This is a genomic window from Streptomyces sp. NPDC051243 (assembly GCF_044455405.1).
Classification (GTDB): domain Bacteria; phylum Actinomycetota; class Actinomycetes; order Streptomycetales; family Streptomycetaceae; genus Streptomyces.
Genome location: NZ_JBITES010000004.1, coordinates 579,646 through 694,988 on the forward strand (window position 1 = coordinate 579,646; position 115,343 = coordinate 694,988).

Annotated in this window: 93 protein-coding genes and 2 tRNA genes (2 of these 95 only partly in view); 56 read left to right on the top strand and 39 right to left on the bottom strand. The window is 71.0% G+C overall.

From position 1 onward, the window contains the following. Positions 1 to 116 carry the 5' end (the start) of a tRNA-dependent cyclodipeptide synthase gene (locus ACIBAG_RS13235; protein ID WP_399104268.1) on the bottom strand. Its footprint begins 649 nt before the window's first position, so only the first 116 of its 765 coding nucleotides appear in the window; the start codon lies at positions 114 to 116; its stop codon lies beyond the left edge, outside the window. Between the two features lie 253 nt (positions 117 to 369). Here ACIBAG_RS13235 and ACIBAG_RS13240 point away from each other — a divergent pair, with 253 nt between their 5' ends. The 4 genes from ACIBAG_RS13240 to ACIBAG_RS13255 all read left to right on the top strand — a co-directional run bounded on the left by ACIBAG_RS13240 (position 370) and on the right by ACIBAG_RS13255 (position 4,997). Next, positions 370 to 1,647 carry an aspartate kinase gene (locus ACIBAG_RS13240; protein ID WP_031482712.1) on the top strand — a complete coding sequence of 426 codons (1,278 nt, stop codon included), beginning with the start codon at positions 370 to 372 and terminating at the stop codon, positions 1,645 to 1,647. Further along, positions 1,647 to 2,711 (top strand): aspartate-semialdehyde dehydrogenase, encoded by a 1,065-nt coding sequence (locus tag ACIBAG_RS13245; RefSeq protein WP_399104271.1) that lies wholly within the window; start codon positions 1,647 to 1,649, stop codon positions 2,709 to 2,711. Before ACIBAG_RS13240 ends, ACIBAG_RS13245 begins: the two co-directional genes overlap by 1 nt. A gap of 418 nt (positions 2,712 to 3,129) precedes the next feature. Next, positions 3,130 to 3,804 carry a SigE family RNA polymerase sigma factor gene (locus ACIBAG_RS13250; protein ID WP_078662370.1) on the top strand — a complete coding sequence of 225 codons (675 nt, stop codon included), beginning with the start codon at positions 3,130 to 3,132 and terminating at the stop codon, positions 3,802 to 3,804. A 149-nt stretch (positions 3,805 to 3,953) separates the two neighbouring features. Next, on the top strand, positions 3,954 to 4,997 hold the full coding sequence (locus ACIBAG_RS13255) for a hypothetical protein (RefSeq protein WP_399104274.1): 1,044 nt from the start codon (positions 3,954 to 3,956) through the stop codon (positions 4,995 to 4,997). A gap of 106 nt (positions 4,998 to 5,103) precedes the next feature. Here ACIBAG_RS13255 and ACIBAG_RS13260 read toward each other — a convergent pair whose 3' ends face one another. Next, positions 5,104 to 5,895 (bottom strand): SURF1 family protein, encoded by a 792-nt coding sequence (locus ACIBAG_RS13260; protein ID WP_399104276.1) that lies wholly within the window; start codon positions 5,893 to 5,895, stop codon positions 5,104 to 5,106. 44 nt (positions 5,896 to 5,939) lie between these two features. Next, complete coding sequence (locus tag ACIBAG_RS13265; RefSeq protein ID WP_399104278.1) at positions 5,940 to 6,314, bottom strand: nuclear transport factor 2 family protein; 375 nt, start codon at positions 6,312 to 6,314, stop codon at positions 5,940 to 5,942. A 278-nt stretch (positions 6,315 to 6,592) separates the two neighbouring features. Between ACIBAG_RS13265 and ACIBAG_RS13270 the strand changes: the two genes are divergently transcribed. Beyond that, positions 6,593 to 8,431, top strand: a complete 1,839-nt coding sequence (locus ACIBAG_RS13270; protein ID WP_399104280.1) for a prolyl oligopeptidase family serine peptidase — start codon at positions 6,593 to 6,595, stop codon at positions 8,429 to 8,431. 122 nt (positions 8,432 to 8,553) lie between these two features. On the opposite strand, the gene ACIBAG_RS13275 is transcribed toward ACIBAG_RS13270, so the two are convergent. Beyond that, a complete protein-coding gene (locus tag ACIBAG_RS13275; protein WP_399104282.1) occupies positions 8,554 to 10,485 on the bottom strand; it encodes an NAD-binding protein in 1,932 nt (643 codons plus the stop codon). Between the two features lie 190 nt (positions 10,486 to 10,675). On the opposite strand from ACIBAG_RS13275, the gene ACIBAG_RS13280 reads away from it, so the two are divergent. The 4 genes from ACIBAG_RS13280 to ACIBAG_RS13295 all read left to right on the top strand — a co-directional run bounded on the left by ACIBAG_RS13280 (position 10,676) and on the right by ACIBAG_RS13295 (position 14,241). After that, complete coding sequence (locus ACIBAG_RS13280) at positions 10,676 to 11,698, top strand: permease (RefSeq protein ID WP_399104284.1); 1,023 nt, start codon at positions 10,676 to 10,678, stop codon at positions 11,696 to 11,698. Continuing rightward, on the top strand, positions 11,695 to 12,495 hold the full coding sequence (locus tag ACIBAG_RS13285; RefSeq protein ID WP_399104286.1) for a TIGR03943 family putative permease subunit: 801 nt from the start codon (positions 11,695 to 11,697) through the stop codon (positions 12,493 to 12,495). Before ACIBAG_RS13280 ends, ACIBAG_RS13285 begins: the two co-directional genes overlap by 4 nt. A gap of 217 nt (positions 12,496 to 12,712) precedes the next feature. Continuing rightward, the gene (locus ACIBAG_RS13290; RefSeq protein ID WP_399104288.1) at positions 12,713 to 13,951 is read left to right on the top strand and encodes an amidohydrolase family protein; all 1,239 of its coding nucleotides are present in this window, start codon (positions 12,713 to 12,715) and stop codon (positions 13,949 to 13,951) included. Positions 13,952 to 14,052: 101 nt separating this feature from the next. Continuing rightward, complete coding sequence (locus ACIBAG_RS13295; RefSeq protein ID WP_031482691.1) at positions 14,053 to 14,241, top strand: ferredoxin; 189 nt, start codon at positions 14,053 to 14,055, stop codon at positions 14,239 to 14,241. Between the two features lie 175 nt (positions 14,242 to 14,416). On the opposite strand, the gene ACIBAG_RS13300 is transcribed toward ACIBAG_RS13295, so the two are convergent. From ACIBAG_RS13300 to ACIBAG_RS13335, 8 genes are all read right to left on the bottom strand, one after another. Beyond that, the gene (locus ACIBAG_RS13300; protein WP_399104290.1) at positions 14,417 to 15,193 is read right to left on the bottom strand and encodes a glycosyltransferase family 2 protein; all 777 of its coding nucleotides are present in this window, start codon (positions 15,191 to 15,193) and stop codon (positions 14,417 to 14,419) included. Positions 15,194 to 15,606: 413 nt separating this feature from the next. Continuing rightward, positions 15,607 to 19,833: an AAA family ATPase gene (locus ACIBAG_RS13305; protein WP_399104292.1), complete on the bottom strand. Its 4,227-nt coding sequence runs from the start codon at positions 19,831 to 19,833 to the stop codon at positions 15,607 to 15,609. Between the two features lie 594 nt (positions 19,834 to 20,427). Next, positions 20,428 to 20,610 (bottom strand): hypothetical protein, encoded by a 183-nt coding sequence (locus tag ACIBAG_RS13310; RefSeq protein WP_399104294.1) that lies wholly within the window; start codon positions 20,608 to 20,610, stop codon positions 20,428 to 20,430. Positions 20,611 to 20,687: 77 nt separating this feature from the next. Continuing rightward, complete coding sequence (locus tag ACIBAG_RS13315; protein ID WP_399104296.1) at positions 20,688 to 21,485, bottom strand: GAF domain-containing protein; 798 nt, start codon at positions 21,483 to 21,485, stop codon at positions 20,688 to 20,690. Between the two features lie 267 nt (positions 21,486 to 21,752). Next, positions 21,753 to 22,091: a YciI family protein gene (locus ACIBAG_RS13320; RefSeq protein ID WP_399104298.1), complete on the bottom strand. Its 339-nt coding sequence runs from the start codon at positions 22,089 to 22,091 to the stop codon at positions 21,753 to 21,755. A gap of 322 nt (positions 22,092 to 22,413) precedes the next feature. Further along, a tRNA-Pro gene (locus ACIBAG_RS13325) sits at positions 22,414 to 22,487 on the bottom strand. A 33-nt stretch (positions 22,488 to 22,520) separates the two neighbouring features. After that, positions 22,521 to 23,330 (bottom strand): Pr6Pr family membrane protein, encoded by an 810-nt coding sequence (locus ACIBAG_RS13330; RefSeq protein WP_399104300.1) that lies wholly within the window; start codon positions 23,328 to 23,330, stop codon positions 22,521 to 22,523. Positions 23,331 to 23,516: 186 nt separating this feature from the next. Further along, a complete protein-coding gene (locus ACIBAG_RS13335) occupies positions 23,517 to 24,443 on the bottom strand; it encodes a metallophosphoesterase (RefSeq protein ID WP_399104302.1) in 927 nt (308 codons plus the stop codon). A 131-nt stretch (positions 24,444 to 24,574) separates the two neighbouring features. Here ACIBAG_RS13335 and ACIBAG_RS13340 point away from each other — a divergent pair, with 131 nt between their 5' ends. Further along, on the top strand, positions 24,575 to 25,039 hold the full coding sequence (locus ACIBAG_RS13340) for a GatB/YqeY domain-containing protein (protein ID WP_399104304.1): 465 nt from the start codon (positions 24,575 to 24,577) through the stop codon (positions 25,037 to 25,039). Positions 25,040 to 25,323: 284 nt separating this feature from the next. Here the strand turns inward: ACIBAG_RS13340 and ACIBAG_RS13345 are convergent, their stop codons facing one another. Then, complete coding sequence (locus ACIBAG_RS13345) at positions 25,324 to 27,609, bottom strand: transglycosylase domain-containing protein (RefSeq protein WP_399104306.1); 2,286 nt, start codon at positions 27,607 to 27,609, stop codon at positions 25,324 to 25,326. A 557-nt stretch (positions 27,610 to 28,166) separates the two neighbouring features. Between ACIBAG_RS13345 and wblA the strand changes: the two genes are divergently transcribed. Then, entirely contained in the window at positions 28,167 to 28,505 is a 339-nt protein-coding gene (gene wblA / locus ACIBAG_RS13350; protein WP_399104308.1) for a transcriptional regulator WblA, read from the top strand. A gap of 95 nt (positions 28,506 to 28,600) precedes the next feature. Here the strand turns inward: wblA and ACIBAG_RS13355 are convergent, their stop codons facing one another. Together ACIBAG_RS13355 and ACIBAG_RS13360 are read right to left on the bottom strand one after the other, a co-directional pair. Further along, positions 28,601 to 30,016 (bottom strand): ArsA family ATPase, encoded by a 1,416-nt coding sequence (locus ACIBAG_RS13355; RefSeq protein ID WP_399104310.1) that lies wholly within the window; start codon positions 30,014 to 30,016, stop codon positions 28,601 to 28,603. An 85-nt stretch (positions 30,017 to 30,101) separates the two neighbouring features. Further along, entirely contained in the window at positions 30,102 to 31,076 is a 975-nt protein-coding gene (locus ACIBAG_RS13360; protein WP_399104312.1) for an ArsA family ATPase, read from the bottom strand. Positions 31,077 to 31,182: 106 nt separating this feature from the next. Between ACIBAG_RS13360 and ACIBAG_RS13365 the strand changes: the two genes are divergently transcribed. The 3 genes from ACIBAG_RS13365 to ACIBAG_RS13375 all read left to right on the top strand — a co-directional run bounded on the left by ACIBAG_RS13365 (position 31,183) and on the right by ACIBAG_RS13375 (position 32,778). After that, positions 31,183 to 31,344 (top strand): DUF4177 domain-containing protein, encoded by a 162-nt coding sequence (locus ACIBAG_RS13365; RefSeq protein WP_003975360.1) that lies wholly within the window; start codon positions 31,183 to 31,185, stop codon positions 31,342 to 31,344. Next, positions 31,341 to 31,808, top strand: a complete 468-nt coding sequence (locus ACIBAG_RS13370; RefSeq protein ID WP_399104314.1) for a RidA family protein — start codon at positions 31,341 to 31,343, stop codon at positions 31,806 to 31,808. Before ACIBAG_RS13365 ends, ACIBAG_RS13370 begins: the two co-directional genes overlap by 4 nt. Before the next feature lie 142 nt (positions 31,809 to 31,950). After that, a complete protein-coding gene (locus ACIBAG_RS13375) occupies positions 31,951 to 32,778 on the top strand; it encodes a nucleotidyltransferase domain-containing protein (RefSeq protein WP_399104316.1) in 828 nt (275 codons plus the stop codon). A gap of 28 nt (positions 32,779 to 32,806) precedes the next feature. Here the strand turns inward: ACIBAG_RS13375 and ACIBAG_RS13380 are convergent, their stop codons facing one another. From ACIBAG_RS13380 to ACIBAG_RS13390, 3 genes are all read right to left on the bottom strand, one after another. Beyond that, complete coding sequence (locus ACIBAG_RS13380; protein ID WP_399104318.1) at positions 32,807 to 33,637, bottom strand: MBL fold metallo-hydrolase; 831 nt, start codon at positions 33,635 to 33,637, stop codon at positions 32,807 to 32,809. A 58-nt stretch (positions 33,638 to 33,695) separates the two neighbouring features. Continuing rightward, a complete protein-coding gene (locus ACIBAG_RS13385) occupies positions 33,696 to 34,562 on the bottom strand; it encodes an NUDIX hydrolase (RefSeq protein WP_399104320.1) in 867 nt (288 codons plus the stop codon). A 173-nt stretch (positions 34,563 to 34,735) separates the two neighbouring features. Next, a complete protein-coding gene (locus ACIBAG_RS13390) occupies positions 34,736 to 35,410 on the bottom strand; it encodes a Crp/Fnr family transcriptional regulator (RefSeq protein WP_015658871.1) in 675 nt (224 codons plus the stop codon). A 366-nt stretch (positions 35,411 to 35,776) separates the two neighbouring features. On the opposite strand from ACIBAG_RS13390, the gene nth reads away from it, so the two are divergent. From nth to ACIBAG_RS13405, 3 genes are all read left to right on the top strand, one after another. Continuing rightward, complete coding sequence (gene nth, locus ACIBAG_RS13395) at positions 35,777 to 36,811, top strand: endonuclease III (protein ID WP_399104322.1); 1,035 nt, start codon at positions 35,777 to 35,779, stop codon at positions 36,809 to 36,811. Positions 36,812 to 36,923: 112 nt separating this feature from the next. Then, the gene (locus ACIBAG_RS13400) at positions 36,924 to 37,619 is read left to right on the top strand and encodes an NUDIX hydrolase (RefSeq protein ID WP_399104324.1); all 696 of its coding nucleotides are present in this window, start codon (positions 36,924 to 36,926) and stop codon (positions 37,617 to 37,619) included. A gap of 120 nt (positions 37,620 to 37,739) precedes the next feature. Continuing rightward, positions 37,740 to 38,939, top strand: coding sequence for a MarP family serine protease (locus ACIBAG_RS13405; protein ID WP_399104326.1), 1,200 nt, complete (start codon positions 37,740 to 37,742; stop codon positions 38,937 to 38,939). Between the two features lie 61 nt (positions 38,940 to 39,000). Here the strand turns inward: ACIBAG_RS13405 and ACIBAG_RS13410 are convergent, their stop codons facing one another. The 6 genes from ACIBAG_RS13410 to ACIBAG_RS13435 form a co-directional block, all read right to left on the bottom strand. Further along, entirely contained in the window at positions 39,001 to 39,183 is a 183-nt protein-coding gene (locus ACIBAG_RS13410) for a hypothetical protein (RefSeq protein WP_078662374.1), read from the bottom strand. Between the two features lie 127 nt (positions 39,184 to 39,310). Further along, entirely contained in the window at positions 39,311 to 40,249 is a 939-nt protein-coding gene (locus ACIBAG_RS13415; RefSeq protein ID WP_399104328.1) for an alpha/beta fold hydrolase, read from the bottom strand. Continuing rightward, positions 40,246 to 40,743, bottom strand: coding sequence for a phage holin family protein (locus tag ACIBAG_RS13420; RefSeq protein WP_399104330.1), 498 nt, complete (start codon positions 40,741 to 40,743; stop codon positions 40,246 to 40,248). The genes ACIBAG_RS13415 and ACIBAG_RS13420 overlap by 4 nt, the downstream gene beginning before the upstream one ends. Before the next feature lie 77 nt (positions 40,744 to 40,820). Continuing rightward, positions 40,821 to 42,260, bottom strand: coding sequence for a Na+/H+ antiporter NhaA (gene nhaA / locus ACIBAG_RS13425; RefSeq protein WP_399104332.1), 1,440 nt, complete (start codon positions 42,258 to 42,260; stop codon positions 40,821 to 40,823). A 231-nt stretch (positions 42,261 to 42,491) separates the two neighbouring features. After that, positions 42,492 to 44,489, bottom strand: coding sequence for an acetate--CoA ligase (gene acs / locus ACIBAG_RS13430; RefSeq protein ID WP_399104334.1), 1,998 nt, complete (start codon positions 44,487 to 44,489; stop codon positions 42,492 to 42,494). Positions 44,490 to 44,779: 290 nt separating this feature from the next. Then, positions 44,780 to 47,542: a SulP family inorganic anion transporter gene (locus ACIBAG_RS13435; RefSeq protein ID WP_399104336.1), complete on the bottom strand. Its 2,763-nt coding sequence runs from the start codon at positions 47,540 to 47,542 to the stop codon at positions 44,780 to 44,782. A 299-nt stretch (positions 47,543 to 47,841) separates the two neighbouring features. Between ACIBAG_RS13435 and ACIBAG_RS13440 the strand changes: the two genes are divergently transcribed. Then, complete coding sequence (locus ACIBAG_RS13440) at positions 47,842 to 49,170, top strand: hypothetical protein (protein ID WP_399104338.1); 1,329 nt, start codon at positions 47,842 to 47,844, stop codon at positions 49,168 to 49,170. Between the two features lie 58 nt (positions 49,171 to 49,228). Here the strand turns inward: ACIBAG_RS13440 and ACIBAG_RS13445 are convergent, their stop codons facing one another. After that, entirely contained in the window at positions 49,229 to 50,239 is a 1,011-nt protein-coding gene (locus ACIBAG_RS13445; protein WP_399104340.1) for an ATP-binding protein, read from the bottom strand. 167 nt (positions 50,240 to 50,406) lie between these two features. Between ACIBAG_RS13445 and ACIBAG_RS13450 the strand changes: the two genes are divergently transcribed. Next, positions 50,407 to 51,231, top strand: a complete 825-nt coding sequence (locus ACIBAG_RS13450; RefSeq protein ID WP_399104342.1) for an oxidoreductase — start codon at positions 50,407 to 50,409, stop codon at positions 51,229 to 51,231. Positions 51,232 to 51,727: 496 nt separating this feature from the next. On the opposite strand, the gene ACIBAG_RS13455 is transcribed toward ACIBAG_RS13450, so the two are convergent. Continuing rightward, positions 51,728 to 52,561 carry an HAD family hydrolase gene (locus ACIBAG_RS13455; protein ID WP_399104344.1) on the bottom strand — a complete coding sequence of 278 codons (834 nt, stop codon included), beginning with the start codon at positions 52,559 to 52,561 and terminating at the stop codon, positions 51,728 to 51,730. A 574-nt stretch (positions 52,562 to 53,135) separates the two neighbouring features. On the opposite strand from ACIBAG_RS13455, the gene ssd reads away from it, so the two are divergent. From ssd to ACIBAG_RS13490, 7 genes are all read left to right on the top strand, one after another. Continuing rightward, entirely contained in the window at positions 53,136 to 54,248 is a 1,113-nt protein-coding gene (ssd, locus tag ACIBAG_RS13460; protein WP_399104346.1) for a septum site-determining protein Ssd, read from the top strand. Positions 54,249 to 54,682: 434 nt separating this feature from the next. After that, positions 54,683 to 56,005, top strand: a complete 1,323-nt coding sequence (locus ACIBAG_RS13465) for a TadA family conjugal transfer-associated ATPase (protein ID WP_399104529.1) — start codon at positions 54,683 to 54,685, stop codon at positions 56,003 to 56,005. Beyond that, the gene (locus tag ACIBAG_RS13470) at positions 55,998 to 56,858 is read left to right on the top strand and encodes a type II secretion system F family protein (protein ID WP_399104348.1); all 861 of its coding nucleotides are present in this window, start codon (positions 55,998 to 56,000) and stop codon (positions 56,856 to 56,858) included. The genes ACIBAG_RS13465 and ACIBAG_RS13470 overlap by 8 nt, the downstream gene beginning before the upstream one ends. A gap of 103 nt (positions 56,859 to 56,961) precedes the next feature. Further along, positions 56,962 to 57,750 carry a type II secretion system F family protein gene (locus ACIBAG_RS13475; protein ID WP_399104350.1) on the top strand — a complete coding sequence of 263 codons (789 nt, stop codon included), beginning with the start codon at positions 56,962 to 56,964 and terminating at the stop codon, positions 57,748 to 57,750. Between the two features lie 255 nt (positions 57,751 to 58,005). Then, positions 58,006 to 58,224: a DUF4244 domain-containing protein gene (locus ACIBAG_RS13480; RefSeq protein ID WP_399104352.1), complete on the top strand. Its 219-nt coding sequence runs from the start codon at positions 58,006 to 58,008 to the stop codon at positions 58,222 to 58,224. 151 nt (positions 58,225 to 58,375) lie between these two features. Continuing rightward, on the top strand, positions 58,376 to 58,732 hold the full coding sequence (locus ACIBAG_RS13485) for a TadE family type IV pilus minor pilin (protein ID WP_399104354.1): 357 nt from the start codon (positions 58,376 to 58,378) through the stop codon (positions 58,730 to 58,732). After that, positions 58,729 to 59,394 carry an Rv3654c family TadE-like protein gene (locus ACIBAG_RS13490; RefSeq protein ID WP_399104356.1) on the top strand — a complete coding sequence of 222 codons (666 nt, stop codon included), beginning with the start codon at positions 58,729 to 58,731 and terminating at the stop codon, positions 59,392 to 59,394. The genes ACIBAG_RS13485 and ACIBAG_RS13490 overlap by 4 nt, the downstream gene beginning before the upstream one ends. Here ACIBAG_RS13490 and ACIBAG_RS13495 read toward each other — a convergent pair. After that, positions 59,300 to 62,113 (bottom strand): DEAD/DEAH box helicase, encoded by a 2,814-nt coding sequence (locus ACIBAG_RS13495; RefSeq protein ID WP_399104358.1) that lies wholly within the window; start codon positions 62,111 to 62,113, stop codon positions 59,300 to 59,302. The two genes, ACIBAG_RS13490 and ACIBAG_RS13495, sit on opposite strands and share 95 nt — an antisense overlap. 163 nt (positions 62,114 to 62,276) lie before the next feature. On the opposite strand from ACIBAG_RS13495, the gene bldG reads away from it, so the two are divergent. The 15 genes from bldG to ACIBAG_RS13570 all read left to right on the top strand — a co-directional run bounded on the left by bldG (position 62,277) and on the right by ACIBAG_RS13570 (position 90,304). Beyond that, the gene (gene bldG / locus ACIBAG_RS13500; protein ID WP_003975386.1) at positions 62,277 to 62,618 is read left to right on the top strand and encodes an anti-sigma factor antagonist BldG; all 342 of its coding nucleotides are present in this window, start codon (positions 62,277 to 62,279) and stop codon (positions 62,616 to 62,618) included. A 124-nt stretch (positions 62,619 to 62,742) separates the two neighbouring features. Then, positions 62,743 to 63,180 (top strand): ATP-binding protein, encoded by a 438-nt coding sequence (locus tag ACIBAG_RS13505; protein WP_399104361.1) that lies wholly within the window; start codon positions 62,743 to 62,745, stop codon positions 63,178 to 63,180. 306 nt (positions 63,181 to 63,486) lie between these two features. After that, entirely contained in the window at positions 63,487 to 65,892 is a 2,406-nt protein-coding gene (locus tag ACIBAG_RS13510; RefSeq protein WP_399104363.1) for a sodium-translocating pyrophosphatase, read from the top strand. 214 nt (positions 65,893 to 66,106) lie between these two features. After that, complete coding sequence (locus ACIBAG_RS13515; protein ID WP_399104365.1) at positions 66,107 to 66,697, top strand: small secreted protein; 591 nt, start codon at positions 66,107 to 66,109, stop codon at positions 66,695 to 66,697. 91 nt (positions 66,698 to 66,788) lie between these two features. Continuing rightward, positions 66,789 to 68,330, top strand: a complete 1,542-nt coding sequence (locus tag ACIBAG_RS13520) for a methyltransferase (protein WP_399104367.1) — start codon at positions 66,789 to 66,791, stop codon at positions 68,328 to 68,330. A gap of 411 nt (positions 68,331 to 68,741) precedes the next feature. Further along, the gene (locus ACIBAG_RS13525; protein ID WP_399104370.1) at positions 68,742 to 71,354 is read left to right on the top strand and encodes a protein kinase; all 2,613 of its coding nucleotides are present in this window, start codon (positions 68,742 to 68,744) and stop codon (positions 71,352 to 71,354) included. A 196-nt stretch (positions 71,355 to 71,550) separates the two neighbouring features. Beyond that, positions 71,551 to 71,748 carry a hypothetical protein gene (locus tag ACIBAG_RS13530; protein ID WP_399104372.1) on the top strand — a complete coding sequence of 66 codons (198 nt, stop codon included), beginning with the start codon at positions 71,551 to 71,553 and terminating at the stop codon, positions 71,746 to 71,748. Between the two features lie 247 nt (positions 71,749 to 71,995). After that, a complete protein-coding gene (gene topA, locus ACIBAG_RS13535) occupies positions 71,996 to 74,833 on the top strand; it encodes a type I DNA topoisomerase (RefSeq protein WP_399104374.1) in 2,838 nt (945 codons plus the stop codon). A gap of 299 nt (positions 74,834 to 75,132) precedes the next feature. Further along, on the top strand, positions 75,133 to 78,372 hold the full coding sequence (gene tmk / locus ACIBAG_RS13540) for a dTMP kinase (protein WP_399104376.1): 3,240 nt from the start codon (positions 75,133 to 75,135) through the stop codon (positions 78,370 to 78,372). A 592-nt stretch (positions 78,373 to 78,964) separates the two neighbouring features. Beyond that, the gene (locus ACIBAG_RS13545) at positions 78,965 to 80,170 is read left to right on the top strand and encodes a DNA polymerase III subunit delta' (protein WP_399104378.1); all 1,206 of its coding nucleotides are present in this window, start codon (positions 78,965 to 78,967) and stop codon (positions 80,168 to 80,170) included. 126 nt (positions 80,171 to 80,296) lie between these two features. Beyond that, on the top strand, positions 80,297 to 81,961 hold the full coding sequence (locus tag ACIBAG_RS13550; RefSeq protein ID WP_399104380.1) for an alpha/beta hydrolase: 1,665 nt from the start codon (positions 80,297 to 80,299) through the stop codon (positions 81,959 to 81,961). Positions 81,962 to 82,149: 188 nt separating this feature from the next. Continuing rightward, a tRNA-Thr gene (locus tag ACIBAG_RS13555) sits at positions 82,150 to 82,226 on the top strand. An 881-nt stretch (positions 82,227 to 83,107) separates the two neighbouring features. Next, positions 83,108 to 88,003 (top strand): ricin-type beta-trefoil lectin domain protein, encoded by a 4,896-nt coding sequence (locus tag ACIBAG_RS13560; protein ID WP_399104382.1) that lies wholly within the window; start codon positions 83,108 to 83,110, stop codon positions 88,001 to 88,003. Between the two features lie 3 nt (positions 88,004 to 88,006). Further along, positions 88,007 to 88,693 carry a hypothetical protein gene (locus tag ACIBAG_RS13565; RefSeq protein WP_399104384.1) on the top strand — a complete coding sequence of 229 codons (687 nt, stop codon included), beginning with the start codon at positions 88,007 to 88,009 and terminating at the stop codon, positions 88,691 to 88,693. A 213-nt stretch (positions 88,694 to 88,906) separates the two neighbouring features. Beyond that, on the top strand, positions 88,907 to 90,304 hold the full coding sequence (locus ACIBAG_RS13570) for a Tat pathway signal sequence domain protein (RefSeq protein WP_399104386.1): 1,398 nt from the start codon (positions 88,907 to 88,909) through the stop codon (positions 90,302 to 90,304). A 42-nt stretch (positions 90,305 to 90,346) separates the two neighbouring features. On the opposite strand, the gene ACIBAG_RS13575 is transcribed toward ACIBAG_RS13570, so the two are convergent. From ACIBAG_RS13575 to ACIBAG_RS13585, 3 genes are all read right to left on the bottom strand, one after another. After that, positions 90,347 to 92,725 (bottom strand): SpoIIE family protein phosphatase, encoded by a 2,379-nt coding sequence (locus ACIBAG_RS13575; RefSeq protein WP_399104388.1) that lies wholly within the window; start codon positions 92,723 to 92,725, stop codon positions 90,347 to 90,349. 482 nt (positions 92,726 to 93,207) lie between these two features. Then, positions 93,208 to 94,911: a bifunctional 3'-5' exonuclease/DNA polymerase gene (locus ACIBAG_RS13580; protein ID WP_399104390.1), complete on the bottom strand. Its 1,704-nt coding sequence runs from the start codon at positions 94,909 to 94,911 to the stop codon at positions 93,208 to 93,210. 34 nt (positions 94,912 to 94,945) lie between these two features. After that, complete coding sequence (locus tag ACIBAG_RS13585) at positions 94,946 to 95,725, bottom strand: Clp protease N-terminal domain-containing protein (RefSeq protein ID WP_399104392.1); 780 nt, start codon at positions 95,723 to 95,725, stop codon at positions 94,946 to 94,948. A gap of 136 nt (positions 95,726 to 95,861) precedes the next feature. Here ACIBAG_RS13585 and ACIBAG_RS13590 point away from each other — a divergent pair, with 136 nt between their 5' ends. Next, a complete protein-coding gene (locus tag ACIBAG_RS13590; protein ID WP_399104393.1) occupies positions 95,862 to 96,977 on the top strand; it encodes a DUF2786 domain-containing protein in 1,116 nt (371 codons plus the stop codon). A gap of 6 nt (positions 96,978 to 96,983) precedes the next feature. Here the strand turns inward: ACIBAG_RS13590 and ACIBAG_RS13595 are convergent, their stop codons facing one another. The 4 genes from ACIBAG_RS13595 to rpmB form a co-directional block, all read right to left on the bottom strand. Continuing rightward, on the bottom strand, positions 96,984 to 97,508 hold the full coding sequence (locus tag ACIBAG_RS13595) for a DUF4232 domain-containing protein (protein ID WP_399104395.1): 525 nt from the start codon (positions 97,506 to 97,508) through the stop codon (positions 96,984 to 96,986). A 53-nt stretch (positions 97,509 to 97,561) separates the two neighbouring features. Next, positions 97,562 to 98,104: a hypothetical protein gene (locus tag ACIBAG_RS13600; RefSeq protein WP_399104397.1), complete on the bottom strand. Its 543-nt coding sequence runs from the start codon at positions 98,102 to 98,104 to the stop codon at positions 97,562 to 97,564. Between the two features lie 170 nt (positions 98,105 to 98,274). Further along, on the bottom strand, positions 98,275 to 98,580 hold the full coding sequence (gene rpsN, locus ACIBAG_RS13605) for a 30S ribosomal protein S14 (protein ID WP_399104399.1): 306 nt from the start codon (positions 98,578 to 98,580) through the stop codon (positions 98,275 to 98,277). After that, a complete protein-coding gene (rpmB, locus tag ACIBAG_RS13610) occupies positions 98,580 to 98,816 on the bottom strand; it encodes a 50S ribosomal protein L28 (protein WP_031482567.1) in 237 nt (78 codons plus the stop codon). Before rpmB ends, rpsN begins: the two co-directional genes overlap by 1 nt. A 60-nt stretch (positions 98,817 to 98,876) precedes the next feature. Between rpmB and rpmG the strand changes: the two genes are divergently transcribed. The 5 genes from rpmG to ACIBAG_RS13635 all read left to right on the top strand — a co-directional run bounded on the left by rpmG (position 98,877) and on the right by ACIBAG_RS13635 (position 101,391). Next, positions 98,877 to 99,041, top strand: a complete 165-nt coding sequence (gene rpmG / locus ACIBAG_RS13615) for a 50S ribosomal protein L33 (protein ID WP_030573688.1) — start codon at positions 98,877 to 98,879, stop codon at positions 99,039 to 99,041. Between the two features lie 8 nt (positions 99,042 to 99,049). Continuing rightward, positions 99,050 to 99,298 carry a type B 50S ribosomal protein L31 gene (locus tag ACIBAG_RS13620; RefSeq protein WP_031482563.1) on the top strand — a complete coding sequence of 83 codons (249 nt, stop codon included), beginning with the start codon at positions 99,050 to 99,052 and terminating at the stop codon, positions 99,296 to 99,298. Positions 99,299 to 99,302: 4 nt separating this feature from the next. Next, the gene (locus ACIBAG_RS13625; protein WP_399104403.1) at positions 99,303 to 100,496 is read left to right on the top strand and encodes a CobW family GTP-binding protein; all 1,194 of its coding nucleotides are present in this window, start codon (positions 99,303 to 99,305) and stop codon (positions 100,494 to 100,496) included. 7 nt (positions 100,497 to 100,503) lie between these two features. Further along, positions 100,504 to 100,737 carry a 30S ribosomal protein S18 gene (gene rpsR / locus ACIBAG_RS13630; protein ID WP_399104405.1) on the top strand — a complete coding sequence of 78 codons (234 nt, stop codon included), beginning with the start codon at positions 100,504 to 100,506 and terminating at the stop codon, positions 100,735 to 100,737. Positions 100,738 to 101,172: 435 nt separating this feature from the next. Next, positions 101,173 to 101,391 (top strand): DUF397 domain-containing protein, encoded by a 219-nt coding sequence (locus tag ACIBAG_RS13635; protein ID WP_126400040.1) that lies wholly within the window; start codon positions 101,173 to 101,175, stop codon positions 101,389 to 101,391. Positions 101,392 to 101,487: 96 nt separating this feature from the next. Here the strand turns inward: ACIBAG_RS13635 and ACIBAG_RS13640 are convergent, their stop codons facing one another. Next, positions 101,488 to 101,991 (bottom strand): ATP-binding protein, encoded by a 504-nt coding sequence (locus ACIBAG_RS13640; RefSeq protein WP_399104407.1) that lies wholly within the window; start codon positions 101,989 to 101,991, stop codon positions 101,488 to 101,490. A 354-nt stretch (positions 101,992 to 102,345) separates the two neighbouring features. On the opposite strand from ACIBAG_RS13640, the gene ACIBAG_RS13645 reads away from it, so the two are divergent. From ACIBAG_RS13645 to ACIBAG_RS13665, 5 genes are all read left to right on the top strand, one after another. Beyond that, positions 102,346 to 103,170, top strand: a complete 825-nt coding sequence (locus tag ACIBAG_RS13645; protein WP_399104532.1) for a helix-turn-helix domain-containing protein — start codon at positions 102,346 to 102,348, stop codon at positions 103,168 to 103,170. A 114-nt stretch (positions 103,171 to 103,284) separates the two neighbouring features. Beyond that, on the top strand, positions 103,285 to 104,745 hold the full coding sequence (locus ACIBAG_RS13650; protein WP_399104409.1) for an aldehyde dehydrogenase family protein: 1,461 nt from the start codon (positions 103,285 to 103,287) through the stop codon (positions 104,743 to 104,745). 120 nt (positions 104,746 to 104,865) lie between these two features. After that, positions 104,866 to 105,507, top strand: coding sequence for a PadR family transcriptional regulator (locus ACIBAG_RS13655; RefSeq protein WP_399104411.1), 642 nt, complete (start codon positions 104,866 to 104,868; stop codon positions 105,505 to 105,507). A 92-nt stretch (positions 105,508 to 105,599) separates the two neighbouring features. After that, a complete protein-coding gene (locus ACIBAG_RS13660; RefSeq protein ID WP_399104413.1) occupies positions 105,600 to 106,565 on the top strand; it encodes an ATP-binding cassette domain-containing protein in 966 nt (321 codons plus the stop codon). Beyond that, positions 106,562 to 107,317: an ABC transporter permease gene (locus ACIBAG_RS13665; protein ID WP_399104415.1), complete on the top strand. Its 756-nt coding sequence runs from the start codon at positions 106,562 to 106,564 to the stop codon at positions 107,315 to 107,317. The genes ACIBAG_RS13660 and ACIBAG_RS13665 overlap by 4 nt, the downstream gene beginning before the upstream one ends. A 7-nt stretch (positions 107,318 to 107,324) precedes the next feature. On the opposite strand, the gene ACIBAG_RS13670 is transcribed toward ACIBAG_RS13665, so the two are convergent. Beyond that, complete coding sequence (locus tag ACIBAG_RS13670) at positions 107,325 to 108,746, bottom strand: glutamate decarboxylase (protein WP_399104417.1); 1,422 nt, start codon at positions 108,744 to 108,746, stop codon at positions 107,325 to 107,327. 88 nt (positions 108,747 to 108,834) lie between these two features. On the opposite strand from ACIBAG_RS13670, the gene ACIBAG_RS13675 reads away from it, so the two are divergent. Beyond that, positions 108,835 to 109,596: a MerR family transcriptional regulator gene (locus ACIBAG_RS13675; RefSeq protein ID WP_399104419.1), complete on the top strand. Its 762-nt coding sequence runs from the start codon at positions 108,835 to 108,837 to the stop codon at positions 109,594 to 109,596. 25 nt (positions 109,597 to 109,621) lie between these two features. Here the strand turns inward: ACIBAG_RS13675 and ACIBAG_RS13680 are convergent, their stop codons facing one another. Further along, positions 109,622 to 109,987 (bottom strand): YbjQ family protein, encoded by a 366-nt coding sequence (locus ACIBAG_RS13680; protein ID WP_399104421.1) that lies wholly within the window; start codon positions 109,985 to 109,987, stop codon positions 109,622 to 109,624. 137 nt (positions 109,988 to 110,124) lie between these two features. Between ACIBAG_RS13680 and ACIBAG_RS13685 the strand changes: the two genes are divergently transcribed. After that, a complete protein-coding gene (locus ACIBAG_RS13685) occupies positions 110,125 to 111,063 on the top strand; it encodes a DedA family protein (RefSeq protein WP_399104423.1) in 939 nt (312 codons plus the stop codon). Between the two features lie 28 nt (positions 111,064 to 111,091). Here ACIBAG_RS13685 and ACIBAG_RS13690 read toward each other — a convergent pair whose 3' ends face one another. Continuing rightward, a complete protein-coding gene (locus ACIBAG_RS13690) occupies positions 111,092 to 112,723 on the bottom strand; it encodes a threonine/serine exporter ThrE family protein (protein WP_399104425.1) in 1,632 nt (543 codons plus the stop codon). A 139-nt stretch (positions 112,724 to 112,862) separates the two neighbouring features. After that, on the bottom strand, positions 112,863 to 113,354 hold the full coding sequence (locus ACIBAG_RS13695; protein ID WP_031487466.1) for an inorganic diphosphatase: 492 nt from the start codon (positions 113,352 to 113,354) through the stop codon (positions 112,863 to 112,865). Positions 113,355 to 113,478: 124 nt separating this feature from the next. Here ACIBAG_RS13695 and dacB point away from each other — a divergent pair, with 124 nt between their 5' ends. Beyond that, entirely contained in the window at positions 113,479 to 115,068 is a 1,590-nt protein-coding gene (dacB, locus tag ACIBAG_RS13700) for a D-alanyl-D-alanine carboxypeptidase/D-alanyl-D-alanine-endopeptidase (RefSeq protein ID WP_399104428.1), read from the top strand. 92 nt (positions 115,069 to 115,160) lie between these two features. Further along, positions 115,161 to 115,343, top strand: partial view of a zinc-dependent metalloprotease gene (locus ACIBAG_RS13705; RefSeq protein WP_399104430.1) — the start only. It continues 942 nt past the right edge of the window; only the first 183 of its 1,125 coding nucleotides appear in the window; it begins with the start codon at positions 115,161 to 115,163; its stop codon lies off the right edge, out of view.

A 115,343-nucleotide genomic window follows, 5' to 3' on the forward strand; every position in this document is an offset into this window, starting at 1 on the left:
TCGCCGGCGGCGCGGATGACTTCGCAGTGGGGTGTGAAGGGCTCGACCTCGAAGAGGTCGGCCGCGGTGGTGGAAGAGGTGACGTGCTGGATCTTCGAAGCGGTCGCAGTCGTCAAGGGAGGAGAAATCCTTCGCGTCGCAAGTCCCGATGGAGCCGTGTGCTCCTGGTGTAGCGACGACGACGCGAAGTTAGCGGGCGGCTACTCAGAGCGTCAATGGTGGTGAGCTGTGCCACTTCCCCGTGTGCCGCCCCCTTCACCGGGCAGACACCACCCCGAGCGTTCGGATCTCACCATCTGGGAACCCCAAGGTCGTTTTCGGACGCTCGGTAAACTGAGCCGACACACACGGACTGAGCGAGGAGCGCACGTGGGCCTTGTCGTGCAGAAGTACGGAGGCTCCTCCGTAGCCGATGCCGAGGGCATCAAGCGCGTCGCCAAGCGAATCGTCGAAGCGAAGAAGAACGGCCACCAGGTGGTCGTCGTCGTTTCCGCGATGGGCGACACGACGGACGAGCTGATCGATCTCGCCGAGCAGGTATCGCCGATGCCGGCTGGGCGTGAGTTCGACATGCTGCTGACCGCCGGAGAGCGTATCTCCATGGCGCTGCTGGCCATGGCGATCAAAAACCTGGGCCACGAGGCCCAGTCCTTCACCGGCAGCCAGGCAGGCGTCATCACCGACTCGGTCCACAACAAAGCCCGGATCATCGACGTCACGCCGGGCCGTATCCGGGAATCGCTGGAACAGGGCAACATCGCCATCGTCGCCGGGTTCCAGGGCGTCAGCCAGGACAAGAAGGACATCACCACGCTGGGCCGCGGCGGCTCCGACACGACCGCCGTCGCGCTCGCGGCCGCGCTGGACGCCGAGGTGTGCGAGATCTACACCGATGTGGACGGCGTGTTCACCGCCGACCCGCGCGTGGTGAAGAAGGCGAAGAAGATCGACTGGATCTCCTTCGAGGACATGCTGGAGCTGGCCGCGTCCGGCTCGAAGGTGCTGCTCCACCGGTGTGTGGAGTACGCCCGTCGTTACAACATCCCGATCCACGTCCGGTCCAGCTTCAGCGGGCTGCAGGGCACCTGGGTCAGCAGCGAGCCGATCGAGCAAGGGGACAAGAAGGTGGAGCAGGCCATCATCTCCGGTGTCGCGCACGACACCTCCGAGGCCAAGATCACGGTCGTCGGCGTGCCGGACAAGCCGGGCGAGGCCGCCGCGATCTTCCGGACGATCTCCGACGCCGAGATCAACATCGACATGATCGTGCAGAACGTGTCCGCCGCGTCCACCGGGCTGACGGACATCTCCTTCACGCTCCCCAAGGCCGAGGGCCGCAAGGCCATCGACGCCCTGGAGAAGAACAAGCACGGCATCGGCTTCGACTCGCTGCGTTACGACGACCAGATCGGCAAGATCTCGCTGGTCGGCGCGGGGATGAAGACCAACCCGGGCGTGACGGCCGACTTCTTCACCGCCCTGTCCGACGCCGGGGTGAACATCGAGCTGATCTCGACCTCCGAGATCCGTATCTCGGTCGTCACCCGCGCCGACGACGTCAACGAGGCCGTCCGCGCCGTGCACACGGCCTTCGGCCTGGACTCGGACAGCGACGAGGCCGTGGTGTACGGAGGCACCGGACGCTGATGGCGGGGATCGGGTCCCGCCGACCGACGCTGGCGGTCGTGGGGGCGACCGGAGCCGTCGGCTCGGTCATGCTCCAGATCCTGTCCCAGCGCGCGGACGTCTGGGGCGAGATCCGTCTGATCGCCTCACCGCGCTCGGCCGGCCGCAAGCTGGCCGTGCGCGGCGAGGAGGTCGAGGTCGTGGCGCTCACCGAGGAGGCCTTCGCCGGGGTCGACATCGCGATGTTCGACGTCCCCGACGAGGTGTCCGCCCGCTGGGCGCCGATCGCCGCCGCCAAGGGCGCGGTGGTGGTGGACAATTCGGGCGCCTTCCGGATGAACCCGGAGGTGCCCCTCGTCGTTCCCGAGGTCAATCCGCACGCCGTACGGATGCGGCCGCGCGGCATCGTCGCCAACCCCAACTGCACGACCCTGTCCATGATCGTGGCGCTGGGCGCGCTGCACGCGGAGTTCGGCCTGCACGGGCTGGTGGTGTCCTCCTACCAGGCGGTGAGCGGGGCCGGGCGGGCCGGAGTGGAGACGCTCAGGCAGCAACTGTCCCTGGTCGCCGGTACGGAACTGGGGACGACTCCCGGTGACGTACGGCGGGCCGTCGGGGACAACACCGGGCCGTTCCCCGAGCCGGTCGCGCTGAACGTGGTGCCGTGGGCCGGGTCGCTGCGCGAGGACGGCTGGTCGTCGGAGGAGATGAAGGTGCGGGACGAGTCCCGCAAGATCCTCGGACTGCCGAAGCTGCCGGTCGCGGTGACCTGTGTGCGGGTGCCGGTGCTGACCGGGCACTCGCTGACCGTGCACGCCCGCTTCGAGAACGAGGTCACGGTCGCCAAGGCCCGCGAGATCCTGGCCACCACACCGGGGGTCGTGCTGTACGACGACCCGGAGGCCGGGGAGTTCCCGACCCCCGCCGACGTGGTGGGCACGGATCCGACCTGGGTCGGCCGGGTGCGGCGCGCGCTCGACGATCCGACGGCGCTCGAACTCTTCGTCTGCGGCGACAACTTGCGCAAGGGCGCGGCGCTGAACACCGCGCAGATCGCCGAGCTCGTGGCGGCCGAGTTCGGGTGAGCCGAGCCCGGGTGCCGGAAAACTTCTGGGCCGTGGCCGAAATGTTTGTAGGATCCATGTGAAGAATGTGAGCCGATCGATGGTCCGGACCACTTGATCCGGGCTGCGCGGCAACAGAAGATTTCCTCCCCGCCCTGCAACCGCTTGCAGGGCGGGGAGCGTCTTTGCGGTCACCCTCGTGGGGCTGAGGACGCGTTTTTTTCTGGCGTGGGGACGCCATGAGCAGGGCGTGGGGACGCCCGTTCATATGGGACATAAGGGAAGAGCGGGTAGGCATGTGGGCGTTTGACGCACGGTCAGTTGTGCTGCCTGGCACGAGAGCGGTGGCCGCCGGGGCCTGTGGGTCGGTCGCGGGGACTGACGCAAAAGTGACGTCCGGCACGTACAACCCTCGCGGGGGGACGCGTGTCCAACTGGCGTGGCAGAGGTACTCGACTTCAGTGCGGCGACCCGCGGTACGGCACTACGGCCGCCCCGCCGGCCCGGCAGGTCCGGCGTGCCCGGCGGCATGCCGGTGATCGCGCCCATGCCCGCAGCGCGGCCCGCCCGCATCCCCAGTCAGCGCGACGGCGCCGACCACGCCGAGAACACCGCGGCGGCCGGTACGACCGTCGACCACCTCACCGAGACCTACCGGGCGCACTACCGCTCCCTGCTGGGTCTCGCGGCCCTCCTCCTCGACGACACCGCCTCCTGCGAGGACGTCGTCCAGGAGGCGTTCATCCGCGTCCACTCCGCGCGCAAGCGCGTCCGGGACCCGGAGAAGACGCTGGCCTACCTCCGCCAGACCGTCGTCAACCTGTCCCGCTCCGCCCTGCGCCGCCGCATACTCGGACTGAAGCTGCTGTCCAAGCCGATGCCCGACATGGCGAGCGCGGAGGAGGGGGCCTACGACCAGCTCGAGCGCGACTCGCTGATCCGGGCCATGAAGGGCCTGCAGCGCCGCCAGCGCGAGGTGCTGGTCCTTCGGTATTTCGCGGACATGACCGAGGCCCAGGTCGCCGAGACGCTCGGTATCTCGCTGGGCTCGGTGAAGGCGTACGGCTCGCGCGGCATCGCGGCGCTGCGGGTCGCCATGGAGGCGCCGGCATGAGCAAGGACAAGGACGGGCGGCGTGCCCCGCACGTCCCCCACCAGCCCTCGGGGGATCCCCCCACGCCGTTCGGACGGCGGGGGAGCCATGGTCCGGCCGGGGGGTCGGACAAGCAAGAGCCGAAGCAATCGCACGCTGGGAACGGAACTGTGAACCACGGCCCCGATGACCAGGGCCCCGAAGGGCTCGAATCGGACGAGCTGGCGCTGCGCCGCATGCTGCAGCAGGCGGTCCAGGAGATCGAGCCGCGCGACGGCACGCTGGACCATCTGCGGCGTGCGGTGCCCGCGCGGCGGGCGCGCAAGCGGCAGGCGCTCGTCGGCATGGCGGCCGCGTGCCTCTTCGTCGGCACCGCCGTCCCGGCCCTGGTGCACGTCTCCAACGTCACCGACTCCAGTGTCAACTCGACCAACGCCGGCCATGGCGAACAGGCGCAGGGCGGGGCCGGGCAGGGCGAGGAGACGGCGGGCGGCGAGAGCACCTCCGGCGGCTCCTCGGGTAGCACCGAGGACAAGGGCCAGGGGAGCGAGAAGGAGGAGGACAAGGGCACCGGCACGGGCCCGGGTGCCGGCTCCGGAAGCCCCGACAATCCCCTGGAGACCAGCCCGGCCGGCGTCGCCGCGTGCACCGCCGACCAGCTCGGCGTGGCGAGCCAGGCCGCCGACGCCGCGGACTCGTCCGGCACGGTGTACGGCACCTTCGGCTTCAGCAACGTCTCCACCACCGACTGCGTCGTGAGCGGCCCGGGCACGGTGAGTGCCGTGCCCGCGGGGGCGGCGGACCCGGCGAAGGTCTTCGTGTCCCGGCATGCCGCCGGTGACCCGGCGGCCGGCCTGCCCGACCCGTCGCAGGAGCTCACCTCGCTGGTCCTCAAGCCGGGCGAGTCGTACGCGGTGAAGTTCGCCTGGGTCCCCTCGGAAACCTGCCCCACGAACGGCGAGACCAGCGGCGGCCCCACAGGGGAGCCCACACCCGACCCGACCCCGACCGAGGTCAACTCCGGCACCACGGACGGCACCTCGACGGGCGGCGACACCGGAACCTCCACCCAGCTGATGAGGGAGGACACCACGGTCGACGGAAGCGTCACGATCGCCAACACGACGGAGGCGGGCGGCCCGACGGCCACGGTGGTGGTGTCCAACGCGTGTGCGGGGACCGTGTACTGGACGGGCGTGGTGACGGGGGCGTAGCGAGTGGCGCCGCACGTCGCTCGCCGCCGTGGGCCGGCTGGGGGCTGCCGCCCCCGGGCCCCGCTTCCACAGGTTTGGCCGCTTCAGCCCTGAAAGGGCCTCGTCCTCAGACCCCGGACGGGCTGGAAACGCGCTCCTCGTCCGGCGCCAGACCCAACTCCGCGTCCCGGGCGAACTCCACCTCACGGCGGAGCAGCCGGAACCACATGAAGACCACGAAGCCCGCGAAGACGAACCACTCACCGGTGTAACCGAGGTTCTGGAACGCCTTCAGGTCGAGGCCGGTGTCGTTGGCGGCAGCCACCGGTACGGCCTTCATGCCGGAGTCGCCCTTGTTGAGGGTGACCCAGGCGTCGTAGACGTCGTACGACACCAGGTTCACCAGCGACGCCGCGCTGATCGCCCCCGTCTGGCCCGACGGCAGGCCCCCCTGCGCGGGCACGCCGTTCTCGCCCGGCACCTCGGACGCCTGGAGCGCCCCCATGACCGTGACCTCGCCGCCGGGTGCGGCCGGGGCCTCGGCCCGGTCGGCGTCACCGGGCAGCCAGCCCCGCACGACCGGCAGGGCCTTGCCGTCGTCGGTGCGCAGCAGTGTCAGGACGTAGTAGCCGCGCTTGCCGTCCAGCTCCCGGTCCGGCACGAGCAACTGCTCGCCGTACCGTCCGCTCGCCGTGGCCTGCCTGCCCACCGTCGCCTTGTCCACGGGCAGCAGCTCGGCCAGCGGACGGGCCGCCTCCCGCTTGTTCTCCGCGGCCTGCTCGCCGGCGCTGCGATGGTCCTCCACCCGTGCCTCGAACCGGCCCAGCTGCCATGACCCCATGAACACGCAGAAGGGGATGGCGAGCAGCACGAAGAGGTTGATCCCCCACCAACGGGGCGTCAGCAGAAACCGGTACACGCCCTCAACGGTACGGGGCTCCTGCGCAGGGCCGGGCCGCGGGGTCAGTACCGTTCGGTGAGGTGTTCGCGGCCGGCCGGTGGCTCGTAGGGCTCCGGCCAGAAGTCCGTGATCGTGGATATCCGGCCGCTCCCGTCGCCGGTGAAGAACGAGACGGCGTACATCTCCTCCAGCCCCACCGTGACGTGGGCCCAGGTCACGACCTGGCCCGGCTCGGCGACGATCCGCTCGATCCGGAGGTGCCAGTCACCCGGATACTCCCGGTTGAACTGCACATACCGCTCCCGGCCGCTGATCCGCTCCCGCGTCTGGGGCAGCGTGTACGTCACGTCCTCGGCGAGTGTGTCCGCGAACGCGTCCCACTCCCGGGCCTCGGCGGTGGCCCAGAACCTCTCGACTGTCTTCCGCAGATCGGTCATGCCAAGCAGTCTGCACCCCGCCACTGACAATGGCCTTGACCTGCGTAAACGCTGTCGATGGTGGAGGGTCTGAGGAAGCGCCGGGCCCTCTCGGGCCCTTCGAGCAGGGAGCCCCGGTCCCGCACCGCGTCCTGCACGGCAGTCCTGTACCGCGGTCCCGTACCGAGCGGTTTGCGTGATCCCAGTCCGCAGGCGCCGGGGAGTACGTGAGTGCGAAGTTATCCACAGGCTGGGGACCTCGGCAGCGGATTGTCGGCCGGGCCAGGCACTATGGGCCCATGACTGAGAGCCACGGGTCCGATTCGCGGGATCACCACATGCAGGACAAGGACATGCCGGACTGGGAGAAGCGCTTCAGGGCGCCCCGGGTGTCGCTGCCCGACTGGGCGGAGGACGCCCCGGACCGCTCGTTGTTCGTGTCCAACGCCACGGGGACGTACGAGCTGTACGCCTGGGACCGTGCGACGGGCGAGCAGCGCCAGGTGACCGACCGGCCGAACGGCACGACGGACGGCGTGCTGTCGCCGGACGGCGCGTGGATCTGGTGGTTCGACGACAAGGACGGCGACGAGTTCGGCGTCTGGCGCCGCCAGGGCTTCGGCGGCGGCGAGGACGAGCTGGCGGCGCCGGGCCTGGACCCCTCGTACCCGGCCGGCCTCGCTCTGGGCCGCGACGGCCGTACGGCGATCGTGGGCCGCTCCACGGACGAGGACGGCACGACGATCCATCTGGCCCGTACCGGCGAGCCTCCCGCGGAGATCTACCGCCACCGTGAGTCCGCGGGCGTCGGCGACCTGTCGCACGACGGCACGCTGATCGCCATCGAACACACCGAGCACGGCGACGCCATGCACTCGGCACTGCGCGTCCTGCGCCCCGACGGCTCGACGGTCGCCGAGCTCGACGACACCAAGGGCGGCTCCGAGGAGCTCGGCCTGGAGGTCCTGGGCTTCGCCCCGGTCGACGGCGACACGCGCCTGCTCATCGGCCACCAGAGGCGCGGCCGCTGGGAGCCGCTGGTGTGGGACGTGGCGACGGGGGAGGAGACGGACCTCGGGCTGGAGCTGCCGGGTGATGTGAGCGCGGAGTGGTATCCCGACGGGACCGGTCTGCTGATCGTGCACAGCTTCGAGGCGCGCAGCGAGCTGTTCCGTTACGACCTGGCCCGGCGTGAGCTGGTGCGGATCCCGACCCCGGCGGGCTCGGTGTCCGGGGCGACGGCCCGGCCGGACGGCAGCGTGGAGTATCTGTGGTCGTCGGCGGCCGAGCCGTCGGCGGTGCGGTCGACGACGGGACGGGTCGTGCTGGACCCGCCCGGCATGAAGTCTCCCCGCTCGGTCCCGGTGGAGGACGTGTGGGTGGAGGGCCCGGGCGGCCGCGTCCACGCCCTCGTGCAGCGCCCGGCGGGCGCCGAGGGCCCGCTCCCCACGGTCTTCGACATCCACGGCGGCCCGACCTGGCACGACAGCGACGCGTTCGCGGCGGGCCCCGCGGCCTGGGTGGACCACGGCTACGCGGTCGTCCGGGTGAACTACCGCGGCTCGACGGGGTACGGCCGCGCCTGGACGGACGCGCTCAAGCACCGGGTCGGACTGATCGAGCTGGAGGACATCGCGGCGGTCCGGGAATGGGCGGTGACGTCCGGCCTGGCCGACCCGTCCCGCATCGTCCTGACCGGCGGTTCCTGGGGCGGCTACCTCACCCTGCTCGGCCTCGGCACCCAGCCGGACGCGTGGACGGTGGGCATCGCGGCGGTCCCGGTCGCCGACTACGTCACGGCGTACCACGACGAGATGGAGTCCCTGAAGGCCCTCGACCGCACGCTCCTGGGCGGCACACCGGAGGAGGTGCCGGAGCGCTACGAGGCGTCGTCCCCGCTCACCTACGTCGACCAGGTGAAGGCCCCGGTCTACATCTCGGCCGGCGTGAACGACCCGCGCTGCCCGATCCGCCAGATCGACAACTACGTGAAGCGCCTGGAGACCAGAGGCGCGGTCCACGAGGTGTACCGCTACGACGCCGGACACGGCTCGCTGGTGGTGGACGAGCGGATCAAGCAGGTACGGCTGGAACTGGACTTCGCGGAGCGGCACTTGAGGAAGGGGCAGGATTCCTAGACGCCGGCCCGCAATCTCGGCCTGTCTGGGGTCCCCCCTGCTCGAAGAGCTTGGGGGAGTTTGAGGGGCGGCGGGGGCGAAGAACCCCCCGGCGTCCCGCCCCGGGCGTCACACCCCCGGCGTCACGCCCCCGCCCGCTCCCGTGACCGCCTCCCCAGCAGCTCCGCCAGCCCCCGTCGCGTGGCGGCCAGCACCACCCGGTCGTCCTTCTGGAGCACGTAGGTGTCGGGCAGGTCCCACACCCACCCCGACGGATGGCCGCCCGCCCGGGAATCCTCGTACGCCTCCTCGACCGCCGGTTCCTCCCGGCGTTCCTCGGGGCGTCCCTCCCGTGGGGTCCGGTCCAGGGCCAGTACCCGCCAGGCGCCCGCCCGGAAGGCCTCGCCGACGGTCTTGTCCTCAAGCTGTGGATGGCCCGCGACATCCACCTCCGCGAACAGCAGCACCCGCCGCTCGACGGGAATCGCCCCCAGGATCTGCCGCCCCATCATCGCCCCGGCGAACGCGGGCGCGGCCAGATGGGTCACGCTGCGGCTGCGGGTGGAGGCGTGGGGGTGCGCGGCGCGCAAGGTGCGGTAGACGGCGGTGGCGAAGTCGTCGTCGTACAGACGCAGGACGACCCGCAGATCGGGCCGTACGGACCGGGCATACAGTGCGGCCTCGAGGTTCGTCGTGTCCGCGCTGGTCACCGCGAGAAGCGCGTCCGCCCGGTGGATCTTGGCCGCCTCCAGGACGCCTTCCTGGGTGACGTCCCCGAGCACCACCGGCACCCGCAGCCGACGTGCCGTCGCGAGCCCGCGTGCCTCGGGGTCGGCCTCGACGCACACCACGGGGATGTGCAGTTCCCGCAGCCGGGTCAGCACCCGGGTACCGATCTTGCCGAGGCCGAGCAGCACCACATGCCCGCCCAGCCCACGCGGCGGTTTGCGCAGGGCGGACGCGGTGCGGAACGTGCCCAGCGCCTCCAGCACCGCCGCCAGGAGCACCGGAAGCAGCAGCAGTCCCATCAGCCCGGACAGGAGCTGGAGGATCTGGCGGGCCAGGGACTGGTGGAGCGCGGGTTCGTTGATGGCGAAGAGATCGAGGAGGGTCATGTACGTCGCGTAGAGGGGGTGTTCGCCGGTCACCACCGTCAGCGCCACGGCGAGCGCCGCCACACACCCCACCAGTCCGGCCAGCGACCACCTCAACCGCCGCGAGAACAGGGACCCGAACGACGGTACGACCCCTCTGCCGGACGGCAGGGACGGGCCCGCGTACGACACCTGCTCCAGGACGACCGTTCCCCGCCCCTCGGCCTCCCGCACCGCCGCCGCGTCCGGCAGCAGCAGCGGACCGTGCTCCCCGTTGCCCTCCGAACCGGCCGCTCCGGCCGGGTCGTTGCTGGACAGCACGGCCAGGGTGGCCAGCCCGGAAGGCGGCGCCTGACCGGGACGCAGCGGCGGGCGCTCCACGGCGCGCAGCAGCAGGCCGTCCGTCTGTACGACCTTGGTGGTGCCGGCGACGGCGGTGGCGGCCAGCGCGGGGGCGGCCGTATCGGCGTCGGAGAGGACGGTTGTCGAGGCGTCCAGCCCCGCGTCACCCACGCCGGTCGCCAACGCGGCCGCCTGGTCGAGGAGTTCCTCGATGTGCTGGCCCAACCGGCGGTTGTACAGGCGCAGGACGAGCCGGAGGCGGGGGTTGAGGCGGCGGGCGGTGAGGGCGGCGCGGATGTTGGTCTCGTCGTCGTCATAGACGAGGGCGAGCGCGGCGGCCCGTTCCACGCCCGCCTCGGCGAGCTTCTCCTCGGTCGCCTCGGCGGCCTCCACCACCCGGATGCTCCCGGCCGGCTCACTGCCGCCGGTGCCGCCGCCGGTCCCGCTGACCGTCCGGTTGACGGCCGCGTTCATCATCCGGTCGATGAACGCCGCCGACACCGCCCGGGCCCGGCCCACGACCGGCGTCCGTACCGTCCGCTCGGATGGCGGCACGACGAGCGTGACCTGTTCGCCGTACACACCGCGCAACTCGTCGGCCAGCCGATGCGCCAGCCCGTCGTCGCCGCACACCACCATCTGCGCGGCGGTGTCATTCCCTAAGCCCTGGAATCCCTGATTCGGAACGCTCCCCACGAGGGAAAAGACTGCCTCAATGTGACGGGTGGTTCCAGAAGCGGTCCCTCGCACCTGAACGACCGCGCCCCGCCGGCCGTATGAGAGGGGAGGGAAACCAGCGCCCTTCCGCACCACCGGAGGTACCTCGCCCGTGGCGATCAGCAAAGCGGCCCCGCAGGGGACCGACGACCACAGGGAGCAGCAGGCGAGGCCGCAGGAGGAGGGCCGGCACCTCAACTCCCCCCTCCTCCTCACCATGCTGATGGTCGTGCTGGTGCTCCTTCAGAGCCCGATCCGCCGCGCGCTCTCCGCCCCGGTCATGCAGAGCTGGACGACGGTGTTCGTCGCGGTGATGGTGCAGGCACTGCCCTTCCTGGTGCTCGGCGTGCTGCTCTCGGCGGCGATCGCGGTGTTCGTGCCGCCGTCCTTCTTCGCCCGGGCGCTGCCGAGCCGCCCCGCCCTCGCCGTACCGGTCGCTTCGGCGGCGGGCGCGGTGCTGCCCGGCTGCGAGTGCGCGTCCGTGCCGGTGGCGGGGGCACTGGTGAGGCGGGGCGTCACCCCGGCCGCGGCGCTCGCCTTCCTGCTCTCCGCCCCGGCGATCAACCCGATCGTGCTGACGGCGACGGCCGTCGCCTTTCCCGGCGATCCGGAGATGGTTCTCGCCCGGCTGGTCGCGAGCCTCCTGGTGGCCTGCGCGATGGGCTGGCTGTGGCTGCGCCTGGGCCGTACCGACTGGCTGAAGCCACCGACCCGCCCCTCCCACGACGGCCACACCAAGGGCGAGGCCTTCTGGGGCTCGGTCCGGCACGACGTGATGCACGCGGGCGGCTTCCTGGTGGTCGGCGCGATGGCGGCGGCGACCCTCAAGGCGGTGGCCCCGGAGAGCTGGCTGCGGGCCGCCGCCGACAACCCCGTGCTGTCGGTCCTCGTCCTCGCGGTCCTGGCCGTGCTGCTGTCGATCTGCTCGGAGGCGGACGCGTTCGTGGCGGCGTCGCTGTCGCAGTTTTCGCTCACGGCCCGGCTCACGTTCCTGGTCGTGGGCCCGATGATCGACCTGAAGCTCTTCGCGATGCAGGCGGGAACCTTCGGCCGCGCCTTCGCCCTGCGCTTCGCACCGGCCACGTTCGCGCTGGCCGTGGGGGTGTCGGTGCTGACCGGTTGGGTGATCCTGTGAACCGCCAGGCGCAGTCCGCCGTCCTGTTCCTGCTCGGCGCGTCCCTGCTGCACGCGGGCACGACCGACCTCTATCTGCGGTACGTCAAGCAGGGCCTGCGTCCGCTGGTGCTGGTGGCCGGCGCGGTGCTGATCGCGGCGGCGGTGGCGACGGTGTGGTACGAGCTGAAGCGGGCGCGAAGCCGGAAGCAGGCCCACGTCTCCCGGGCCGACGACGGCCACCATGAGCCCCGCGAGGGCGACGAGGCCCAGCGTCACTATCGACACCGTGAGGACGAAGAGACCCACCACCACGAACCCCGCGTCTCCTGGCTCCTGGTCCTCCCCCTCTTCGCCCTGATCCTGGTCGCCCCGCCCGCCCTCGGCTCCTACAGCGCGACCCGCACCGGTACGGCCCTCCAGGAACCCCTCGCCTACCCCGCCCTCCCGGCCGCCGACCCCCTGCCCCTCAGCGTGGTCGACTACGCGGGCCGCGCCGTCTACGACCACGGCCGCACCCTGCGCGACCGCCGGATCAGGCTCACCGGCTTCCTGGCCCTGGACCCCGACGGCACCCCCTACCTCGTCCGTATGGCCCTCAACTGCTGCGCCGCCGACGGCCGGCCGGTCAAGGTGGCCCTGACCGGCCAGGTCCCACCGGTCCTCCAGCCCGACACCTGGCTCCAGATCACCGGCACCTACACCCCACGCCGCGCCGAGGACCCGGTCAACGGCGGCCCGATCCCGTACATCCAGGTCACGGAGGCGAAGCCGGTGAAGGCGCCGAAGGATCCGTACGACGAGAGCTGGAACGGCTGACCCGGCCCTCGGCCGAGCCCTTGGCCCGCCGGGCCGAACCCATGGCACCCGGGCCGAACCCATGGCACCCGGGCCGAACCCATGGCACCCGGGCCGGAACCCATGGCCCCATGGCCCCATGGCCCCCGGGCCGGAACCCTTGGCGGGACTCCCGATACGGCACTACCCTGACCCTAAATCTGATGGACCGTCAGATAAGGCGCTTCGGGAGGTAAGCGTGGCCAGTACCGAGAGCGGCACGAAGGACCTGCCCAGGGCCGTCGGCAAGGACCTGCCCAAGGTCATCAGCGTCGACGACCATGTGATCGAGCCCGCGCACCTCTTCGAGACCTGGCTCCCGGCCAAGTACCGGGACCGGGGCCCGAAGCCGCTGACCGCCGGGATCGGTGAACTCGAGTACGTCGGCGGGAAGTACCGCTTCACCACGGACCCCGACGGCCAGATCACCGACTGGTGGGAGTACGAGGGCGACCTCTTCCCGTACAAGCGCATCATCGCGGCCGTCGGCTTCTCCCGGGACGAGATGACGCTCGACGGCATCACGCGCGAGCAGATGCGGCGCGGCTGCTGGGACCCGAAGGCCCGGCTGGCGGACATGGACATCAACCACGTCGAGGCCTCGCTCTGCTTCCCGACCTTCCCGCGCTTCTGCGGTCAGACCTTCGCCGAGGCCAAGGACAAGGAGGTCGGGCTGGCCTGTGTGCGCGCCTACAACGACTGGATGGTCGAGGAGTGGTGCGGCGACAGCGGCGGCCGGCTGATCCCGCTGTGCCTCATCCCGCTGTGGGACATCGACCTCGCCGTCGCGGAGATCCACCGGAACGCGGCGCGGGGCGTACGCGCGGTGACCTTCAGTGAGATCCCCACCTACCTCGGACTGCCGTCCATCCACTCCGGCTACTGGGACCCGTTCTTCGCGGCCTGCGAGGAGACCGGCACGGTCGTCAACATGCACATCGGCAGCAGCTCGCAGATGCCGGCCGCGTCCCCCGACGCCCCGCCCGCCGTCCAGGCGTCCCTCAGCTTCAACAACGCCATGGCGTCGATGATGGACTTCCTCTTCTCCGGGGTCCTGGTGAAGTTCCCCCGGCTCAAACTCGCGTACAGCGAAGGTCAGATGGGCTGGATCCCGTACGCCCTGGAGCGCGCGGACGACGTCTGGGAGGAGCACCGGGCCTGGGGTGGCGTGAAGGACCTGATCCCGGAGCCGCCGTCGACGTACTACTACCGCCAGATCTTCTGCTGCTTCTTCCGCGACAAGCACGGCATCGAGGCGATCGAGACGGTCGGCGTCGACAACGCGACCTTCGAGACGGACTACCCGCACGTCGACTCGACCTGGCCGGAGACCAGGCGGGTCGCCGAGGAGCACGTCGGCGGGCTCTCCGACGAGGTCGCCTACAAGCTGCTGCGCGGAAACGCGATCCGGATGCTTGAACTCCCCTTTGACCAGTAGGGCTTGGCGCGCGGGTCGCGAGGGCCAAGAGGATTAGGAGGGTTCGGCGGCTGGGCAGTCCAGTCATGAAAGCCCGGCCACGGTCCACGACGGGAGCGCGGATGAAGGTCTCCATCGATCCGAACCTCTGTTACGGCTCTGCCGAGTGCGTCCACCGCGCCCCCTCGGTCTTCGAGTTCGTGGACGAGTACGGCGTCGTGCGACCGGGACGGGAGGACAGCGGCGCCGACCCGCGGGTGCGGGAGGCCGTCGAGAAGTGCCCGTCCCAGGCCATCTCCCTCACGGAATAGCAGGCGGATCGCCGAACAGCGGGCGGGTCACCGGACGGTGGGTCACCGGACGGTGGGTGGGTCACCGGACGGCTGGTGGATGGCCGAGTGGTGGGCCGGGTGGCGGGCTGATCGCCGGGTGGTGGGCCGGGTGGCGGGGCTGATCACCGAGTGGCGGGCCGGATGGCGGGGCCGATCACCGACTGGCCGGCGGGCAGCGCCAGCCGAACGAGCCCAGTGCCCGTGCCCTGGCCTCCACCACTGCCATGCGAGCCGCCCGCTCCTCCCGGTCGACGTGCGCCCGCTGACCCGTCATCTGGCCCTCCCACTTGCGGTAGAGCAGCCCCACCTCCGCCGAGAACCAGCCCCGGCTCACGGAGCCGAGCGCGAGCAGCAGGCCGGTGTCCTCCGAGGCCGGCAGCGCCATCCAGCCGCCGAGGCCGAGCAGCAGGTCGCGGCGTACGCAGAGGGTCGCGGGGTGGACCTGGGCGCGGAAGTCGTGCGCCTTCCAGAAGTCGAGCACGGCGCCGCGCTCGATCGGCCCGTCGTCGGGGTCGTCGGGGAAACCGGCCGTCGAGCCGTCCGGCAGGAGGTCCAGGACGCGGGAGGTCGTCCAGCCGACCGAGCCGTCGGCTTCCAGGACGTCCACGTCACGGGCCAGCGCCCCCGGCGTGAGCTGGTCGTCGGCGTCCAGGATCTTCACGTACTCGCCCTCGGCGTGCGCGAGCGCGATGGTGCGGGCCACTCCGGGGCCACCGGGGCGGCCCTGACGGAAGGTCACGCGCGCGTCGTCGGGGACGTACGGGCGGACCTCGTCAGTCCTCCCGTCCTCCTGGATCACCCAGTGCCACTCCCAGCCCGCCGGCAACTCCTGCGCGTCGAGCGACTTGTGGGCCTCCGGCAGGAAGGCCGCCGAAGGGCCGTGCACAGCGGTGACGACGATGACGCGCTTTGTGGGGGAGTCCTGTGGCACGCGGTCAGCGTACGGCTCACCGGCAGGACCCGCCGGGTCGGGGAGGCGCCGCCCCCGGGAGCCGGGGACATGCGAAGGCCCGACCGCTGGCGACGGGGGATGCACCAGCGATCGGGCTGTCCCCAACAGTAACAAGGCTGCCTCTCCGACGGGAGTCGACTGATCGGCTACATGGAGGGGTTGTGACCGGGATCACGGAAACCGCTGTCCGGCGATCCCTCGTCATGCCACATGCGTCCCCACCCCATCACTGAGCGCATGGACGCGCGGATGGCAGGCCCATGACCCGCGCATGAGTCGCGCCCGGATTCACGCCCGGATTCGCTCACGCCCGGATTCACGCCCGGATTCGCGCACGGATTCCCGCCCGGATTCGCTCACGCCCGGATTCACGCACGGACTCACGGTCGGACCTAGTTCGCGCACGGCGGCTCGTACGACAACCGAGGCAGATACTCGTCCCACTTCTCCCGCGTCAGCACGCCCCGCGTGGTCGAGCAGACGCGGCGGATCGCCTGGTCCACGTCCAGGTTCCACAGCCGTACGGTGTCGGTGCCGCTGGAGACGCCGAGCATGTGGCTCGTCGGGCTGAACGACAGGAAGTTGCCCGTCTTGGCGTTGGGGCTCATGGCCTGGCCGATGGGCGAGACGTCGGACGGGTCGGCGACGTTCCACAGCCGGACCGTGTTGTCGTCGCCACCGCTGGCCAGGGTGCGGCCGTCCTCGCTGAACGTCAGAGACACGACCGCCTCGGTGTGGCCGGTGAGGGGCGGGCCCTGGGTGGTCGCCGTGCGGGGGTCGGTGACGTCCCAGAGCCGTACGGTGTCGTCGTCGCCGCCGCTGGCGAGGGCGCTGCCGTCCGGGCTGTACAGCAGCGTGTTGACGGGGCCCGCATGGCCCGTGAGGGGCTTGCCGAGGCGGGTGACGTGCCGCGGGTCGGACACGTTCCACAGCCGCAGGGTGTTGTCCGCGCTGCCGCTGGCGAGCACGGAGCCGTCGGGGCTGAAGACGAGGGCGTTGACGTAGCCCTTGTGCCCGGTCAGCGGGGTGCCGAGCGGAACGGGGCGGGACGGGTCGTGGACGTCCCACAGCTGGATGGTGCGGTCCTCGTAGGCGGTCGCCAGGGTGCGGCCGTCGGGGCTGTAGGCCAGTGAGTCGGCGCCGGCGAACCGGGTGCGCAGGGTGAGGGGCGACCCGGCCAGAGCCGGGTGGGCCGGGTCGGTGACATTCCACAGGTACAGCGCGTGGTGTCCGGTCCGTACGGCGAGGGTGCGGCCGTCCGGGGAGAACGCCATCGAACGCTGGTAGCCGTCAGCGGGCATGAACGGTTTGCTCAGGGGCACGGGCCGGCCGGGAGCCGACACGTTCCACAGCCGGACCCTGCCGTCGCGCGCGGCGGTGGCGAGGAGCTTCCCGTCCGGGCGGAACGCACCGCTGCGGCCGGTCATGTCCAGCGTGGGCACCGACCACAGGCGGGCCTTGCTGTCACCGCTGCCGGTGGCGAGGGTGCGGCCGTCGGGGCTGAACCCCAGGGCGAACATCTCGCCGCTGGCGCCCGCGATCGGTTCGCCGACCTGCGAGGGCGACGCCGGATCGGAGACGTTCCACAGGCTCGCGGTGCTGTCCGCGCTGGCCGCGGCGAGCCGGCCGCCGTCGGGGCTGAAGGCCACGGACCAGACGGGGCCGGTGTGCCCGGTCAGCGGTGAGCCGATCGGTGCCGCGTGCGCCGGATCGGAGACGTTCCACAGCCGGATCGTGTCGTCCGAGCTGCCGCTGGCGAGAGTTCGGCCGTCGGGGCTGAAGGCCACGGAGTGCACGAGGTCCGTGTGCCCGGTCAGTGCCTTGCCGACCGGCTCCGGGCGACGGGGATCGGCCGTCCTCCACAGCCGGATCGTGTCGTCGTCGCCGCCCGCCGCCAGCGTGCGCCCGTCGGGGCTGAACGCCACCGACCGCACGGCGGCGGTGTGCCCGGTGAGCGCGCCGAGCGCCTTCGGCCGGGCCGGGAGGGCCACGTTCCACCGGCGTACGGTGCTGTCGTCGCCGGCGGAGGCCAGGGTACGGCCGTCCGGACTGAACGCGACCAGGTAGATCGTGCCCTTGTGGCCGGTCAGGGGCGCCCCGAGGCGCGACGGGTGCGCGGGGTCGCTCACGTCCCACAGCCGGATCGTGCCGTCGTCGCCGGCGCTCGCCAGGGTGCGGCCGTCGGGGCTGAAGACGGCGCTGCTCACCCAGCTGGTATGGCCGGTGAGGGGGCGGCCCAGCGGCTCCGGCCGGGTGCGGTCGCGCACGTCCCACAGGCGTACGGTGCGGTCGTAGCTGGCGGTGGCCAGGAGACGGCCGTCCGGGCTGAACGTGGTGAGGTAGACGGCGCCGGTGTGGCCGAGGAGCGGGGTGGCCAAGGGCGCGTTGACGATCGAGACCAGCCGGTTGTTCGCGCCCTCGTCGTCCGGACGCAGCCGGTGGGCGACGAGGGCGAGCTGGGCGGACAGCGACGGATCGGTGTCCTGGACGCGGTCGGCCTCCGCCAGCACCTGCGCGAACACGGCGTCGTCCCGCTGCTGCCAGGCGACCACCGCCGCACCGACGGCCACCATGGCCAGCGCGACCAGTGCCGCGACCGCGCTCCGCATGATCCACACGGTGCGCCGCCGCAGCCGTACCGAGGCGGCCAGGAACTCCACCGCACTACGGGTGAGGAAGGTGTCCCCGGCGGACCGCGCCCACCCATGGGCCTGTTCCAGCCGCGACCCCCGGTACAGCAGGGACGTGTCCCTGTCGGACTCCTCCCAGGCCCGGCCGTCCTCCTCCAGCCGCTGGCGCAGCAGATTGCCCTGCCGGTCGTCGTCGATCCAGTCCCGCAGCCGCGGCCAGGCATGGAGCAGCGCCTCGTGCGTGATCTCCACGGTCTCCGCGTCCAGCGTCACCAGCCGGGCCCGCACCAGCGCCTCGAGCGACTCCTCCGTCTTGCCCGGATCCGTCGACTCCGCCGCCAGCTGCCGCCGGGTGCCGCGCCGCCGGGTCGCCTGGGTGTCCTCGCCGAGCCGGACCAGCCGGAGCAGCAGCAGCCGGGCGGCGGTGCGCGCGGCGGGATCGAGGCCGGACCAGGCACGCTCGGCGGTCGCGGCCACGGCCCCCTGGATCCCACCGGCCGCCCGATACCCGGCCAGCGTCAGCCGCCCCGCCTTGCGCCGCTGCCAGGTGGCGAGCAGCGCGTGCGACAGCAGCGGCAGCACCCCCGCGTCGTGGGCGCCGCGCGGCCCGTCCGCACTCACCTCCCGCACGATCAGCTCCGCCAGCCCCGGCTCCAGCTCCAGCCCCACGGCCTTGGCCGGCCCGGTCACGGCCTCCCGCAACTCCGAGGTGGTGAGCGGCCCGAGCACCATGTGCCGGTGCTGCAGCGCGTCGGCCAGCTCGGGGTGGGCCAGGCACTGCTCGTAGAAGTCGGCGCGGATGCCGAGGACGACGAGCACGGGGGCGGGGTCCTCCGCCGTGGTGGACGTGCAGGCGGCGTGGAGGACCTGGACGAAGGTGCGGCGGTCCGCTTCGTCGGCGCAGAGGGTGAAGGTCTCCTCGAACTGGTCGACGATGAGGACGGGCCGAGCGCCCGAGGACGCCTCGCGCCGCGCCCAGGCACGGAGGGCGTCCCGGGTGGCCAGGGCCAGATCGGCGCCGGTCCGGGCGTCACTGTGTCCGCGCACGGGCGGGCCGTCCCGACGCGGTCCATGAACTTCGCCGCCGCCCTCGCGGCCGTCCGGGCCCGAGTACGGCCGACTGCCGGCCTCGCGGGTGTCCGGGCTCGGGGACGACCGGCCGTCTGCCTCGCGGCTGTCCGGTCCGGAGGACGACCGGCCGTCGACCTCCCGCCCCGCCGGGTCACCGGGGCCGAGGGCGTGCGCCGACAACTCGGAGGAAGGCTCCGCCGAGGGGCGGACGACGTCCGCGAGTTCGGGTATACGACGGGACAGCTCGGCGAGCGGATCGCTGCCGGGCACGAACTGCACGACGGTGCCGGTCGGACCGTTCCCCTCGCTCTCACCCGCACCACTCAGGGCGCCGTTCTGGACGGCGGTCACCAGACCGGCGTTCAGCAGGGAGGACTTCCCGGCCCCCGAGGCGCCGACGAGCATGACCAGACCGCCACCGGACTCCTCCACGGTGCGAAGCTGGGCGACCAGGGCGTCGGTACTCCGCTCCCGGCCGAAGAACCACCGGGCGTCCTCCCGCCGGTAGGAGGCCAGCCCGCGGTACGGACACACCCCACCGGACATCGCGGGTGCCTCGGCCGGAGGTTGCTCCTCCTCTTCCCCGGAGGTCGCCCGCTCCCACAGCCGCTGCCACTGAGCCAGGTCGTAGAGTCCCGCGGACACCGGGGTGGGCCGCGCGCGCCGGGCCTGCGGGATCAGGACATGCAGTACGGCCACCAGCGCGGCGAACTGCGCGGGCACGTTCTTCGCACGCCGCCAGTCACTGATCCGCTGAGCGGACACCCGTACGGGCCGCCCCCGCTCATCGACCCGCTGCAGTCGTACGACCGCCTCGGCCACGCTCTTGAGCGGAGGGTTGCCGGCCTCCTTGTACAGCAGCGCGAGCCGTTCCGCGAAGGCCGTGCGCGCCCCGGGGTCGGAACTCAAAGCCTCCACTCCTTCACTTCAGCCGTACCTGATCATCCGGACCGGAAAACTCACTTTATACGGCTGACCTGCGGTAACAGCGGCCTCCGGAGACCGGAACCTCCTTTCGGGCACGCTCGACTGGCAGGATCACGACGCAAATGCGCAGCTCTCGCGCGCCGCTCGGACAGGCCACCGGCCAAGAGCTCGGAGAGACCACTCATGGCGCCGCAGGTTCTCGGTCACCTTCCGGACCGGCCCGACTCACACGGACTCGACCCACACGGACTCGACTCACACCGACTCGACGCACAACGGCTTGATCGACGCGGGCTCGATCGACGTGAGCTCACCTCACCCCGGCTCGCCTCAGACCCGCTCGATCCGCACTGACCCGCTCCCCGGACGCCACGGGCCGGGTCACTCCGCGGATCGACACCACGCCGCCGTCCGGCACCGGTCCCCGCGAGGGGAGGGACCGGTGCCGGACGACGCGGTTCCCGGCAAGGGCATGGGGACTCTGCGGCCCTACTACCGGATTGCTGAGGAGACGTTCGTCATCGCGCGCGCCCTGGGACCCCTCGCGTATCGCGCTGTGGGCCTCGGTGCGCCGTCAGCGGTCGCTTACGCGGTGTGCCGCTTCCACCTGATGACCTTGGCGACCAAGGCGAAGACCCGGCTCAGCAGTTCCTCACCCGGGCTGACGGCTGCGGACTGAACCACCTTGGAGAAGTACACATCGTTGGGCACGCGACCAGCCATCCAGGCGCGTCCCGACTCGATGATCTCGGCTTCGCGTTCAGGCATGATGTCCCCCCAGACCAATCCGCCAACTCCACAGCAGGTTAGGGCCGTTCGGCTGCCCATGGACCGTTTCGCTCATCTCAACTGTCCTTACCCTGACTTGGGGTAGCCTTACCGCCCTGCCTCCCGTCCGGTTGGCGTGGCACGCCGTTTTTATTGACATGAACGCCGTTACCCATCGCGTGGGCGGTGCCCAGCAGATGTGTCAGGGCTCGCACGTAGGACTCTCGAACGTGCTTTTTCGTGAGCCGTTTGGCTTCCGGAGCGTCGATTACCAGGACGCCCTGTGGTTCGTTACCTGCGTATACCGGAGCGATGATGGCCGAACGATATGAGTCGCCCAGGTTGAAGCTCAGATTCCCATCGGTGTTCATGGTGTCTTTTACGTACACGATCTCCTTGCCGTTCATTGCATTTACCAGGCCCTCCTCCTGCATCCTTTCGAGTTGCCGGGGTGGAGTATCGCGGTTGTGGTAGGTCGCCAGGCGAAGACGCCTTCTGGTCTCCACGGTGAAGAAGGCCGCACGCGCCTTGGAGCCGGCGTGCTGAGCAGCGCAGGTGGTGAGCCGATCTTGGATTCGCGCCAGTCGGCCGGTCCTTTCCTCGGGGCGGGTGACAAGGGAGCCCATCTCGTCAGCCACCGCGGAGATGACCGCTTCGTTCTTGATCACTGCGTTTCGGCGTTCGCGCTTCCTGCTGATGCGGGCGAACCAAGGGGCCGCGATCGCGGACATGACGCCAAGGGTGATGTATCCGACCTTTATTGCGCCTTTGGAACTCGGCACTTGAGTTCCGCAGAGAAACGTCAAGCCAGGCGAGATGATCGGGAGGAGCGCAAGTGCTATGGCTTGCAAAATAGCGAGCAGCTTTTTGAACATTACACCTTCTGCGGGATCTAGCCCTGAGCGCAATTAATGATCAATAGAGGCGTCGGGGTCTGTAGCGCGAAAGTGAGTGTGTCGCAAACTGCGATGCGACAAGGTCAATCATCGCAAAATTGGCGAAGCCCGGTTGGAGCGCGGAGGCTGGCTAGGGGCGCTCGCCGTCCCGCGCGCCCCCTTGTACCGCTCTGCGTGACTGACAGGGATCCGCGTGCGCCGGCATTCACCGCTCGGACCAACGCCAACGGTTCTGTGTGCAGTGGCTCAGCTCTCCGGGTCGTACATGATCTCGCGCACCTCCTGGGCGCACCGGCACGCCTCGGCGATCTTCGCAGCCCACATCAGCGCGTCCTCGCGCGAAGGGACCTCGATGATCGAGAAGCCGCCGACGACGGCTTTGGTCTCGGGGAACGGTCCGTCCGTGACCGTGCCGTCGGCGGCCACGATGCTCGCCCGCTGACGTTCCACGCCGGCGCCGAAGATCCAGACACCCGCGTCCTTGGCCTCCTGGACCACCCGGTGGGATGCCTCGCCGACCGCCGGGAAGTCCTCCTCGGGGAAGTCCATCGATCCGTCGTCGAACGAGATCAGGTACCGCGCCATCGCGTCCGCCTTCTCGGCCGGCGACCACCCGGCCGCCTCGTCGCTGCTCCCGGTCCGACGGACCGGGTGTCAGCTTCTCATCGGTCGTCCCGCCCCGCTGCGGTAAGAGGCCGGCCCGGAGACTTCGGCCGGGAGCTGCTTCCCGCGGGAGTGATCACGGCCCCCCTCAGGCTTCCGGGGCGTCGGGCAGTCTGTGGACCTGCCCGGTAGGCACGACGTTGGGACCATGATCTTGGAGCGCTGGTCACGGAGACAGCCACGCGGCAACACCAGAGGGCCCTCACCGATTCGGTGAGGGCCCTCTGGTGTTGCTATTCAGCTGTCGGGGTGGCGGGATTTGAACCCACGACCTCTTCGTCCCGAACGAAGCGCGCTGCCAAGCTGCGCTACACCCCGATGTCGCTGCTTGTCGCGGCGACGACGTTTACTTTAGCCCACTGGTGGCCGGAGACGAAATCCGGTTTTCGTGCGGTGATGGACGCGGCGGCGGATCGGGTTGGGGCGGGTGTGGTCGAGGGCCACGAGGACGATGGCCAGGGCGTAGATGGCGAGGCCCAGGAGCAGGGCGTTGCCGAGGACGCTCTTGTAGCCGTGCCGGGCCACGTCGAGGAAGGGGTAGAGGTAGCGGCCCGGGGTGCCGGGGGCAAGGAGTTCGCCTCGGACGAAGGTGAGCGCCAGGTAGGTGAGGGGGTAGAGCAGCCAGTTCGCTGCCCGTCGTAGACGCAACTGGCCGGGGGCCGTCAGGAGCAGCCAGTCCAGTACCGCCGCGATCGGCGTCGCCGTGTGCAGGATCTGGTTGGTGATCGTGTGCCAGCCCGTCGGCGGGGTGGCCTCGCCCATGAGGACGCCGGGGAGGGCGTAGGAGGTCGCACCGTTCGTCAGCAGCAGGTGGTAGACGAGGCCGGTGACCACGGCGTAGAGGAGCGTCGCGCCCGTCAGGGCCGGCGGCAGTGGGCGGCGGGCGGTCCAGGCGCGGCGGGCCGCGAGGGCGAAGACCGCGGCCAGCAGGATGTTGCTCTGGATCGCGAAGTGGCTCAAGGCGCGCAGGGGGCCGTCGGCGACCATCTCGGCGGTCACCGCCGCGGCGGCGGCCAGCGCGACCAGTAGGCGGTACACGGCGGCCAGAGGGCGGCGTGTGGGGGTCATCACCGCTGTGGCAGGGACGTGCGAGGGCAGCAGTACGGGGATGCCCGGTATCGCGGGGAGGTCCGGGATGTCCCTGGGTATCGGGGCGGTCATGCCCTCACGCTAAGCAGGAGGGATGAATCGGGCGATACGGGTAATCCGTGCGGGTTACCCGCAGAGCGCCAGGTACACCCCACTTCGTTACGCCGACCAGCCGACCAGCCGACCAGCCGACCAGCCGACCAGCCGACCAGCACCGCCCTCCCCAGCCGACCCGTACCGTGCCCTTACCGCGCCCCGCTACTCCCGCTCCACCAACGTCAGCAACGTCGCCTCCGGCGGGCAGGCGAAGCGGAACGGTGTGTAGCGGTTCGTGCCGCAGCCCGCGGAGACGTGGAGGTAGGCCGTACGGCCCTGCGCCGTGTGCGTGGACAGGCCCTTCACGCGGTCCGTGTCCAGGTCGCAGTTGGTGACCAGGGCGCCGTAGAAGGGGATGCAGACCTGTCCGCCGTGGGTGTGGCCGGCCAGGATCAGGGGGTAGTCGTCGGCCGTGTAGGAGTCCAGGACGCGCAGGTACGGCGCGTGCACCACGCCCATCGCGAAGTCGGCGGCGCCGGACGGACCGCCCGCCACCTGTGCGTAGCGGTCCCTCTTGATGTGCGGGTCGTCCAGGCCGGTGAGCTCCACCGACACACCCTCGACCTTCAGCGTCCCCCGGGTGTTCGTGAGGTTCAGCCAGCCCGCGGCGTCGAAGCCGTCGCGCAGGTCCTCCCAGGGGTTGTGGATCGCGCCGACGACGGGCGGGTTGCCGTTCAGGCCGTGCCGGCCCTGGACCTTCTCCAGCAGGTAGCGGGCGGGGTTGCGCGGCTTCGGGCCGTAGTAGTCGTTCGAGCCGAAGACGTACGCGCCGGGGAACTCCATCAGCGGTCCCAGCGCGTCCAGCGCCTCCGGCACGCCCTCGGGGTCGGAGAGGTTGTCGCCGGTGTTGATCACGAAGTCGGGGCGGAGGCCGGCCAGCGAGCGCAGCCAGCGCTGCTTCTTGCGCTGGCCGCTCACCATGTGGATGTCGGAGACCTGGAGCACCCGCAGCGGGCGCATGCCCGCGGGCAGGACGGGGATCGTCACCCGTCGCAGGCGGAAGGAACGGGCCTCGAAACCCGCCGAGTAGAGCAGTCCGGCGGTGCCAACCGCCGCGATTCCCAGGGGAACTCCGTATCGCGCGCGCATACGACCATCGTGTCAGACCGGGAGAGCGCCCCGTGCTCGGCCGTCCCGGATCGCCTTCGATACGGCGTCCGCATGCAGGTCCCTTGAAATCAACGGGCGTTCCACCTCCCACACCTGCGACAATCGACCCCATGACCACGCTCAAGTCGAAGCTGCAGGAAGACCTCAACGCCGCGATCAAGGAGCGCGACGAGCTCCGCTCCTCGACGCTCCGGCTGACGCTCGCCGCGATCACCAAGGAGGAGGTCGCGGGCAAGGAGAAGCGCGAGCTCTCCGACGACGAGGTGCAGAAGGTGATCACCCGCGAGGCGAAGAAGCGCCGTGAGGCGGCCGAGGCCTTCGCGCAGGGTGGTCGGGCCGAGCAGGCCGAGCGGGAGAAGGCGGAGGGCGAGGTCCTCGCCGCGTACCTGCCGAAGCAGCTCAGCGACGACGAGCTGAACAAGATCGTCGCCCAGGCCGTCGAGGAGGCCAAGGCGGCCGGTGCCGAGGGGCCCCGTGCCATGGGCGCCGTCATGAAGATCGTCAACCCGAAGGTGGCCGGGCAGGCGGAGGGCGGCCGGGTCGCCGCGGCGGTGAAGAAGCTGCTCGTCGGCTGAGACGGCCGCCGGAGTTCGGTTCCATGAGAGTGGGGGGGGGGGGGGGGGGGGGGGGGGCCCGCGGGGCGGGGGGGCGCCGCCCCCCCGCCGCGCCCCCCCGCGCCCCCGCCCCCGCCCACACCCCCCCACCCGAGCGCGCCGGCCCCCCCGCCGGGCCCGCGGCCGGGCGGGGGGGGGGGGGGGGGGCGGCGGGGGGGGGGGGGGCCCCCCCCCCCCCCCCCCCCCCACTCTCATGCGATCAGCCGCTTCACGAGATCAGCCGTTTGACGCGATCAGCCTCTCAGTCACGGCCCCCCGTTGCCGTTCCCGTTGCTCTGGCCCTGCCACCAGCCCTCCGGGATCGAGAAGGTCGGGGTGGGGAAGGCGCCGCCGTCCGTTCCGCCGTTGTTGCCGCCGCCGACCAGGCCGCCGATGAGGTTGTCACCGTTGTCCCCGTCGTTGCCGCCGTTGCCGTTCCCGTTGTCGTCGCCCTCGTCGTCCTCGTCGCCCCGGTCGGGGTCGCCCCTCGGGATGTCGACGAGGTTGAAGTTCTCGACGGACTTGCCCGCGAGGGCGCCGGTCATGGCGTCCTTCCAGATCGGGCCGGGGACCTCACCACCGAAGACCAGCGGGTGGTACTCGCCGCCGATGGTGATGTTGCGCATCTTGACCTCCTGGGTGGCACTGCCGACCCAGACGGCACCGGAGAGGTTGGGCGTGTAGCCGACGAACCAGGCGTTGCGTCGCTCGTCCGTCGTACCGGTCTTGCCGGCGCTCTCGCGATCGCCGAGACCGGCCTGCCGACCCGTACCGGAGTCGACCACACCGCGCAGCAGGGTGTTGATGGTGTCCGCGGTCTTCTCGGACATCGCCCGCGAGCACGTCGACTTCGGCACCTCCAGCGACTTCTGCTGCCCGCCCACCTTCTGCGTGATCGACTCGATGGCGATCGGCGTGCAGTACATGCCGCGTGCCGCGAAGGCGGCGTACGCGCTCGCCATGGTGAGCGGCGAGATACCGGTCGAGCCGAGCGTCATCGACGACGGCACCTCGGGGATGTTCTTGCCGTTGCCCTGGCGCACGTGGAGCTTGTCGGTCATGTTGACGACCGGGCACATGCCGATGTCCTCGATCATCTGCACGAAGTACGTGTTGACCGACTTGGCCATGGCCTCCTCGAGCCGGTAGGGACCGACCTCGGACTCGTTCTCGTTCTCCAGCTTGTAGTCGCCGTCGTTGACCCAGGGCTTCTCGCAGCCCCGCACCGTCTGCGGGTACGGCATCTGGTACGGAGCGGCGTACTCCTGCGTCGGGGGCCGCCCCTCCTCCAGCGCGGCCGCCGCCACGAACGGCTTGAACGTCGAACCGGTCGGGAAGCCGAAGTTGGAGCCGCCGTACGCCGCGTCCACCGAGTAGTTGAGCTCGGTCTCGTTCTTGCCGGAGCCGTACGGCTTCGACTGGCCCATGCCGAGGATCTTGCCGGTGCCGGGCTCGACCAGCGTGGTCGCGGCCTCGACCTTGTCGGTCTGGTAGACGTGGTCCTTGAGCGAGTCCTGGACCGACTCCTGGGCCTGCGGGTCGAGGGTCGTCGTGACGGTCAGTCCGCCCTGGTTCCAGATCTTGGCGCGGGCCTCGCGGTCCTTGCCGAAGACCGGGTCGCCGAGGATGACCTTCTCGACGTACTTGCAGAAGAAACTGGCGCCCTTGACCGCGGTGATGCAGCCGTTCTTGGGCTTGCTGACCTTCAGGCCCAGGGGCGTCTTCTTGGCCTTGTCGGCGTCCGCCTGGGAGATGTCGCCGACGTCGGCCATGCGCTGCAGGACGATGTTGCGCCGCTTGACGGCCTCGGCCTCGTCGTTGATCGGGTCGTAGCGGCTGGGCGACTGGACGATGCCCGCGAGCAGCGCCGCTTCCTGGAGCTCGAGGTCCTTGGCGGACTTGGAGAAGTAGCGCTCGGCGGCGGCCTCGACGCCGTACGCCTGCTGGCCGAAGAACGTGATGTTCAGGTAGTTCTCGAGGATCTTCTTCTTGCCGAGCTCCTCCTCGACCTGGATCGCGTACTTCAGCTCCTTGATCTTGCGGCCGATGGTCTGCTGGGTGGCCTGCGCGACCTTCGTCGGGTCGTCGCCGGCCTCCTCGACGAAGACGTTCTTCACATACTGCTGCGTCAGCGTGGACGCGCCCTCGCTGACGCCGCCGCTCTGGGCGTTGCGGTTGAGGGCGCGCAGGACGCCCTTCAGGTCGACGGCGCCGTGCTGGTAGAAGCGGGAGTCCTCGATCGCGACGATCGCCTTCTGCATGTACGGCGAGATGTCCTTGAGGTCGACCACCGTGCGGTCACGCGAGTAGACCGTGGCGATCTTGCCGCCCTTGGCGTCCAGGATGGTGGTGCGCTGGCTCAGCGGCGGGGTCTTGAGGTTGGCCGGGAGTTCGTCGAAACTCTCCACCGAACCCTTGGCCGCGAGTCCCAGCGCGCCGACCGCGGGCAGCGCGATACCCGCCAGCACGGCTCCCGCGAGCACACTGACACCGAGGAACTTGGCCGCCTGCTGCGTTGCCGACAGGCCACCGCCCGAACGCTTCTTTGGCATGAGCGAAGCCTAAACCGTAGACATGAGCGAACCGACGGCCGACCGGTGCGAGAGCACGGCCCGGTGAGTGATGTCGGCCATGGTGCGCCGATATGCCGTGAGACGGTGCGGTGAGACGGTGCGCGGTGGCGTAGGCCATGGCACGGCAAAGTCGGCCGTCTGCCTTCGGATTCGCCGGACAGGCGCGCAGGCCTTGGCCTAAGCTGCTCTCAACTGTCACAGCAGTACGGCCACGTATCAATACGTCCGGCGACCCCGAATCGTTCCGGAGGTTCCCCACATTTTTGGTGGGCGCGTGTCCGAATCCGCCTTGTGTGTCATCCGGCGTCCGTTGTGACTCAACTGAACTGTCCCGGTTTGCCGGGAAGGTCACGCATGTCGCCAGCTCACTCCCCCGGGTGATCTGCCGCTTACGCATAGTCCGTTCGGGCCATTCAAGATTGGGCCCGAAGGGGGTGTTGCGCTGTGCCCACCTTCCGTAACGTCCTCAACTGGCGGCGGTGAATATGCCGCTGCCGCCGTGGGGGAGCCTCGATTCGGGAGAGGACGGCGCCGGTATGGGCTGGGTAACCGACTGGAGTGCGCAGGCGGCCTGCCGCACTACCGATCCGGATGAACTGTTCGTTCAGGGAGCAGCGCAGAACAGGGCCAAGGCGGTGTGCACCGGATGTCCGGTGCGCACGGAGTGCCTGGCCGACGCGCTCGACAACCGCGTCGAGTTCGGCGTGTGGGGAGGCATGACGGAGCGGGAGCGCCGCGCACTGCTGCGCAGGCGGCCGACCGTCACCTCGTGGCGCCGGCTGCTGGAGACGGCTCGTACGGAGTACGAGCGTGGGGTCGGCCTGGTGCCCCTCGACGACGACCAGGTGTACGAGAACTACGCGGCGGTGAGCTGAGGAGACCCACCCGGGTCTCCCCGCGCGGGCCTCCCCGCGCACAGGTCACACAGGGCACACAGGGTTTGCCCTCGGGCGGGCCCCAGAGGACTCCCTCAGGCCTCGACCGCGGTATCAGGCAGCTCCGGCCGATGTGCCGCGAGCCGGTTTCCGATGTCCCGCAGTCCCGCGAGGTCATGCACATCGCCGGGCAGCGCGGCCACTTCGGCCACCGCCACCTCGGGGTGGAGCGCGGTGAAGCGGTCACGCGTGCGCTGCTCGCGGGAGAGCAGCTGCATACGTTCGGAGTGCAGCCTCAACAGGCCTGCGGTGAGCTGGTCGACGGAACGCTCCACATGAGGGGCGACGGACTGCGGCTCGTTCGGGGCTGCGGTTCGCTCCGTGTCCGCGGTGTGCTCCATGTCTGCGGCGGTGGGGGAGCCTTCGTCAGGAGCCGGCACTTCGGAAGCGGACGACGGTGAACTGTCGTATGTGTCGGGGGAGTTACGAAGTCCAGCTTTCCCGCCCTCCTGATCCACAATGCGGGGCTCTTCAAGATTTTCCGCGGCGGCGAGCGCCCGCTCGGCAGACAGCCGGTCGGCGCCGCTGCCGTGGACCCGGTTGAGTACCAGACCGGCGAGCGGCATGTCCTCGGCGGCCAGCCGCTCCACGAAGTACGCGGCCTCCCGCAGCGCGTCCCGCTCCGGCGCCGCGACCACCAGGAACGCCGTCCCGGGCGCCTGGAGCAGCTTGTACGTGGCGTCCGCGCGCGTGCGGAACCCGCCGAACATCGAGTCCATCGCGGCCACGAACGTCTGGACGTCCTTCAGCAGTTGCCCGCCGAGCAGCTTGCCCAGCGCACCCGTCATCATCGACATGCCGACGTTCAGGAACTTCATCCCCGCGCGGCCGCCGACCTTCGCCGGGGCCAGCAGCACCCGGATCAGCTTGCCGTCCAGGAACGAGCCGAGCCGCTTGGGCGCGTCCAGGAAGTCCAACGCCGAGCGGGAGGGCGGCGTGTCGACGACGATGAGGTCCCACTCGTCCTTCGCCCGCAGCTGCCCCAGCTTCTCCATCGCCATGTACTCCTGCGTGCCCGCGAAGCCCGCCGAGAGCGACTGGTAGAAGGGGTTGCCCAGGATCGCGGCCGCCCGCTCGGGGTCCGCGTGCGCCTCGACGATCTCGTCGAAGGTGCGCTTCATGTCCAGCATCATCGCGTGCAGCTCGCCGTCGCCCTCGACGCCCTTCACCCGGCGCGGGGTGTTGTCGAGGGAGTCGATGCCCATGGACTGGGCGAGCCGGCGGGCCGGGTCGATCGTCAGCACGACGACCTTCCGGCCCCGCTCGGCGGCCCTCAGCCCGAGCGCCGCCGCGGTCGTGGTCTTGCCGACGCCGCCCGAGCCGCAGCACACCACGATGCGGGTCTTCGGGTCGTCGAGCAGCGGGTCGAGGTCGAGCACGCGCGTGGGGGACAGATGCGGGGGATGGTGGCGTACGGCGTCGTGCGCGTGGGCGGCTTCCGGACGGCTCATGACATCCCCTGCTTCCGACGTACCACGTACGGCTCCCGACGCCTGCGACGTACCGCGTGCGGCTCCCGACTCGTGAACGGACTCATCACAGGCCCTGTTCCCGCAGCTCGCCCGCGAGTTCGTACAGGCCCGCCAGATCCATGCCCTCGGCCAGCAGGGGCAACTCGTGCACCGGCAGCCCCAGCCCGTCGAGCACGCCCCGCTGCTCGTGCTCCAGCGCGTGCCGCTCGGCGTACTCGTCGGCCTGCGCCAGCAGCGGGTCCACCAGCCGCTCGGCGTTCCCGCCGCGCCGTGCCCCGCCGAGCCCGGCCGAGGACAGCGACTTGGCCACGGCGGCGCGCGGAACGCTGCGTACGAGTTCCAGGTCGGCCGCGTCCAACACCTCGGGCCGCACCATGTTCACGATGATCCGCCCCACCGGCAGCCGCGCCGCGCGCAGCTCGGCGATCCCGTCCGCGGTCTCCTGGACGGGCATCTCCTCCAGCAGCGTGACCAGGTGCACCGCCGTCTCCGCCGACTTCAGCACCCGCATCACCGCCTGCGCCTGATTGTGTATCGGCCCGATCCTGGCGAGCCCGGCGACCTCGTCGTTGACGTTCAGGAAGCGGGTGATGCGCCCCGTCGGAGGCGCGTCCATCACCACGTAGTCGTAGACGAACCCCCCGCTCTTGTCCTTGCGCCGCACGGCCTCGCACGCCTTGCCGGTCAGCAGGACGTCCCGCAGCCCCGGCGCGATGGTGGTGGCGAAGTCGATGGCGCCGAGCTTCTTCAGGGCCCGGCCGGCGCCGCCCATCTTGTAGAACATCTGGAGGTAGTCCAGAAGGGCCAGTTCGGGGTCGATGGCGAGGGCGTACACCTCCCCGCCCCCCGGAGCGACGGCGATCTTCCGCTCCTCATAAGGCAGCGCCTCTGTCTCGAAGAGCTGCGCGATGCCCTGCCTGCCCTCGACCTCGACGAGAAGCGTCCGCTTCCCCTCCGTCGCGAGGGCGAGCGCGAGCGCGGCGGCGACCGTGGTCTTTCCGGTCCCGCCCTTGCCGCTGACGACCTGGAGCCTGCTCACGCCTTCGAGCCTAACCAGTCGCCGCGCCGGCCACGCGGCAGCCTGTGGACAACCTGAGTCCGGTCGGCCGCATGGCCTGCGTCGGGCAGCGGATAAAGTCGGCCACATGACCAAGTGGGAATACGCAACCGTGCCGCTGCTCGTCCACGCCACGAAGCAGATTCTGGACACCTGGGGCGAGGACGGCTGGGAGCTCGTCCAGGTCGTGCCCGGGCCGAACAACCCCGAGCAGCTCGTCGCCTACCTGAAGCGGGAGAAGCAGGCGTGAGCGCGGTCGAGGCGAAGCTCGCCGAGCTCGGTCTGACGCTCCCGGAGGTCGTGCCTCCGCTCGCCGCCTACCAGCCGGCGGTCCAGTCTGGCGTGTACGTCTACACCGCCGGCCAGCTCCCCATGGTGGAGGGCAAGCTTCCGGTCACCGGCAAGGTGGGCGCGGAGGTCACCCCCGAGGAGGCCAAGGAACTGGCGCGTACCTGCGCGCTCAACGCCCTGGCCGCCGTCAAGTCCGTCGCGGGCGACCTGGACCGCATCGCGCGCGTGGTGAAGGTCGTGGGGTTCGTGGCGTCCGCCTCCGACTTCACCGGCCAGCCGGGCGTCATCAACGGCGCGAGCGAACTCCTGGCCGAGGTCCTCGGCGACAAGGGCGTCCACGCGCGCAGTGCGGTGGGCGTGGCCGTGCTTCCGCTGGACGCGCCGGTGGAGGTCGAGGTCCAGGTGGAGCTGACGGGGGCGTAGGCCTTCGGCGGTGGAGGCGGCGTAGGGCCGCCGTGCGTATGCCTGTCCGGGGATGACCCCGGATACCCCGGACAGGCTGAACATCGCTGTGCGGCGCCGAGAACGAGCCTTACCGGGCCGTCCGGCAGGGCACAGTGGCCCCATGGCCGAAACCGTCCCGCGCCGAGGACTCGACGCTCAGGGGTACCTCGCCCGCGAAGGCTCCCTCGGGCGCGTCCCGCACGTCTTCCGGCCGGTCGTCGCCGCCGCCCGGGACCGTCTGCTCGACGTCTTCGGGGCGCGGCTGCACAGCGCCTACCTCTACGGGTCGATTCCACGCGGCACCGCGCGCGTGGGGCGCAGCGACCTGGATCTGCTGGTCGCCCTGCGCGAGGAGCCGACCGAGGCCGACCGGGCGGACGCGCGCGTGCTCGACGAGGGCCTGGACAAGGAGTTCGCGCAGATCGACGGGGCCGGGACGCTGCTGTACGGCCGCGGGCGGCTGCTGAGCGACCTGGAGACCTACGACCTCGGGTGGTTCGTCGCCTGCCTCTGTACGCCGCTGCTCGGGGACGACCTCGCCGAGTACCTGCCGCGCTACCGGCCCGACCCGCTGCTCGCGCGGGAGACCAACGGCGATCTCGGCCTACTGCTGCCTCGATGGCGGGAGCGCATCGCCGGGGCAGGTGACAGCGACGAGGCCCGCCGGCCGCTGGTGCGGTTCATGTCCCGCCATCTCGTGCGGACGGGGTTCACGCTGGTCATGCCTCGGTGGGGCGGGTGGACCAGTGATCTCGGGGAGATGGCCGATGCGTTCGGGGCGTATTACCCCGCGCGGGCCGAGCAGATGCGGACGGCGGCCGGGCTCGGGTACGAGCCGACGGGCGACGCGGGTGTCCTCCGGTCGTACGTCGACGAGCTCGGGCCGTGGCTGGCGGAGGAGTACGCGCGCGTGCACAGCGTCAAAGCCCCGCGGCCCGTCTCCTGGTAACCCCGCGGCCCGCCTCCTGGGCCCTGCCCTAGATCAGGCCGTGCTCCTCCAGATAGTCCAGCTGCGCCCGCACCGACAGCTCGGCCGCCGGCCACAGGGAGCGGTCCACGTCCGCGTACACATGGGCGACGACCTCGGCCGGAGTGCTGTAGCCGTCCTCGACCGCCGTCTCGACCTGGGCGAGGCGGTGGGCTCGGTGGGCGAGGTAGAACTCGACGGCGCCCTGGGCGTCCTCCAGGACGGGGCCGTGCCCCGGCAGGACGGTGTGCACGCCGTCGTCGACCGTGAGGGACCTGAGCCGCCGCAGTGAGTCCAGGTAGTCGCCGAGGCGGCCGTCCGGGTGCGCCACGACCGTCGTGCCGCGCCCCAGGATGGTGTCGCCGGTCAGGACGGCACGGTCGGCCGGGAGGTGGAAGCAGAGCGAGTCGGCGGTGTGCCCGGGCGTCGGTACGACGCGCAGCTCCAGGCCGCCGACACGGACCACGTCACCCGCGCCGAGCCCTTCGTCGCCGAGCCGCAACGCAGGGTCGAGCGCACGCACGCGCGTGCCGGTCAGCTCGGCGAAGCGTGCGGCACCCTCGGCGTGGTCCGGGTGGCCGTGCGTGAGCAGGGTCAGGGCGATGCGCTTGCCGGACTTCTCGGCCATGGCGACGACGTTGCGCAGGTGACCCTCGTCCAGGGGGCCCGGGTCGACGACGACGGCCAGTTCGGAGTCCGGCTCCGCGAGGATCCAGGTGTTGGTGCCGTCCAGGGTCATCGCGGAGGGGTTGGGCGCGAGGACGTTGACGGCGCGGGAGGTGGCGGGTCCGGTGAGGACCCCGCCTCGCGGCTGGCCGGGGAGGGCTGCTGCGTCCGTCATAGGAGAGGGCCTTCCAGGGCTGTGGGCGTACCGGGGGTGGCCGCCACCGCGGGCACGTTCATGCGGGGGCTCCGCCGGTCGGGATGTGCTTGGTGAACTCGTCGTGGCCCGGCCAGGAGAGCACGATCTCGCCGTCGTCGAGCCGGGCCTGCGCGAGGACGGCGGTCAGGTCGCGGCCGGGGGCGGCGGCGAGGGCCTCGGCGGCGCTGTCGTACCCGGTCAGCTGGCGCAGGGTCGCGATCGTGGGCGGCATCATCAGCAGCTCGCCCTTGTCGTACGAGGCGGCGGCCTCAGTTGGCCGGATCCACACCGTACGGTCCGCCTCCGTGGAGGCATTGCGGGTGCGCTGGCCCTCGGGGAGGGCGGCGACGAAGAACCATGTGTCGTAGCGTCGGGGTTCGAACTCCGGGGTGATCCAGCGGGTCCAGGCGCCCAGGAGGTCCGACCGCAGGGCCAGTCCCCGGCGGTCCAGGAACTCGGCGAACGACAGGTCCCGGGCGACCAGCGCGGCGCGGTCCGCCTCCCAGTCCTCGCCGGTGGTGTCGCCGACGACGGAATCGTCGGTGGGCCCGGCGAGCAGGACACCCGCCTCCTCGTACGTCTCCCGCACGGCCGCGCAGACGATCGCTTGAGCCGCCGCCTCGTCGACGCCGAGCCTTGCCGCCCACCACGCGCGCGTGGGGCCCGCCCAGCGCACCGGATGTTCGTCGCGCGGATCGACACCACCGCCCGGATAGGCGTACGCCCCGCCGGCGAAGGCCATGGAGACGCGGCGCCGCAGCATGTGCACGGCAGGCCCGCCCTCGGTGTCCCTGAGCAACATGACGGTGGCCGCCCGCTTCGGAGCGACTGGGGTCAGGCTTCCTTCCGCGAGCGCGCGGATTCGGTCCGGCCACTCCGGTGGGTACCACTGCCCGTTTGCCATGGGCGGAGGCTATCTCCTGGTGCGCGGATGTTCGAGAGGGGCCAACGGCGACCGGGCGACCGAGAGTGGCGGGTGGCCACGGCGAGCGGGCGGCCGACAGCGACGGGGTCCCGCCTCGTGGAGAGACGGGACCCCGGCGTCGTACGACTTGGTGTGCCTACCGCTTGGTGTGCCTACCGCGACCGCTTGGCCAGTCGCTCCACGTCGAGCAGGATCACCGCGCGCGCCTCCAGCCGGAGCCAGCCACGCTGGGCGAAGTCGGCGAGCGCCTTGTTGACCGTCTCGCGCGAGGCGCCGACGAGCTGGGCGAGCTCCTCCTGCGTCAGGTCGTGCACGACGTGGATGCCCTCTTCGGACTGCACGCCGAACCGGCGGGAGAGGTCGAGGAGCGCGCGGGCGACGCGGCCCGGGACGTCCGAGAAGACCAGGTCGGACATCGCGTCGTTGGTGCGGCGCAGGCGGCGGGCGACGGCGCGCAGCAGCGCGGTGGCCACCTCGGGTCGGGCGTTCAGCCAGGGCTGGAGGTCGCCGTGGCCCAGGCCCAGCAGCTTGACCTCGGTCAGCGCGGTGGCGGTCGCCGTGCGCGGGCCCGGGTCGAAGAGGGACAGCTCGCCGATGAGCTCGCCGGGGCCGACCACGGCGAGCATGTTCTCGCGGCCGTCGGGGGACGTGCGGTGAAGCTTGACCTTGCCCTCGGTGACGACGTAGAGCCGGTCGCCCGGGTCGCCCTCGTGGAACAGGGAGTCGCCACGTGCGAGGGTCACCTCACTCATGGAGGCGCGGAGCTCCGCGGACTGCTCGTCATCGAGCGCCGCGAAGAGCGGGTTGCGCCGCAGAACGTCGTCCACGAGTTCTCTCCTTGTCGACCTGCTCAGGGGATCGCTCCCCCGCTTACCAGGGGACCGTGCTCCCCATTTTGCCGGACGGTCCAAACAGTGTGATCTGTCACAAGGATGCCGCACAGGTGTCCCGAGGTAAGCGGCAGGGGTCCAATTGGGGGCCGATCCTCGGGGTCCGGGGCGGATGTCGGTGCCGGGCTTTAGGCTGGCCGGGTGTCCAAATCGCCGGTGAGAGCACAGGCCAAGGGGGCTGGGCGGGTGGTTGTACGTCGCGATTCCGCTGTGGGCGAACGGGACCCTCGTGGCGGAAGGAAAACGGCAAAAGCGGCGAAAAGGGCGCCGGGTGAAACGGCCGCGGGTGGCGAGAAACCGGCGGTGACGACGTCGGCGGGCCCGAAGAAGGCAGAGGCTGCGAAGAAGGCGGCGGGCGCGAAGAAGACTGGGTCTGCGAAGAAGACGGCGGCCGCGAAGGAATCGTCGGCCGCCAAGAAGGCCGCACCCGCCAAGAAGGCCGCCGTGAAGAAGGCGATCACCAAGAAGGCGATCACCAAGAAACCGGTCATCGCCCCCGAGGGAGCCGCCGTCTCGGTGAAGGGCGCGTCCCCCGTCAAGTCCGTCACCCCGAAGCCGCCCAGCGCCGAGTCCCGCACCGCCCTCGTGCGCCGGGCCCGCCGTATCAACCGGGAGCTCGCCGAGGTCTACCCGTACGCCCATCCCGAGCTGGACTTCGACAACCCCTTCCAGCTCGTGGTCGCCACGGTGCTGTCCGCCCAGACCACCGACCTACGCGTCAACCAGACGACCCCCGCGCTCTTCGCCAAGTACCCCACCCCCGAGGACCTGGCCGCCGCCAACCCGGAGGAGGTCGAGGAGATCCTCCGGCCGTGCGGTTTCTTCCGGGCCAAGACCAAGTCGGTGATGGGCCTGTCCAAGGCGCTGGTGGAGAACCACGGCGGCGAGGTCCCGGGCCGGCTCGAGGACCTGGTCAAGCTGCCCGGCGTCGGCCGTAAAACGGCCTTCGTCGTGCTCGGCAACGCCTTCGGCCGCCCCGGCATCACCGTGGACACGCACTTCCAGCGGCTGGTGCGGCGCTGGCAGTGGACCGAGCAGACGGACCCGGACAAGATCGAGGCCGAGATCGGCGCGCTGTTCCCCAAGAGCGACTGGACGGACCTCTCGCACCATGTGATCTGGCACGGCCGCCGCATCTGCCACGCCCGCAAGCCCGCGTGCGGCGCCTGCCCCGTGGCGCCGCTCTGCCCGGCGTACGGCGAGGGCGAGACGGACCCGGAGAAGGCGAAGAAGCTCCTCAAGTACGAGAAGGGCGGCTTCCCGGGCCAGCGGCTCAACCCGCCCCAGGCCTACCTCGACGCGGGCGGCAGGCCGGCCCCGCCGCTGGGGGCCGGATGACGGGGCGAACCGCGACCGGCCGGAACCGGGCACTGCCGCGCCCTTCTGCCGTCGGGTCGGAACGATCTAGGTGCCCTCGGGCGTTGGACTCGGCAGGACGACGGGGGTGGCGATGACGCGCGCGAGCGATACGCAGGACGGGCCGGTGGTGCTCAGCAAGGAGGGGCTGCCCGGCTGGCTGGAACCGGTCGTGCGGGTGGTGGAGACGGTCGAGCCGCCGCAGCTGAGCCGCTTCCTGCCGCCGGAGAACGGCGCGGGGCGCCAGTCCGCCGTACTGATCCTCTTCGGGGAGGGCGAGCGCGGGCCGGAGCTGCTGCTCATGGAGCGGGCCAGCTCGCTGCGGTCGCACGCCGGCCAGCCGTCCTTCCCCGGCGGCGCCCTCGACCCCGAGGACGGCGATCCGCAGGCCGACGGGCCGCTGCGGGCCGCTCTCCGCGAGGCCGAGGAGGAGACCGGGCTCGATCCGAGCGGCGTCCAGCTCTTCGGGGTGCTGCCCAAGCTGTACATCCCGGTGAGCGGCTTCGTCGTCACGCCGGTGCTGGGCTGGTGGAGGGAGCCGAGCCCGGTCGACGTGGTCGATCCGAATGAGACGGCCCGCGTCTTCACCGTCCCCGTGGCGGATCTCACGAATCCGGACAACCGCGCCACGACCGTCCACCCCAGTGGCCACCGAGGTCCGGCATTTCTGGTCGAATCAGCCCTGGTCTGGGGTTTCACGGCCGGAATCATCGACCGTCTGCTGCATTTCTCGGGCTGGGAGCAGCCCTGGGACCGGGGCAAGCAGGTCCCGCTCGACTGGCGGTCATGACAGGGTGTCTGCCGTGCTGTGTCTTCCCGGTGGCCGTGGGGTCCGATTTCCGTTGCGTGGCGGGCCGGGTCCGCGGCCGACCCGTGGTGAGCGAAAAGTGATGAGGCGAGGCTAGAACCGGTGAACGTGCTGGACATCCTGTTGCTGGTCGCCGCCGTGTGGTTCGCGATCGTGGGCTATCGCCAGGGCTTCGTCGTCGGCATCCTGTCGGTGATCGGCTTCCTCGGTGGCGGTCTCGTGGCCGTCTACCTGCTGCCGGTCATCTGGGACGCGTTGACCGACAACGCCGAGGTGAGCACGACCGCCGCCGTCGTCGCGGTCGTCGTCGTGATCGTCTGCGCCTCCGTCGGCCAGGCCCTGACCACCCACCTCGGCAACAAGCTGCGCCGGTACATCACCTGGTCCCCGGCCCGTGCCCTGGACGCGACGGGCGGCGCGCTCGTCAACGTCGTCGCGATGCTGCTCGTCGCCTGGCTGATCGGTTCCGCCCTCGCCGGGACGACGCTGCCGACGCTCGGCAAGGAGGTCCGCAACTCCAAGGTGCTGCTCGGGGTCGCACGGGCGTTGCCCGACCAGGCGGACACCTGGTTCGCGGACTTCTCCTCGGTCCTCGCGCAGAACGGCTTCCCACAGGTCTTCAGCCCGTTCGCGAACGAGCCGATCAACGACGTCCGGCCGCCCGACCCCGCCCTGGCGAACAGCCCGGTGGCCACCCGCGCGCAGCGCTCCATCGTCAAGGTCATGGGCACGGCGACGAGTTGCGGCAAGGTCCTTGAGGGCACCGGCTTCGTCTTCGCCGACCGCCGTGTCATGACCAACGCGCATGTGGTCGGCGGCGTCGACGAACCCACCGTCCAGATCGGGGGCGAGGGCAAGAAGTACGACGCGACGGTCGTCCTCTACGACTGGGAGCGCGACATCGCCGTACTTGACGTGCCGGACATGAAGGCGCCCGCGCTGAGGTTCTCCCCCACCGACGCCGAGAGCGGTGACGGCGCGATCATCGCGGGCTTCCCGGAGAACGGGGCGTACGACGTGCGTGCCGCACGCGTGCGTGGCCGCCTCCCGGCCAACGGCCCGGACATCTACCACCGCGGCACGGTGCGCCGTGACGTCTACTCGTTGTACGCGACCGTCCGCCAGGGCAACTCCGGCGGCCCGCTGCTCACGCCCGAGGGCAAGGTGTACGGCGTGGTCTTCGCCAAGTCCCTCGACGACGCCAAGACCGGCTACGCGCTCACCGTGGACGAGATCCAGGAGGACATCGTCAAGGGGCGTACCGCCAACCAGCAGGTGGACAGCGACAGCTGCGCGCTGTAGGCGCCTGAGGTGCCTGTGTCGCAGGGCCGGGCAGCCCGGTCGTGAGAAGGTCGCGGCCGGGTCAGCCGCGCGGGTGGCGCAGGCGCACCGAGACCCAGCGGGCCCGGCGGCGCAGAATGCGCGGAATGCCCACCCGGAGGTCGGAACCCGGCATCTGCGGGGCGCTGCCTCGTTGGTGGGAGCTCAGCCCACCGGCCGAGCGGCGATTGCGTGCTGCGTCACTGTAGTCGTGCGTCCAGCCCATACCTCGACGTCTGCCCCTGCCCCAAGGTCGATAACCGCCCCTGGCGCCCTCAATTGGCCTATGCGCCAGGCAATTGGCTGTTCGTAGGACAGGTGTTCAGTTCCGGATACCGGGCGCATCGGCGCGGTCACCGGTCGGGTTCGGGGTCTTTCAGCCAGTTGATCAGTTCGGTGGAGAAGGCGACGGGGTCCTCTTCATGGGGGAAGTGCCCCAGCCCGTCGAACAGCCGCCAGCGGTACGGCGCTTCGACGTACTCGCCCGAACCGGCCGCGCTGCGTGTGCGCATGACGGGGTCGAGGGAGCCGTGCAGATGGAGCGTCGGCACGCGCACCGGCCGCTTCATGCGCCGGTTGAACTGGATGCCGTCGGGGCGGGCCAGCGAGCGCACCATCCAGCGGTACGGCTCGATGGAGCAGTGCGCCGTCGAGGGGATGCAGATCGCGCGGCGGTACGTCTCCACCGCGTCGTCGTCCGGCAGGCGCGGGCCCGACCAGTCCCGGATCAGCCGGCCGGCCAGCGCCCCGTCGTCGGCCGTCAGCTGCCGCTCGGGGATCCAGGGCCGCTGAAACCCCCAGATGTAGGAACTCGCACTGGTCTGCTTGACGTCCGAGAGCATCGCCGAACGCCAGCGCCTCGGGTGCGGCATGGACGCCACCGCGAGCCGGCGTACCAGCTTGGGGCGCATCACGGCCGCCGTCCACGCCAGATATCCGCCCAGGTCGTGGCCGACCAGCGCGGCGTCCGGCTCGCCGAGGGAGCGGATCACACCGGTGATGTCGAGGGCCAGGTTGGCCGGGTCGTAACCACGCGGCGTACGGTCGCTGCCGCCCACGCCCCTGAGGTCCATGGCCACCGCCCGGTAGCCCGCGTCGGCGAGGGCGGTGAGCTGGTGCCGCCAGGTCCACCAGAACTGGGGAAAGCCGTGCAGCAGCAGCACCAACGGGCCGTCGCCCATCTCCGCGATGTGGAAGCGCGCACCATTGGCGGCCACGTCCCGGTGGGTCCAGGGACCGTCCAGTCGTACGACCGAGGCAGGTTGCGCCGAAGGGGTGGCGGGATCCGTCATGACGACGAGCGTGCCACAGCCTCGATGGCCGCGGGCGCCCGGTCCTCCAGCTCCGGTCGCGGGGCCGGACGCGGGTGCGGCTTGGCCTTCTGCAGCACGCCCGCCGTCTCCTTCATCGAAGCGGCGACCTTCTGCGGCCCCTTGCTCTTCTTGGCCTTCTTCGCGAAGACGACGCCGATCAGCGCGAGGACCGCGGCGACGAGGACGTTCGCGGCGAAGGACAGCAGGAAGCAGATCGCGAGGTTCCAGTCGCTCCAGGTCCGAATGCCGTACGCCAGGGCGAAGTTGAGCATCGGCAGCGAGAACACCAGCACCGCGCCGGCCAGCGAGAAAGCGCCGCCGCTCGTCGCGCCGCGCTTCACGTCCTGCTTGAGCTGCGCCTTGGCCAGCGCGATCTCGTCGTGCACCAGCGCCGACATCTCGGTCGTCGCCGAGGCGAACAGCTGGCCGATGCTGCGTTCGGCGCCGACCGGGCTGCCGTCGGGTGCGCTCATCGCGGTCTCCCTCGTGTGTACGGTTCCGTCTTCTGCCTGACTGCGTACGGTTCCGTCTTTTGTACCGTCCCGTCAGATCATGCCCGACGCTGCTCCTCCTCGCCTGCCCCGCCCGGCACTTCGGCAAGCGCGTGGCGTGCGGCGGCCTTCTCCGTGGCGATACGGCGGTGCTCGACGGCCTTGCGCTCGTAGATGGCGGCCAGCCGCAGGTGGTACTCCGGCTCGTCCTCCTCGTAGATGTCCGGAATGCCGTCCGCGTCCTCGTCGCGCTCCTCGCGCTCGACCATCCTGCGGTACTTGGCGTTACGTATCTTCAGCAGCACGGTCGCCAGCGTCGCCGCGGTGAGGGACCCGACCAGTACGGCGGCCTTGACCTCGTCGGTCAATGCCGCGTCACCCGCGAAGGCGAGCTCGCCGATGAGCAGCGAGACGGTGAAGCCGATGCCGGCGAGGGTGGCCACCGCGAACACGTCGGCCCACTCCAGGTCGTCGCTGAGCGAGGCCCTGGTGAAGCGTGCCGTCAGCCAGGTGCCGCCGAAGATGCCGAGGGTCTTGCCGACGACCAGCCCGAGGACGACCCCGAGCGTCTCCGGCTGGGTGAACACATCGCCGAGCGCACCGCCGGAGACGGTGACACCGGCGCTGAACAGCGCGAAGAGCGGCACGGCGAGGCCCGCCGACAGGGGGCGTACGAGGTGTTCGATGTGCTCGGCGGGCGAGACCGCCTCGTCCTCGTGCCGGGTGCAGCGCAGCATCAGGCCCATCGCCACGCCCGCGATGGTGGCGTGGATGCCGCTGTTGTACATCAGGGCCCAGACGACCAGGGCGAGCGGGACGTACACGTACCACCCGCGTACGCCCTTCCTCAGCAGCAGCCAGAAGACGCCCAGCCCGACCACGGCTCCCGCGAGCGCGGCGAAGTTGATCCGGTCGGTGAAGAAGACCGCGATGATCAGGATCGCGAAGAGGTCGTCGACGACGGCGAGCGTGAGGAGGAAGGCGCGCAGGGCGCTCGGCAGCGAGGTGCCGATGACGGCGAGCACGGCGAGCGCGAAGGCGATGTCCGTGGCGGTCGGGACCGCCCAGCCGTCGAACGAGCCGCCACCGGTGGCATTGGTGAGCGTGTAGACGAGCGCGGGCACCGCCATCCCGCACAGCGCGGCGACGACCGGCAGTACGGCCGCCTTGGGATCCCGGAGATCGCCGGCCACCAGCTCACGCTTGAGCTCGATCCCGGCGACGAAGAAGAAGATCGCGAGGAGACCGTCGGCGGCCCAGTGCTCGATGGACAGGTTCAGCCCGAGGGCCTCGGGGCCGAGGTGGAAGTGGCCGACCGTCTCGTAACTGTCGTGCAGCACGGGCACGTTCGACCAGACCAGCGCCGTGATCGCGGCGATGAGCAGCAGTACGCCACCGACGGTCTCGGTGCGCAGCGCGTCCGCGACGAAGGTTCGCTCGGGGAGCGACAGCCGCCCGAGGATCTTGCGGACGGGGGCGGTGGGGTGGGGCGCGGGCACGGGGGAGACCTCCGGTCGGTGGGCAGGGCGGAGCGCATGCCGACCAGACTTCCCGGCGCACCTGAGGTTGACGTCTTTTTTATTAGCTTACCTAAGATGGCTTTGTTTAGTTTGCCTAAGGGGCGGCGGGAGGTGTCCGGTACGTCTCACGTTAGGCAGAAAAGGGCCGCCCGGCGCGCGATGCGCGGGCGGCCCTTCAGGGGTTCGCGTCCCTCCGGGGACCGCGGAGGCTCAGTCCTCGCTCGGCGCCGCGGGGAGCTTCGCCTGGATGAGGTCCATGACGGTCGAGTCGGTCAGCGTCGTGACGTCACCGAGCTGGCGGTTCTCGGCGACGTCCCGCAGCAGCCGGCGCATGATCTTGCCGGAGCGGGTCTTCGGCAGCTCGGCCACCGGCAGGATCCGCTTCGGCTTCGCGATCGGGCCGAGCGTGGCACCGACGTGGTTGCGCAGGTCCGCCACCAGGTCCTCGGTCTCGGCGGCCGTACCGCGCAGGATCACGAAGGCGACGATCGCCTGCCCGGTGGTCTCGTCGGCGGCACCGACGACGGCCGCCTCGGCGACGGACGGGTGCGAGACGAGCGCGGACTCGACCTCCGTGGTGGAGATGTTGTGCCCCGACACGAGCATGACGTCGTCGACGCGGCCCAGCAGCCAGATGTCTCCGTCGTCGTCCTTCTTCGCCCCGTCACCGGCGAAGTACTTGCCCTCGAACCGCGACCAGTACGTGTCGATGAACCGCTGGTCGTCGCCCCAGATGGTGCGCAGCATCGACGGCCACGGCTCGGTCAGCACGAGGTAGCCGCCACCGCCGTTGGGCACCTCGTTCGCCTCGTCGTCGACGACGGTCGCGGCAATGCCGGGCAGCGGGGTCTGCGCGGAACCGGGCTTGGTCTCGGTGACGCCCGGCAGCGGCGAGATCATCATCGCGCCGGTCTCGGTCTGCCACCAGGTGTCCACGATCGGCGTCCGGTCGGCACCGATGTGCTTGCGGTACCAGATCCACGCCTCGGGGTTGATCGGCTCACCCACGGAGCCGAGGACGCGCAGCGAGGACAGGTCGAACTTCGCGGGGATGTCGTCGCCCCACTTCATGAACGTACGGATGGCCGTCGGCGCCGTGTACAGGATGGTCACCCCGTACTTCTGCACGATCTCCCAGAAGCGGCCCTGGTGCGGGGTGTCCGGGGTGCCCTCGTACATCACCTGCGTCGCGCCGTTCGCCAGCGGCCCGTACACGATGTACGAGTGGCCGGTGACCCAGCCGACGTCGGCGGTGCACCAGTAGACGTCCGTCTCCGGCTTGAGGTCGAAGACCGCGTGGTGGGTGTACGACGCCTGGGTGAGGTAGCCGCCGGAGGTGTGCAGGATGCCCTTCGGCTTACCCGTCGTACCGGACGTGTAGAGGATGAAGAGCGGCTGCTCGGCGTTGAAGGCCTCGGGGGTGTGCTCGGCGGACTGCCGCTCGACGATCTCGTGCCACCAGACGTCACGGCTGTCGTCCCAGGCGACCTCCTGACCCGTCCTGCGCACGACGAGCACGTGCTCGACGTTGTCCACCTTGCCGATCGCCTCGTCCACGGCCGGCTTGAGCGCGGACGGCTTGCCGCGGCGGTAGCCGCCGTCGGAGGTGATGACGACCTTGGCGTCCGCGTCCTGGATACGGGTGGCGAGGGCGTCCGCCGAGAACCCGCCGAAGACGACGGAGTGCGCGGCGCCGATCCGGGCGCAGGCCAGCATCGCGACGGCCGTCTCGGGGATCATGGGCATGTAGACCGCGACCCGGTCGCCCTTCTGAACTCCCAGCTCCAGCAGGGCATTGGCCGCCTTGGAGACCTCGTCCTTGAGCTCGGCGTAGGTGAGGGCGCGGCTGTCGCCGGGCTCTCCCTCGAAGTGGATGGCGACCCGGTCGCCGTGCCCGGCCTCGACATGCCGGTCCACGCAGTTGTACGCGACGTTGAGCTCGCCGTCCGCGAACCACTTGGCGAACGGCGGGTTCGACCAGTCCAGTGTCTGAGTCGGCTCCTTGGCCCAGGTCAGCCGACGGGCCTGCTCGGCCCAGAAGCCGAGCCTGTCAGCCTTGGCCTGTTCATACGCCTCCGCGGTGACATTGGCATTGGCGGCCAGGTCGGCGGGGGGTGCGAACCTGCGCTCTTCCTTGAGCAGGTTGGCCAGGCTTTCGTTGCTCACGACATCTCCCTTTCCCAGGGTGTCCGTTGTGTCCCAGGCCACAGCTCATCAGACCCGGGGGCCCGATGACAAGGGTCGACGGAAAATTGGTTTAGACCTGTGGTCGGTGTCGGTCCGGAGCTGCTTTTCGGCACCGGGGTCATCCGTTCCCACGGACGCCGGATGGACCAGGTTCAGGTCTGTTATCCCTTTCACATTCCGCCGAGGTGCAGGTAAAACGCCACCCGTCAGGAGAGGCCGGCCTCGCCATGGGGCAGCAGCAACGCGGCCGTACGGGGTGCGGGGCCCCGTGTGGACCGGGGCCCCGCATCCCCCCCCCGTCTCACGCCGTCTCACGCCGACAGATCCGCCACCCCCACGTCGTCGAACACCTCGTCCCCGTTCCCCTCGGTGAGCAGGTACGCCTGTGCCTCGCCCACGTGGAAGTACATGCCGTGCAGTTCCAGTGCCCCCGCCCGCAGGGCCCGGGCCACCGACTCGTGCGCCCGCAGGTGCTCCAACTGCTGGACCACGTTGGTCAGACAGAGCTGCTCCACCGCGTCGGCCGGCGCCCGACTGGCGAGCCTGGCCCACGGCCGGCTCGGGTCGGACATCCGCTCCAGGCTTGGCACCCCGTGCCTCAGCCACCGCCTGAGCGGGGTCGGCGGGCCGCCGGGCTCGGAACTGAGCAGCGCCTGCATGGCCCCGCACCCGGAGTGCCCGCACACCGTGATCGACCGCACCCGCAGCACGTCCACGGCGTACTCGATCGCCGCCGCCACTGAGTCGTCCCCGCTCTCCTGGCCCGGCAGGGGCACGAGATTGCCCACGTTGCGCACCACGAACAGGTCGCCCGGACCACTGGAGGTGATCATCGACGTGACCAGCCGTGAGTCGGCGCAGGTGAGGAACAGCTGGGAGGGCTGCTGCCCCTCCCGCGCCAGCCGCGCCAGCTCGCCCCGTACCAGGGGTGCGGTGTTGCGCTGGAACGCGCTGATGCCGCGGGCCAGTTGACGCGCGCTCGGTCGGCTGCCGTCGGCTCCGCCGGACCGGTCGGCCTTGGTCGTGCCGGAGCCTTCGGCACTGCTCGGACGGCCCGATCCGGTGGGGTGTCCGGAGCCAGTGGGGTTGCTGGACCCCGTGGGCTGTCCGGAGCCGGTCGGACTCGTGGACCCCGTGGGCTGTCCGGAGTCGGTCGGGCTGGTCGACCCGGTGGGGTGTCCGGAGCCGGCCGGGTCGGCGGACCTGGTGGGCCCTTCGGTGTCGCCGCGCCCGGCGCCGTCCCCGGCCACGGCTCCGCTCGCCTCCGCTCCGCCGGTCGTGCCGGACTCGCCCGGGAGGACGGCGGCGTCTGGGGTGCGGACCGCGGCGGAACCGCCGGTGTCGCCGGTCCCGGTCGTCTGCGCTTCCCCGGTGTGTCCCTCGCTTCCGCCCTGGGAGGGGGCGGGGTCCGGGATCTCGCACTGGTGGTTGCGCCAGGGCGTCCAGGGATGGCAACGGCAGTCGGCCGACTCGGCCGCGGCGTGCCCGGCGTCGAGATGGAGGCCGACCGGTGTCGTCGGTTCACCGATCCGGACCCCGGCCCGGCGGCCGACCAGCTCGACGGAGCCGCCGTGCGCGGAGTGCGTGTTCTGCCAGTCCTGCAGTGACTCGTACGCCGCGTGGTCCATGAACGACCCGTCCAACTCCACGACGGCGTGGGCGCCCTGGGGTACGAGGTGCAGGGCCCGGCTGAGCCGTGGCACCGCGAGGAACGTCAACTGCCCTCTTACGTGTACGTGATGGACTCCTTCCTTCTCGTCGTGGGTGATGCGCGTGCGGGTGAGGCGGTGCAGGGCGACGGTGACGGCCATGGCGATCCCCAGGACCACGCCCTCCAGGACGCCGAAGAACACCACGCCGAGGGTGGTGACGGCGTACACCACGACCTCTCGGTGGCGGGTCACCGTGCGGATGTGGTGCAGGGACACCATCTGGATGCCGACGGCCATCACCAGGGCGGCGAGCGAGGCGAGCGGGATGAGTTCCAGGATCGGGACCATCAGCAGCGTGGCGACTACTACGAGAACGCCGTGCAGCATCGTGGAGTTCCGGCTGACGGCACCGGCTTGCACATTCGCCGAACTCCGCACGGCCACGCCCGCGACCGGCAGCCCGCCGAGCGTGCCGGAGACGATGTTGGCGGCGCCCTGCCCGAGAAGTTCGCGGTCCAGGTGGGAGCGTCCGACCTGGATGTGCAGGCCGGGGCGCGCGGCCACCATCTTGTCCACCGCGACCGCGCCGAGCAGCGACTGCACGCTGCACACCAGCGTGGTGGTCAGCACCGCGGCGATCAGGCCCAGCACCGGGCCTTCCGGCAGCCCGGCAAGAGCGTGGCTGTGCCAGGAGGGCAGGTCGACCTTGGGCAGGATCAGGCCGGCGAGCGAGGCGGCCGAGGTGGCGCCGGCGACGGCGACGAGCGCGGCCGGGACCTTGCGCAGGAGGCGTCCGGCCCGGCCCGGGATCCGCGGCCAGAGCAGCAGCAGGGCCAGGGTCAGCGCGCTCACCGACACGGCGGCGGGCCGCAGCTCGGCCAACTGGGCGGGCAGCGCGCGGAGGTTGTCGAGGACCGAACTCTGCGGGGTACCGCCCATGACGATGTGCAGCTGGGCGACGGCGATGGTGACGCCGATGCCGGCGAGCATGCCGTGCACGATGGCGGGGCTCACGGCGAGCGCGCCGCGGGCCACCCTCAGGGAACCGAGGCCGAGTTGGGCTAGACCGGCGAGGACGGTGATGGCACAGGTCGTCCGCCAGCCGTACTGATGGATGAGGTCGGCGGTGACCACGGTGAGGCCGGCGGCGGGGCCGCTGACCTGGAGCGGGGAACCGCCGAGCCATCCGGCGACGATCCCTCCGACGGCGGCGGCGACGAGGCCTGCCTGGAGGGGGGCGCCGGTGGCGAGGGCGATGCCCAGGGAGAGTGGGAGCGCGATCAGGAAGACCGCGATCGATGCCGACACGTCGGCGCCCGCGATGCGGTGGCGGCGGGGCCGGGTCGGGGGCGGGCTGTGGGGCTCGTGGGTGCGTTCCGCTCGACTCGGGTCGTCGGCGCGGGTGGGGACGCAGGCGGACATGTTTCCCGTCTTCCTCCGGGGCAGCGCGGTCGCGGATCTGGTGGTCCCCCGCTCATGGGCGAGGGGTCGGGTCGCGGCCGTGTGGTCACGGCGTGCAGCGGCGGGATGGACAACAGTCGGTAAACGGATCGTAATGCAGAGTAAAGGGCCGGAATAGTTTTTCCGAGCAAATGGACTAATAAATCCCTCTGAAGGGTGAGGTGGCCAATTAATCGGCTTGTCGTACTAATTCCTTCTCGGTCCCGTGCGACCTTGGCGGCGCTGCCGGCCCCCGAGAGAAGGAAGAAGGTGGACGGAACATGGCCGCCACCAGCAGGAACGCCGCTCCCCGCAAGATCGCCGCGACGCACAGGGCCGTCGGGACGCACAGGATCGCGGCGGGCACCGCGATCGCGGCGGTCTGCGCCGCATCACTCGCCGGTTGCGCGACCGGCACCGACACGACACGGCACGGGGCGCCCGGACCCGAGAAGGCGAAGCCGGCGGCGCCCGCTCCCAAGAGGGTGGTCCGCCTGATCGGCGACGGGTCCACGGCGTACACCGGAGCCCAGCCCCACCTGGCCAGACCGGAAAGACTCAGGCCGGGCCAGAAGCCCCCGCAGTTCGTGGTGTTCTCCTGGGACGGCGCCGGGGAGGACAGCCAGAAGCTGTTCTCCCACTTCCGCAGGGTCGCCAGGGCGAACAACGCGACGATGACGTACTTCCTCAGCGGCGTGTACATGCTGCCGGACCACAAACGCGACCTGTACCGCCCGCCGCAGCACTCCCCGGGCCGCTCCGACATCGGCTTCAACGACGAGGAGGGCATCGCCGCCACCGCCAGGCAGTTGCGCCTGGCCTGGCTGGAGGGCAACGAGATCGGCACCCACTTCAACGGCCATTTCTGCGGCAGCGGCGGCGGGGTCGGCGAATGGTCGGTGGAGGAGTGGAAGGACGAGATCCGCCAGGCCAAGAGGTTTGTGAAGTCCTGGAAGACCAACACGGGCATGGCTAACGCGGAGCCCCTGCCGTTCGACTACGACAAGGAGCTCATCGGCGCCCGCACGCCCTGTCTGGAGGGCCAGAAGAACTTCGTCAGGGCCGCCCGCGAGATGGGCTTCCGCTACGACTCCAGCGGCGTCAACAACCAGGTCTGGCCCACCAAGAAGGGAGGTCTGTGGGACCTGTCGATGCAACTGGTGCCGTTTCCCGGGCACTCCTACGAGCAGCTCACCATGGACTACAACTTCATGGTCAACCAGTCGGGCACCACGAGCCAGGGCGACCCCGCCAAGCACGACTTGTGGGGCGACCAGATGCGGGACGGCCTGCTCAAGGGCTTCCACCGGGCCTATTTCGGCAACCGCGCGCCCCTGATCATCGGCAACCACTTCGAGTCCTGGAACGGCGGCACCTACATGCGCGCCGTCGAGGAGGTCATCGAGGCCGTCTGCAACAAGCCCGATGTGCGCTGCGTCTCCTTCCGGCAGCTGGCCGACTGGCTGGACGCCCAGGATCCGGCGACCCTGCGGAAGCTGCGCACTCTCGGGGTCGGCGAGGCTCCGAAGCAGGGATGGGCGTCCTTCCTCGCGGCGCATCCGGCCCCGGCCCCGAAGGGGGTGCCCGGGGCGCCGGCTGTCAGGCAGTAGCGGCTGGGCGGACGTGGGAGCACAGGTCGTAGGGGCCCTACGAGCAGCGTTGTAGGGGTCAAGCAGTCGGAGTCAGGTGGGAGTTGTCCTCGGGCAGGGGGGTCAGGCCCTCGCCGAGTACGAAACCGGGGTCGATCTGCGCCGCCAGGTCGGCCCCGGTGCGCTCGTTCCCCCAGGACTGGGCGTTCTTCAGGTGGAAGTGCACCATCTGGCTCGTGTATCGCTCCCAGTTCCGCAGCTCGTACGTCGCGTCCACCGCCGTGTGCAGCCTGCGCAGGGCGAGGCGGTTGGCGTCCTCCAGGAACTCGAACCGGGGCGGGCGACCCTTCTCCATGGCCCGCACCCAGTCCGAGTGCCCGACGGTCACCAGCAGGTCGTCCCCGACCTCGGCACGGAGGAAGTCGAGGTCGTCCTGGCCCTGCACCTTGTTGCCGACGACTTTCAGGACGACTCCGAAGTCACGGGCGTACTCCTTGTACTGGCGGTAGACGGAGACCCCCTTCCGGGTCGGCTCGGCGACGAGGAACGTGATGTCGAATCGGGTGAACATGCCGGAGGCGAAGGAGTCCGAGCCCGCCGTCATGTCGACCACGACGTACTCGCCCGGGCCGTCCACCAGGTGGTTCAGGAACAGCTCCACCGCACCCGTCTTGGAGTGGTAGCAGGAGACTCCGAGGTCGGAGTCGGTGAAGGGGCCGGTGACCATCAAACGGACGGCGCCGCCGTCGAGTTCCACCGGACGGGCGCAGGCGTCGTACACCGGATTCCGCTCGCACACCCGCAGCAGCCGCGAACCCTCGCCGGGCGGCGTCGTCTTGATCATTTTCTCGACGGAGCCGATCCGCGGATTGGAGCCGCGCAGGTACTCCTTGATCAGCGGCAACTGCTCGCCCATCGCCGGCAGTGCGGCGGCCTCCGCCTCGTCGAGGCCGAGCGCGGCTCCCAGGTGCTGGTTGATGTCGGCGTCGACCGCGACGACCGGCGCGCCGGTCGCGGCGAGCCGGCGAATGAAGAGGGAGGAAAGGGTGGTCTTGCCGCTGCCGCCCTTCCCGACGAAAGCAATTTTCATGTTCACGAAGAGTAGTGGGGTGATTGCTGTACGTGGCAGATGTGCGTGAAGAAGGCCACTCGATCGTGGGGTGCGGGTCATCGGCGGGGGCGAAGCCTCGATGGGGGTTGTGGCCGGGTGGCGGGTGGGCGCGTGGTGGGGACGGATGGGCGCGTAGTGTCGTACTCATGAGTACGACAGGCGCGACCGCCGATCCGTTCGCGGCCCTCGGGTCACTGCCCGGTGTGCCCGAGTCCGTGGAGTCCGTGCGCAAGGCCGTGGACCGGGTCTACGGGCACCGGATCATGCGGCGCCGCAGCAACGAGATCACCTCCGAGGCGGCCCTGCGCGGAGCCCGCGGCTCCGCCGCGCTGGCGGGCGCCGACTGGGCGCTCGAAGAGGTCCGTCGGCGTACCGACTTCAGTGGTGACGACGAGGCCCGCGTCATGGGCGGGGCCCTGCGGCTGACTGCCGAGGCGGGCCAACTGCTGTCCATCTGGCGGCAGTCGCCGCTGCGCGTGCTGGCCCGGCTGCACCTGGTGGCGGCGGCGAGCAACGACGACACGGTCGGGCGCCCACGCCAGGCGGGCGAGCCGGTCGACGAGCCGTTGATCGAACTGCCGACGCCGAGTGCGGTGGAGATGCACGGCCGCCTGGAGGGGCTGTCCGAGCTGATCATCGCCGGTGGTTCGGCGCCCGCCCTGGTGACGGCCGCCGTCGTGCACGGTGAGCTCCTCGCGCTGCGCCCCTTCACGTCCCACAACGGCCTGGTCGCGCGCGCGGCCGAGCGCATCGTCCTCGTCGGCAGCGGCCTCGACCCGAAGTCCGTCTGCCCGGCCGAGGTCGGACACGCCGAGCTGGGCCGCGCGGCCTATCTGGCGGCGCTCGACGGCTACGTCTCCGGCACCCCCGAGGGCATGGCCGCCTGGATCGCCCACTGCGGCAAGGCGATCGAGCTCGGGGCGCGTGAGTCGACGGCCGTGTGCGAGGCGCTGCAGCGCGGGGCGGCGTAGCCCACGCGCGCGTGGGGCGTCGTACGGCCGATCGAGGGGTCGCCGATCAAGGGTTCGTCGTTCGGCGGACTGAGGGTCATAGGCATGAGAAAAGCCCCGCGCGCGGGGGCTCATATGAGTTGCGGCGGTACGAGGATTCGTACCGCCGCTGGCATGTTCACCGGGTTACCAAGCGTCCTCGATATGTTGCCCATCAGGTCGGGAACTTTGCCCGTCACCTGGTGCGGCTGGCCCGTAATCGACGGGTCGACGTCGCGTGGGTGCCCAATGTCCATGCTCGGTCCGTGGGGCCAAATGCGTATTAAAGGTGATCCTCTCGGATGTCCTTGGTCTCGCGGGCCGTTGAGTCCTTTGTACTCCAGGACCCAACCAAGCGGAAGCCCTGACTGCAGTTCTTTACTTTTGCTCTCAAATCTGCGTCAAACGGGCGTCGATGCGCCGAATGGGGTACTCGGAACCGCGCTGCGCCGGTCAGCTGTGCCGGCAGCTGTGTCGGTCAGGCGAGCGCTGTACGGCGTCGGCTCGCGTACCAGACGAGGCCTGCGGTGGCCGCGGCGGCTCCTATGGCGGCGGCCGCGAGAAGGGCGGGACGCGGTGGCACCGAGAAGGAGGGAATGCGTTGCTTGAGCCGAACAGGGCGGTGGAAGTCGAGAATCGGCCACCCGCGCACGAGTGCCTCGCGGCGTAGCGCGCGGTCGGGGTTCACGGCGTGCGGATTGCCGACGGTCTGAAGCATCGGCAGGTCGGTGGCCGAGTCGCTGTAGGCGTAGCAGCGGGAGAGGTCGTAGCCCTCGGACTCGGCCAGCTCCTTGATCGCCTCGGCCTTCGTCGGGCCGTATGCGTAGTACTCCACCTCCCCGGTGAAGCAGCCGTCGTCACCCACGACCATGCGTGTGGCCACCACGCGGTCGGCACCGAGCAACTCGCCGATCGGCTCCACTACCTCGGCGCCGGACGTGGACACGATCACGACGTCACGGCCGGCCGTGTGGTGCTCCTCGATGAGCGAGGCGGCCTCGTCATAGATGATCGGGTCGATCAGGTCGTGCAGCGTCTCGGCGACGATCTCCTTGACGTGCTGGACGTTCCAGCCGCGGACGAGCGTGGAGAGGTACTCGCGCGTGCGCTCCATCTGGTCATGGTCCATACCGCCGATGCGGAAGACGAACTGGGCATATGCGGTCCGCAAGGCAGCCCTGCGGTTGATCAGACCGCCTTGGTAGAACGACTTGCTGAACGTGAGCGTGCTCGACTTCGCAATGACCGTCTTGTCCAGGTCAAAGAAGGCGGCTGTGCGGGGCAAGGAGTGGTTTTCCACGACCCCGAGCATAGGCGCAGCCCATTCGGCGTAAGGTGGGCGCGTGGGTTTGCCTGAGAGGGCTCTCGGGTACACCATGGAAGTCACGGATCGTTCGCGACCGTGCTAACCCGGTCCGACTCCTCCCCCCCCCGAGTCGGCCGTGGAGACGACCCCCGCTCTCCCCCCCGGCGGGGGTCGTCGCATGTCCGGGGCGGTTTCTCTCTCCCATGCACGGCCGTGAGGCCACGGCGAGACGGCTGCGGCCGACTATTCGGCATGCACATGATCCGTGACTGTGGGTAGTTGTCGCGCTGCTCTGCGGAAGTCGCACAGGGGTCGGTGCGAGGGTCACCGGTATGGGTGACGGCGATATTCACAAGCGCCGAGTTGTCCACAGTTATCGACCAAGATCCACACGATTTCCGGGATCGCTGCACCGTGATTCCAGCGCGTCCCGCTCGGGCCGACTTCGTGGCCGGTTCTGGTTAGTCGGGCGTGTTTGGCCGGTTCCTATCGGCCGTTCATATGGAGGCCGCTTGCCGGTTCTTCACACGTTTGGGATTCGCGGGGCCGCAGGGCTGCGCGAGTGAAGCAGCGAAGGGGGATGGACACCGTGACCGCAGTCGTCACACACGATCCGCCGCCCACCGCCTCCGGGCGCCCGGGCAAGCCGTTGATCGTCACGGAAGACGCCGAACTGCTCGACGACCTGCTGCGCCTGTGCGCGGCGGCCGGCGCCACACCCGAGGTCCACCACGGGGTGCCCGAGCCGAGAGGCAGCTGGGAGGCCGCGCCGCTCGTCCTGGTCGGCGACGACGCCGCACGCCGCGTGCGCGGGGCCGGACGCCGGCGCGGAGTGGTCCTGGTCGGCCGGGACCAGGACGACTCCGGGGTCTGGCGCCGGGCCGTCGAGATCGGCGCCGACCACGTCCTGATGCTGCCGGACGGCGAGCAGTGGCTGGTCGACCGCATCGCCGACGTCGCCGAGGGCGTCGGCCGGCCCGCCCTCACCGTCGGCGTCATCGGCGGCCGCGGTGGGGCCGGAGCGTCCACGCTCGCGTGTGCCCTCTCCGTCACCGCCGCGCGCGAAGGACTGCGCACGCTGCTCGTGGACGCAGATCCGCTGGGCGGCGGACTCGACGTCCTCCTCGGCGGCGAGGCGACCGAGGGACTGCGCTGGCCGGCGTTCGCCGGCTCGCGCGGGCGGCTCGGCAGCGGCGCGCTGGAGGAGTCCCTGCCGAAACTCCACTCCCTGCGGGTCCTGAGCTGGGATCGCGGCGACCACCTCGCCGTGCCCGCGCAGGCGATGCGCGCGGTGCTCGCCGCGGCCCGGCGCCGGGGCGGCGCGGTCGTCGTCGACCTGCCCCGCCGTACCGACGACGGGGTCGCGGAGGCGCTCGCCCAACTCGATGTCGGGATCCTCGTGGTCCCCGCCGAACTGCGTGCCGTCGCGGCGGCCCGGCAGGTGGCCTCCGCGGTCCGGATGGTCCTGCGTGATCTGCGGGTGGCGGTACGCGGGCCGTACGCACCCGGGCTCGACGACCGGGAAGTGGCCCGCCTGCTGGACCTTCCCCTCGTGGGCGAGGTGCCGATCGAGTCGGGCCTGCTGCGCCCGCACGAGAGCAAGGCACCGCCGGGTGCGCTCGGCCGGGGGCCGCTGGCGCGGTTCTGCCGGGAGTTCTGGGAGCGGGCGTTGCTGGAGGTGAGGGCGGCATGAGTACGGCTTCAGGGCTCGAGCGGGGCTCGTCGGGGCTCGAGTGGGTGAGCGGCAGCGCGGTCGGGTCTCTGCGCGCGGCTCCTGAGCGGTGGCGGTCGGACGAGGCCGTGGTGGGCAGGTCGCTGACGGGCGGGACGGAGACGGTGACGGGCAGGCGGCACAGGGCCACGCCGCGGTGGGCGGTGGGCGGCGCGGCGAGTGACGCCTTGGTTCGGCGGTTGCCGGAACGCACGGCCGGTGCGGGGCGGGACTTCGGCGGCACGGGCAGGACGGCCACGGCGGGGTCGGAGTCCGGCCGCGCGGTGAGTACGGCACCTGCGCGGCGGGAGTCGGCGGCTCGGGATGGTTCGCCGGCCGTGCGGTGGGATGCGGCCGACAGGGCGGGGCTGTCGGCCGCTCGGTGGGCATCGGGCGCGACGGCGGCAGGGACGGACATGTCGGCGGGGTTGCTCGACGGCGTGCGGCAGTGGCTGGTCGAGAGCGGGGCCGAGCCGACGCCCGCGCGCGTGGCGCAGGCCCTGCGGGAGCAGGGCAGGGTGCTGGGGGACGCCGAAGTCCTCGGGGCGGCCGAGCAGTTGCGGTCCGAGCTGGTCGGCAGTGGGCCGCTGGAGCCGCTGCTCGCCGATCCGTCCGTGACGGATGTGCTGGTGTCGGCGCCGGACCGGGTCTGGGTGGACCGGGGCGGCGGCCTGGAGCTGACCTCCGTGTCCTTCCCGGACGCGGCAGCCGTACGGCGTCTGGCCCAACGCCTCGCCGCCGTGGCCGGGCGTCGGCTGGACGACGCCCGGCCCTGGGTGGACGCCCGGCTGCCCGACGGGACCCGGCTGCACGCGGTGCTGCCACCGGTCGCCGTCGGCTGCGCCTGCCTGTCGCTGCGGGTCGTACGGCCCCGGGCGTTCACGCTCGACGAGCTGGTCGCGGCGGGCACGGTGCCGCCGGGCGGGGATCGAGTGCTGCGGGCGCTGGTCGACGCGCGGCTGTCCTTCGTGGTCAGCGGTGGGACCGGCAGCGGCAAGACGACCTTGCTGAGCGCGCTGCTCGGACTGGTCGGGCCGGGCGAGCGGATCGTGCTGGCGGAGGACTCGGCGGAGCTCGGGCCGGACCATCCGCATGTCGTACGGCTGGAGAGCAGACCCGCCAACCAGGAGGGCGCCGGGCTCGTCACCCTCGAGGACCTGGTGCGGCAGGCGCTGCGGATGCGGCCGGACAGGCTGGTCGTGGGCGAGGTGCGTGGGCCCGAAGTGGTCCATCTGCTGGCGGCGCTGAACACCGGCCACGAGGGCGGTTGCGGGACCGTCCACGCGAACGCGGCGTCCGATGTGCCGGCCCGCCTGGAGGCGCTCGGCACGGCGGCCGGACTCGACCGGGCCGCGCTGCACAGCCAGTTGGCGGCCGCGCTGTCGGTCGTACTCCACCTCGTGCGTGATCGGACGGGGCGGCGGCGGATCGCCGAGGTCCATGTGCTGGAGCGGGACGCGTCGGGGCTGGTGCGGACCGTGCCGGCGCTGCGGTGGCGCGCGGAGGGGTTCGCGCACGAGCGGGGCTGGGAGCGGCTGCGGGGGCTGCTTCGGGGTGAGAAGGGGCGGCTTCGGGGTGAGAGAGGACTGGTTCGGGGTGAGAGAGGGCTGCTTCGGGATGAGGGAGGGCTGCTTCGGGATGACGGCGGTGACAGGGGTGAGAGCGGTGACAGCGGTGACGGTGCGGGCGACGTGGCGGGACGCGCGGATCGTGCAGGGGCCGGTGAGCTGAATGGGTGAGATGTCGCTGGGCGCGGCCGTCGTCTGTATCGGGGCCGCGGTCTGGATGCTGGGCGGGCGGAACTCCGGGGCGCGGCGGGCGCAGTTGCTGCTCGCGGGAGGTGGCGTGGTGGGAGCCGGGCCTCCCGACTGGCGGCACATGGCCGGGGAGCTGCGACGGCTGCGAGGACGGTTACGGGTCGAGTGGTGGGCGCCGGCTCTCGGGCTCGTGCTGGGCGTGCTCGGGTCGTCGGTGCTGCCGGTCGTCGCGGGGGCGGCCGGGGTGCCGTTGCTGAGGAGGGTGCGGTTGGCCCGGGAGGCGCGGCGGGAACGGGAGCGTCGGGCGGACGCCGTGATCACGCTGTGCGGGTCGCTCGCCGGGGAGGTGCGGGCCGGGCGGCAGCCGGGAGAGGCGTTGCTGCGGGCGGCACGGGACTCCGGTGGGCTAGGGGAAGCACAGGCCGCGGTGCTGGCTGCGGCGCGGTTCGGTGGGGATGTGCCGGGCGCGCTCGCCTCCGGGTCACGGCAGTCGGGCGCCGAGGGCTTGTTGGGGCTGGCGGCGTGCTGGCGGGTGGCCGTGGATCAGGGCGCCGGGCTCGCGGCCGGACTCGAACGGCTGGAAGGAGCACTGCGGGCCCAACGGGACCAACGCGCCGACCTGCGTGCCCAGTTGGCGGGGGCTCGGTCGACGGTGGTCATGCTCGCCGGGTTGCCGGTCCTGGGGCTGCTGCTGGGTGCCGCCATGGGGGCCGACCCGCTGCATGTGCTGCTGCATACGGGGGCGGGGCTTGGCTGCTTGGTGGTCGGCGGGGTGTTGGAAGGGCTGGGGATGTGGTGGGCGCTGCGGATCGTGCGGCGGGCGGAGGCGGGGTGAGGAGTCGTGAGGGGTCGGGACGCGCGGGGATTCGGGGGCGTGCGGGCTTGGGTCCTGCGGGGCTTGGGGTCCGAGGGGCGGGGCGTGAGAGGGAGGTGATGGTGTGAGTGCGGAACTTTTCCACAGGCTGGGGGTGGCCGTGGGGACAGCGGTGGTCGTCGGGTGGCTGTTGGGGTGGCCCGTGGCGGTGCGGCGCGAACGGAGGGTCCGGCGTCGGCTGGCCGGGTTGGTGAAGGCCACCGACGTCACGTCGAGACGCCGACGGCTCGACGTCCGGCAGGGCGTGCGGCAAGGGCTTCCCATGGCGGCGGTCGTGGGCGCCGGGTGGGTTCTGGTCGGTGGTGTCGCCGGGGCCGTGGTGGGGCTGGCCGTCGCAGGCGGGTTGTGGCTGTGGCGGCGTCGGCAGGGAGCCGTCGGCGCCGAGGAGGAACTGGACGCCGTTGAGGTGGCTCGGCAGCTCCCGCTCGCCGCTGATCTGTTGGCGGCCTGCGTCGCGGCCGGAGCCGGTCCGGTGATCGCGGCGCAGGCCGTGGGCGAGGCCTTGGGCGGCCCCGTCGGGGACGGGCTGGCACGGGGCGCCGCGGAGGTGCGGCTCGGCGGGGAACCGGGCGAGGCGTGGCAGCGACTGGCCTCGCTGCCGAGGGCGGGCGCGCTGGCGCGGCTGCTGGAACGGGCCGACTCATCGGGTCTGCCGGCGGCCGGACCGGTCGCGCGACTCGCCGCGGAGGCACGCGCCGAGGCGGCGCGCACCGCGACGGAACGGGCCAGGCGGGCGGCCGTGATGGTCTCCGCGCCGGTGGGGCTGTGCTTCCTGCCCGCGTTCATCGCGGTCGGCGTCGCGCCGGTGGTGATCGGGCTTGCGGGTGCGGTGCTGGGAGGGGGTGGGGGATGACGGGGTGAGGAGCGGTGACGGCTGCGGGGAGTGGACGGGGTTCGGGTTCGCCAGGCCCCGGGGCCGCAGTTCTGAGCTCGGCGCTCGGTGCTCGGTGCTCGGTGCGCGCGGTTCGGTGCGCGCGGTTCGGTGCGCGCGGTTCGGCGATTGGGAGTTCGGCACTCCGCACAGGACGTACAGCCGTGGTCGGTCAGTAGTTCGACAAATGACGTTCGGTAGATGGTTTCAACAGAACTGAGTCTTACGGGGGTTGAGATGTGCAAGACGGTACGGGCGCTGATGCGCGGTCTGGTGTGCAGGATGCGCACAGTGCGTGGGGCCCGGAGGGACGCGGGGATGGTCACCTCCGAGTACGCGATGGGGATCGTCGCGGCGGTGGCGTTCGCCGTGGTGCTCTACAAGGTCGTGACGAGCGGGCAGGTCAGCGAGGAGCTGCAGGCCATCGTGAAGCGAGCGCTCGATGCACGGATGTGAGCGGGAGAGCGAGCGGGAACAGGACGGGGCTCACGAGCCCGGAAAGGACCCGGCTCGCGAGCGCGGAAGGCACTCGGCTCACGGGCAGGGGAAACACCCGGCTGAGGAGCGGGCGCGGGACCGGGGGGCTGGCCGAGGGCCGGATCGGGCGGTGGGCTGGGCGTCGGACCGGGGGTTCGTGACGGCGGAGTCGGCTGTCGTGCTGCCCGTGCTGGTGATGTTCGCGATGGCGTTGGTGTGGGGGCTGCTGGTGGTGGCCGCGCAGATCCAGTGCGTGGACGCGGCCCGGACGGGCGCCCGCGCGGCAGCCCGGCAGGATCCGGCCGAAGCGGTCATCGAGGTGACGCGCGAGGCGGCACCGCGCGGCGCGACGGTCACGATCGGCCGGGAGGGTAACGAGATCCGCGTGGTCGTGGTGGCCAAGCCGCCACTGTTGCGCGGGCTCCCCTTCGAGGTGCGGGAGGAGGCCGTGGCGTCGGCGGAGGAGATGGTGGGAGTGGGGACATGAAAGGGGGCTGCGTATCGGGCCGTGGGTCTGTCCAGAGGCTCGTTACCAGCTGGCGTTCCGGCCGAAGGCCCGTTGCCGACCGGCACGCGGATGGTGGATCCGTCGCCGACCGGCACGCGGATGGTGGATCCGTCACCGACCGGCACGCGGAAGGTGGGTACGTCGCCGGCAGCCACGCGGCTGCCGGGTCCGCTACCGGTCGGCATACGCGCCGGGAGTCCGCCCTCACCCCGCCCACCGCCCGGAAACTGAAGCGCGCCGTCGATCTGCGCTCCGACCGCGGCTCCGCCACCGTCTGGAGTGTCGGCGCCATCGCCGTGCTCTGTGTCGTCTTCGGCGTCGTACTCGCCCTGGGGCAAGCCATCGTGACCCGGCACAAGGCGGCGGGCGGCGCGGATCTGGCGGCGCTCGCGGCGGCCGACCACTGGGCGGAGGGCGGTACCGCGGCCTGCGCTCGTGCCGAGCGGGTGGCTCGGGCGCAAGGCGTGCGGCTCGTGCGCTGTGAGGTGGAGGGCGAGGTCTCCGACGTGACGGCGGCGTCGGGCCACGGGCCGTTCGCCGCGGAGGTCAGGGCGCGGGCGGGACCTGCGGACCAGCCTCTGCCGACGGAGCCTGAGCCGCCCGTCCCCGCGAGGACGGACCGTCCGACGCCGGCCCTCTGAACGACTCCGCAGCCGGGTCGACCCCGCCTTCAGCCGGGGTACCGCGTTCCCCGTCCGAGGCATCATCCCCATCTCCGCCCGCAACCGGCACTCCCTGCGCACCAGGGCTGTCCCCCTGGGCACCAGAGCTGTCTCCCCGCAGACCCGGGCCGCCCTCCTGTGCACCAGGGCTGTCCTGCAGCCCCAGGCCGCCCTCCTGCGCACTGGGGCTGTCTCCCCGCAGCCCCGGGCCATCCGCCTGTACACCCCGCCCGTCCGCCTGCAGACCTGGCCCGCCTCCATGCACAGCCGGCCCGCCTCCATGCACACCCGGCCCGCCCTCCTGCAAACCCGCCCCATCCCCCGCCTTCTCCTCCGGCGCCCCCCGCAACAGCACCGTCAGCAGACGCACGGCCCCCCTCTTGTGCAGCGGATCGTTGCCGTTGCCGCACTTGGGGGACTGGATGCAGGACGGACAGCCGGCGTCGCACTCGCAGGAGGCGATGGCCTGGCGGGTGGCGGTGAGCCAGGAGCGGGCCGTGTGGAAGGCGCGCTCGGCGAAGCCCGCGCCGCCGGGGTGGCCGTCGTAGACGAAGACCGTGGGCAGGAGCGTGTCGGGGTGCAGTGGGATCGAGACTCCGCCGATGTCCCAGCGGTCGCAGGTCGCGAAGAGGGGGAGCAGGCCGATGGAGGCGTGTTCCGCGGCGTGCAGGGCGCCGCCGAGGATCTCGGGGTTGATCCGGGCCTCGTCCAACTGGTCCTCGGTGACCGTCCACCAGACCGCGCGTGTGCGCAGCGTACGAGGAGGGAGGTCGAGTTTCGTCTCGCCCAGTACTTCGCCGGTGATGAGCCGGCGGCGCAGGAAGGAGACCACTTGGTTGGTGACCTCGACGGAGCCGTAGCACAGGCGGCCGTCGCCCCATGGGACCTCGACGTCCGTCTCCAGGACGGAGATCGCCGTCGTGTCGCGGGCGACCGTCGAATACGGCGGGGCGGCCTCCTCGACCAGGGCGACCGAGTCGTCCAAGTCGAGGGAGCGGACGAGATAGGTGCGGCCCTGGTGCAGGTGGACCGCGCCCTCGTGCACGGTGCTGTGCGCGGCGCCCGCGTCGACCGTGCCGAGCAGCCGGCCCGTCCCGGCCTCGACGATCTGGACCGGCCGGCCGCCCTCGCCGCGGATGTCGGTCAGGTCGGCGGCCCGTTCGCGGCGTGTCCAGTGCCACGCCTTCGTACGGCGGCGCAGCAGCTTCGCGGCCTCCAGTTGCGGCAGCAGCGCCTCCGTCTCCGGGCCGAAGAGCGCCAAGTCCTCGTCGGTGAGCGGGATTTCCGCGGCCGCGGCGCACAGGTGCGCGGCGAGGACGTACGGGTTGTCGGGGTCGAGGACCGTCGATTCCACCGGACGGTCGAACAGGGCCTCGGGGTGATGGACGAGGTAGGTGTCCAGCGGGTCGTCGCGGGCGACCAGGACGGCCAGTGCCCCCTGCCCGGAGCGGCCGGCCCGGCCCGCCTGCTGCCACAGGGAGGCGCGTGTGCCCGGGTAGCCGGAGATCAGTACGGCGTCCAGGCCGGAGACGTCGATGCCGAGTTCCAGGGCGGTGGTGGCGGCGAGGCCGAGGAGCTCGCCGGAGTGCAGGGCCTGTTCGAGGGCGCGGCGCTCCTCGGGGAGGTAGCCGCCGCGGTAGGCCGCGACACGCCGGGCGAGGGAGCGGTCGACCTCGGCGAGGCGTTCCTGGGCGATGACCGAGATCAGTTCGGCGCCGCGCCGGGAGCGGACGAAGGCGACCGAGCGGACGCCCTGGACTGCGAGGTCGGTCAGGAGGTCGGCCGTCTCGGCGGTGGCGGTACGGCGGACGGGGGCGCCCTTCTCGCCCTGGAGCTCGGTGAGCGGGGGCTCCCAGAGGGCGAAGACCAGCTCACCGCGCGGGGAGGCGTCGTCGGCGACCTCCACCACCGGGAGCCCGGTGAGGCGGCCGGCGGCCACCGCGGGCTCGGCGGCGGTCGCGGAGGCCAGCAGGAAGACGGGAGAGGCCCCGTAGCGGGCACACAGACGGCGCAGCCGGCGCAGGACCTGGGCGACGTGGGAGCCGAAGACGCCGCGGTAGGTGTGGCACTCGTCGATGACGACGTACTTCAGCGCCTTCAGGAAGGAGGACCAGCGGGGGTGGGACGGGAGTATGCCGCGATGCAGCATGTCGGGGTTGGTGAGGACGTAGTTGGCGTACTGGCGGATCCACTCGCGTTCCTCGAACGGAGTATCGCCGTCGTACACGGCGGGTCGCACGGAATTGCCCAGCGGATGTGAAAGTTCCTTCACCGAGCGGCACTGATCCGCCGCAAGGGCTTTGGTCGGGGCCAGGTAGAGCGCGGTCGCGCCGCGGCCGTTCGGGGCCTCGGAGCCGTCCAGGAGCGTCGAGAGGACCGGCACGAGGTAGGCCAGGGACTTGCCGGACGCGGTGCCCGTGGCGACGACGACCGAGTCGCCGTCCAGGGCGTGCTCGGCGGCTCGTGCCTGGTGGGCCCAGGGATGTTCGATTCCCGCGGTCTGCACCGCGGCGATGACCTCCGCGCGGATCCGGTCCGGCCAGACGGCATGGCGACCCTCGCGCGGGGGCACATGCTCCGTATGAGTGATGCGCGAAGCCCGGCTCGGCCCCGAGGCGAGTCGGCCCAGCACCGTGGCCGGGTCCACCCGGGAAACGGGGCCCGTCGGGGATCGATCGGATCGGTGATTCTTGGCCATCGGCACCGAGTGTGTCACTGGCGTGACGGACAATGGGACCAAGGCGTCGTGCACGCCTGCCGGTAAGTGATTGAATGCCATCGCGGCTGGCGAACCGTCCTGGGGGCTGCAAGCCGAGGTGTCCCGAGGGGCGACCGCTCGATAGCAAGGTGCTGGAGGATCCGTGGACCTGTCCCTGTCGACCCGTACCGTCGGCGATCGTACGGTCGTCGAGGTCGGTGGCGAAATCGACGTATATACCGCGCCCAAGTTGCGCGAGCAGCTGGTCGAGCTGGTGAACGACGGGAGTTTCCACCTCGTCGTCGACATGGAGGGCGTGGACTTCCTCGACTCCACCGGGCTCGGCGTACTGGTCGGCGGCCTCAAGCGGGTGCGCGCCCATGAGGGCTCCCTGCGCCTGGTCTGCAACCAGGAGCGCATTCTGAAGATCTTCCGCATCACCGGCCTCACCAAGGTGTTCCCGATCCACACCTCGGTCGAGGAAGCGGTGGCGGCGACCGACTGATCACCGGACCAGGGCCCGCCCCAGCGCGGGTTTTGGCACGGCAGAAGTTGAAAGAGAAGGGGGACCGGGCACTTTCGGCGGCCCGGTCCTCCGGACAGCACGCCCGTAGTTCGGAGGGGGATGCATGGCCACCGTTGAACTCCGCTTCAGCGCGCTGCCCGAGCACGTCAGGACCGCCCGACTGGTGGCGGCAGCGGTGGCGCGCAGGGCCGGAGTGGACGAGGCCGTCCTGGACGAGGTCAGGCTCGCCGTCGGCGAGGCCTGCTCCCGTGCCGTCGGACTGCACCAGAGCGTCGGCATCACTGCGCCGGTGAAGGTGGCGCTGATCGAGGAGGAGAAACAGTTCTCCATCGAGGTCGGCGACGAGGCGCCGCGCTCCACTCCCGGCGAGCGGGCATCCGGCGCCGCGGGCGGCGACGGCGAGGTGGATGCCGAGGAGGACGAGATGGGCCTCGCGGTCATCAGCGGCCTCGTCGACGACGTGGAGGTATCCGCCGGGGAGCACGGTGGGCTGATTCGCATGACCTGGCCGACCACACCGCCGGCCGCGGTGCTCCCCTGAACGGCCCAGCCGAACCACACTCATCCCGAAGGGGCCCTGCTCAGCAGGGCCCCTTCGAGTTTTCGCCGAGGTACCGCGGAATTCGTGAAGTAATTCACGATCAATGAGCCGATAATTCGATCAAGTGGCCATGTGTGCGTCAATGGTTTTAGGGCATTAGCACTTTCGGGTTCTGTGGCGTGACGTCGATCATTTGCTGAACGGCATGTGAAGGCCAATTCCGTTTACCGCCATCTGTTTTGATCAGGTTCCGGTACCTAGAATCCGTCCACATCTTGAGCTCAGCCCAAGCGTCAAGGAGGACGAATGGCGGGGCTTTCTACCCCTCATCAGCTTGACCACCCCACAACCCTCGCAGCCGCGGTACTGACCGACGAGAACCGGATCATCGTGACGGTCATCGGGGTCGTCGCGCTGGCCGCTCTCGTGGTCGCCGGCGTACTGGTACGCCAGGTGCTCGCGGCGGGCGAGGGCACCGACAGCATGAAGAAGATCGCGGCAGCGGTCCAGGAAGGCGCCAACGCCTATCTGGCCCGGCAGTTGCGAACCCTCGGCGTATTCGCCGTCGTCGTGTTCTTCCTGCTCATGCTGCTGCCCGCGGACGACTGGAATCAGCGCATCGGCCGATCGGTGTTCTTCTTGATCGGTGCCGCGTTCTCGGCGGCCACCGGTTATATCGGCATGTGGCTGGCCGTGCGCAGCAATGTGCGCGTCGCGGCAGCCGCACGGGAAGCGACCCCGGCGCCCGGAGAGCCGGAAAAGGATCTCACCGCCGTCTCACACAAAGCCATGAAGATCGCTTTCCGTACGGGCGGCGTCGTCGGCATGTTCACGGTGGGGCTCGGTCTGCTGGGCGCCTCCTGTGTGGTGCTGGTGTACGCGGCCGACGCGCCGAAGGTGCTCGAGGGCTTCGGCCTCGGCGCCGCGCTGATCGCAATGTTCATGCGTGTCGGCGGCGGCATCTTCACCAAGGCCGCCGACGTCGGCGCCGACCTGGTCGGCAAGGTCGAACAGGGCATTCCGGAGGACGACCCGCGCAATGCCGCGACCATCGCCGACAACGTGGGCGACAACGTCGGAGACTGCGCCGGAATGGCGGCCGACCTCTTCGAGTCCTACGCCGTGACGCTCGTCGCCGCGCTGATCCTCGGCTCGGCCGCGTTCGGCGACGCCGGGCTCGGCTTCCCGCTGCTCGTGCCCGCGATCGGCGTGATCACGGCCATGATCGGCATCTTCGCGGTGGCGCCCCGCCGGGCCGACCGCAGCGGGATGACGGCCATCAACCGCGGGTTCTTCATCTCCGCGGTGATCTCGCTCGTGCTGGTCGCGATCGCCGTCTTCGTCTACCTGCCGTCGTCGTACGCCGACCTCGACGGCGTCACCGACGCGGCAATCAAGGCCAAGGACGGCGACCCGCGGATCCTCGCGCTCGTCGCGGTGGCGATCGGCATCCTGCTCGCCGCCGTGATCCAGCAGCTCACCGGCTACTTCACGGAGACCAATCGCCGCCCGGTGATGGACATCGGCAAGACGTCGCTGACCGGCCCGGCCACCGTCGTCCTCGCCGGTATCTCCGTCGGTCTCGAATCGGCCGTCTACACCGCCCTGCTGATCGGCCTGGGCGTCTACGGAGCCTTCCTGCTCGGCGGTACGTCGATCATGCTGGCGCTGTTCGCGGTGGCGCTGGCCGGCACCGGTCTGCTCACCACGGTCGGCGTGATCGTCGCCATGGACACCTTCGGCCCGGTCTCCGACAACGCGCAGGGCATCGCCGAGATGTCCGGCGACGTCGAGGGCGCCGGCGCCCAGGTGCTCACCAACCTGGACGCGGTCGGCAACACCACCAAGGCCATCACCAAGGGCATCGCCATCGCCACCGCCGTCCTGGCCGCGGCGGCGCTCTTCGGGTCGTACCGCGACGCCATCACCACCGGCGCGCGGGACGTGGGCGAGAAGCTCAGCGGCGACGGCGCGCCGATGAGCCTGATGATGGACATCTCGCAGCCCAACAACCTCGTCGGCCTGATCGCGGGCGCGGCGGTCGTCTTCCTCTTCTCCGGGCTCGCCATCAACGCCGTGTCGAGGTCGGCGGGTGCCGTGGTGTACGAGGTGCGGCGGCAGTTCCGCGAGAAGCCCGGGATCATGGACTACAGCGAGAAGCCCGAGTACGGCAAGGTCGTCGACATCTGCACCAAGGACGCGCTCCGGGAGCTCGCGACGCCCGGTCTGCTCGCCGTGATGGCGCCGATCTTCATCGGCTTCACGCTCGGCGTCGGCGCTCTCGGTGCCTTCCTCGCGGGCGCGATCGGCGCCGGCACGCTGATGGCGGTGTTCCTCGCCAACTCCGGCGGCGCCTGGGACAACGCCAAGAAGCTCGTCGAGGACGGCCACCACGGCGGCAAGGGCAGCGAGGCCCACGCCGCGACGGTGATCGGCGACACGGTCGGCGACCCCTTCAAGGACACCGCCGGTCCCGCGATCAACCCGCTGCTGAAGGTGATGAACCTGGTCGCGCTGCTCATCGCGCCCGCGGTCATCCAGTTCAGCTACGGCGAGGACAAGAGCGTCGGCGTACGGGTCACGATCGCCGTGCTGTCGCTCCTCGTGATCGTCGGCGCGGTCTACGTCTCCAAGCGGCGCGGCATCGCGATGGGTGACGAAGGCAACGCCGACAGGGTGGCCAAACCGGTCGATCCCGCGGTGGTTTCATAGGCGGTCCTACGACGGCCCAGTTCAAGGGGCGGGCGGGCGGCGCGTGTTGACGTGCCGCCCGCCCGCTTCGTGCTGGTTCACGCCCTTGCCGTGACGCTTCTCTCACATGGTGCAAAGAGTCGGAAAAGCCTATGGAAGGGATATTTGGCGCGCTGGCCTCTCCGGCCTGCCGTGTAGGGTCCGTGGGCCGAGAGCCACGGAAGGGACCAAACCGGTGAACAAGAAGCTCGCGGCCGCACTGTCCGGCGGTGCGGTACTGGTACTGGCACTGACGGGATGCACGAGCGACGAGGGCAACCCGGAGCTGGACGCCTGGGCCAAGAAGATATGCGACACGGCGCCCGCGCAGAACGCCAAGATCGCGGCCGCCGACGCCGCGATCACGAAGGCGGCCAAGGACAGCCCGCCCAAGGAGCTCCAGCAGGTCGACGCCCAGGCGTTCCAGGACCTCGCCGAAGGCTTCAAGGCCCGCGCGACCCTTCTCCAGCAGGCCGGGCCGCCGCCGGGCGTCGAGAACGGCGCGAAGAAGCAGCAGGACGCCATCAAGAAGCTCACGGCGGTCTCCACGAGCTACGCCGAGCTGAAGAAGCAGACGGACGAGCTCAACACGAAGGACCAGGCGAAGTTCGCCTCCGGGCTGCGCAAGGTCGGCGAGGAGATGCGGGACGTGGTGGGTCAGCGCAAGAGCGCCCTCGACGCTCTGAAGCAGCTGGAATCGGGCGGCGACACCAAGAAGGCGCTGCTCAAGCAGGAGGGCTGCAAGGAGGCGGCCGCTTCGGCTTCCGCGTCGGCCACCGACAGCTGATGTCTGACGGGGCGGGCGGCCGAGGACTCGCGGGTCCGGTGGCCGAGGCCTCCTGGGGCGGGCGGAGCCGCGCGCGGGTCACAATGAGGGCGTGAGTGACTCCAGTCTGTCCGCGCTGCCCGCCTCCGATCGCCCCGATGTAGCCGCCCGGCTGCGGGATGCCCTGCTCGGGGCCTCCTTCACCGCCGACGGGCTGCTCGAACTGCTCGGCGCTCCCGCGTACGCGGCGCTCGCGCGGAGCGAGACCGTGCCCGCGCTCCGGGCAACCCGCGGAGACTCTCCGCTGGAGGCGCTCGTACGGCTGTTCCTTTTGCAGCAGCCCGTGCCCCACGCGCGCGTGGCGGGCGTTCTGCCCGTCGACGCCTGCCTGGAGAGCGGATGGCTCGTCCGCGTCGGCGGGGACTCCGGTGACGACGTGGCCGCGACCGTGGACGTACGGCCGTACGGCGGGCCCGGGGGCGAGGACTGGTTCATCGTGTCCGACCTGGGGTGCGCGGTCGGCGGAGCGGGCGGCATCGGCAGCAAGGACGAGGGAGTCGTCCTCGGCGTCGGCGGCGCCTCCACGACGCTCGCGGGCATCACGGTCCGTACGCCTGTCGCCTCCGCCCTGGACCTCGGCACCGGCTCCGGCATCCAGGCGCTGCACGCCGCACAGCACGCCACGCGCGTGACGGCGACCGACCTCAACCCGCGCGCGCTGCACATCACCGCGCTCACGCTCGCGCTGTCCGGCGCCCCGGCTGCGGACCTGCGGGCGGGCTCGCTTTTCGAGCCGCTCCAGAACGGCGAGACGTTCGACCTGATCGTGTCGAACCCGCCCTTCGTGATCTCGCCGGGTGCCCGGCTGACCTACCGCGACGGCGGGATGGGCGGGGACGATCTGTGCCGCTCGATCGTTCAAGGTGCGGGCAATCGCCTGAACGAGGGCGGGTTCGCGCAGTTCCTGGCCAACTGGCAGCACGTGGAGGGGGAGGACTGGCAGGACCGGCTGCGGTCGTGGGTGCCGCGCGGGTGTGACGCGTGGATCGTGCAGCGCGAGGTCCAGGACGTCACTCAGTACGCCGAGCTGTGGCTGCGGGACGCCGGTGACCACCGGGGTGACCCGGCCGAGTACCAGGCGCGGTACGACGCGTGGCTGGACGAGTTCGAGGCGCGCAAGGTGAAGGCCGTGGGGTTCGGGTGGATCACCCTGCGGAAGACGTCGGGCGCCGTTCCCTCGATCACGGTCGAGGAATGGCCGCATCCGATCGAACAGCCGCTCGGTGACGCGGTCCGGGCGCACTTCGAGCGACTCGACTACCTGCGCGCCCGCGACGACGCCGCCCTGCTGGAGGACCACTTCCGGCTCGTCGCCGAGGTCGTCCAGGAGCAGGTCGGGCTGCCCGGCGCCGAGGACCCCGAGCACGTGGTGCTGCGCCAGCACCGCGGCATGCGCCGGGCCACCCAGGTGGACACGGTCGGCGCGGGCTTCGCGGGCGTGTGCGACGGTTCGCTGAGCGCGGGCCGCATCCTGGACGCGATCGCCCAACTGATGGGTGAGGACCCGGTGTTGCTGCGTGACCGTACGCCCGCGCAGATCCGGCTCCTGGTGGAGCAGGGCTTCCTGGAACCGGCGGACGGGTCGGCGCCCTGACATGACCACTGGGGTCCAGAAGTGGGCCGTCCGCTCGCGTGAGGTGATCACTCGCGTGAGGTGGTCAGGGGCGACGGCGAGGTGGTCGGGGGAGAGGGCGGCGGCGCCCCGCCGCATGCGCTTCTGGACGGGCTTCTGAATCTCCCGGCTCCCGCGGGCCGCCGGACGTGGCGCGGACCGGTGGCGACCCACCGGTTCGGGGCCAGGTGGCGACCCGCCGGGCGACGCGGTCCTTCATGGGCTCCAGCCGCTGGGGCGGAAGGGCACGTGCGGGGCGCGAGTGCCCGGTCTGGTGGGATTGATCCCGGAAAGGGCTCCTGTCAGTGGCAGGTGCGAAGCTACCTTCGAGAGACAGACTCGACGCGTCCTCGGGGGAGGCGCGCAGTCTCTCGGGTCTCGGGGGGAGGCGTGATGGCGGGGGAGACGCCGGAGCACGGCGAAGGCAGGGTCATCAACGGGCGGTACCGGCTGCGGCGGACGCTCGGCGCGGGCGGCATGGGCCGCGTGTGGCTGGCGTACGACGAGGAGTTGGCCTGCGACGTCGCGCTGAAGGAGATCGCGCTCCCGGACGTGCCGACGGACGCGAGCGAGACCTCGCAGAGGATCGCCCGGGCCCGCAGCGAGGCCCGGCACGCGGCCCGGTTGCGCGGGCACCCGCATGTGGCGACGGTGCACGACGTGCTGGTGCACGAGGGGCTGCCGTGGATCGTCATGGAGTACGTGCCCGACGCGGTGGATCTCCAGGCGGTCGTACGCGGTTCGGGACCGCTGACGCCCGTTCAGGCGGCCCGCGTCGGGCTCGCCGTACTCGACGCGCTGACCGCCGGGCACCGGATCGGCATCCTCCACAGGGATGTGAAACCGGCCAACATCCTTCTGGCGCCGGATGCTTCGGGCGACGCCTACGCGCGCGTGCTGCTCACCGACTACGGCATCGCACTCCAGCCCGAGTCCCGCGAGCCCCGGCTCACGGCCACCGCGGGCATCCTCGGCACACCCGGCTACCTCGCCCCGGAGCGCGCGCGTGGCGAGCCGCCCACGCCGGCCGCCGACCTGTTCTCCCTCGGCGCCACGCTGTACGCCGCCGTGGAGGGCCACGGCCCCTTCGACCGCTACGGGGACTTCGCGACGCTGACGGCCCTGCTCGGCGAGGACCCGACACCACCGGTCAGGGCAGGCGAATTGGCGCCTGTGCTGCAGGGGTTGCTGGTCAAGGACCCGGTGCGACGGTCGGCACCGGAGGTGGTGGCACGGGGGCTGGAGCGGGTGGTGCAGGGGGCGGCGGGGACGCCGGGGATGCCGGGCATGCCGTACAGGTCGGGTGCGGGGGAGGCATCGGGGATGCCGGGTTTGCCGGAGGCGGCGGGCGGAGGGCTCGGGGTAGCGCCGGGGTGGGGTGGAGCGTCCGGGGTGGGCGCCGGGGCTGGAGAGTTCGGTCCGCCGCTGGGGGGCTTCGGGCCGGCGGCGGGTGCTCCGCAGACGCCGGGTGGTGTCGGACCGGCGCCGGGTGGCCCGCGGACGCCGGGTGGTGGCGGGTCGGCGTCCGGTACCCCGCATTCAACGGGTGCGGCCCTGACTCCGACGGCCCCGCAATCACCGGGTGCGGCCCTTACTCCGAATGCCCCGCACGCCCCGAACACCCCGCAGACCCCGAACACTCCGGTGGACGGACCCGGTGGTCAGACGCCCGGACCGGCGCCGTACGAAGTCTGGCGACAGCCTGCCCCACCACCGCACTTCGCCCCCGGCAACCCCTATGCGCAGGGCGCCGGCACCACGTATGCGGACGGCGGTGCGCAGGAGCCCCAGCCCGGGAGCGGCGGGCCGACGCCGTATACGGGAGGCGCCGCCCAGCCGTCGCACGTGGGAAGCCACATGCCGCCGCCGTACGCGGGAAGTCCCACACCGCCGCCGTACGCGGGAGCGCCCACGCCACCGCCGTACGCCTCAAGCCCGGCTCCACCCCCGCACACGGGAAGCCCGACCGCGCCGCACCACCCAGGAGGCGCCACCTCGTCGCCATACCCGATCGGCACCCCTGGTGGCCCCGGCGGCCCCTGGAGCAGCGGTGCGCCCACCGTCGCCGGACCGGGCGTGGGCGGCGATGGGAAAGGCTCCGCCGTCGCCGGGAAGCGCACCGTGCTCATCGCGCTCGTCGTCGGCGTCGTTCTCGTGCTCGTCGGTGGGACGTGGGCTGCTGTGTCGCTGACCAGCGGTGACGGCGGGGACAAGAAGAGTGCCGCGACGAAGAGTTCGCCCGCGGCGAGCGGGTCGCAGGGGTCGGCGTCGCCGACCGGGCCCGGGTATCCGTACGGCGATGTCGTGGGGCTCACCGAGCCGCTGGAGACCGGGGACTGTGTGCAGGCGGTGTGGTCGGGGACGCCGTTCGAATCGGTGCCGAACCTCGGTGTCGTGGACTGCGACGACGACTGGCCGGACGGCCAGGTCGTGGCGGTCGACACGGCCACCGACTTCGCCGATGCCCGCGCGGAGGGCGCGCGGCGCTGCGAGAAACAGAGTCGGGCGATCGCCGCCGCGCTGCCGGACGCGGCCGGCTACGCCGTCGTACCGACGAAGGACGGGTTCAGCGCGGCCAACAGCGGTACGGCATGTCTCGTACTCGGGCTGCATGCCTCGATAGGCGGCGAGGTGGGCCGTTTCCGCGACGACGGCGACAACCTCTGGGTCGGGCAGATGAGCGTCGGTGACTGCTGGCTCTACGAGGAAGAGGGAGACGGTTACAACGCCCCGTTGATCGACTGCGCCGAACCCCACACCGACCAGGTCATAGGCACTGTTCAGGCGCCCGGCGAAATGAGTCACAAGAACGGCTCCGACAACGCGACGAAGCTGTGCGGCAACAAATTCGAGTCGATCTGGGCCCCTGGTCCGGAGCGGACCGTCTATGGCTGGATCGCGGACGAGGAGGACTGGGAACAGGGCTTCAACAAGATCGTGTGCACGGTCAGCCGGTCCGACGACAAGAAGACGACCGGAAAGATACCCGCGCCCGGTGAGATCTGAGGCCGCAGAGGTCCGCGACAGCGGGAGGGGCAGGCGGGGACTGCGGTGCTGTGGTGGCTGCTGCGTCCGCGGGGCTCTGAGAGTCCACGGCGGCGTCGGCCCCTCGTTCACCTGAGGTTCGCCTGTGCGCCGTCCGCGCGTGTCAGCCTCGCCGGGCTGGGCACTCGCGGACGGGAGAAAAGGGGCAAGCGGAACCATGGAGAGCGGACCGGCGATCTTCGCTGGGCTGGTGTTCGCCCTGTTCGGAAGCGGGCTGCTGGTGTGGACGACGGTCCGGGTGCGGCAGCGCCGGCCCGTCGCTCAAGGTGTGAGCCCCGTCGCATCGGCGACGCTGGCCGGCCTTGTCTCGGTGATCGCGCTGACCCTAGGAACGTGGTGCTTCACCCGGCTCTGAGAACGGCCCATGAGCTGGGCGGCCGATAATTGGGAGGCCGACTTCCGGAAAGGCTCGAAAAGGCCGGTGGGCACTCCGGGCGGCAGGAATGGCGGAAGTCGGGTTACCGTTCGAGTGGCCGTTGCGGGCTTTTCCCGTTTGACAACGGGGCGGGATGTACCGTCACACTCCGCAGCGTCACCACCACCCGACCCCGGGACTGAGCGACCCTGGGGAGGCCCAGCGTCGACCGGAGAGAAGAGCGAAGTTGTCCCCGACCAGCGAGACCGCACAGGGCGGCCGCCGACTCGTCATCGTCGAGTCGCCTGCCAAGGCGAAGACGATCAAGGGCTACCTGGGCCCCGGCTACGTAGTCGAAGCGAGCGTCGGGCACATCCGCGACCTCCCCAACGGCGCCGCGGAGGTGCCCGAGAAGTACACCGGCGAGGTCCGCCGGCTCGGCGTGGACGTCGAGCACGACTTCGAGCCGATCTATGTCGTCAACGCCGACAAGAGGGCTCAGGTCAAGAAGCTCAAGGACCTGCTGAAGGAGTCCGACGAGCTCTACCTCGCCACCGATGAGGACCGCGAGGGCGAGGCCATCGCCTGGCACCTCCAGGAAGTGCTCAAGCCGAAGGTCCCGGTCAAGCGGATGGTCTTCCACGAGATCACCAAGGCCGCGATCCAGGCCGCCGTGGCCAACCCGCGCCAGCTCAACCAGAAGCTCGTCGACGCCCAGGAGACGCGCCGCATCCTCGACCGCCTCTACGGCTACGAGGTCTCGCCGGTGCTGTGGAAGAAGGTCATGCCGCGCCTGTCGGCGGGCCGTGTCCAGTCCGTCGCCACGCGACTTGTCGTGGAGCGGGAACGCGAGCGCATCGCGTTTCGTTCTGCCGAGTACTGGGACCTGACGGGCACCTTCGCGACCGGCCGCGCGGGCGATCCGTCGGACCCGTCGTCGCTGGTCGCCCGCCTGCAGACCGTCGACGGCAGGCGGGTCGCGCAGGGCCGCGACTTCGACTCCCTGGGACAACTCAAGAGCGCGAACACCCTCCACCTCGACGAGGCGAACGCCCGCGCCCTCGCCGCCGCCCTGGAGAACACGCGGTTCTCGGTCCGATCCGTCGAGTCCAAGCCGTACCGCCGCTCGCCGTACGCCCCGTTCCGTACGACGACGCTGCAGCAGGAGGCGAGCCGCAAGCTCGGCTTCGGCGCGAAGGCCACGATGCAGATCGCGCAGAAGCTGTACGAGAACGGCTACATCACGTACATGCGTACCGACTCCACGACGCTGAGCGACACCGCCATCGCCGCAGCCCGTGCCCAGGTCACGCATCTCTACGGTGCCGACTACCTGCCGCCCCAGCCGCGTACCTACGCCGGCAAGGTCAAGAACGCGCAGGAGGCGCACGAGGCGATCCGCCCCTCCGGCGACCGTTTCCGCACGCCTGCCGAGACGGGGCTGACCGGCGACCAGTTCAAGCTCTACGAGCTGATCTGGAAGCGGACCGTCGCCTCCCAGATGAAGGACGCGACCGGTAACTCGGTCACGGTCAAGATCGGCGGCGCGGCGGCCGACGGGCGGGACGTCGAGTTCAGCGCCTCCGGCAAGACGATCACCTTCCACGGCTTCCTGAAGGCCTACGTCGAGGGCGCCGACGACCCGAACGCCGAGCTGGACGACCGCGAGCGCCGCCTGCCGCAGGTCGCCGAGGGCGACGACCTCAGCGCCGAGGAGATCACGGTCGACGGGCACGCCACCAAGCCCCCGGCCCGTTACACCGAGGCGTCGCTCGTCAAGGAGCTCGAGGAGCGGGAGATCGGCCGCCCGTCGACGTACGCGTCGATCATCGGCACGATCCTCGACCGCGGCTATGTGTTCAAGAAGGGCACGGCGCTCGTCCCGTCCTTCCTGTCCTTCGCCGTGGTCAACCTCCTGGAGAAGCACTTCGGGCGGCTCGTCGACTACGACTTCACCGCCAAGATGGAGGACGACCTCGACCGCATCGCACGCGGCGAGGCGCAGGCCGTGCCGTGGCTGAAGCGGTTCTACTTCGGCGAGGGCACCAGCAACGGTGACGCGGCCGACGCGGGCAACGGTGACGGCGACCACCTCGGTGGCCTCAAGGAACTGGTGACCGACCTGGGCGCGATCGACGCGCGCGAGGTGTCGTCGTTCCCCCTGGGCAACGACATCGTGGTGCGGGTCGGCCGCTACGGCCCGTACATCGAGCGCGGCGAGAAGGACACCGAGCAGCACCAGCGCGCCGACATCCCGGCCGACCTGGCGCCGGACGAGCTGTCCGTCGAGCTGGCCGAGGAACTGCTGGCCAAGCCCAGTGGCGACTTCGAGCTGGGCACCGACCCGGCCACCGGCCATCAGATCGTCGCCAAGGCGGGCCGCTACGGCCCGTACGTCACCGAGGTGCTGCCCGAGGGCACCCCGAAGACCGGCAAGAACGCCGTGAAGCCGCGTACGGCCTCGCTGTTCAAGTCGATGTCGCTGGACACGGTGACGCTGGACGACGCGCTGAAGCTGATGTCGCTGCCGCGAGTCGTCGGCACGGATGCCGAGGGCCAGGAGATCACCGCGCAGAACGGCCGCTACGGACCGTACCTGAAGAAGGGCACGGACTCGCGCTCGCTGCAGTCCGAGGAGCAGCTCTTCACGATCACCCTCGAAGAGGCGCTGGCGATCTACGCCCAGCCCAAGCAGCGGGGCCGCGCGGCCGCCAAGCCGCCGCTGAAGGAGCTGGGCACGGACCCGGTCAGCGAGAAGCCGGTCGTCGTCAAGGACGGTCGCTTCGGGCCGTACGTCACCGACGGGGAGACCAACGCGACCCTGCGCTCCGGCGACAGCGTCGAGACGATCACCCCGGAGCGCGGCTTCGAACTGCTCGCCGAGAAGCGTGCGAAGGGACCCGCCAAGAAGACGGCGAAGAAGGCCACCGCGAAGAAGACGACCGCCAAGAAGGCCGCCCCGGCCAAGAAGACGGCTGCCAAGAAGACCGCGGCGAAGAAGACCACGACGGCCGCGAAGAAGACGACGGCGAAGAAGACGGCCGCCAAGAAGGCGACGGCTTCCAAGACGGCGACGGACGACTGAGGTGTCGGACGGCTGACGTGTCGGACGGCTGACGTGTCGGGCGACTGAGGTGTCGGACGGCTTAGGTGTCGGGCGACTGAGGTTTCGAACGGCTTGGGTGTCGGACCACCCAACCGCCCCTCCGCGGGGGTCGACCGGTCTCCATGAGGGCCAACCCGGCTCTCTCGGAGGCCGGTTGACGGTCAGGTTCTTCACTTCCGGTTCGCAAAACGAACGCCTCGGCATCAGTTTGGTGTCGGGTCGTGCGCGCGTTCGGACGGGCGCGTCGGGCTGTCAGTGGGTCCCGATAGGCTGAAAGCATGACCCGTGCCGAGCAGCCAACGGCCCACGACACTGTCCCCGACGACGCCCTGGCCGCGGACTCCCGCGAGCGCGCCGTCCGCGCCCTGCTGCGCCGACCGCAGCTCAAGCGGCTGTGGAGCGCGCAGTTGGTGGGCGGTGTCGGCGACATCCTCGCGCTCCTGGTGCTGGTCCTGCTGGCCCTTCAGGCGGCGATCGCCGAGGGGTCGTTCGGCGGCGGCTACCGGGGCGTGGCGTTCGCAGTGGCGACCGTCTTCGGCGTACGCATCCTGGCGACGCTGCTCTTCGGCGCCGTACTCCTCGGCCCCCTGACGTCGCTGACCTCCCAGGAGGGCCCGCTCGACCGGCGCTGGACCATGGTCGGCGCGGACGGCCTGCGAGTTGCCCTGCTGATCATCGCGCCCCTGTGGATCGACTGGACGCCGGACAACGCGCTGGCCCTCCTCCTGGTCACCGTCTTCGTGACCGGCGTCGCCGAGCGTTTCTGGACGGTGTGCCGCGAGAGCGCGGCGCCCGCGCTGCTGCCGCCCCCGCCGCCCGAGGGCGCGACGGTGCGACCGCTGCCGGACCACATGGACGCCCTGCGCCGCCTGTCGCTTCGTACGGGCTTCGTGGCGATCCCGCTGGCCGCCGCCGCACTGGTCGTCGCCGCTCTGCTCAACAACCTGCTCGGTGCCGGGCTCGACTGGTTCGAGCAGCACCAGGCGGCCCTCGGGTCGTATGTCGCGGCCGGCCTGTTCGCCGCGTCCCTGTCCGTGCTGACCTTCCTGGAGCTGCCCGACGCGCGCACCCCGCGCGCGCGGTCGCCGCTCGAGGGGCTGCGCCGGCCCAAGACCGGCTCGGGCGTCGACAAGGGCCGTACCGGCGCGCTTCCGCTGCTGGTGCTCGCCTGCGCCGCGGTCGCCGGGGCGGTGTCCGCCGCGGTCGCCGTGACCGTGCTGCACGCCAAGGACCTGGGCGGCGGGCCGGTGCTGTACGGCCTGCTGGTGCTGGCGCTGACCGGCGGCGTGGTCGTCGGCATCCGTACGGCGCCCTCCGTGCTGCCCGCCCTTTCGCGGCGCCGGCTACTGGCGCTGGTGATCGCCTTCACCGGCGTCGCCCTGCTGGCCGCCGGACTCGTCCCGGACGTCACCAGCGTCCTGCTGATCGTCGCGCTGGCCGGCATCGGCGCGGGCGTGTCCGCCAACACCGGCCACACCCTGCTCGACCAGGAGGCCGAGGAATTCCGCCGGCCGCGCACGACGGAGCATCTGCACGCGGTCGTACGGGTCTGTGTCGCGCTCGGCGCGGTGATCGCGCCCTTGGTGGCCGCGCTCATCGGGCCGCACCGCCTGGAGAGCGGCAAGTTCGTCTTCGCGCACGGCGGCGCCGCGTTCACGCTGATGCTGGTCGGCGCGCTGCTGCTGCCGGTGGCCGCGCTCGTGCTGGCCAAGGTCGACGACCGCTCCGGCGTACCGCTGCGGCAGGACCTGCGGGACGCGGTGCTCGGCGGCGACGACCCCGAGCAGGTGCCCGCGACGTCCGGCTTCTTCATCGCCCTGGAGGGCGGCGACGGCGCCGGGAAGTCCACCCAGGCCGAGGCGCTCGCAGAGTGGATCCGGGGCAAGGGCCACGAGGTCGTCGTCACGCGTGAGCCGGGGGCGACGCCGGTCGGCAAGCGGCTGCGGTCGATCCTGCTGGACGTGTCGAGCGCGGGGCTGTCGCACCGGGCGGAGGCCCTGCTGTACGCGGCGGACCGCGCGGAGCACGTCGACACGGTGGTCCGGCCCGCGCTGGAGCGCGGCGCGGTGGTGATCTCGGACCGCTACGTCGACTCGTCGGTCGCCTACCAGGGCGCGGGTCGCGACCTGTCGCCGACGGAGATCGCCCGTATCAACCGCTGGGCGACGAACGGGCTCGCGCCGCATCTGACGGTGTTGCTGGACGTGGCTCCGGAGGTCGCCCGCGAGCGGTTCACCGAGGCGCCGGACCGGCTGGAGTCCGAGCCGGCCGAGTTCCACGCGCGCGTGCGCTCCGGGTTCCTGACGCTGGCCGCGGCCGACCCCGGCCGGTACCTGGTGGTGGACGCGGGCCAGGAACCGGAAGCCGTGACGACGGTCATCCGGCACCGCCTCGACCAGATGCTGCCGTTGTCCGAGGCCGAGATCCAGGCGCAGGAGGAAGCGCGCCGGAAGGCCGAGGAGGAGGCCCGCCGCAAGGCCGAGGAAGAGGCCGCCCGCAAGGCCGAGGAGGAGCGCCTGGAGCGCGAGCGTCAGGAGCAGCTCGCCCGGCTGCGTGCCGAGGAGGAGGAGCGCAAGCGGCGCGAGCTGGAGGAGGCGCAGCGACGCGAGGCCGAACGGCAGGCGGAGGAGGCCCGTCAGCGGGCCGAGGAAGCGGCTCGGCGCGCCGAGGAGGAACGGCAGCGGCTCCTCGCGGAGGAGAAGGCGCGCGCCGAGGAAGAAGCGCGCCGCAAGGCCGAGGAAGAACAGCGCCGCAAGCAGGCCGAGGAAGAGGCCCGGCTGCGTGCCGAGGCGGAGGCACTCCGCCTGGAGAAGCAGCGCAAGGCGGAAGAGGCTCTGCTGCGGGCCGAGGAGGCGCGCCGCCAGGCCGAGCAGGCGGCGGCCGCGGCGGAAGCGGGCCCGAAGACGACGGGGCCCGCGGCCGGGGCTGCCTTCGGGGACGCGGCGACGGTGCCCACGCCTGTGGTGACGCCGGGGAAGGTGCCCGGCGGGGCGTCGGACGAGACGACCGTGCTGCGGCCGGTGCGTGACGAGGAGCGTGGCGGCGAGCGGGGTTCTGGCGGCCGTGCTTCCGGGGAGTCCGACTCCGAGGTGACAACGAAGCTGCCGCAGCCGCCCACGCCTTCGGGGGCCTCGGACGAGACGGCTGTGCTGCCCCCGGTTCCTCCGGGCGCGGCGGACGAGACCACCGTGCTTCCGCCCGTGGCACCGGGGGCGGCCGACGAGACGGCTGTGCTCCCGCCGGTTCCTCCGGGCGCGGCGGATGAGACGGCCGTACTGCCTCCCGTCTCGGGGGACGAGCCCGGGCATCGGGTTCCGCCCGGCTACTTCCGCGACGAGGAACGCACGCGCGAGCTGCCCCAGGTCGACGAGGAGGGGGCTCCTCGGCGCAGGGCTCGGTCCGACTGGGCCGAGGAGACGCCGCTGGATGATCTCCCGACGCTGGCGGACGAGCTGTTGGGGCCGCATGAGGACGAGTACGGCGACGAGGGTGGCCGGGGACGGGGCCGGCGGCGCTGAGGCCGCTGAGCTCGGGAGGCTGCTCGGCTGAGGTGTGCTGAGATCTGCGGGCTCGGGGCGGCTGCTCGGCTAGGTGTGCTGAGGGCGGCGTGAGATCGGCCGGCTCGCCCGACATCGCCCGGGCGCCGCTCGACTGAGCCGCTCGCCCGGTGCGCTCGGTGCTGGGTGCGGCTACGACGCCGTGCCCGGTCCCATCCGAGGGCGCGGGGAACTGCGCGACCAGCCCCACCGGTCGGCACGCGCGCGACCAGCCCTCACCCGGCCCGGCGCTGCGCGACCAGCCCCACCGGTCGGCACGCGCGCGACCAGCCCTCACCCGGCCCGGCGCTGTGCGATCGCCCTCACCGGTCGGCACGCGCGCGACCAGCCCTCACCCGGCCCGGCGCTGTGCGATCGCCCTCACCGCTCGGCACACGCGCGACCAGCCCTCACCCGGCCCGGCGCTGTGCGATCGCCCCACCGCCCCGCACCCGCACGACTCCCGGGAGCCGTCCGCCACCTCATGCCGTCCGAGGACCCGGCCCCCGTTGTCAGTGCCGCCCCGCACAATGGATCCCGCAAGGCGAAGCGCGACGAAAGGCGGGCGTGACCCATGACCGTGTGGGACGACCTGGTGGGGCAGGAGCGGGTCAGTGAGCAGCTGGCCGCCGCCGCTCGGGACGCCGATGCCCTCGTCACCGCTGCCGCCGCCGACGCGCCGCCCCCCGAGGCGTCGAAGATGACCCACGCCTGGCTGTTCACGGGACCACCCGGGGCAGGCCGGAACCAGGCGGCCCGGGCCTTCGCCGCCGCGTTGCAGTGCGTCAGCCCGGACCGGGCGCTCGGCGGCGCCCCCGGATGCGGGTTCTGCGACGGATGTCATACGGCACTCGTCGGTACGCACGCCGACGTCACCACCGTCGCCGCCGTGGGCACCCAGATCCTCGCCGACGACATGCGGGACACCGTCCGCAAGTCGTTCACCTCGCCGGCGAACGGCCGCTGGCAGATCATCCTCGTCGAGGACGCCGAGCGGCTGAACGAGAAGTCGGCCAACGCGGTGCTTAAGGCCGTGGAGGAGCCCGCTCCTCGTACGGTCTGGCTGCTCTGCGCCCCTTCCATCGAGGACGTCCTGCCCACCATCCGCTCCCGCTGCCGCCACCTGAACCTGCGGACGCCGTCGGTCGACGCCGTCGCCGACATGCTCGTACGGCGGGAGGGCATCGAGCCCGACGTCGCGGCGGCGGCGGCCCGCGCCACGCAGGGGCACGTCGACCGGGCCCGCCGTCTGGCCACCGACCCGGCCGCCCGCGAGCGCCGGGCAGCCGTGCTCAAGCTGCCGCTCCGGCTCGGCGATGTCGGTGCCTGTCTGCGGGCCGCCCAGGAACTCGTCGACGCCGCCGCCGAGGACGCCAAGCAGCTCGCCGAGGAGATCGACGTCAAGGAGACCGAGGAGCTGAAGGCGGCGCTGGGTGCGGCCCAGGGCGGCAGGATGCCGCGCGGCACCGCGGGCGTGATGAAGGAGCTGGAGGACAAGCAGAAGCGGCGCCGCACGCGCACGCAGCGCGACAGCCTCGACCTCGCGCTGACCGACCTGACCGCCTTCTACCGCGATGTCCTCGCCCTCCAGCTGGGCTCCCGCGTCGCCCTCGCCAACACCGACGCCGAGGATGCCCTGGAGCGCCTCGCCCGCGACAGTGCCCCGGAGGCCACCCTCCGTCGCATCGAGGCGATCGCCGCCTGCCGCGACGCCCTCGACCGCAATGTGGCGCCCCTGCTGGCGGTAGAGGCCATGACGATGGCCCTCAGAGCCGGCTGAAACGGCGGCTGCCGACCGCCCCACCCTCCTCCACAAGTGATCAACGAAAGGTTGACCATGTAACACGTACGAGCCGTAGCGTGCACGCACAGCATTCGAGTCGCTGCGCAGAGTTACGCTCGCCTGATGCACACCAGGCGCAGCTCTCCAGTCAGTCCGGACCCGGGCCCAACCGGGAACGGCCGCCAAAGCAGCCCCACCAGCCGACGCGGCGACCGCGGCGACCGCGGCCCCGGCTCAAGCCCTCGGCGGGCCCGCACGTTCGGCGCGTTCCTCGCGGCCGCCACCCTGCTCCTTTCCGCCTGCACCTCCGGCGGTTCGTCGAACCCGGGAAGGCCGGCGGCCGAGGCGGCCCTGGCCGCGCTGCCGAGGTCGACGCCGGCCGCGCTCGCGCCGTACTACGGACAGAAGCTGACCTGGCGCGACTGCGGGGCGCCCGGATTCCAGTGCGCCACGATGCGGGCACCGCTCGACTACGCCAAGCCGGACGCCGGGAGCATCCGGCTCGCCGTCGCCCGTAAGAAGGCGACGGGCCGGGGTGAGCGGCTCGGTTCGCTGCTCGTGAACCCGGGCGGACCGGGCGGCTCGGCGATCGGCTACCTCCAGCAGTACGCGGGGATCGGCTACCCGTCCGACGTACGCGCTCGCTACGACATGGTCGCGGTCGACCCGCGCGGAGTCGCCCGCAGCGAGCCCGTCGAATGCCTCGACGGACGGGCGATGGACAGGTACACGCAGACGGACTTCACGCCCGACGACGAGAAGGAGACCGAGGAACTCGTCGGCGCGTACAAGAGGTTCGCGGAAGGGTGCGGAGCGCACTCGCCCGCCGTCCTGCGCCATCTCTCCACCGCCGAGGCGGCCCGGGACATGGACATCGTGCGGGCGGCGCTGGGTGACGAGAAGCTGACGTACGTGGGGGCGTCGTACGGCACCTTCCTCGGGGCGACGTACGCCGGGCTCTTCCCGAACCGGGTGGGCAGGCTGGTCCTGGACGGCGCGATGGACCCCTCGCTGCCCGCCCGCAGGATGAACCTCGACCAGACGGCGGGCTTCGAGACGGCGTTCCAGGCGTTCGCGCGGGACTGCGTGCGGCAGCCGGAGTGCCCGCTCGGCACGAAGGCCGCCGAGGTCGGCAGGAACCTCAAGTCCTTCTTCCGCAAGCTCGACGCGAAGCCCATCCCGACCGGCGATCCGGACGGCCGCCGGCTCGGCGAGTCCCTCGCCACCACCGGCGTGATCGCGGCGATGTACGACGAAGGCGCCTGGGGGCAGCTGCGCGACGCGCTGACCTCGGCGATGGAGGAGAACGACGGCGCGGGCCTCCTGGCCCTGTCCGACAGCTACTACGAGCGCGACGCCGACGGCGACTACACCAACCTGATGTTCGCCAACGCGGCCGTGAACTGCCTGGACCTCCCGCCGGCCTTCGCCACCCCCGAGGACGTCCGCATCTCCCTCCCCGCCTTCGAGAAGGCGTCCCCCGTCTTCGGCGAAGGCCTCGCCTGGGCCACCCTGAACTGCGCGTACTGGCCGGTGGCGCCGACGGGCGAGCCGCACCGCATCGAGGCGAAGGGCGCGGCCCCGATCATCGTGGTCGGCACCACCCGCGACCCGGCGACCCCGTACCGCTGGGCCCAGGCGCTCTCCCGCCAGCTCTCCTCGGCCCGTCTCGTCACCTACGAGGGTGACGGTCACACGGCGTACGGGCGCGGCAGCGCCTGCGTCGACAGGACGATCAACGCATACCTCCTCCGAGGAACCCCGCCCACTCGGGAGAAGCGCTGCTGAGAGCCCCTGCGGGGCCCCGGAGGACCGCACTCCGGGGCCGCCCACGGGGTGCGGGTGGCGGCCTGCGGACGGCATGCGGGCGGTCGGCCGGGGGGTCGGCTGGGGCCCGGGGAGGGGCTGGTTCGGAGCACCCCAGAAACTGTGTAGACTTACCGACGTTGCTGATCGCACCATAGTGCGGACGGCGCGCCGCCTTAGCTCAGATGGCCAGAGCAACGCACTCGTAATGCGTAGGTCTCGGGTTCGAATCCCGAAGGCGGCTCCACTCATACCCCCAGGTCAGGGCTCTGACCTGGGGTTTCTTGTTGTTCGTGCTGTCGTGTCCGGGCAGGGGTGCGGGTGCCGACCTACGCAGCGTGATGCGTAGGTCAGAGGTCCAGGAGGAGGAAGGTCCATGGGGTTGCGGGCGCTGTGCGTGTCGGACAGTGACCCGCGTTCCGCGTGATTCGGAGCCTCTGGAGCAACGGCGGAGCTCGCGACGACACGGACGTCCTCGGCTTCGGCCGCGGCCGGCCACTCGGTGAGTTCCAGTGTGCGGCGTACGAGCTTCGCCGGGAGCTGGGTCGGGGGTGGCGGCCGTGCGCCGTCCCCTCCCGAGGGGGCTAGACCTGTCCGGCCGGGCCGGTGGAGACCGGGTGCGGTGCTCCTTGTCGCACCCGCCACCGTGCGACCGCACAGGACAACGGGCAGGGGTGACTTCCGGTCAACTTATGGCTGAGAACCTTCGTTGCCTGCACCCCTTCTTTACATGTCTCACACAAGTAACTCCACGCGTGAGCACGACGTTTGCACGTCCCGTCCCGCGGCGAGCCGCGCAAATGATTTTCCAGGAGGGCCGTACGACGCTGCCGTCAGCCCTTGCCCCGCCCCGTTGATCTGTGGCTAAGTTGAACGCCGCGCAGCCCGAGGGGCCTTGACCATCCCCTCATGACGCGCGCACGTCGTTCGGCGGCGGGGGAACAGTGCCGCTACGGGGAGGAACGCTTCGTCATGCCGCGATGCCGGCTCGTTGTGAACGCCTGCTTTGCCGCTGCTGTCCGCTGCCCCTGTTCCCGCGCCGGGACCGCGGGCTGACCCGCGCGCATCGCCACCGCCTGTTCGGGCGGTGACCCTCGCCTGCCCTCGTTCACAACGAAGGATGCCCCTTTGCGACTCAGACCGGGGTTGTTCAACCCCAGATCACGAATATCCGCGACGTTCACGTCCGCCGTCACATCCGTCGCCGCTCTGGCCGTCCTGGGTGGCCTGGCCGTCCAGCCCGGCCCGCTCGGCCGGGACGACGAACAGCCCGTGGCCGCGACGAGTGACTCGTACGACGGCTTCGACACCAAGGCGGCGGAACAGCTCCGCGAGGACCAGTGCGTGGCCGTTGATGCCCTGCGCAAGGGCGGGCCCAACCTGTTCGCCCTCGCACAGAACGCCATCGGGCTGCCGCCCGACCAACTTCACCAGAAGCTCAAGCGGGACCTCTCCGACAACAACTCCCCCCTGCACAAGGCCGCTTACGCGGACAGTGCGAGCACGGACCAGTGGGTCGCGAAGGCCAATGACCAGGAGCAGGCGTGGTCCGCTGCTGTCAGCGGCCTCAGCTCCTACCCTGGCGAGCCGCGTGGAGCTAACGAGATCTACGACAAGATCGGCCTGATGCCGTGGCTGTGGCAGTCGTACTTCAAGGCGCAGGACTTGTTCTCCCCGTTCTACGACCCGTCGCCCACCGCCGACGACAAGACGAAGGCCGCCGCGCTCGCGGTCGGCGACCCGCTGTACACCACCGGGGGGACCCCGGAGGAGCAGCAGGCGTGGAAGCTGTGGAAGAAGAACTCGGGGAAGATCGAACCCAACGAGCTGTTCGTTCCCCGGGTGTTCGCCGACGACGCCCGGATCTTCCTGGCCTCCGGCGGCTTCCCCCGCACCGCCCCGGCCCCGGAGACCCCCGAGTTCCGGATCGCGGTCGAGGACCTGAAGGCGCGCTTCGCGTCGTGTGCGTGGCACGCCCCGATCGACCCGAACCGGGTGCTCGGCAAGGAGGTGGCGCAGGCCTCCGCCGAGTGGCAGCAGGAGATCGCCGCGCAGGCCACGCAGCGGCAGCAGATTCTCGCCGCCAACGTCACCGCCACGAAGGCGTTGCAGGAGGGCACATTCACCCTCGGTCACGTCCTCGGCCAGTCGTGGCTCGCCGACTACGCCACCCGGTGGCAGGACTACTGGTCCGCCGGTGGGTTGGGCTGGATCGGTGACAGCCACGTCACGATCGAGGTGCCGGGCGCGGCGGGCAGCTGCCTGGACGTCGCCGGCGGCGGCAAGACCAACGGCACGCCGGTGCAGATCTACACCTGCAACGGCGGCGCAGCGCAGCAGTGGACGCTCGAGGGCAGCGAGGACGACCTGCACCTGCGCAACGTCGGCTCGCAGAAGTGCCTGGACGTGGCCAAGAACGCGTCGGCGAACGGCACCAAGATCCAGATATATGACTGCTACAAGTCCGAGGGGCAGTCGTGGAAGGGCGACGTGCGTGCCGCCGCGCCCCTGAAGAGCGTGACCACCGGCAAGTGCGTGGACCTGAGCGCGTTCACCAAGAGCACGGACGCGCGGCTGTGGGACTGCAAGAACGCCGGCTCGCAGAAGTTCCGGATCAAGCCGTCCGGTCACCAGGGCACGGACAGCCCCCTGTACCCGGAGAAGCCGGAGTTCGACAAGGCGAAGAAGGTCGTCACCGACGCCCAGACGGCTGCGAAGAAGCACCTGGCCGCGCTCAGGACCCAGCTGGAGAGCGCCAAGAAGGCGGCAACGGCGTCCGATACGGCCGAGCAGGCCGCGTACGGCATCGCGGATGCCGCCGGTGCCCCGCGAGGCCGTGGGCTTCTGGTCGGTCAGCAGAAGGCGCAGGTCACCAAGGGGTCCGTGGCGGCGCTGACGGCGATGGTGAAGGCCGCGGAGACCGCGGAGGCCGCGACCAGGGCTTCCGCCGGTGACAGCAACACGATCACGCAGCGGGCGCTGGCCCAGGCCGCGCAGGTCAACGCGGAGTTCCGTAAGGAGGCCGCGCGCGCGGCCGAGGTGCAGGCGAAGGCCGCGGCCGATGCGGCCAGGCTGCACCGGGACAACGCGAAGAAGGACAAGGAGACCGCGGAGGCGAAGCTCACCGTCGCTCTGAAGGCGGAAGCCGATGCCAAGGCGGCCGCCGCCGACGCGCACGCCAAGCGGCTCGCGGCCGAGGCCGAGGAGAAGACGGCCAAGGCGGAGAAGGAGACCGCCGCCGCCAAACAGGCCGAGGCCAACCAGCACAAGAAGGACGCGCAGGCCGAGGCGGCGAACGCGAAGGACGCCAAGGACAAGGCCGAAGCCGCCGAGAAGACCGCTGTCGCGCGGAAGAACGACGCGGTCAAGGCGCGCGACAACGCCCGTGACCTCAACGCCGACGCGTGGGACGCCGCGCAGAAGGCGGACGCGGCCAGGGCCAAGGCGGATGCCAAGGAGGCGTTCGCCGAGGCTCATGAGTCCGACAGCAGTGCCCAGGAGTCCAGGGCGGCAGCGGACGCGGCGGACAAGTACGCGGACGATGCCGAGGCTGCCGCCGGCCGAGCTCGGACCGCGGCGGATGCGGCGAGCGAGGCGGCAGCCGAAGCGGATGCCGCGGCCACCCGCGCCGAAGCGGCCGCCAAGCGGTCCCGTGCGAACGCGGACGCCGCTCAGGCCGCCAAACTGCGGGCCGACGCCGCCGTAGCGACCGCGACCAGCGCCGTGGCCGACGCCATCAAGGCGTCCGAGCACGCCTCCTCCGAGGCAAAGACGGCCGTCGAGCTGGCGGAGGAAGCGGAGAAGCTGGCCAAGACCGCCATGTCGGAGGCGGACGCGGCGAACAAGGAAGCCGCCAAGGCCCTGGCCGCCTCGGCGAAGGCCGCCGGCTTCGCCCACGTCACCGCGCAGGCCGCGGCCGACGCGGGCAAGTCCGCCGCGCAGGTCGCCAAGCCGGCGAACGACGCGATCGAGCTCGGCTCGCCGTACGTCGACACCGACTCGGCCGCCGGCCTGGTCGTGCTGACCGGGCAGGCGTCGAAGTCGGTCGCCGAGCAGCAGAAGGCCGTCGCCGACGCCCACGCCAAGAACGCGCAGGCGGAAGCAGCCGCGGCCAAGAACCTCGCCGACCAGGCGAAGGGCGACGCCAAGGCCGCCTACCAGCACGCGGCCAACGCCGCCGGACACGCGGCGGACGCCCGCGGCTATTCCAAGGAGGCCCTCGGCTACGCGGCCGAAGCCGCCGTGGCCGCCTCCAAGGCATCGGCGTCACTGGCGCGCACCGTCGAACACCAGCGCCAGGCAACCGAAGACGCGGCCGCCGCCGACAAGGCCGCCGGACGCGCCGAAGGCTACGCCAGGGACGCCCGCGCCTCCGCCGACCAGGCCGCCCTCGACGCCCAGGCCGCACGCGAGGCCGCGGCCGCGGCCGAGCAGTCCGCCAAGGACGCACGAGCGGCCGCCGACCGCGCCGACGCCGCCGCCACCGAAGCCGAAAAGGCGGCGAAGGACGCGCTGAAGTACGCACAGGAAGCGCAGAAGGCAGCCGAGGAAGCGGCACGCAACGCCGCGAACAAGCAGGTCTCCACCGGTGCGGGCACCGGAGTCGGCGGCACGTGGTACGTCGTCGACGAGGGCAGCATCGAGATCACCGACGCCAAGCAGCACGACCCCTGCGTCATCGAGATCGGTTTCGAGGGCTGCACCACCACGTTCACGGTCACCTTCAGCGCGGTGGTCGACTTCTTCCTCTGCACCGACCCCAATTCGACGGCCGGCGCCGGCACCTGCCCGCCGAAGGACACGCTGCTCATCGAGAGCAAGCGCATCCCGGGTCTGAAGAAGGACGTCACCCGGTACTTCTCCAAGCTGGAACTCATCCAGCAGACCCTCACCTACAAGCTCATCAAGGCGGTCCTGGTCCAGGACTTCGTCGACTGCTGGCACGGCAGCGCGAGCGGCTGCGCCTGGGCCCTGAGCAACTTCGTCCCGGGCAAGGCGCTGGGCACGGTCTTCGAAGGCATCCGGGCTCTGGACGCCGCCATGAAGACCGGCGTCGGGGTCCGTGACGCGTTCCATGCCCTCAAGACCCTGGACCTGGACCCCGGGACCCTCGCGAAGCTCAACGCACTCGTCAACGCGCACGAAGACCTCTACACCGCCTGCAAGGTGAACAGCTTCCCCGGCAGCACCAAGGTGCTGATGGCCGACGGCTCACACCGGCCCATCAGCCAGGTGGGCGTGGGGGATTTCGTCCAGGCCACGGATCCGGCATCCGGCCGGTTGCGGGCCCGGCAGGTCACCGACACCTTCGAGCACGACACCCGGCGGCTGGTGGACATCACCGTTGCCGGTGGGGGGAAGCTGGAGAGCACCGCCGGCCACAAGTTCTATGTGGTGGACCGTGGGTGGACGCTGGTCTCCGACCTACGTGTCGGCGACCGCCTGCGTACTCCGGACGGCTCCCTCCGCGCGGTGAACGCCCTCCACGACCGCTCGCGACTGGCTCCGCGCACGGTCTACGACCTCACGGTCGCCGACCTGCACACGTTCTTCGTGCTGGCGGGTGCGACTCCGGTCCTTGTCCACAACTGCAAGGTCGCGTTGGGGTGGCAGAGAGGTGGGGCGCTCGACGAGTGGGCCAGGCTGCCCGAGAACAGGTTCCAGACCTTCTCCAACGCGTCCCCGAGGGACTTCGCCCGCATCGCGGAAATGGCCATCGCCGACCCGAACGTGACGCTGCACATCAACATGACGGGACTGAACCAGCATGGAAGCTTCATGGATGCCGCCCGTCGTGGACTGAAGGGCGGTGAGGCCGGAGCCGCCGCCACGGACTACGAGATGTCCATGATCGCGAGGGCTCTGGCCAACGGTCAGCGCTCGTGGGATTCGATCAAGTTCTACTCCCCGTCGGGTCCGGGCGGGGCCATGAGACTGGATCCCCCGACAGATATGCCGGATCTCTCGGTGCTGGGGAAGCTGCCTCCCGTGAAGGGGTCGATCATCGGTTACTGCCACTGCTGAGGAATGCGCATGGATGCCCATCACAAAGACCTGTACCCCGACGTGACCGCTGCGGGCGGCCTTGTGCCGGCGCTGAAGGAGGCCGCGAAGCTGCGCGGATGCGACATCGGGCTGCCGCCCTGGGCCACCGACGCCATCGGCATCGAGACGGCAAGGGGGCTTTTGTCGGTCCATCCCGCGGCCGACGAGCGTCTGTTCCGGGTGCGTGTCCTCATTCCCGGGTTCACCTGGGACAGCCCCGGGTTCTCCTGGGAAGTCGGCTCGACCGACGACCTTGGATTGCTCGTGGGGGCGATCGCCGCATGGCGGGAAGGGGTGCCGTTCGACGAGTTGGCGGCGCGATTCGAGTTCCTGGAACTCGATGAATTCACCAGGGCACTCGAAACGGGAGAGCCCACTTCCTCGCAGTGGTCCGACCTTCTCTCGTCCGAATTCCACCGGAGACAACGGAACCTCCTGCGTCGTCTCCATGCGGACGAGGTGCTGCGGAACATGTTCCCCACGATCACGCACGGCGCCGTCCGTCTGCGCGTGCATCAGCTGGACGGAACGAGCCGTCAGGTCCTGGTGCATGAGCTGGAGGGAGATCGCTATGAGGTCATTCGACCCGGGGAGCCCGGGGCCGCCTGGGTCGAGGTGCCGACCGGTGATCTGATCGCCTACCTGCGCGCCGCCCTGACCGAACAGTGAGCTCGGCAGAGAGATGAAGTAGAAACCCCGCCAGGCAATCCCTGGCGGGGTTTCGTCGTCTCCCCCCAGCACCCGCCCGCCAACTGCTGTAGAGCTCAAGGACGTTGACCTGCCCCATGCGCACCAGCAGAATGAGCGCGCATCCGTGAGAGCGCTCTCAGAGTCGTTCTCAGAGTCGTTCTCAGAGCCGGCCGAGGGAGACCCATGAACGGTATGACCGACAGGCAGGGCCCGGCGCTCAACCGCCGCCGACTCATCGGCGCAGGCCTGGGCCTCGGCGCGGCGGTCCTCACGGGGGCCGGTGCCGGCGTCGCTCACGCCGATGCCGGTGCCAGTACCTCACCCCTCCACCGCCCACCCCTCCACCGCGCCCAGGCCTTCCTCGCCGCCGCCATGGACGCCTACCCCGACCACGGCACCATCCGCCTCACCCAGAGCTACACCGACCAGGCCGGCCTCTTCAGCACCGCCTTCACCTACGACAACGCCCTCGCGATCCTCGCCCACCTCGCCGCCCGCACCTCGGACGGGCGTGCGCGGGCCGTCGTGCTCGGGGACGCGCTGCTGTACGCCCAGGCGCATGACCCGGCCCATGACGACGGTCGGCTTCGGCAGGCCTACAACGTCGGGCCGTACACCTTCTACGACGGCTCACGGCAGCCGGACGGGTTCGTGCGGGCGGACGGCAGCGCCAATGTGGGGACGCAGTTCGGGTTCACGGGTACGGCCGTCGGGGACATGGCCTGGGCCGGGATCGCGCTCAGTGCGCTGGCCCGGCGGACGGGGGAGCGGCGGTTCCTCGACGGTGCCGTGCGGATCGGGGAGTGGATCGAGCGCAACGGGCGTACCGACGAACCCCTCGGGGGGTACAAGTTCGGCGTCAACGGGGCGAACGAGAAGCTGCCCTTCATCTCCACCGAGCACAACACCGACCTCCTCTGTCTGTTCGGGCGGCTCGCGCGGCTCACGGGGGACAGGGTGTGGAACGAACGGCGCGCCCGGGCGCGGGACTTCGTCGAGAAGACGTGGGACGCGGACGGGGGCTTCTTCTACACCGGGACCAATGACGGGGTGACGGTCAACACCTCGCCGATCCCCGAGGACACCCAGACCTGGACCCACCTCGCCCTCGGCTCCCGCGCCCACGCCCGCTCGCTGGACTGGGCCGCGCGCGAACTGGCCGTCCTCGACCACGCCGAGCGGCGCAACAGCACGGTGCCGGCGGGGCAGTCGTACGAAGGTGTCACCTTCAGTTCTGCCAGTCTCCTCGCCAACGAGGACGCCCCGATCGCCGACGGCCAGCCCAAGCCGAACCGGAACGGCGTGTGGTTCGAGGGGACCGCTCATCTCGCGCTCGCGCTGCGGGAGCGGCAGGCGCGGGGTGACGAGGCGCGGGCCCGGCGGCTGGTCGCGTCCGTCGAGCGGGCCCAGGATCTGCTCGGGGACGGTCAGACCGTCGGTGGGCGGGTGCTGCCCGAGCGGTCCGGGGTGGTGTCGGCGAGCAGTCCGCTCGACACCGGGTTCGGGTTCGGCTACTACCCCTACCGGCACACGGGCGCGACCGCGTGGTACCTGATGGCGGCCGTGCGCGCCAACCCGTTGCGGGTCTGAACCGGGAGGGGACAACCGGGTTCTCCACCTCCAGGCGGGCGGTCAGCCCACCGGGAGCGGCTGTTCGGCCCAGATCGTCTTGCCGGTGGGGGTCTGGCGGGTGCCCCAGCCCTGGGTGAGCTGGGCGACCATGTGCAGCCCGCGGCCGCCCTCGTCGTAGGTGCGGGCGCGGCGCAGATGGGGGGCCGTGCTGCTGGCGTCGGAGACTTCGCAGATCAGGGTGCGGTCACGGATCAGGCGCAGCCCGATGGGTACGTCGCCGTACCGGATGGCGTTGGTCACCAGCTCGCTCACCACCAGCTCGGTGACGAACGCGGCCTCCTGGAGTCCCCATGCCGCGAGTTGCCGCGAAGTCTGCGCGCGGGCGTCGGCCACGACCGCCGGGTCGGACGGCAGGGCCCAGTCGGCGACCTGGTCGGCGTGCAGGGCGCGGGTGCGGGCGAGGAGCAGGGCCACGTCGTCGGCGGGGCTCTCGGGAAGCAGGTCGGCGAGGATCGCGTCGCAGGTGGTCTCCAGCGACGGCGCCGGGGAGGCCAGGGCCTCGCAGAGCCGGTCCAGACCGAGGCCGACATCGCGCTCGCGTGAGATCAGGCCGTCCGTGCAGAAGGCGAGCAGACTGCCCTCGGGCAGCTCCAGTTCGGTCGCCTCGAAGGGCAGCCCGCCGACGCCGAGCACGGGACCGGGCGTGAGGCGTACGACGCCGACCGTGCCATCGGGGAGCAGCAGCGCGGGCGGTACGTGGCCGGCGCTCGCGAGGGTGCAGATCCGGGAGACAGGGTCGTAGACGGCGTACAGGCAGGTCGCGCCGACCCCGCCGGTGTACGGCAGCTCCCGGACGACGCTGTCGTCGTCCGAAGTGAGGTGGGTGACCAGGTCGTCGAGGTGGGTGAGCAGCTCGTCCGGGGGCAGATCCACGTCGGCGAGGGTGCGTACGGCGGTGCGCAGCCGCCCCATGGTGGCGGAGGCGTGGATGCCGTGGCCGACGACGTCGCCGACGACCAGGGCGACCCGCGTGCCCGACAGCGGGACGACGTCGAACCAGTCGCCGCCCACGCCGGCGCCCGTGCCGGCCGGCAGATAGCGGTACGCCACCTCGACCGCCGCCTGCTTGGGCAGGTCGCGGGGGAGCAGGCTGCGCTGGAGGGTGAGGGCGTTGGTGCGCTCGCGGGTGTAGCGGCGGGCGTTGTCCACGCCGACGGCGGCCCGGCCCGCGAGCTCCTCGGCGAGGATCAGGTCGTCCTGCTGGAAGGGCGGGGAGCCCTTGGCGCGCACGAAGACCGCGACGCCGAGGGTGATGCCGCGGGCCCGCAGCGGGGTGGCCACGACCGAGTGGAAGCCGTGCTCCCGGACGACGGCGGCCCGCGCCTCGTGCGCGGCGACCCAGCGCTGGAAGTCGGGGTCCTCCCTGCCGCTGAGTACCGGTCGTCCGCCGGCCAGTGAGCGGGCGGGCGGCGAGAACGGCGGATAGGTGTCGATCCCCCCGAGGTCGACGGCGGCCTCGGGCACGGTGAGTCCGTCGCCGGTGACCGACTGATGGGCGACCCGGCGCAGCACCACGGCGGCATCGACCGGCCCCGGCACCGGCTCCTCCCCGCGCACCACCGAGTCGAGCAGGTCCACGCTGGCGAAGTCGGCGAGCCGCGGGACGGCAAGGTCGGCCAGCTCCTGGGCGGTGCGGGTCACGTTCAGCGTGGTTCCGACCCGGGTGCCCGCCTCGTTCAGCAGGGCCAGCCGCTGCCGGGCGGCGTACTGTTCGCTGCTGTCGAAGGCGGCGGTGCCGACCCCGGCCACCTCGCCGGAGGCGGGATCCCGGACGGGCCACAGCTCGACGATCCAGTTCCGTCGCGGGACGGCGGCGTCGGGCGGGGCCGGGGCGACGCCCTCGTACCGCATCGGCACGGCCTCCTCGGCGACCCGCCGCACGCACCTGAGGAACCCCTCGTCGGCACGGGCCTCCCCGAGCGGGTCCGCCTCGGCCCTCGGGTTCAGCCGCCATGAGCCCGACGCGGCGCTGTAGGCGGCCAGGGCGATCGAGGACTGGGCGAAGGCCCACTCCACCATCCGGCGGTCGTGCTCCGAGCCGGGGGTTCCCGTGGTGGCGGTGACGACGAACGCCTGGGTCGCGCCCTCGCCGTCCAGGGAGGGGTGGGCGTGCAGGGTCAGTTCGACGCGGTGTCCGTCGCGGTGCCTGAGCGCGGCAGTGCCGCTCCACTCCTGGGAGCCGGCCGGGGAGAACCCGCCCGCCTCCCGCCCCACGAGAAGGTCGGCCGCGGTCCGTCCCACCACTTCGGAGGCGCGGTACCCCAGCACTCGCCGGGCACCCTCGCTCCACCCCGTGACGATGCCCTCCAGGCTGATCGTGGCTGTCGCGGCATCTGCTGACCACCCGCTGCGACCGAGCCTCTGATCAAAACCGGCCATCACTGCTCAATTCGCGCCTGTGATGTTACTCACGGTTCCAGCGTGCGCGTCGCGGGAGAATCGGACAAGTCGGATTCCCGTGCATGGAAATGGGCGGGTCGGCGGCCTGTCGGGACAGGAGAACCGGGGCGCCGGAAAGCCGTGCGGTCGAAGACCCGAAGGTCCAACCCCACAGGACGACCCGAAGGCCCAACCCCACAGGAAGCCCCGACGGCCCAACCCCACAGGAAGCCCCGACGGCCCAACCCGCAGCGGGACGCGGGCCCCGATCGATCACCTCTGTCGACCGGGACCCGTGCGCGCCCCCGGATCCGGCCGCGGCGGCGGCGCTCCCCCGAGCTGCGCGTCGTACGCACGCGCCGTCGGGCCGGATCCGATGTAGTGATCAGATTAAGCCATGTTGACGGAGCGCCAACATCTGGCCAACGCTGTTCGGCGCGGGCGGCGTTCGGTCGAACAGAAGCCGGTCGAAGGCGCCGTGATCACTTCGCGTCCGCATAACACTCCACCACCGCCGTGGTGAACGGAAACCTCACGGGCGTCTCCCCGAACGTCAGCCGTCCGGCCAGGTCGGACGCCTCGCGGATCGCCGTCACGACCGCCTCGGCCTCCTCCTCGGGACAGTGCACGATCACCTCGTCGTGCTGGAAGAAGACCAGTTCCGCCGCCATCCCCGCACAGGCCCGCCGCAGCGCGGCGAGCAGCAGCAGGGCCCAGTCGGCGGCGCTGCCCTGGACGACGAAGTTGCGGGCGAAGCGGCCCCGCGCGCGGGCGTTGGTGGAGGCGTAGCCCGGCACCCACTCCTGCGGCCCGGATCCGTCGGCAGGGTCGGCCGGTCCGTCCGCCATCGGGATCCCCGCCTCCTCGCCCGCGTCGTCCGTCGCCCCGGCCGCCGGAGGGCACGTGCGCCCCAGCCATGTCCGCACGAGCCGCCCCTCCTCCCCGGCACGCGCCGCCTCGTCGACGTACGCCACCGCCTTCGGGAAGCGGCGCCTGAGCGCGGCGAGGTTCTTGAGCCCGTCGCCGGAGGTCTGCCCGTAGACGGCGCCGAGCACGGCGAGCTTGGCCTGCGCGCGGTCCCCGGAGAAGGCGCGGTCGGAGACGGACTGGTACAGGTCGGTCTCCCGCCCGGCCACCTCCATCAGCCCCGGATCACGCGAGATCGCGGCGAGCACCCGCGGCTCCATCTGGTCCGCGTCGGCCACGACCAGCCGCCAGCCCGGGTCGGCCACCACCGCACGGCGGATGACCTTCGGGATCTGCAGCGCGCCCCCGCCGTTGGTCACCCACCGCCCGGTGACCGTCCCGCCGGCGAGGAACTCCGGCCGGAACCGCCCGTCGCGCACCCAGTCCTGCAGCCAGGACCAGCCGTGGGCCACCCAGATCCGGTACAGCTTCTTGTACTCGACCAGTGGTTTCACGGCCGGATGGTCGAGGGACTCGATCTCCCAGCGGCGGGTCGATCTGATTCTGATCCCGGCCTGCGCGAAGGCCTTGACGACATCGGCGGGCAGATCGGGCCGCACCCGGCGCCCGAAGGCGGCGGACACCTCGTCGGCGAGCTCGGCCAGCCGCCGCGGCTCCCCGCCCCCGGCGTACCGGTCGCCGAGCAGTTCGTGCAGCACCTGGCGGTGCACCTCGGCGCTCCACGGCAGCCCGGCCCGGTTCATCTCGGCGGCGACGAGCATGCCCGCCGACTCGGCCGCCGTCAGCAGCCGCATCCGCTCCGGGTGGGTGGTCCGATCGTGCCGGCGCAGCTGGTCGGCGTAGACCTCGACCAGGTCGGCGAGCGGGACATGGACGGCCTGTGGCTCGAAGAGCGGGGACTGCGAGCCCGGTTCGGCGGAGCGCTGGGGCGGATCGGGCGGCACGGGGCCCCCGCGCAGGCGGGCGAGGGCGGCGGCGGCCGACCTCGGCTCGCCGGACCGCCCCTCGTGACCGAGCAGGAGCGTCTCGGCGTCCTCGATGTCGTAGCACCGCTCCACTCGCACCCCCGTGGCGAGCAGTCGCGGGTAGACCTCGGCGGTGGACCGCCACACCCACCGCGCGACCTCCGGGCGCCCCCGCACGGCCCCGGCCGCGTCCGCCTCCCGCCGCACCGGCCCCGCGAGCAGCCCGTCCGGACCGAGGGGGGCGATCTCCACGCCGCCGTCCTCGGCCGGAGCGAGCGCCCACCGGTCGGTCATGCTGCGAGTGTGGCACCCGGGTCTGACAACGGCCTCAGTCCTGCGCCTCGCCCTGCGCCTCGCCCTGTTCCCCGGCCTTCTCGGCCGTCTCCTCACCGCTCTTCAGGAACTGCGAGAGCAGTCCGACGATGTACTCCTCCATCGCCTCCTTGGTGAGGCCGAGTCCGGACAGCACGCCCGTGCCGTTCTCGAACTCCAGCAGGGCCAGCAGGATGTGCTCGGTGCCGATGTAGTTGTGGCCGAGGCGCAGGGCCTCGCGGAACGTGAGCTCCAGGACCTTCTTGGCGTCGGAGCCGTAGGGGACGAGCTCGGGGACCTCGTCGGCGGCGGGCGGCAGTGCGGCGGTGGCGGCCTGGCGCACGGAGTCCAGGAGGATGCCCTGTGCCGTGATCGCCTTCGCGGCGAAGCCGTCGGGGTCGGCCAGCAGACCGAGGACGAGGTGCTCGGGGCGGCCCTCGGGGTTGCGCGCCGCGATGGCCTCGTTGTGCGCGGCCATCACGGCGCTCCGGGCCCGCGGCGTGTAGCGGCCGAAGCCCTGCTGCGGGTCGAGGTCGATCGACTCCTTGGGCACGAACCGCTTCTGGGCGGCCTGCCGCGTGACGCCCATGCTCCGGCCGATGTCCGTCCAGGAGGCACCCGACCGACGGGCCTGGTCCACGAAGTGCCCGATCAGGTGGTCGGCCACTTCGCCGAGGTGATCGGCGGCGATCACCGCGTCCTGGAGCTGGTCGAGGGGCTCGGGGTGGACCTTCTTGATGGCCGCGATGAGTTCGTCGAGACGTACGGATGACGTGATGCTCGGGTTCGTCGACATGTGTCAACCGTAGGTTGACACCCTGGAGGTGTCAACCCGTGGTTGACGATCACGGTCGCATCGGAATTCCATGAACTCCGTGACGGCGGAAGGCAGGTGCCGCCGCGGCCTCCCAGAACGGACTTACGATCCCCTGGTGAGCACGCCCAGCACAGTCGACCGCGCCTTCGAGTCCGCCCTCTACGACAGCGGCCACACCGCCCTCGACACCGGCGCCTCCCTCCTCGCCGCCGCCCCCGAGGCGGACGACGAACTCGCCCGGCGCGGCCAGGAGTTCGTGGCGGCCGCCTGGCGGCGCGGCTGGCAGCCGGCCGATGTCGTACGGCTCGTGCGGCGCGACCTGGACGATGTCCACGTACGGCTGCTCTCGGCACTGATCCACGCCCAGCGGCCGTACGACCGCCCGCGCGGCCCGCGCTGGAACGCACAGCTCGACGACCTGCCCGCCGAGGCCCCGCCCCGCACCGACCGCTTCTCCCACGCGACCGCCGTCCTGGAGCTGTACCGTCTCCTGCTGCGCCTGCCCACGCTGGAACCCCTGGACCAGGCGGCCGAGCCGGCCGGCCGGGCCACCGGGCCCGAGTCCCGCATGCTCACCCGCGTCCGGGCGCTGCTGGCGAAGGCGGAGGCGACCGGCTTCCCCGAGGAGGCGGAGGCGCTCAGCGCCAAGGCGCAGGAGCTGATGGCCCGGCACAGCATCGACGACGCGCTGCTCGCCACGCGCGAGCACGCCCCGAAGGACGCGCCCGGCGCCTGCCGGATCGGTGTGGAACCGCCGTACGAGCAGGCCAAGGCCGTCCTGCTGGACGCGGTGGCGACCGCCAACCACTGCCGTGCCGTGTGGAACGAACCCTTCGGCTTCTCGACCGTCGTCGGCTTCGAGGCCGACCTGGAGGCGGTCGAGCTCCTCTACACCTCGCTGCTCGTGCAGGCGCAGACCGCGATGACGAGGGCGGAGGCGGCCCAGCGAGCCGGCGGCCGCAAGCGGACCAAGACCTTCCGCCAGTCGTTCCTGGCCGCCTACGCCCACCGCATAGGCACCCACCTGACGGCCGTCGCCCGGACGCAGGTGACCCAGGACCTGCTCCCGGTCCTCGCCTCCCGCGAGGTGGCGGTCACCGACCGCCTGGACCGCATGTTCCCGGAGACGACCACGACCCGCCTGCGCGGCGTCAGCGACGAGGCGGGCTGGGCCGAGGGCTCGGAGGCGGCCGACCGGGCGCAGCTGAGGTCCCGGCGGCCGCTGCGCTGAGCCGCGTCAGTCGCCGGACTGCTGGAACCCGGTCACCGAGGCGTCCGGGCTCTGCCCGTCGCTCTTCAGCGCGACATCGCCGTACGACCACTTGAAGCTGTGCGGCTCGCTCGCCCCGGGCAGACGGAGCTTCACCGACGTCACGGGGAGGCTCTTGGTGCCGCCGCCCTCGCCCCGGACATAGGTGAGGGTGAAGGAGGTGGAGGCCTCCTTGGCGAGGGCCTTCTTCGTCGCCGGGACGGACTCGTCGGGCGCGACGGAGATCATGGTGGAGCCCGCGTCGAACTCGACGGCGGGCAGCCCGTCCAGGACGCACTCGTCGCCGCTGCGGTTGGTGACGGTGACCGGGACGTTGCCGGTGTCACCCGTGGCCGGGGCGGCGTTGGCCGGCCCGAACTGCACGGACAACTGCTCGGCGCAGGTGGAACCCGCGCTGTCGTCCTGGCCGTCGCCCCCGTCCCCGCCATTGCCGCAGGCGGTCAGGACGAGGGCCGCGGCGAGGGCGGCGACGGTGCGGGAGGTGGCGCGCATGGGGTGCTCCGGGGAGGGACGTCGGTGATCGCGTGCGGTCACCGAATCACATCTCATGACCCCAGACCGGCCGTGGGCAGCCCCGACGGCATCGTGTCGCCCTCGGCCCTGACGTAGGCCTCGGAGCCGAGGCCGCCCCAGGTCACCGTCAGCGACTTCTTGCCGACGGAGCGGACCATCCCGGTCGCCCGGTCCTTGCTGCCGCCGGTGCACTTGAGGCGGATCACCTGTCCGCCTTCCTCCTCGGCGACGGTCCCGCTGCACACGGTCCCGCCGGTCTCGAAGAGCCCGGCCTCCGTGCCGTTGACCATGAGCGCTACGGCCTTGCCGCCCTGGGTGGTGGCGAGCCAGCTGCCGTCCAGGCCACCGGCCGCCGAGCCCGATCCTCCGCTACCGCCGCCCGTGTCGGCGCTGGCGGAGGCCGAGGCGGAGGCGCTGGGACGGGCGTCCTCCGTGGGGCTGGAACCGGAGTCGGAATCGCCGTCGCCGCTGCAGGCGGTCAAAGCCAGCGCACCCGCCAGGGACGCGGCCACGGCCGCGACCCGCATGCGCCGCCCGGACATCGTGCGCGTACGGGAGAAAGTCGCCGAGGTCACTGGAAGCTCCCAAGCTGTAGCGGTCGGCATACGGCCGAATCGGCGTGCGTGGCCGAAACGACCGCAGCAAGTTACCAGGGAGTCTCCTCCGGAACCCCGGAGTCTCGAACCCCGGAGTCCGAACCGCACGGGCTCAGACCGCGAGGTCCCGAACCCGGAAGCCTGCCGACCTACCAGGACGCCTTGCGCACCCCCGGCAGATACCCGGCGTGCGCCTGCTCCCGCAGGCTCACCCGGGACAGCCCGAAGTCACGGAAGTAGCCGCGCGGCCGCCCGTCCACCTGGTCACGGTTGCGCACCCGCGTGGCGCTGGCGTCCCTCGGCTGCGCGCGCAGCTCGCGCTGGGCGGCGAGCCGTTCGGCCTCACTGGTCGACGGACGCCGGATGATCTCCTTCAGCTCGGCCCGCCGCGCGGCGTACCGGGCGACGATCTCCTGCCGCTGAACGTTCTTCGCGATCTTGCTCTTCTTGGCCATCAGACCTTCACTCCCCGGGCGCGGATACGGGCGACGGCCGCCTCGACACCGATGACGTCGACGGTCTTGATCCCCCTGGCGCTCAGCCGCAGCCGCACATACCGGCCCTCGCTGGGCAGCCAGTAGCGCTTGGTCTGGATGTTGGGGTCGAAGCGGCGGGAGGTGCGCCGGTGGGAGTGGGAAATCGTGTTGCCGAAGCCGGGTTGGGCGCCGGTCAGCATGCAGTGGGCGGACACGGTGACGAACCTCTCTCAGTCTCGGGTGTTAATGGAATTCATTTTCAGTAAGATAGCAGCATGGCACGCAACGAACTCCGCCCGGTCATCAAGCTCCGGTCCACCGCCGGCACCGGCTACACCTATGTGACCCGAAAGAACCGCCGCAACGACCCGGACCGCATGACCCTGCGCAAGTACGACCCGGTCGCCGGCCGCCACGTCGACTTCCGAGAGGAGCGCTGAGCACCGCCATGCGCAAGGGAATCCATCCGTCCTACGGCCCGGTCGTCTTCCGCGACCGGGCAGCGAACCACGCCTTCCTCACCCGCTCGACGATGACCAGCGAGAAGACGATCGAGTGGGAGGACGGCAACACCTACCCGGTCGTCGACGTCGAGATCTCCAACGTCAGCCACCCCTTCTACACCGGCACGGCCCGCGTCCTGGACACGGCCGGCCGGGTGGAGCGCTTCGAGCGCCGCTACGGGAAGCAGGGCTGAGCAGGTGGCCGTGAAGTCCGGTCTCTCCGTCGTGATCGTCGGCGGGCTGCACGCCGACGCCCGCAAGGCGGCCGTGGAGCGGCTGCTCGCCGACGTCGCCGACAGCGTCGTACTCCACCACGACCTGTCGACGGCCGCCGCCGGCACGGTCGTACGCACCATCCGCGACGCCACCGGCATCGTCGACGCCGGCGAGGCACCCCTGGTCAACGACTGCGCCTGCTGCGCCCTGCGTGAGGACCTGGTGCCGGAGCTGATCCGGATCCAGGACGCGGGCGGCACGCGTATGGCGGTCGTCGAACTGTGGGACTCCGTCGAGCCCAAGGCGGTGGCCGAGGTGGTCACGGCCGGGGGGCTCCAGGTCACCGGTGTGATCACCGCCGTGGACCCCGCGCTCGTCCTGCCCTACCTGGGCAACGGCGACGACCTGGCCGAGGGCGGGCTGGCGGCCGCGGCGACGGACCAGCGCACGGTCGCCGACACCTTCGCGCGTCAGCTGGAGTACGCCCCTGTCCTCGCCGTGGCCGACTCCCCGGAGGCCGACGACGAGGACCGCGAACTGCTGGCCCAGCTTCACCCGACGGCCCGTCAGGTCCCGATCGGCGCCCCGGCCGTGTCCGCCGACGACGACCTGACCGTGCCGGCCCCGCGCCGTCCGCTCACCCCCCTCGCCCAGGCGGCGCTGGCCGGCTTCGACGTCGAGTCCGCCGCCGCGGCCCAGCACCCGGCGTGCGCGCTGCTCCCCGCCGAGGCGGACGCGCACGGCGTCTCGACCCTCGTCTGGCACCGGCGCCGCCCCTTCCACCCGGAACGGCTCTACGAGGCGCTGGAGGACATCACCTGCGCGGCCGCGCGCAGCCGGGGCCGGTTCTGGCTCGCCGACAAGCCGGACGTGCTGCTGCACTGGGACGCGGCGGGCGGCGCCCTGTGCGTGGAGAGCGCGGGCCCCTGGCTCGCCTCGCTGCCCGACGCGGCCTGGGACATGGTCCCGCCGGTGCGCCGGGCCGCCGCCGCGCTGGACTGGCACCCCGAGCACGGCGACTGCTGCCAGCACCTGGTCTTCACGTCCCCCGGCCTGGACCGGGACGGCCTCGCCCAGCTGCTCGAGTCGTGCCTCCTCACGGACGCCGAGTACGCCGCCGGCCGTGACGCCTGGAAACAACTCCCGCCCGCCTTCGACACCCTCCTGGAGGTCTGAACTCCCCATGCCCCGCAAGACCGACCGCAAGCCGGCCAAGTCCCGCCCCAACCCGCTGGACCAGGCCGGAGTCACCTACATCGACTACAAGGACACCGACCTTCTCCGGAAGTTCATCTCCGACCGCGGCAAGATCCGCAGCCGCCGAGTCACCCGAGTGACGGTCCAGCAGCAGCGCCAGCTGGCCAAGGCCATCAAGAACGCCCGCGAGATGGCGCTTCTCCCCTACGCCGCCCGCTGAGGCGCGGCCGGGACCGAGCGATGCGGCCGACGCCGAGAGGCGGCGGCCGCATCCTGCGTTTGCGTCCCCAAGTCCGGGAAGCGGAACGTCATTTGAAATATGGAACAACAACGCCGCGGAACGCGTCTCTTCCTAGTGCACGAGGGATTCGCCCCGACGACCGCAGTCGACGGACGCATGTGATGCGATCCCTGGGGCATGCGCCGGAACGCCCTGGAACGCATGCAGGGCCGCGTACGTCACAGGAGTAACCGCAGCAACACCCCGCGTGCACGTGCATCTGCTCATGCAGGTGCACGTGAAACAGAGCTATGATCCGGGAGCAGTTGACCCCTGCATCACCAGCTGCAACCCAGTTGCACCAACTCTCGCATCAATGGCCTCAAGCACCGCACCACCGGGGAGCGACCTGTGGACCACGACGTGTACAACGGCATGGCAGCCACGGCTCTGACCGGGGTGGCCTGGCAGAAGAGCCGGCACAGCAACTCCCAGGGTTCCTGCGTGGAGTTCGCCCGCCTGCCCGGCGGCGATGTCGCCGTACGCAACTCCCGCTTCCCGGACGGCCCCGCCCTCGTCTACACCCGCGCCGAGATCGAGGCGATGCTCCTGGGCATCAAGGACGGCGAGTTCGACCATCTGGTGGCGGGCTGAGCCCGGCGGGTGCAATCGGAACCTTCCGTACCGTAACGACCGTATCGCGCACGGTAACGCGCGTAGAACCGCGGCGTCAGAGAGCGCCGCGGTTCGTCATTCCGCCGGAGCCGGGGCCGCGGCGGACTGTGGTGACTGGAGGCGGAACAGCGCCCAGACCACCTTCCCGCTGAGCGTCCCCTCCATCGGGTGCCACCCCCAGCCGTCGCTGAAGGAGTCGACCAGGAACAGTCCCCGCCCGGACTCCGCCGAGAAGTCGTCGGAGTCGCGTGCGACCGGGCTGTCGTGACTGGGATCGCGTACCGCGCAGACCAGCCGCTCCGTCCACCGCATCAGGTGCAGCCGGACGGGCGGTGTCTGCTCGGTTATTCGCTGCGCACCCGCCGGCAGGGCATGGCGCAGCGCATTGGTCACCAACTCCGAGACCACGAGGCAGACATCGTCGAAGCGATACGCCAGTTCCCACTGGTCAAGGGTGCGCCGGGTGAACTTCCGCGCCTCGCGCACCGCTTCGTAGCGGGCGGGCAGCGCACAGGAGGCGGCGTTGGACACGGCTGCGGGATCCAGCGGCGGAAGGCCCTGCCGTAACGGCTCGAGCATGGTCGATCCATTCGTCCCCATGCGAGGCACTCCCGGGAATTCGCGGTCGTTGCGATGCAGCGGTTGCGCGGGACCATGGTTTCGGATGCGCAGAGCAGATGCAAGGGCAGATGCACGTGCACGTGACCGAATTGGACGCTCCCGTACCGCTTGTTGGCCATTTTTTCCGCCAACTTCATGCCCTCTCCTTGTCTTCTGCTCACCTCTTCCTGAGTGGAATCCTTGTCTTCTTTCCATCTGTGTAATCGGACGAGTACTGCTCGGAGTGATTTAGTGGCAGACTGCCTGCCCTGAAGACGGTTGGGGAGGCTGGCGAACGTGAGCGCGGGAGAGCCCGGATCGGTGGTGCGGCGCATGCTGCTCGGCTCGCAACTGAGGCGACTTCGGGAAGCACGCGGGATCACGCGCGAGGCGGCGGGTTACTCGATCCGCGCCTCCGAGTCGAAGATCAGCCGGATGGAGTTGGGCCGGGTGAGCTTCAAGACGCGCGACGTCGAGGACCTGTTGACGCTGTACGGCATCACGGACGAGGCGGAGCGCAACTCGCTCCTCTCCCTCGCCCGCGAGGCCAACGTCGCGGGCTGGTGGCACAGTTACTCGGACGTCCTGCCCAGCTGGTTCCCCACCTACGTCGGTCTGGAGGGCGCGGCCAGCCTCATCCGGGCGTACGAGGTGCAGTTCGTGCACGGCCTGCTGCAGACCGAGGACTACGCCCGCGCGGTCGTGCGGCGGGGCATGAAGGGCGCGAGCGAGGCGGACGTCGAGCGGCGCGTGGCGCTGCGCCTGGAGCGGCAGAAGTACCTCGTCGCCGAGAACGCCCCCGAGTACCACATCGTCCTGGACGAGGCCGCGCTGCGCCGCCCCTACGGCGACCGCGCGGTGATGCGCGGCCAGCTCCAGCACCTGATCGAGATCTCCGAGCACCCCAATGTGCGGCTGCAGGTCATGCCCTTCAGCTTCGGCGGCCACTCCGGGGAGTCGGGCGCCTTCACGATCCTCAGCTTCCCGGAGTCGGACCTGTCGGACGTCGTCTACCTGGAGCAGCTCACCAGCGCGCTCTACCTCGACAAGCACGAGGACGTCGCCCAGTACGAGCGGGCGCTGAAGGAACTCCAGCAGGACAGCCCGGGGCTGGACGAGAGCCGGGATCTTCTCCGGGGACTCCTTCAACTGTCTTGAGCGGTCTCCTTCAACTCAGTTGAATCGCAAGTACGATGACGTGTGATCAGACCGTGAAGACGATCGCGATGGCGACCACGCCGATCGGGTGTCTGCCAGAGATTGAGGGATCACATGTCGTCCTACTTCACCGACCTGGCTCAGCAGTACATCGACGGTGAGTGGCGCCCGGGCACCGGCTCCTGGGACATCATCGACTTCAACCCGTACGACGGTGAGAAGCTGGCGTCGATCACCATAGCCACGGTCGACGAGGTCGACGACGCCTACCGGGCGGCCGCCCGCGCCCAGAAGCAGTGGGCCACGACCAACCCGTATGCCCGCCGGGCCGTGTTCGAGAAGGCGCTGCGCCTGATCGAGGACCGCGAGCAGGAGATCGCCGAGTTGATCATCGCCGAGCTCGGCGGCACCCGGCTGAAGGCGGGCTTCGAGCTCCACCTCGCCAAGGAGTTCCTGCGCGAGGCGATCCACCTGGCCCTGCGTCCCGAGGGCAAGATCGTCCCCTCTCCCGTGGACGGCAAGGAGAACCGCGTCTACCGCGTCCCGGTCGGCGTCGTGGGCGTCATCAGCCCCTTCAACTTCCCCTTGCTCCTCTCGATCAAGTCGGTCGCCCCGGCGCTCGCGCTCGGCAACGGCGTGGTCCTCAAGCCGCACCAGAACACCCCGATCTGCGGCGGCACCCTGGTCGCGAAGATCTTCGAGGAGGCGGGTCTGCCCGCCGGCCTCCTCAACGTCGTCGTCACGGACATAGCGGAGATCGGCGACGCCTTCATCGAGCACCCGGTCCCGAAGGTCATCTCCTTCACCGGCTCCGACAAGGTCGGCCGCCACGTCGCCACCGTCTGCGCCTCCCACTTCAAGCGCTCGGTCCTGGAACTCGGCGGCAACAGCGCGCTGGTGGTCCTCGACGACGCCGACCTCGACTACGCGGTCGACGCGGCGGTCTTCAGCCGGTACGTCCACCAGGGCCAGGTCTGCATGGCCGCGAACCGCGTCCTGGTCGACCGTTCGGTCGCGCAGGAGTTCACCGAGAAGTTCGTCGCCAAGGTGAAGACCCTCAAGGCCGGCGACCCGCGCGACCCCGAGACGGTCATCGGCCCGGTGATCAACTCCTCCCAGGCGGACGCGATCTCGGCCGTCGTCGAGCAGGCGGTCGCCGAGGGCGCCACGGCCCTGGTGCGCGGCACCACGACGGACAACCTCGTCGAGCCCTCCGTCCTCACGGACCTCCCGGCCGGCTCGCCCCTGCTGAAGCAGGAGGTCTTCGGCCCCGTCGCCTTCCTCATCCCGTTCGACGGCGAGGAGGAGGCCGTACGTCTCGTCAACGACACCCCGTACGGCCTGAGCGGCGCCGTCCACACCGCTGACATCGAGCGGGGCGTCGCCTTCGCCAAGCGGATCGACACCGGCATGTTCCACGTCAACGACGGCACGGTCCACGACGAGCCGATCGTCCCGTTCGGCGGCGAGAAGCACTCCGGCCTCGGCCGCCTGAACGGCGAGACGATGCTGGACGCGTTCACGACGACGAAGTGGATCTCGGTGCAGCACGGCCGCAGCGGCTTCCCGTTCTGACCGGACGGGACCGGACCGGTCGGACCGGATCGCCCGACCGACCCGCCCGACCGACCCGCCCGCACACCCGGCCCGGGGCTGATCTCGGCCCCGGGCTGCCGCACGCCTAATCTGGACCGCATGTCAGCGATCCGTCTCCTCGTGCTCGGCGCGGTCCGGCAGCACGGGCGGGCCCATGGGTACCAGGTGCGCAACGACCTGGAGTACTGGGGCGCGCACGAGTGGTCCAACGCCAAGCCCGGCTCGATCTACCACGCCCTGAAGCAGATGGCCAAGCAGGGCCTGCTCCACGCCCACGAGATCGCGCCGTCCACGGCGGGCGGGCCGCCGCGTGTGGAGTACGAGATCACCGAGAAGGGGACCGAGGAATACCTCGGGCTGGTGCGGCAGTACCTCACGGCCTACGACCAGCGGCCGGACGTCCTCACCGCGGCACTCGGCTTCATGGTCGACCTGGACCGCGAGGAGGTCCTCGCCCTTCTCGAGCAGCGGGTGCGCGGCATCGAGGAGTGGCGCAAGGCCGTCACCGAGTACTACACGCCCGAGGAGGGGCCGGGGCAGCTCGGTCACATCGGCGAGATCATGAACTTCTGGGTGCACTCCGCCGACACCGGCGCCGAGTGGACCCGAGGCCTCGTCGAACGGATCCGCGGCGGCGCGTACACCTTCGCGGGGGAGGGCGAGCCGTTCGTCGGCGTCCTCGCCGAGGACCAGGAGAACCCGTACGCGACGGGGGAGCGGCATCCCGGGGACGACCGCTGAGCGGGCAGCAGCTCCATTAATCAAGTTTGACCAATCGAGGTCGGGGTATTAGCGTCGATCTGTAGTCAAGTTTGACTAGCGAGGGAGACTCAGTGGCCGACGCGGCGATCATCGTCGAAGGGGCACGCAAGAAGTACGGCGGCAGAGCCGGCAAGAACGCACTGGACGGGCTCGACCTCACGGTCGCGCGCGGCACCGTGCACGGAGTGCTCGGCCCGAACGGCGCGGGCAAGACAACCCTGGTCCGGATCCTGTCCACGCTGCTGCGGCCGGACAGCGGCCGCGTCGAGGTGGCCGGGCACGACGTGGTGCGGCAGGCGTACCAGGTCCGCCTGCGTATCGGCCTCCTCGGCCAGCACGCGGCCCTGGACGAGGAGCTGGGCGGCCGGCAGAACCTGGAGATGTTCGGCCGCCTCCACCACCTCGGCGCCCGCCACGCGCGCGTGCGGGCCGATGAGCTCCTGGAGCGCTTCGGGCTCGCCGACACCGGCCGCAAACCGGTCAAGCAGTACAGCGGCGGCATGCGACGCCGACTGGACCTGGCGGCCTCACTCATCACCGACCCGGAGGTGCTCTTCCTGGACGAACCGACCACAGGCCTCGATCCACGCGGCCGCGCCGAGGTCTGGTCCGCCGTCCGCTCCCTGGTCGGCGGCGGCACCACGGTCCTGCTCACCACCCAGTACCTGGAGGAGGCCGACCAACTCGCCGACCGCATCTCGGTCGTCGACACCGGCCGGGTCATCGCCGACGGCACGGCGAACCAGCTCAAGGCGCTCACCGGCGGCGACCGCATCGACGTCGTCCTGCGCGACGCCGGTCAACTGGGCGCGGCCGTGGCCCTGTTGCCCGTACCGAAGGACGACGTCTCCGTCGACGCCGACCGCCGTCTGCTCAGCGCCCCGGTCACCGACCGGATGGCGGCGCTCTCCGGCGTCGTACGCGCCCTGGAGGAGGCCGGAATCGAGGCCGAGGACGTGGCGCTGCGCCGCCCGACGCTGGACGAGGTGTTCCTGCACCTCACCGGGGACGACCGCCGAGTGAAGGAGGCCGCGTGACCACCTACGCGCTGAGCGACTCCTGGACCATGACCCGCCGCGAACTCGCCCACTGGGCGCGGCAGCCCGTGCAGGTCGTGGTCAACCTGTTCTTCCCGGTGATGCTGCTGCTGATGTTCGGCTACCTCATCGGCGGCGGCCGGGGCGTCCAGGGCTCCTACATCGACTATCTCGTCCCCGGCATGCTCGCGCTCACCATGGCGTTCGGCCTCGAGGGCACGATGATCGCCGTCACCCAGGACATCAACAAGGGCGTGATCGACCGCTTCCGGTCCATGCCGATGACCAACGGGGCGGTCCTGGTGGGCCGTTCGGCGGCCGACATGCTCCAGTCGGCGCTGGCGCTGCTGGTCCTCATGGGCGTGGGCCTCGCGCTCGGCTGGCGCGCGGACGGCGGCCCAGGGGGCTTCCTGGGCGCCTTGGGACTGCTCCTGCTCTTCCGCTTCGCCATGCTGTGGATCGGCATCCACCTGGCGCTGGTGGCGGGCAAGCCGGAGCTGGTGCAGGCCGTGCAGATCCTGGTCTGGCCGATCGGCTTCCTGTCCAACGCGCTCGCCACACCCGAGTCCATGCCCGACTGGCTGGGCACGGTCGTCGAGTGGAACCCCATGTCCCGGACGGCGACGGCCGTACGGGACCTGTTCGGCGGCACGGGCGCCGAGCACGTGGGGGCGGCGATCGTATGGCCGCTGGTGCTGCTCGCGGTGTTCTTCCCGCTCGCGGTACGGCGGTTCGCACGGCTGAGCCGTTAGCGGCCGTCTAGTGGTGGAAGCCGGTGGCCGCCTCCCTGTCCCGGGTGAAGGGGTGCGGCTGCCGGCGCAGCTCCGGCAGCAGCCGGCCCAGGTCCTCCACGAACAGCTCGCCCAGGTCGGTGGAGAAGCCGTTGCGGCAGACGACCCTCAGCACCGACAGGTCCTCGCGGTTCGGCGGGAAGGTGTACGCCGGGACCAGCCAGCCGCTCTCGCGCAGCCGCCGGGAGACGTCGAAGACGTCGTACGCCGTGACGTCCGGGGCCGTAGTGAAGGCGAAGACGGGCAACTGGTCGCCCCGGGTCAGCAGCCGGAAGTCGCCGAGCTTCTCCACCGCCTCGGCGACCTTCCCGGCCACGTCCCGCGCGGCCTGCTGCACGGCCCGGTAGCCCTCCCGGCCCAGCCGCAGGAACGAGTAGTACTGGGCCACGACCTGCGCGCCCGGCCGGGAGAAGTTCAGCGCGAAGGTGGGCATGTCGCCGCCCAGGTAGTTGACGCGGAAGACGAGCTCCTCGGGCAGCGCCTCCCTGTCCCGCCACAGCGCCCAGCCGACACCCGGGTAGACGAGCCCGTACTTGTGCCCCGAGGTGTTGATGGAAGCCACCCTCGGCAGCCGGAAGTCCCACACCAGGTCCTCGTCGAGGAAGGGCGCCACCATGGCGCCGGACGCGCCGTCGACGTGCACGGGGATGTCGATGCCGGTGCGCTCCTGCAAGGAGTCCAGGGCGGCGCACAGGTCCGCGATCGGCTCGTAGGAGCCGTCGAAGGTGGAGCCGAGGATCCCCACCACCCCGATGGTGTTCTCGTCGCACAGCTCGGCCGCCGCCCGCGGATCGAGATGGAACCGCTCGCCCTCCATCGGGACCAGGCGGGGCTCCACCTCCCAGAAGTTGCAGAACTTGTCCCAGCAGACCTGGACGTTGACGCCCATCACGAGGTTCGGGCGCGCGCCGGGGTACCGGTCGGAATTGCGCCGCGCCCACCGCCGCTTGAGCGCCATTCCCGCGAGCATGCACGCCTCGCTGGACCCGGTGGTGGAGCAGCCGACCGCCGCGGACGGATCGGGCGCGTTCCACAGGTCGGCGAGCATCGCCACACAGCGCCGCTCCAGCTCGGCGGTGCGCGGGTACTCGTCCTTGTCGATCATGTTCTTGTCCCGGCACTCGGCCATCAGCACCCCGGCCTGCGGCTCCATCCAGGTGGTGACGAAGGTGGCCAGGTTGAGCCGGGAGTTGCCGTCCAGCATCAGCTCGTCATGGACCAGCTGGTACGCCGTCGACGGCGGCAGGGGAGCGTCGGGCAGCCGGTGCCTGGGCGGCGCCTGGGTCATGCCGCCGGCCGGGTTCGCCTCGCCGTAGAACGGGTTCACGGCGAGCCTGCGCCCGTCGCCCCCGTCGTCGGGTGCTTCGCTGTCCCCACGGTGAAGTGGCATGAATACGACGGTAGGTCGGCGCCGCCGGGCTTGCACCTCACGCCGCGTGAGGACTCAGTGTGGAGCGCGTACCGAGAAGGGAGCGGAAGTGAGCTACTCCGTGGGACAGGTCGCCGGGTTCGCCGGGGTGACGGTGCGCACCCTGCACCACTACGACGACATCGGCCTGCTCGTGCCCAGCGAGCGCAGCCACGCGGGCCACCGGCGCTACAGCGACGCCGACCTCGACCGGCTGCAGCAGGTCCTGTTCTACCGCGAGCTCGGCTTCCCGCTCGAGGAGGTCGCCGCCCTGCTCGACGACCCGGACGCGGACCCGCGCGAACACCTGCGCCGGCAGCACGAGTTGCTGACCGCCCGGATCGAGAAGCTGCAGAAGATGGCGGCGGCCGTGGAGCACGCCATGGAGGCACGCAAGATGGGGATCAACCTCACACCGGAGGAGAAGTTCGAGGTGTTCGGGGACTTCGACCCGGACCAGTACGAGGAAGAGGTGCAGGAGCGGTGGGGCAACACCGACGCCTACCGGCAGTCACAGCAGCGCGCCGCCTCCTACACCAAGGAGGACTGGCTGCGGATCCAGCGCGAGGCCGAGGAGCTCACCCGGCGTTTCGTCGCGCTGATGGAGGCCGGTGAGCCCGCGGACTCCGAGGGGGCCATGGACGCCGCCGAGGAGCACCGCCAGGGGATCTCCCGCAACCACTACGACTGCGGATACGAGATGCACACCTGTCTCGGGGAGATGTACGTCGCGGACGAGCGGTTCACGCACAACATCGACCAGGCCAAGCCCGGCCTCGCGGCCTACATGAAGGCCGCGATCCTCGCCAACGCCGCCCGGCACACCTCATGACCCCTGGCCCGGGACCCCGTACGGGTCACTCCCGGGCCAGGACCACCGCGGTCCCGTAGGCGCACACCTCGGTGCCCACGTCCGCCGCCTCCGACACGTCGAACCGGAACGCCAGTACGGCATTCGCCCCACGCGCGCGTGCCTGCTCGACGAGCCGCAGCATGGCCTGGTTACGGGTCTCCACAAGGGTCTTGGTGAGCCCTTTGAGCTCACCGCCGACCAGCGACTTCAGCCCCGCGCCGATCTGACTGCCCAGGTGCCGGGAGCGCACGGTCAGCCCGAAGACCTCGCCCACCACCTCGGTGACCCGGTAACCCGGAATGTCGTTGGTGGTCACCACCAGTACGTCGGGCCGGGGCCCCTGCCCACCGCCGAATTCGTCGATGCCCATGAACCACAGCTTTGTCCCAGCGGGGGCACAGTGCATCCTGAGGGGGTCCATGGAACCTGGGCGGCCAGTGCAGCGTTGATAATTTGAGCAGCCAGCCCGACCCCGCCCGCCCCCCTCCCAGCAGGAGCCACAATCCCGTGACCACGCTTGCGCTCGGCCCCGAGTGGCTCGACCCGAACTATCTGATCGAGACCTTCAGTCTCCCCGGCATCCTGCTGATCGTCTTCGCGGAGTCCGGCCTCTTCGCGTTCCTGCCCGGTGACTCCCTGCTCTTCACTGCGGGCCTCTTCGTGGCTCAGGGGCAGTACATCAGCCAGCCGCTGTGGCTGGTCTGCACGCTCATCGTCATCGCCGCGGTCATCGGCGACCAGGTCGGCTACATGATCGGCAAGTTCCTCGGCCCGAAGCTCTTCAACCGCCCGAACTCCAAGCTCTTCAAACAGGAGAACCTGGAGAAGGCACACGAGTTCATGGAGAAGTACGGCCCCAAGGCGATCGTCCTCGCCCGCTTCGTCCCGATCGTGCGCACCTTCGCCCCCATCGTGGCGGGCGCCGGGCGCATGCAGTACCGCACGTTCCTCACGTACAACGTCATCGGTGGCATCGCCTGGGGCACCGGCGTCACCCTCGCGGGCTACTGGCTCGGCCAGATCGACTTCATCAACAAGAACGTCGAAGCGATCCTCGTCCTGATCGTCTTCGTCTCGGTGGTCCCGATCATCATCGAGTACCTGCGGGAGCGCGCCAAGAAGAAGCGCGCGGCGGCCGAGGTGCCGGCCCCCGTCCAGCAGCACATGCCGATGGACGACGCGACGACCCAGCTCCGCCGCATCCCGTCCGACGACCAGCACCAGCAGGCGTACGGCAACCAGCCCCAGCAGGCGTACGGCGACCAGGAACAGCAGCAGTACGGCAACCAGGGCGGCCAGCAGTACGGCTACGACCAGCAGTACTACGGCCAGCAGCAGCCCCAACAGCAGCAGCCGTACGCCCAGCAGTACCCGCAGGGTTACGGCCGGCAGGGGTCGTACGGCGCCGGGCAGAACCAGCAGTACCCGCCCAACCAGGGCTACTGAAACGCCCTGGCTGACCGGCGTCGGCCGCTCAGAATCCCCGCGTCCTCTTGGCGGCCCGCCGCTTCTCGAGCGACCCGATCCGCAGGAACAACCGGGAGATCTCCGACCCGAGATTCACCCCGATCGCGATGGCCATGGCCAAAGACGCGGCCGTGGCCAGCGAGACAAGTCCCGCATCCACCTTGTTCTGCGCGATCGACAGCAGCCCGAAGTACGTCGCGGAACCGGGCAGCAACGGCCCGATCGCGGCCGTCGTGTACGGCAGCGCGGAAGCGAACCGGTACCGAGCCATCAGCTGCCCGAACAACCCCACCAACCCCGCCGCGACAGCCGTGGAGGCGACCGGCGACAGCTCACCGGCGTAGTGCAGCGCGCCGTACACGACCCAGGCGACACCCCCGTTGAGGGTCACGGCGATCACAGTGGACCGTTCCTGCTGGAGCAACACCGCGAAGGTCAGCGACAGCAGCATCGACGCCCCGATCTGCCAGTAAGGCCGCTCGGAGATGTTCAACAGCGCGTCCGGGTCGAGCTCGGCGCCCAGGTTCACCCCGAAGTAGAGGATCACCAGCACCCCGACGACGATCCCGACGAAGAAGTACATGACCTCCAGCAGCCGCGCCGACGCGGTGATGTAGAACCCGGTCAGCCCGTCCTGCACGCCCGCCACCAGCGCCCGCCCGGGCAGCAGCGCGAACAGCCCACCGGTGATGACGGCGGACGCCTTCACGTCGACGTGCGCCAGCGTCAGCGCGACCCCGATCGCGGCCGGCGGCATCGCGGCCACCGTGAACTGGTAGAACTCCGGCAGCCCCCGCCCCGCGCACAGCCACGCCAGCCGGTCGCCGAGCATCGCGCCCAGCATGGCCGCGACGAAGACGATCACGTCACCGCCGACCAGCACGGAGGCCGCCCCGGCGAGCAGCCCGCTCGCCCCGGTCAGCACCCAGGTCGGGTAGGGGTGCCGGTTGCGGCGTATCTCCGCGAGCCGCCCGTAGGCCTCCTCCAGGGAGATGTGGCTCTCCGGGTCGCTGAGGTCGTCGACGAGCCGGTACACGGCCGCCAGGCGCGTGTAGTCGGTGCCGCGCCGCCGTACCGTGCGCGCCGCCGACACCGGGTCGTCCACCAGCGACGGCTGGTACGAGATCGACAGCAGCGTGAAGGTGACGTTCGGCTCGCAGCGGTCCAGTCCGTAGGACCGGCAGACCGCGAACATCGCGGCCTCCACGTCCTCCGCGCCCTCACCGCCGGCCAGCAGCAGCTCGCCGATACGCAGGGTCAGGTCGAGCACGCGAGGGACGGCCGGACCCTCCTCCTCCGCCTTCGGCATCCGCTCCGGCGCGGGCCGCTCGGCCACCGGCATGCGCAGCATCGTGCGCATCCGGTCCTGCCAGGGCAGGTCCTTGGTCAGGCTGATCCGCGGTATGCCGGTCGCGGGGGTGAACGCGGGCGGGGCGTCCTCGACGCTGTATCCGCTCGGTGTGCTGAACGCCGAGCCCTCGGGTTCCTGGACCGGCGGCTGCGGCACATCCAGGCCCTTGGGGAGGGCGAACTCCGAGGTCGTCTCCGACTCGCTGTCCCCCACCTCGATCCCGGCGGGCGGCGCGAACGCCATCCTCGCCTCGTCCGACTGCGGCTTGCGGTCCTCCGCGTCCGTCACCTGCGTAGCGCTCCTTGTACGACACCTCCTGCCGCACTCAGTATGCGCACAGACACACGAACGGGCTGCACGCGCACGCGTACAGCCCGTTCACACGGCCGAAAGGCAGCGGGTGCCCAAGCGACCGCTACCGGGTGCCTCAGTGGCCGCCCTGGTCCTTGAAGCGCTTGTAGGAACGCTCGATCTCGGCCTCGGCCTCGGTGCGGCCGACCCAGTCGGCGCCCTCGACGGACTTGCCGGGCTCCAGGTCCTTGTAGACCTCGAAGAAGTGCTGGATCTCCAGGCGGTCGAACTCGGAAACGTGGTGGATGTCACGCAGGTGCTCCACACGCGGGTCCGTCGCCGGCACGCACAGCAGTTTGTCGTCGCCGCCGGCCTCGTCCGTCATCCGGAACATGCCGATGGCGCGGCACTTGATCAGACAGCCCGGGAAGGTCGGCTCGTCCAGGATGACCAGCGCGTCCAGCGGGTCGCCGTCCTCGCCGAGGGTGTTCTCGACGAAGCCGTAGTCGGTCGGGTAGGCGGTCGAGGTGAAGAGTCGACGGTCCAGGCGGATCCGACCGGTCTCGTGGTCCACCTCGTACTTGTTCCGCGAACCCTTCGGGATCTCGATCGTGACGTCGAACTCCACCGGTGGCTCCTCCATGATCAGCACATAGTTCTGGTGGTTAAGTGTCCCTCACGCAGGTGTGTGATCGCGAAAGGGGCTGGTGGTCGTGCCAGAGCTGAGGCCTTGGCGAGCCGCGAGACCGCATGTGACGCGGTTCGCGGGCGCCGTACGACCACGTCTGGCACGGGCCGCGCAGGCCGTACGCCCACGTCTCGCCCGCACCGCGACGGCCGCGAAACCACGGGTCGCCCGGCTCGCCCGAGCCGTCTCCCCGCAGGCCGCGCGCATCACGAGGCCGAAGACCTGGCAGTACACCGCGGGCGCCGCCACCGCCGGACTGGCGCTCGCCGCCGGAGTGGTGACCGCCGCCGGCCCCTGGGACTCCACGGGTCAGCGTACGGCCGAGCGGGACCGGGCGGCCGCCCAGGAGCGCACGGGTGGCGCAGATCACGGTCGTCATACCGATACGTCGAATTCATCCGGCACGGCAGCCGAAACGCCCCTCCCCGCCCCCAGCGCGGCCTCCGTCCTCACCGGCCTGGGCGGCGGCACCAGCACCGTGAAGTCGGCCCCGAACGGCAAGGCCCTCGCTGGCGTCCTGGGCCCGCTCCTCGACGCCCCGGAACTCGGCACCCGAGGCGCGGCGGTCGTGGACGTGGCCAGCGGCAAGGTCCTCTACGGCGAAGCAGCCGCCAAGCCCCTCGTCCCGGCCTCGACGACGAAGATCGCCACCGCCGCGGCCGCCCTCGCCGCGCTCGGCCCCGAGCACCGTCTCACCACCCGCACCGCGCTGGAACCCGACACCAAGGAACTGGTCCTGGTCGGCGGCGGCGACCCCACACTGACGGCCCGCAAGGAGGCCGAGGGCTGGGCGAGCCTGCGCGAGCTGGCCGCCGCCACGGCCGAGGGCCTGAAGAAGCACGGCCTGCGCGAGGTCACCCTCTCGTACGACACGACCCTCTACACCGGCCCCGACCTGCACCCCATCGGCGTCAACGACAACATCGCCCGGGTCACCCCCCTCATGGCCGACGAGGCCCGCACCGACGGCTCCACCAGCGGGCCGGCGCCCCGGGCGGCGGACCCGGCGAAGGACGCGGCGACCAAGTTCGCGTCCTTCCTCGCCGACCACGGCATCAAGACGACGTCCCCCGGTCCGTCCAAGGCCACCAACCGCGCCGAGTCGCTCGCCGAGGTCGCCTCGCCCCCGCTCTCCATCCTGGTCGAGCGCATGCTCACCAACAGCGACAACGACATCGCCGAGGCCCTGGCCCGTCACACGGCCGTGGCCAGCGGCGAGCGCGCCGACTTCGCCGGAGCCGACGAGGCGATCCGGGCCCGGCTGAGGAAGCTCGGCCTGCCGGTGACCGGCGCCGTCTTCAAGGACGGCAGCGGCCTCAACCGCGACGACAGACTGACCGCCGGCCTCCTCACGGCCCTCCTGGCCAAGGCCTCCGACCCGGCCCACCCCGAACTCCGCTCCACCCTCACGGGCCTCCCGGTGGCAGGCTTCACCGGCACCCTGGCCAGCCGTTACACGGACGGCGCGGCAGGCGTCGTACGAGCCAAGACAGGCACCCTGACCGGCGTGAACGCCCTGGCAGGCACGGTGGTCGACCAGGACGGCCGCCTGCTCGCCTTCGCGTTCATGGCGACGGGCACGACGGACGCGGGGGCGGCGCAGACGGCCCTGGACAGCACGGCGACGGCACTGGCGGCCTGCGGCTGCGACTGACATCGGCAAGTTTGCCCGGCCCCAACTCACCGCCAACCGAGCCACCCCCTCACGGCCTGCCCCAAGTGGGACCGCTCACGTACGGTTGACACATGACGAGCATCGGTGGTGCCGAGATGGTCGACTGGAATCTCGCGGTGGCAACCGCGACCCGGCTCGTACGGCCGGGCCCCGAGGTGAGCCGCGACGAGGCCAGGGCCGTCGTCGCCGAGCTGCGCCGACACGCAAAAGCCTCGGAGGAACACGTCCGGGGCTTCACTCGTATGGGCACGGAG

What these genes read in the sequence shown, in the direction of transcription:
- ACIBAG_RS13295 (WP_031482691.1), top strand. Translation starts at nt 14,053, where the DNA reads ATGAAGGTCTCCATCGATCCGAACCTCTGTTACGGCTCTGCCGAGTGC.
- ACIBAG_RS13410 (WP_078662374.1), bottom strand. Translation starts at nt 39,183, where the DNA reads ATGGGCTGGACGCACGACTACAGTGACGCAGCACGCAATCGCCGCTCG.
- ACIBAG_RS13655 (WP_399104411.1), top strand. Translation starts at nt 104,866, where the DNA reads ATGTCAGCGATCCGTCTCCTCGTGCTCGGCGCGGTCCGGCAGCACGGG.
- ACIBAG_RS13680 (WP_399104421.1), bottom strand. Translation starts at nt 109,987, where the DNA reads ATGGGCATCGACGAATTCGGCGGTGGGCAGGGGCCCCGGCCCGACGTA.
- ACIBAG_RS13645 (WP_399104532.1), top strand. Translation starts at nt 102,346, where the DNA reads ATGCTGCTCGGCTCGCAACTGAGGCGACTTCGGGAAGCACGCGGGATC.
- ACIBAG_RS13320 (WP_399104298.1), bottom strand. Translation starts at nt 22,091, where the DNA reads ATGGCGCGGTACCTGATCTCGTTCGACGACGGATCGATGGACTTCCCC.
- ACIBAG_RS13440 (WP_399104338.1), top strand. Translation starts at nt 47,842, where the DNA reads ATGGCCGCCACCAGCAGGAACGCCGCTCCCCGCAAGATCGCCGCGACG.
- ACIBAG_RS13585 (WP_399104392.1), bottom strand. Translation starts at nt 95,725, where the DNA reads ATGTCGACGAACCCGAGCATCACGTCATCCGTACGTCTCGACGAACTC.
- ACIBAG_RS13580 (WP_399104390.1), bottom strand. Translation starts at nt 94,911, where the DNA reads ATGACCGACCGGTGGGCGCTCGCTCCGGCCGAGGACGGCGGCGTGGAG.
- ACIBAG_RS13275 (WP_399104282.1), bottom strand. Translation starts at nt 10,485, where the DNA reads ATGGTGGTGTGCGGCGACGACGGGCTGGCGCATCGGCTGGCCGACGAG.
- tmk (WP_399104376.1), top strand. Translation starts at nt 75,133, where the DNA reads ATGACCCGTGCCGAGCAGCCAACGGCCCACGACACTGTCCCCGACGAC.
- ACIBAG_RS13505 (WP_399104361.1), top strand. Translation starts at nt 62,743, where the DNA reads ATGGCCACCGTTGAACTCCGCTTCAGCGCGCTGCCCGAGCACGTCAGG.
- ACIBAG_RS13335 (WP_399104302.1), bottom strand. Translation starts at nt 24,443, where the DNA reads ATGCGCGCGCGATACGGAGTTCCCCTGGGAATCGCGGCGGTTGGCACC.
- ACIBAG_RS13525 (WP_399104370.1), top strand. Translation starts at nt 68,742, where the DNA reads ATGGCGGGGGAGACGCCGGAGCACGGCGAAGGCAGGGTCATCAACGGG.
- ACIBAG_RS13265 (WP_399104278.1), bottom strand. Translation starts at nt 6,314, where the DNA reads ATGACCGATCTGCGGAAGACAGTCGAGAGGTTCTGGGCCACCGCCGAG.
- ACIBAG_RS13550 (WP_399104380.1), top strand. Translation starts at nt 80,297, where the DNA reads ATGCACACCAGGCGCAGCTCTCCAGTCAGTCCGGACCCGGGCCCAACC.
- ACIBAG_RS13365 (WP_003975360.1), top strand. Translation starts at nt 31,183, where the DNA reads ATGACCAAGTGGGAATACGCAACCGTGCCGCTGCTCGTCCACGCCACG.
- ACIBAG_RS13330 (WP_399104300.1), bottom strand. Translation starts at nt 23,330, where the DNA reads ATGACCGCCCCGATACCCAGGGACATCCCGGACCTCCCCGCGATACCG.
- ACIBAG_RS13380 (WP_399104318.1), bottom strand. Translation starts at nt 33,637, where the DNA reads ATGACGGACGCAGCAGCCCTCCCCGGCCAGCCGCGAGGCGGGGTCCTC.
- rpsR (WP_399104405.1), top strand. Translation starts at nt 100,504, where the DNA reads ATGCCCCGCAAGACCGACCGCAAGCCGGCCAAGTCCCGCCCCAACCCG.
- ACIBAG_RS13620 (WP_031482563.1), top strand. Translation starts at nt 99,050, where the DNA reads ATGCGCAAGGGAATCCATCCGTCCTACGGCCCGGTCGTCTTCCGCGAC.
- ACIBAG_RS13435 (WP_399104336.1), bottom strand. Translation starts at nt 47,542, where the DNA reads ATGTCCGCCTGCGTCCCCACCCGCGCCGACGACCCGAGTCGAGCGGAA.
- ACIBAG_RS13415 (WP_399104328.1), bottom strand. Translation starts at nt 40,249, where the DNA reads ATGACGGATCCCGCCACCCCTTCGGCGCAACCTGCCTCGGTCGTACGA.
- ACIBAG_RS13400 (WP_399104324.1), top strand. Translation starts at nt 36,924, where the DNA reads ATGACGCGCGCGAGCGATACGCAGGACGGGCCGGTGGTGCTCAGCAAG.
- ACIBAG_RS13565 (WP_399104384.1), top strand. Translation starts at nt 88,007, where the DNA reads ATGCGCATGGATGCCCATCACAAAGACCTGTACCCCGACGTGACCGCT.
- ACIBAG_RS13545 (WP_399104378.1), top strand. Translation starts at nt 78,965, where the DNA reads ATGACCGTGTGGGACGACCTGGTGGGGCAGGAGCGGGTCAGTGAGCAG.
- ACIBAG_RS13575 (WP_399104388.1), bottom strand. Translation starts at nt 92,725, where the DNA reads ATGGCCGGTTTTGATCAGAGGCTCGGTCGCAGCGGGTGGTCAGCAGAT.
- ACIBAG_RS13455 (WP_399104344.1), bottom strand. Translation starts at nt 52,561, where the DNA reads ATGCTCGGGGTCGTGGAAAACCACTCCTTGCCCCGCACAGCCGCCTTC.
- ACIBAG_RS13445 (WP_399104340.1), bottom strand. Translation starts at nt 50,239, where the DNA reads ATGAAAATTGCTTTCGTCGGGAAGGGCGGCAGCGGCAAGACCACCCTT.
- ACIBAG_RS13315 (WP_399104296.1), bottom strand. Translation starts at nt 21,485, where the DNA reads ATGTTCAAAAAGCTGCTCGCTATTTTGCAAGCCATAGCACTTGCGCTC.
- ACIBAG_RS13595 (WP_399104395.1), bottom strand. Translation starts at nt 97,508, where the DNA reads ATGCGCGCCACCTCCCGCACCGTCGCCGCCCTCGCCGCGGCCCTCGTC.
- ACIBAG_RS13465 (WP_399104529.1), top strand. Translation starts at nt 54,683, where the DNA reads ATGTCGGCGGGGTTGCTCGACGGCGTGCGGCAGTGGCTGGTCGAGAGC.
- rpmG (WP_030573688.1), top strand. Translation starts at nt 98,877, where the DNA reads ATGGCACGCAACGAACTCCGCCCGGTCATCAAGCTCCGGTCCACCGCC.
- ACIBAG_RS13310 (WP_399104294.1), bottom strand. Translation starts at nt 20,610, where the DNA reads ATGCCTGAACGCGAAGCCGAGATCATCGAGTCGGGACGCGCCTGGATG.
- ACIBAG_RS13420 (WP_399104330.1), bottom strand. Translation starts at nt 40,743, where the DNA reads ATGAGCGCACCCGACGGCAGCCCGGTCGGCGCCGAACGCAGCATCGGC.
- ACIBAG_RS13490 (WP_399104356.1), top strand. Translation starts at nt 58,729, where the DNA reads ATGAAAGGGGGCTGCGTATCGGGCCGTGGGTCTGTCCAGAGGCTCGTT.
- ACIBAG_RS13570 (WP_399104386.1), top strand. Translation starts at nt 88,907, where the DNA reads ATGACCGACAGGCAGGGCCCGGCGCTCAACCGCCGCCGACTCATCGGC.
- ssd (WP_399104346.1), top strand. Translation starts at nt 53,136, where the DNA reads ATGGACACCGTGACCGCAGTCGTCACACACGATCCGCCGCCCACCGCC.
- ACIBAG_RS13635 (WP_126400040.1), top strand. Translation starts at nt 101,173, where the DNA reads ATGGCAGCCACGGCTCTGACCGGGGTGGCCTGGCAGAAGAGCCGGCAC.
- ACIBAG_RS13245 (WP_399104271.1), top strand. Translation starts at nt 1,647, where the DNA reads ATGGCGGGGATCGGGTCCCGCCGACCGACGCTGGCGGTCGTGGGGGCG.
- wblA (WP_399104308.1), top strand. Translation starts at nt 28,167, where the DNA reads ATGGGCTGGGTAACCGACTGGAGTGCGCAGGCGGCCTGCCGCACTACC.
- ACIBAG_RS13510 (WP_399104363.1), top strand. Translation starts at nt 63,487, where the DNA reads ATGGCGGGGCTTTCTACCCCTCATCAGCTTGACCACCCCACAACCCTC.
- ACIBAG_RS13340 (WP_399104304.1), top strand. Translation starts at nt 24,575, where the DNA reads ATGACCACGCTCAAGTCGAAGCTGCAGGAAGACCTCAACGCCGCGATC.
- ACIBAG_RS13650 (WP_399104409.1), top strand. Translation starts at nt 103,285, where the DNA reads ATGTCGTCCTACTTCACCGACCTGGCTCAGCAGTACATCGACGGTGAG.
- ACIBAG_RS13345 (WP_399104306.1), bottom strand. Translation starts at nt 27,609, where the DNA reads ATGCCAAAGAAGCGTTCGGGCGGTGGCCTGTCGGCAACGCAGCAGGCG.
- ACIBAG_RS13450 (WP_399104342.1), top strand. Translation starts at nt 50,407, where the DNA reads ATGAGTACGACAGGCGCGACCGCCGATCCGTTCGCGGCCCTCGGGTCA.
- ACIBAG_RS13480 (WP_399104352.1), top strand. Translation starts at nt 58,006, where the DNA reads ATGTGCAAGACGGTACGGGCGCTGATGCGCGGTCTGGTGTGCAGGATG.
- ACIBAG_RS13270 (WP_399104280.1), top strand. Translation starts at nt 6,593, where the DNA reads ATGACTGAGAGCCACGGGTCCGATTCGCGGGATCACCACATGCAGGAC.
- ACIBAG_RS13470 (WP_399104348.1), top strand. Translation starts at nt 55,998, where the DNA reads ATGGGTGAGATGTCGCTGGGCGCGGCCGTCGTCTGTATCGGGGCCGCG.
- ACIBAG_RS13355 (WP_399104310.1), bottom strand. Translation starts at nt 30,016, where the DNA reads ATGAGCCGTCCGGAAGCCGCCCACGCGCACGACGCCGTACGCCACCAT.
- ACIBAG_RS13385 (WP_399104320.1), bottom strand. Translation starts at nt 34,562, where the DNA reads ATGGCAAACGGGCAGTGGTACCCACCGGAGTGGCCGGACCGAATCCGC.
- ACIBAG_RS13530 (WP_399104372.1), top strand. Translation starts at nt 71,551, where the DNA reads ATGGAGAGCGGACCGGCGATCTTCGCTGGGCTGGTGTTCGCCCTGTTC.
- ACIBAG_RS13670 (WP_399104417.1), bottom strand. Translation starts at nt 108,746, where the DNA reads ATGCCACTTCACCGTGGGGACAGCGAAGCACCCGACGACGGGGGCGAC.
- ACIBAG_RS13495 (WP_399104358.1), bottom strand. Translation starts at nt 62,113, where the DNA reads ATGGCCAAGAATCACCGATCCGATCGATCCCCGACGGGCCCCGTTTCC.
- ACIBAG_RS13375 (WP_399104316.1), top strand. Translation starts at nt 31,951, where the DNA reads ATGGCCGAAACCGTCCCGCGCCGAGGACTCGACGCTCAGGGGTACCTC.
- ACIBAG_RS13640 (WP_399104407.1), bottom strand. Translation starts at nt 101,991, where the DNA reads ATGCTCGAGCCGTTACGGCAGGGCCTTCCGCCGCTGGATCCCGCAGCC.
- rpsN (WP_399104399.1), bottom strand. Translation starts at nt 98,580, where the DNA reads ATGGCCAAGAAGAGCAAGATCGCGAAGAACGTTCAGCGGCAGGAGATC.